The 106,799-nt window shown below is 66.7% G+C and carries 140 protein-coding genes (1 of these 140 cut by a window edge); 44 read left to right on the top strand and 96 right to left on the bottom strand.

Annotated features, from left to right (window positions below; all coding sequences use genetic code 11):
- Window positions 1–131 precede the first annotated feature (131 nt).
- The 6 genes from DPQ65_RS08575 to DPQ65_RS08550 all read right to left on the bottom strand — a co-directional run bounded on the left by DPQ65_RS08575 (window position 132) and on the right by DPQ65_RS08550 (window position 6,075).
- Window positions 132–875: an ABC transporter ATP-binding protein gene (locus DPQ65_RS08575; protein ID WP_114906910.1), complete on the bottom strand. Its 744-nt coding sequence runs from the start codon at window positions 873–875 to the stop codon at window positions 132–134.
- Window positions 872–1,915 (bottom strand): ABC transporter ATP-binding protein, encoded by a 1,044-nt coding sequence (locus DPQ65_RS08570; protein WP_162802121.1) that lies wholly within the window; start codon window positions 1,913–1,915, stop codon window positions 872–874. The genes DPQ65_RS08575 and DPQ65_RS08570 overlap by 4 nt, the downstream gene beginning before the upstream one ends.
- Window positions 1,912–2,778, bottom strand: a complete 867-nt coding sequence (locus tag DPQ65_RS08565) for an ABC transporter permease (RefSeq protein ID WP_162802120.1) — start codon at window positions 2,776–2,778, stop codon at window positions 1,912–1,914. The genes DPQ65_RS08570 and DPQ65_RS08565 overlap by 4 nt, the downstream gene beginning before the upstream one ends.
- Window positions 2,765–3,706 carry an ABC transporter permease gene (locus DPQ65_RS08560; RefSeq protein ID WP_114906907.1) on the bottom strand — a complete coding sequence of 314 codons (942 nt, stop codon included), beginning with the start codon at window positions 3,704–3,706 and terminating at the stop codon, window positions 2,765–2,767. Before DPQ65_RS08560 ends, DPQ65_RS08565 begins: the two co-directional genes overlap by 14 nt.
- Window positions 3,706–5,271: an ABC transporter substrate-binding protein gene (locus DPQ65_RS08555; RefSeq protein WP_114906906.1), complete on the bottom strand. Its 1,566-nt coding sequence runs from the start codon at window positions 5,269–5,271 to the stop codon at window positions 3,706–3,708. The genes DPQ65_RS08560 and DPQ65_RS08555 overlap by 1 nt, the downstream gene beginning before the upstream one ends.
- Before the next feature lie 87 nt (window positions 5,272–5,358).
- The gene (locus DPQ65_RS08550) at window positions 5,359–6,075 is read right to left on the bottom strand and encodes a tyrosine-protein phosphatase (protein ID WP_162802119.1); all 717 of its coding nucleotides are present in this window, start codon (window positions 6,073–6,075) and stop codon (window positions 5,359–5,361) included.
- 156 nt (window positions 6,076–6,231) lie between these two features.
- On the opposite strand from DPQ65_RS08550, the gene DPQ65_RS08545 reads away from it, so the two are divergent.
- The 11 genes from DPQ65_RS08545 to DPQ65_RS08495 all read left to right on the top strand — a co-directional run bounded on the left by DPQ65_RS08545 (window position 6,232) and on the right by DPQ65_RS08495 (window position 17,515).
- Window positions 6,232–6,849: a TetR/AcrR family transcriptional regulator gene (locus DPQ65_RS08545; RefSeq protein ID WP_202863051.1), complete on the top strand. Its 618-nt coding sequence runs from the start codon at window positions 6,232–6,234 to the stop codon at window positions 6,847–6,849.
- Window positions 6,850–7,128: 279 nt separating this feature from the next.
- Complete coding sequence (locus tag DPQ65_RS08540) at window positions 7,129–8,265, top strand: tyrosine-type recombinase/integrase (protein ID WP_114906903.1); 1,137 nt, start codon at window positions 7,129–7,131, stop codon at window positions 8,263–8,265.
- Complete coding sequence (locus DPQ65_RS08535; protein ID WP_114906902.1) at window positions 8,262–9,542, top strand: tyrosine-type recombinase/integrase; 1,281 nt, start codon at window positions 8,262–8,264, stop codon at window positions 9,540–9,542. Before DPQ65_RS08540 ends, DPQ65_RS08535 begins: the two co-directional genes overlap by 4 nt.
- Before the next feature lie 170 nt (window positions 9,543–9,712).
- The gene (locus DPQ65_RS08530) at window positions 9,713–10,543 is read left to right on the top strand and encodes a DUF4037 domain-containing protein (protein ID WP_162802118.1); all 831 of its coding nucleotides are present in this window, start codon (window positions 9,713–9,715) and stop codon (window positions 10,541–10,543) included.
- Window positions 10,544–10,681: 138 nt separating this feature from the next.
- Window positions 10,682–11,539 carry a hypothetical protein gene (locus DPQ65_RS08525; RefSeq protein WP_114906900.1) on the top strand — a complete coding sequence of 286 codons (858 nt, stop codon included), beginning with the start codon at window positions 10,682–10,684 and terminating at the stop codon, window positions 11,537–11,539.
- A 196-nt stretch (window positions 11,540–11,735) separates the two neighbouring features.
- A complete protein-coding gene (locus DPQ65_RS08520) occupies window positions 11,736–12,203 on the top strand; it encodes a hypothetical protein (RefSeq protein ID WP_114906899.1) in 468 nt (155 codons plus the stop codon).
- Between the two features lie 57 nt (window positions 12,204–12,260).
- A complete protein-coding gene (locus tag DPQ65_RS08515) occupies window positions 12,261–12,674 on the top strand; it encodes a hypothetical protein (protein WP_114906898.1) in 414 nt (137 codons plus the stop codon).
- A gap of 613 nt (window positions 12,675–13,287) precedes the next feature.
- Window positions 13,288–14,838 (top strand): IS21 family transposase, encoded by a 1,551-nt coding sequence (istA, locus tag DPQ65_RS08510; RefSeq protein WP_114906897.1) that lies wholly within the window; start codon window positions 13,288–13,290, stop codon window positions 14,836–14,838.
- A complete protein-coding gene (gene istB, locus DPQ65_RS08505; protein WP_114906896.1) occupies window positions 14,835–15,614 on the top strand; it encodes an IS21-like element helper ATPase IstB in 780 nt (259 codons plus the stop codon). Before istA ends, istB begins: the two co-directional genes overlap by 4 nt.
- Before the next feature lie 100 nt (window positions 15,615–15,714).
- A complete protein-coding gene (locus DPQ65_RS08500; RefSeq protein ID WP_114906895.1) occupies window positions 15,715–16,971 on the top strand; it encodes an MFS transporter in 1,257 nt (418 codons plus the stop codon).
- Window positions 16,972–17,167: 196 nt separating this feature from the next.
- Complete coding sequence (locus tag DPQ65_RS08495) at window positions 17,168–17,515, top strand: hypothetical protein (RefSeq protein WP_114906894.1); 348 nt, start codon at window positions 17,168–17,170, stop codon at window positions 17,513–17,515.
- An 8-nt stretch (window positions 17,516–17,523) separates the two neighbouring features.
- On the opposite strand, the gene DPQ65_RS08490 is transcribed toward DPQ65_RS08495, so the two are convergent.
- The 17 genes from DPQ65_RS08490 to DPQ65_RS08420 form a co-directional block, all read right to left on the bottom strand.
- Complete coding sequence (locus DPQ65_RS08490; RefSeq protein WP_114906893.1) at window positions 17,524–18,099, bottom strand: deoxynucleotide monophosphate kinase family protein; 576 nt, start codon at window positions 18,097–18,099, stop codon at window positions 17,524–17,526.
- A 245-nt stretch (window positions 18,100–18,344) separates the two neighbouring features.
- Window positions 18,345–18,686: a hypothetical protein gene (locus DPQ65_RS08485; protein WP_114906892.1), complete on the bottom strand. Its 342-nt coding sequence runs from the start codon at window positions 18,684–18,686 to the stop codon at window positions 18,345–18,347.
- 291 nt (window positions 18,687–18,977) lie between these two features.
- Window positions 18,978–20,201 carry a GNAT family N-acetyltransferase gene (locus DPQ65_RS08480; RefSeq protein WP_162802117.1) on the bottom strand — a complete coding sequence of 408 codons (1,224 nt, stop codon included), beginning with the start codon at window positions 20,199–20,201 and terminating at the stop codon, window positions 18,978–18,980.
- Window positions 20,202–20,595: 394 nt separating this feature from the next.
- Window positions 20,596–21,519: a hypothetical protein gene (locus DPQ65_RS08475; protein ID WP_114906890.1), complete on the bottom strand. Its 924-nt coding sequence runs from the start codon at window positions 21,517–21,519 to the stop codon at window positions 20,596–20,598.
- A gap of 7 nt (window positions 21,520–21,526) precedes the next feature.
- On the bottom strand, window positions 21,527–22,021 hold the full coding sequence (locus DPQ65_RS08470) for a hypothetical protein (protein ID WP_114906889.1): 495 nt from the start codon (window positions 22,019–22,021) through the stop codon (window positions 21,527–21,529).
- Complete coding sequence (locus DPQ65_RS08465) at window positions 22,018–22,524, bottom strand: PH domain-containing protein (protein ID WP_162802116.1); 507 nt, start codon at window positions 22,522–22,524, stop codon at window positions 22,018–22,020. Before DPQ65_RS08465 ends, DPQ65_RS08470 begins: the two co-directional genes overlap by 4 nt.
- Before the next feature lie 7 nt (window positions 22,525–22,531).
- A complete protein-coding gene (locus tag DPQ65_RS15650; protein WP_162802115.1) occupies window positions 22,532–22,843 on the bottom strand; it encodes a hypothetical protein in 312 nt (103 codons plus the stop codon).
- A 19-nt stretch (window positions 22,844–22,862) separates the two neighbouring features.
- Entirely contained in the window at window positions 22,863–23,591 is a 729-nt protein-coding gene (locus DPQ65_RS08460) for an NUDIX hydrolase (protein WP_114906887.1), read from the bottom strand.
- Window positions 23,588–24,580, bottom strand: a complete 993-nt coding sequence (locus tag DPQ65_RS08455; protein WP_202863050.1) for a radical SAM protein — start codon at window positions 24,578–24,580, stop codon at window positions 23,588–23,590. Before DPQ65_RS08455 ends, DPQ65_RS08460 begins: the two co-directional genes overlap by 4 nt.
- Window positions 24,577–25,173, bottom strand: a complete 597-nt coding sequence (locus DPQ65_RS08450) for an isochorismatase family protein (RefSeq protein ID WP_114906886.1) — start codon at window positions 25,171–25,173, stop codon at window positions 24,577–24,579. Before DPQ65_RS08450 ends, DPQ65_RS08455 begins: the two co-directional genes overlap by 4 nt.
- The gene (gene pncB, locus DPQ65_RS08445; protein ID WP_114906885.1) at window positions 25,170–26,468 is read right to left on the bottom strand and encodes a nicotinate phosphoribosyltransferase; all 1,299 of its coding nucleotides are present in this window, start codon (window positions 26,466–26,468) and stop codon (window positions 25,170–25,172) included. Before pncB ends, DPQ65_RS08450 begins: the two co-directional genes overlap by 4 nt.
- Before the next feature lie 118 nt (window positions 26,469–26,586).
- Window positions 26,587–26,769: a hypothetical protein gene (locus DPQ65_RS15645; RefSeq protein WP_162802114.1), complete on the bottom strand. Its 183-nt coding sequence runs from the start codon at window positions 26,767–26,769 to the stop codon at window positions 26,587–26,589.
- Window positions 26,766–26,957 carry a WhiB family transcriptional regulator gene (locus tag DPQ65_RS16500; protein ID WP_420330080.1) on the bottom strand — a complete coding sequence of 64 codons (192 nt, stop codon included), beginning with the start codon at window positions 26,955–26,957 and terminating at the stop codon, window positions 26,766–26,768. The genes DPQ65_RS15645 and DPQ65_RS16500 overlap by 4 nt, the downstream gene beginning before the upstream one ends.
- A gap of 124 nt (window positions 26,958–27,081) precedes the next feature.
- A complete protein-coding gene (locus tag DPQ65_RS08435) occupies window positions 27,082–27,516 on the bottom strand; it encodes a DUF6283 family protein (protein ID WP_114906884.1) in 435 nt (144 codons plus the stop codon).
- A complete protein-coding gene (locus DPQ65_RS08430; protein WP_114906883.1) occupies window positions 27,509–27,835 on the bottom strand; it encodes a hypothetical protein in 327 nt (108 codons plus the stop codon). Before DPQ65_RS08430 ends, DPQ65_RS08435 begins: the two co-directional genes overlap by 8 nt.
- Before the next feature lie 18 nt (window positions 27,836–27,853).
- Window positions 27,854–28,408: a hypothetical protein gene (locus DPQ65_RS08425; protein ID WP_162802113.1), complete on the bottom strand. Its 555-nt coding sequence runs from the start codon at window positions 28,406–28,408 to the stop codon at window positions 27,854–27,856.
- A gap of 11 nt (window positions 28,409–28,419) precedes the next feature.
- The gene (locus DPQ65_RS08420; protein WP_114906881.1) at window positions 28,420–28,935 is read right to left on the bottom strand and encodes a hypothetical protein; all 516 of its coding nucleotides are present in this window, start codon (window positions 28,933–28,935) and stop codon (window positions 28,420–28,422) included.
- A gap of 51 nt (window positions 28,936–28,986) precedes the next feature.
- Between DPQ65_RS08420 and DPQ65_RS08415 the strand changes: the two genes are divergently transcribed.
- A complete protein-coding gene (locus tag DPQ65_RS08415) occupies window positions 28,987–29,406 on the top strand; it encodes a hypothetical protein (RefSeq protein WP_114906880.1) in 420 nt (139 codons plus the stop codon).
- On the opposite strand, the gene DPQ65_RS08410 is transcribed toward DPQ65_RS08415, so the two are convergent.
- Window positions 29,403–29,621, bottom strand: a complete 219-nt coding sequence (locus tag DPQ65_RS08410; protein WP_162802112.1) for a hypothetical protein — start codon at window positions 29,619–29,621, stop codon at window positions 29,403–29,405. The genes DPQ65_RS08415 and DPQ65_RS08410 overlap by 4 nt on opposite strands.
- A gap of 187 nt (window positions 29,622–29,808) precedes the next feature.
- The gene (locus tag DPQ65_RS08405) at window positions 29,809–30,735 is read right to left on the bottom strand and encodes an excalibur calcium-binding domain-containing protein (RefSeq protein WP_114906878.1); all 927 of its coding nucleotides are present in this window, start codon (window positions 30,733–30,735) and stop codon (window positions 29,809–29,811) included.
- A 282-nt stretch (window positions 30,736–31,017) separates the two neighbouring features.
- On the opposite strand from DPQ65_RS08405, the gene DPQ65_RS08400 reads away from it, so the two are divergent.
- On the top strand, window positions 31,018–31,599 hold the full coding sequence (locus DPQ65_RS08400; RefSeq protein WP_114906877.1) for a metallophosphoesterase family protein: 582 nt from the start codon (window positions 31,018–31,020) through the stop codon (window positions 31,597–31,599).
- Here the strand turns inward: DPQ65_RS08400 and DPQ65_RS08395 are convergent.
- The 17 genes from DPQ65_RS08395 to DPQ65_RS16320 all read right to left on the bottom strand — a co-directional run bounded on the left by DPQ65_RS08395 (window position 31,596) and on the right by DPQ65_RS16320 (window position 42,533).
- Window positions 31,596–32,234, bottom strand: coding sequence for a PDDEXK family nuclease (locus tag DPQ65_RS08395; protein ID WP_114906876.1), 639 nt, complete (start codon window positions 32,232–32,234; stop codon window positions 31,596–31,598). The two genes, DPQ65_RS08400 and DPQ65_RS08395, sit on opposite strands and share 4 nt — an antisense overlap.
- Window positions 32,235–32,243: 9 nt before the next feature.
- Window positions 32,244–32,531 carry a hypothetical protein gene (locus DPQ65_RS08390; RefSeq protein ID WP_114906875.1) on the bottom strand — a complete coding sequence of 96 codons (288 nt, stop codon included), beginning with the start codon at window positions 32,529–32,531 and terminating at the stop codon, window positions 32,244–32,246.
- Window positions 32,532–32,555: 24 nt separating this feature from the next.
- Window positions 32,556–32,834, bottom strand: coding sequence for a hypothetical protein (locus tag DPQ65_RS08385; protein ID WP_114906874.1), 279 nt, complete (start codon window positions 32,832–32,834; stop codon window positions 32,556–32,558).
- A gap of 210 nt (window positions 32,835–33,044) precedes the next feature.
- Complete coding sequence (locus tag DPQ65_RS08380; RefSeq protein WP_114906873.1) at window positions 33,045–34,562, bottom strand: CCA tRNA nucleotidyltransferase; 1,518 nt, start codon at window positions 34,560–34,562, stop codon at window positions 33,045–33,047.
- A 70-nt stretch (window positions 34,563–34,632) separates the two neighbouring features.
- On the bottom strand, window positions 34,633–35,109 hold the full coding sequence (locus DPQ65_RS08375) for a hypothetical protein (RefSeq protein WP_114906872.1): 477 nt from the start codon (window positions 35,107–35,109) through the stop codon (window positions 34,633–34,635).
- 65 nt (window positions 35,110–35,174) lie between these two features.
- Complete coding sequence (locus DPQ65_RS08370) at window positions 35,175–35,549, bottom strand: hypothetical protein (protein WP_162802111.1); 375 nt, start codon at window positions 35,547–35,549, stop codon at window positions 35,175–35,177.
- Between the two features lie 202 nt (window positions 35,550–35,751).
- Window positions 35,752–36,462 (bottom strand): metal-dependent hydrolase, encoded by a 711-nt coding sequence (locus DPQ65_RS08365; RefSeq protein ID WP_162802110.1) that lies wholly within the window; start codon window positions 36,460–36,462, stop codon window positions 35,752–35,754.
- Between the two features lie 11 nt (window positions 36,463–36,473).
- A complete protein-coding gene (locus tag DPQ65_RS08360; RefSeq protein ID WP_114906869.1) occupies window positions 36,474–37,049 on the bottom strand; it encodes a hypothetical protein in 576 nt (191 codons plus the stop codon).
- Between the two features lie 3 nt (window positions 37,050–37,052).
- Window positions 37,053–37,538 (bottom strand): GNAT family N-acetyltransferase, encoded by a 486-nt coding sequence (locus DPQ65_RS08355; protein WP_162802109.1) that lies wholly within the window; start codon window positions 37,536–37,538, stop codon window positions 37,053–37,055.
- Window positions 37,535–39,343: a P-loop NTPase family protein gene (locus DPQ65_RS08350; RefSeq protein ID WP_162802108.1), complete on the bottom strand. Its 1,809-nt coding sequence runs from the start codon at window positions 39,341–39,343 to the stop codon at window positions 37,535–37,537. Before DPQ65_RS08350 ends, DPQ65_RS08355 begins: the two co-directional genes overlap by 4 nt.
- A gap of 40 nt (window positions 39,344–39,383) precedes the next feature.
- Entirely contained in the window at window positions 39,384–39,872 is a 489-nt protein-coding gene (locus DPQ65_RS08345; RefSeq protein WP_114906866.1) for a hypothetical protein, read from the bottom strand.
- Window positions 39,869–40,441: a hypothetical protein gene (locus tag DPQ65_RS08340; protein ID WP_162802107.1), complete on the bottom strand. Its 573-nt coding sequence runs from the start codon at window positions 40,439–40,441 to the stop codon at window positions 39,869–39,871. Before DPQ65_RS08340 ends, DPQ65_RS08345 begins: the two co-directional genes overlap by 4 nt.
- Before the next feature lie 7 nt (window positions 40,442–40,448).
- On the bottom strand, window positions 40,449–40,967 hold the full coding sequence (locus tag DPQ65_RS08335) for a GNAT family N-acetyltransferase (RefSeq protein ID WP_202863049.1): 519 nt from the start codon (window positions 40,965–40,967) through the stop codon (window positions 40,449–40,451).
- Window positions 40,964–41,680 (bottom strand): deoxycytidylate deaminase, encoded by a 717-nt coding sequence (locus DPQ65_RS08330; RefSeq protein ID WP_114906864.1) that lies wholly within the window; start codon window positions 41,678–41,680, stop codon window positions 40,964–40,966. Before DPQ65_RS08330 ends, DPQ65_RS08335 begins: the two co-directional genes overlap by 4 nt.
- Window positions 41,677–41,934 (bottom strand): helix-turn-helix domain-containing protein, encoded by a 258-nt coding sequence (locus DPQ65_RS08325; protein WP_114906863.1) that lies wholly within the window; start codon window positions 41,932–41,934, stop codon window positions 41,677–41,679. The genes DPQ65_RS08330 and DPQ65_RS08325 overlap by 4 nt, the downstream gene beginning before the upstream one ends.
- The gene (locus DPQ65_RS08320; RefSeq protein WP_114906862.1) at window positions 41,927–42,157 is read right to left on the bottom strand and encodes a hypothetical protein; all 231 of its coding nucleotides are present in this window, start codon (window positions 42,155–42,157) and stop codon (window positions 41,927–41,929) included. The genes DPQ65_RS08325 and DPQ65_RS08320 overlap by 8 nt, the downstream gene beginning before the upstream one ends.
- A 16-nt stretch (window positions 42,158–42,173) precedes the next feature.
- Window positions 42,174–42,533 carry a WhiB family transcriptional regulator gene (locus DPQ65_RS16320; protein WP_114906861.1) on the bottom strand — a complete coding sequence of 120 codons (360 nt, stop codon included), beginning with the start codon at window positions 42,531–42,533 and terminating at the stop codon, window positions 42,174–42,176.
- A gap of 74 nt (window positions 42,534–42,607) precedes the next feature.
- On the opposite strand from DPQ65_RS16320, the gene DPQ65_RS08310 reads away from it, so the two are divergent.
- Genes DPQ65_RS08310 through DPQ65_RS08300 form a run of 3 tightly spaced genes read left to right on the top strand, consistent with a single transcriptional unit; the run spans window position 42,608 to window position 47,863 of the window.
- Window positions 42,608–44,593, top strand: coding sequence for a site-specific DNA-methyltransferase (locus DPQ65_RS08310; RefSeq protein WP_162802106.1), 1,986 nt, complete (start codon window positions 42,608–42,610; stop codon window positions 44,591–44,593).
- Between the two features lies 1 nt (window position 44,594).
- Window positions 44,595–45,260, top strand: a complete 666-nt coding sequence (locus DPQ65_RS08305) for a hypothetical protein (protein ID WP_114906859.1) — start codon at window positions 44,595–44,597, stop codon at window positions 45,258–45,260.
- A gap of 5 nt (window positions 45,261–45,265) precedes the next feature.
- Window positions 45,266–47,863, top strand: a complete 2,598-nt coding sequence (locus tag DPQ65_RS08300; RefSeq protein ID WP_114906858.1) for a DEAD/DEAH box helicase — start codon at window positions 45,266–45,268, stop codon at window positions 47,861–47,863.
- A gap of 19 nt (window positions 47,864–47,882) precedes the next feature.
- Here DPQ65_RS08300 and DPQ65_RS08295 read toward each other — a convergent pair whose 3' ends face one another.
- From DPQ65_RS08295 to DPQ65_RS08110, 40 genes are all read right to left on the bottom strand, one after another.
- Window positions 47,883–48,095, bottom strand: coding sequence for a type II toxin-antitoxin system HicA family toxin (locus DPQ65_RS08295; protein WP_114906857.1), 213 nt, complete (start codon window positions 48,093–48,095; stop codon window positions 47,883–47,885).
- 255 nt (window positions 48,096–48,350) lie between these two features.
- The gene (locus DPQ65_RS15640) at window positions 48,351–48,491 is read right to left on the bottom strand and encodes a hypothetical protein (protein WP_162802105.1); all 141 of its coding nucleotides are present in this window, start codon (window positions 48,489–48,491) and stop codon (window positions 48,351–48,353) included.
- Between the two features lie 21 nt (window positions 48,492–48,512).
- Window positions 48,513–49,325 (bottom strand): thymidylate synthase, encoded by an 813-nt coding sequence (locus DPQ65_RS08290; RefSeq protein WP_114906856.1) that lies wholly within the window; start codon window positions 49,323–49,325, stop codon window positions 48,513–48,515.
- A gap of 77 nt (window positions 49,326–49,402) precedes the next feature.
- Window positions 49,403–49,864, bottom strand: coding sequence for a hypothetical protein (locus DPQ65_RS08285; protein WP_114906855.1), 462 nt, complete (start codon window positions 49,862–49,864; stop codon window positions 49,403–49,405).
- Window positions 49,864–50,280 (bottom strand): hypothetical protein, encoded by a 417-nt coding sequence (locus DPQ65_RS08280; protein WP_114906854.1) that lies wholly within the window; start codon window positions 50,278–50,280, stop codon window positions 49,864–49,866. Before DPQ65_RS08280 ends, DPQ65_RS08285 begins: the two co-directional genes overlap by 1 nt.
- On the bottom strand, window positions 50,277–50,582 hold the full coding sequence (locus DPQ65_RS08275; RefSeq protein ID WP_114906853.1) for a hypothetical protein: 306 nt from the start codon (window positions 50,580–50,582) through the stop codon (window positions 50,277–50,279). Before DPQ65_RS08275 ends, DPQ65_RS08280 begins: the two co-directional genes overlap by 4 nt.
- A complete protein-coding gene (locus tag DPQ65_RS08270) occupies window positions 50,582–50,863 on the bottom strand; it encodes a hypothetical protein (protein ID WP_114906852.1) in 282 nt (93 codons plus the stop codon). Before DPQ65_RS08270 ends, DPQ65_RS08275 begins: the two co-directional genes overlap by 1 nt.
- Window positions 50,860–51,117 carry a hypothetical protein gene (locus tag DPQ65_RS08265; protein WP_114906851.1) on the bottom strand — a complete coding sequence of 86 codons (258 nt, stop codon included), beginning with the start codon at window positions 51,115–51,117 and terminating at the stop codon, window positions 50,860–50,862. Before DPQ65_RS08265 ends, DPQ65_RS08270 begins: the two co-directional genes overlap by 4 nt.
- A gap of 237 nt (window positions 51,118–51,354) precedes the next feature.
- Window positions 51,355–51,624 (bottom strand): hypothetical protein, encoded by a 270-nt coding sequence (locus DPQ65_RS08260; protein WP_114906850.1) that lies wholly within the window; start codon window positions 51,622–51,624, stop codon window positions 51,355–51,357.
- Window positions 51,621–51,968 (bottom strand): hypothetical protein, encoded by a 348-nt coding sequence (locus tag DPQ65_RS08255; protein WP_114906849.1) that lies wholly within the window; start codon window positions 51,966–51,968, stop codon window positions 51,621–51,623. Before DPQ65_RS08255 ends, DPQ65_RS08260 begins: the two co-directional genes overlap by 4 nt.
- A 26-nt stretch (window positions 51,969–51,994) precedes the next feature.
- A complete protein-coding gene (locus tag DPQ65_RS08250) occupies window positions 51,995–52,588 on the bottom strand; it encodes a vitamin K epoxide reductase family protein (RefSeq protein ID WP_114906848.1) in 594 nt (197 codons plus the stop codon).
- Between the two features lie 36 nt (window positions 52,589–52,624).
- Window positions 52,625–52,900 (bottom strand): hypothetical protein, encoded by a 276-nt coding sequence (locus tag DPQ65_RS08245; RefSeq protein ID WP_114906847.1) that lies wholly within the window; start codon window positions 52,898–52,900, stop codon window positions 52,625–52,627.
- 7 nt (window positions 52,901–52,907) lie between these two features.
- A complete protein-coding gene (locus DPQ65_RS08240) occupies window positions 52,908–53,360 on the bottom strand; it encodes a hypothetical protein (RefSeq protein ID WP_114906846.1) in 453 nt (150 codons plus the stop codon).
- The gene (locus DPQ65_RS08235; protein WP_114906845.1) at window positions 53,360–54,259 is read right to left on the bottom strand and encodes a hypothetical protein; all 900 of its coding nucleotides are present in this window, start codon (window positions 54,257–54,259) and stop codon (window positions 53,360–53,362) included. Before DPQ65_RS08235 ends, DPQ65_RS08240 begins: the two co-directional genes overlap by 1 nt.
- Entirely contained in the window at window positions 54,249–54,791 is a 543-nt protein-coding gene (locus DPQ65_RS08230; protein ID WP_114906844.1) for a hypothetical protein, read from the bottom strand. The genes DPQ65_RS08235 and DPQ65_RS08230 overlap by 11 nt, the downstream gene beginning before the upstream one ends.
- 24 nt (window positions 54,792–54,815) lie before the next feature.
- Window positions 54,816–55,157 (bottom strand): hypothetical protein, encoded by a 342-nt coding sequence (locus tag DPQ65_RS08225; protein ID WP_162802104.1) that lies wholly within the window; start codon window positions 55,155–55,157, stop codon window positions 54,816–54,818.
- Complete coding sequence (locus DPQ65_RS15635) at window positions 55,150–55,299, bottom strand: hypothetical protein (RefSeq protein WP_162802103.1); 150 nt, start codon at window positions 55,297–55,299, stop codon at window positions 55,150–55,152. Before DPQ65_RS15635 ends, DPQ65_RS08225 begins: the two co-directional genes overlap by 8 nt.
- Window positions 55,299–55,655: a hypothetical protein gene (locus DPQ65_RS08220; protein WP_114906842.1), complete on the bottom strand. Its 357-nt coding sequence runs from the start codon at window positions 55,653–55,655 to the stop codon at window positions 55,299–55,301. Before DPQ65_RS08220 ends, DPQ65_RS15635 begins: the two co-directional genes overlap by 1 nt.
- Entirely contained in the window at window positions 55,655–56,431 is a 777-nt protein-coding gene (locus tag DPQ65_RS08215; protein WP_114906841.1) for a hypothetical protein, read from the bottom strand. Before DPQ65_RS08215 ends, DPQ65_RS08220 begins: the two co-directional genes overlap by 1 nt.
- Window positions 56,424–56,804, bottom strand: coding sequence for a hypothetical protein (locus DPQ65_RS08210; protein WP_114906840.1), 381 nt, complete (start codon window positions 56,802–56,804; stop codon window positions 56,424–56,426). Before DPQ65_RS08210 ends, DPQ65_RS08215 begins: the two co-directional genes overlap by 8 nt.
- Window positions 56,805–56,842: 38 nt before the next feature.
- On the bottom strand, window positions 56,843–57,037 hold the full coding sequence (locus DPQ65_RS08205; RefSeq protein ID WP_162802102.1) for a hypothetical protein: 195 nt from the start codon (window positions 57,035–57,037) through the stop codon (window positions 56,843–56,845).
- Complete coding sequence (locus DPQ65_RS15860) at window positions 57,034–57,627, bottom strand: MazG-like family protein (RefSeq protein WP_202863048.1); 594 nt, start codon at window positions 57,625–57,627, stop codon at window positions 57,034–57,036. The genes DPQ65_RS08205 and DPQ65_RS15860 overlap by 4 nt, the downstream gene beginning before the upstream one ends.
- Window positions 57,624–57,923: a hypothetical protein gene (locus tag DPQ65_RS08195; RefSeq protein ID WP_162802101.1), complete on the bottom strand. Its 300-nt coding sequence runs from the start codon at window positions 57,921–57,923 to the stop codon at window positions 57,624–57,626. Before DPQ65_RS08195 ends, DPQ65_RS15860 begins: the two co-directional genes overlap by 4 nt.
- Entirely contained in the window at window positions 57,920–58,192 is a 273-nt protein-coding gene (locus DPQ65_RS08190; RefSeq protein WP_162802100.1) for a hypothetical protein, read from the bottom strand. The genes DPQ65_RS08195 and DPQ65_RS08190 overlap by 4 nt, the downstream gene beginning before the upstream one ends.
- Before the next feature lie 124 nt (window positions 58,193–58,316).
- Window positions 58,317–58,880 (bottom strand): hypothetical protein, encoded by a 564-nt coding sequence (locus tag DPQ65_RS08185; protein ID WP_162802099.1) that lies wholly within the window; start codon window positions 58,878–58,880, stop codon window positions 58,317–58,319.
- 29 nt (window positions 58,881–58,909) lie between these two features.
- Entirely contained in the window at window positions 58,910–59,281 is a 372-nt protein-coding gene (locus DPQ65_RS08180; protein WP_114906835.1) for a hypothetical protein, read from the bottom strand.
- Complete coding sequence (locus DPQ65_RS08175; RefSeq protein WP_114906834.1) at window positions 59,278–59,535, bottom strand: hypothetical protein; 258 nt, start codon at window positions 59,533–59,535, stop codon at window positions 59,278–59,280. Before DPQ65_RS08175 ends, DPQ65_RS08180 begins: the two co-directional genes overlap by 4 nt.
- Window positions 59,535–59,789 carry a hypothetical protein gene (locus tag DPQ65_RS08170; RefSeq protein WP_114906833.1) on the bottom strand — a complete coding sequence of 85 codons (255 nt, stop codon included), beginning with the start codon at window positions 59,787–59,789 and terminating at the stop codon, window positions 59,535–59,537. The genes DPQ65_RS08175 and DPQ65_RS08170 overlap by 1 nt, the downstream gene beginning before the upstream one ends.
- The gene (locus tag DPQ65_RS08165; protein WP_162802098.1) at window positions 59,786–60,490 is read right to left on the bottom strand and encodes a hypothetical protein; all 705 of its coding nucleotides are present in this window, start codon (window positions 60,488–60,490) and stop codon (window positions 59,786–59,788) included. The genes DPQ65_RS08170 and DPQ65_RS08165 overlap by 4 nt, the downstream gene beginning before the upstream one ends.
- Window positions 60,491–60,533: 43 nt before the next feature.
- The gene (locus DPQ65_RS08160; RefSeq protein WP_114906831.1) at window positions 60,534–61,265 is read right to left on the bottom strand and encodes a DUF2786 domain-containing protein; all 732 of its coding nucleotides are present in this window, start codon (window positions 61,263–61,265) and stop codon (window positions 60,534–60,536) included.
- Entirely contained in the window at window positions 61,265–62,149 is an 885-nt protein-coding gene (locus tag DPQ65_RS08155; protein ID WP_114906830.1) for a hypothetical protein, read from the bottom strand. The genes DPQ65_RS08160 and DPQ65_RS08155 overlap by 1 nt, the downstream gene beginning before the upstream one ends.
- A gap of 19 nt (window positions 62,150–62,168) precedes the next feature.
- The gene (locus tag DPQ65_RS08150) at window positions 62,169–62,786 is read right to left on the bottom strand and encodes a hypothetical protein (protein ID WP_114906829.1); all 618 of its coding nucleotides are present in this window, start codon (window positions 62,784–62,786) and stop codon (window positions 62,169–62,171) included.
- A gap of 71 nt (window positions 62,787–62,857) precedes the next feature.
- On the bottom strand, window positions 62,858–63,376 hold the full coding sequence (locus DPQ65_RS08145) for a hypothetical protein (protein ID WP_114906828.1): 519 nt from the start codon (window positions 63,374–63,376) through the stop codon (window positions 62,858–62,860).
- A 17-nt stretch (window positions 63,377–63,393) separates the two neighbouring features.
- Window positions 63,394–63,636: a hypothetical protein gene (locus DPQ65_RS08140; protein ID WP_114906827.1), complete on the bottom strand. Its 243-nt coding sequence runs from the start codon at window positions 63,634–63,636 to the stop codon at window positions 63,394–63,396.
- 64 nt (window positions 63,637–63,700) lie between these two features.
- Entirely contained in the window at window positions 63,701–64,267 is a 567-nt protein-coding gene (locus DPQ65_RS08135; protein ID WP_162802097.1) for a hypothetical protein, read from the bottom strand.
- A gap of 354 nt (window positions 64,268–64,621) precedes the next feature.
- Window positions 64,622–65,911: a 3'-5' exonuclease gene (locus DPQ65_RS08130; RefSeq protein WP_114906825.1), complete on the bottom strand. Its 1,290-nt coding sequence runs from the start codon at window positions 65,909–65,911 to the stop codon at window positions 64,622–64,624.
- Window positions 65,908–66,390 (bottom strand): hypothetical protein, encoded by a 483-nt coding sequence (locus tag DPQ65_RS08125; RefSeq protein WP_162802096.1) that lies wholly within the window; start codon window positions 66,388–66,390, stop codon window positions 65,908–65,910. The genes DPQ65_RS08130 and DPQ65_RS08125 overlap by 4 nt, the downstream gene beginning before the upstream one ends.
- A 148-nt stretch (window positions 66,391–66,538) precedes the next feature.
- Window positions 66,539–66,769: a hypothetical protein gene (locus tag DPQ65_RS08120; protein ID WP_114906823.1), complete on the bottom strand. Its 231-nt coding sequence runs from the start codon at window positions 66,767–66,769 to the stop codon at window positions 66,539–66,541.
- A gap of 51 nt (window positions 66,770–66,820) precedes the next feature.
- Window positions 66,821–67,414 carry a polysaccharide deacetylase family protein gene (locus DPQ65_RS08115; protein ID WP_114906822.1) on the bottom strand — a complete coding sequence of 198 codons (594 nt, stop codon included), beginning with the start codon at window positions 67,412–67,414 and terminating at the stop codon, window positions 66,821–66,823.
- A gap of 26 nt (window positions 67,415–67,440) precedes the next feature.
- Complete coding sequence (locus tag DPQ65_RS08110) at window positions 67,441–67,692, bottom strand: DUF6458 family protein (protein WP_114906821.1); 252 nt, start codon at window positions 67,690–67,692, stop codon at window positions 67,441–67,443.
- Between the two features lie 846 nt (window positions 67,693–68,538).
- Here DPQ65_RS08110 and DPQ65_RS08105 point away from each other — a divergent pair.
- The 9 genes from DPQ65_RS08105 to DPQ65_RS08075 all read left to right on the top strand — a co-directional run bounded on the left by DPQ65_RS08105 (window position 68,539) and on the right by DPQ65_RS08075 (window position 75,345).
- A complete protein-coding gene (locus DPQ65_RS08105; protein ID WP_162802095.1) occupies window positions 68,539–69,291 on the top strand; it encodes a hypothetical protein in 753 nt (250 codons plus the stop codon).
- Between the two features lie 45 nt (window positions 69,292–69,336).
- Complete coding sequence (locus DPQ65_RS08100; protein ID WP_114906819.1) at window positions 69,337–73,125, top strand: Hint domain-containing protein; 3,789 nt, start codon at window positions 69,337–69,339, stop codon at window positions 73,123–73,125.
- Entirely contained in the window at window positions 73,122–73,373 is a 252-nt protein-coding gene (locus DPQ65_RS08095; RefSeq protein ID WP_114906818.1) for a hypothetical protein, read from the top strand. The genes DPQ65_RS08100 and DPQ65_RS08095 overlap by 4 nt, the downstream gene beginning before the upstream one ends.
- A gap of 77 nt (window positions 73,374–73,450) precedes the next feature.
- Window positions 73,451–73,600: a hypothetical protein gene (locus tag DPQ65_RS15630; protein WP_162802094.1), complete on the top strand. Its 150-nt coding sequence runs from the start codon at window positions 73,451–73,453 to the stop codon at window positions 73,598–73,600.
- Complete coding sequence (locus DPQ65_RS08090; RefSeq protein ID WP_114906817.1) at window positions 73,597–73,971, top strand: hypothetical protein; 375 nt, start codon at window positions 73,597–73,599, stop codon at window positions 73,969–73,971. The genes DPQ65_RS15630 and DPQ65_RS08090 overlap by 4 nt, the downstream gene beginning before the upstream one ends.
- On the top strand, window positions 73,968–74,339 hold the full coding sequence (locus DPQ65_RS08085) for a hypothetical protein (protein WP_114906816.1): 372 nt from the start codon (window positions 73,968–73,970) through the stop codon (window positions 74,337–74,339). Before DPQ65_RS08090 ends, DPQ65_RS08085 begins: the two co-directional genes overlap by 4 nt.
- A complete protein-coding gene (locus DPQ65_RS08080; RefSeq protein WP_114906815.1) occupies window positions 74,339–74,620 on the top strand; it encodes a hypothetical protein in 282 nt (93 codons plus the stop codon). Before DPQ65_RS08085 ends, DPQ65_RS08080 begins: the two co-directional genes overlap by 1 nt.
- A gap of 10 nt (window positions 74,621–74,630) precedes the next feature.
- Complete coding sequence (locus DPQ65_RS15625) at window positions 74,631–74,786, top strand: hypothetical protein (RefSeq protein WP_162802093.1); 156 nt, start codon at window positions 74,631–74,633, stop codon at window positions 74,784–74,786.
- Window positions 74,779–75,345 (top strand): hypothetical protein, encoded by a 567-nt coding sequence (locus DPQ65_RS08075; RefSeq protein WP_114906814.1) that lies wholly within the window; start codon window positions 74,779–74,781, stop codon window positions 75,343–75,345. The genes DPQ65_RS15625 and DPQ65_RS08075 overlap by 8 nt, the downstream gene beginning before the upstream one ends.
- A gap of 59 nt (window positions 75,346–75,404) precedes the next feature.
- Here the strand turns inward: DPQ65_RS08075 and DPQ65_RS08070 are convergent, their stop codons facing one another.
- From DPQ65_RS08070 to DPQ65_RS08035, 8 genes are read right to left on the bottom strand one after another with little or no spacing between them, the layout of a single operon-like run.
- The gene (locus DPQ65_RS08070) at window positions 75,405–75,794 is read right to left on the bottom strand and encodes a hypothetical protein (RefSeq protein ID WP_114906813.1); all 390 of its coding nucleotides are present in this window, start codon (window positions 75,792–75,794) and stop codon (window positions 75,405–75,407) included.
- The gene (locus tag DPQ65_RS08065; RefSeq protein WP_114906812.1) at window positions 75,791–76,138 is read right to left on the bottom strand and encodes a hypothetical protein; all 348 of its coding nucleotides are present in this window, start codon (window positions 76,136–76,138) and stop codon (window positions 75,791–75,793) included. Before DPQ65_RS08065 ends, DPQ65_RS08070 begins: the two co-directional genes overlap by 4 nt.
- A gap of 20 nt (window positions 76,139–76,158) precedes the next feature.
- Window positions 76,159–77,103, bottom strand: coding sequence for a prephenate dehydrogenase (locus DPQ65_RS08060; protein WP_114906811.1), 945 nt, complete (start codon window positions 77,101–77,103; stop codon window positions 76,159–76,161).
- A complete protein-coding gene (locus tag DPQ65_RS08055) occupies window positions 77,100–77,690 on the bottom strand; it encodes a hypothetical protein (RefSeq protein ID WP_114906810.1) in 591 nt (196 codons plus the stop codon). The genes DPQ65_RS08060 and DPQ65_RS08055 overlap by 4 nt, the downstream gene beginning before the upstream one ends.
- The gene (locus DPQ65_RS08050) at window positions 77,687–77,986 is read right to left on the bottom strand and encodes a hypothetical protein (RefSeq protein ID WP_114906809.1); all 300 of its coding nucleotides are present in this window, start codon (window positions 77,984–77,986) and stop codon (window positions 77,687–77,689) included. The genes DPQ65_RS08055 and DPQ65_RS08050 overlap by 4 nt, the downstream gene beginning before the upstream one ends.
- Before the next feature lie 43 nt (window positions 77,987–78,029).
- Complete coding sequence (locus tag DPQ65_RS08045) at window positions 78,030–78,764, bottom strand: hypothetical protein (RefSeq protein ID WP_114906808.1); 735 nt, start codon at window positions 78,762–78,764, stop codon at window positions 78,030–78,032.
- Window positions 78,765–78,808: 44 nt separating this feature from the next.
- Entirely contained in the window at window positions 78,809–79,075 is a 267-nt protein-coding gene (locus DPQ65_RS08040) for a hypothetical protein (protein ID WP_114906807.1), read from the bottom strand.
- Window positions 79,076–79,128: 53 nt separating this feature from the next.
- Window positions 79,129–80,457, bottom strand: a complete 1,329-nt coding sequence (locus DPQ65_RS08035) for an ATP-dependent DNA ligase (protein WP_114906806.1) — start codon at window positions 80,455–80,457, stop codon at window positions 79,129–79,131.
- Window positions 80,458–80,680: 223 nt separating this feature from the next.
- Between DPQ65_RS08035 and DPQ65_RS08030 the strand changes: the two genes are divergently transcribed.
- A complete protein-coding gene (locus tag DPQ65_RS08030) occupies window positions 80,681–81,076 on the top strand; it encodes a hypothetical protein (RefSeq protein ID WP_114906805.1) in 396 nt (131 codons plus the stop codon).
- Between the two features lie 40 nt (window positions 81,077–81,116).
- Here DPQ65_RS08030 and DPQ65_RS08025 read toward each other — a convergent pair whose 3' ends face one another.
- The 3 genes from DPQ65_RS08025 to DPQ65_RS08015 are packed head-to-tail and all read right to left on the bottom strand — an operon-like array spanning window position 81,117 to window position 82,431.
- Entirely contained in the window at window positions 81,117–81,494 is a 378-nt protein-coding gene (locus tag DPQ65_RS08025; RefSeq protein WP_114906804.1) for a hypothetical protein, read from the bottom strand.
- Window positions 81,491–82,075, bottom strand: a complete 585-nt coding sequence (locus DPQ65_RS08020) for a hypothetical protein (RefSeq protein WP_114906803.1) — start codon at window positions 82,073–82,075, stop codon at window positions 81,491–81,493. The genes DPQ65_RS08025 and DPQ65_RS08020 overlap by 4 nt, the downstream gene beginning before the upstream one ends.
- Before the next feature lie 50 nt (window positions 82,076–82,125).
- Window positions 82,126–82,431, bottom strand: a complete 306-nt coding sequence (locus tag DPQ65_RS08015; RefSeq protein WP_114906802.1) for a hypothetical protein — start codon at window positions 82,429–82,431, stop codon at window positions 82,126–82,128.
- Window positions 82,432–82,631: 200 nt separating this feature from the next.
- Here DPQ65_RS08015 and DPQ65_RS08010 point away from each other — a divergent pair, with 200 nt between their 5' ends.
- The 6 genes from DPQ65_RS08010 to DPQ65_RS07985 all read left to right on the top strand — a co-directional run bounded on the left by DPQ65_RS08010 (window position 82,632) and on the right by DPQ65_RS07985 (window position 93,730).
- Window positions 82,632–83,327, top strand: coding sequence for a DNA polymerase beta superfamily protein (locus DPQ65_RS08010; RefSeq protein ID WP_114906801.1), 696 nt, complete (start codon window positions 82,632–82,634; stop codon window positions 83,325–83,327).
- Entirely contained in the window at window positions 83,324–83,788 is a 465-nt protein-coding gene (locus DPQ65_RS08005; protein WP_114906800.1) for a hypothetical protein, read from the top strand. Before DPQ65_RS08010 ends, DPQ65_RS08005 begins: the two co-directional genes overlap by 4 nt.
- Window positions 83,789–84,932: 1,144 nt before the next feature.
- On the top strand, window positions 84,933–87,509 hold the full coding sequence (locus tag DPQ65_RS08000) for a type IV secretory system conjugative DNA transfer family protein (protein ID WP_114906799.1): 2,577 nt from the start codon (window positions 84,933–84,935) through the stop codon (window positions 87,507–87,509).
- A 5-nt stretch (window positions 87,510–87,514) separates the two neighbouring features.
- The gene (locus DPQ65_RS07995) at window positions 87,515–88,828 is read left to right on the top strand and encodes a hypothetical protein (RefSeq protein WP_162802092.1); all 1,314 of its coding nucleotides are present in this window, start codon (window positions 87,515–87,517) and stop codon (window positions 88,826–88,828) included.
- A gap of 126 nt (window positions 88,829–88,954) precedes the next feature.
- A complete protein-coding gene (locus tag DPQ65_RS07990; protein ID WP_114906797.1) occupies window positions 88,955–89,725 on the top strand; it encodes a class E sortase in 771 nt (256 codons plus the stop codon).
- Window positions 89,726–89,758: 33 nt separating this feature from the next.
- Entirely contained in the window at window positions 89,759–93,730 is a 3,972-nt protein-coding gene (locus DPQ65_RS07985; RefSeq protein ID WP_114906796.1) for an FtsK/SpoIIIE domain-containing protein, read from the top strand.
- Window positions 93,731–93,753: 23 nt separating this feature from the next.
- Here the strand turns inward: DPQ65_RS07985 and DPQ65_RS07980 are convergent, their stop codons facing one another.
- Complete coding sequence (locus DPQ65_RS07980) at window positions 93,754–94,581, bottom strand: hypothetical protein (protein ID WP_114906795.1); 828 nt, start codon at window positions 94,579–94,581, stop codon at window positions 93,754–93,756.
- 565 nt (window positions 94,582–95,146) lie between these two features.
- Between DPQ65_RS07980 and DPQ65_RS07975 the strand changes: the two genes are divergently transcribed.
- The 12 genes from DPQ65_RS07975 (at window position 95,147) to DPQ65_RS07920 (ending at window position 105,886) form a co-directional block, all read left to right on the top strand.
- A complete protein-coding gene (locus DPQ65_RS07975; RefSeq protein WP_162802091.1) occupies window positions 95,147–95,743 on the top strand; it encodes an SAF domain-containing protein in 597 nt (198 codons plus the stop codon).
- Window positions 95,740–96,522, top strand: a complete 783-nt coding sequence (locus tag DPQ65_RS07970) for a hypothetical protein (protein ID WP_114906793.1) — start codon at window positions 95,740–95,742, stop codon at window positions 96,520–96,522. Before DPQ65_RS07975 ends, DPQ65_RS07970 begins: the two co-directional genes overlap by 4 nt.
- 215 nt (window positions 96,523–96,737) lie before the next feature.
- Entirely contained in the window at window positions 96,738–98,090 is a 1,353-nt protein-coding gene (locus tag DPQ65_RS07965) for a TadA family conjugal transfer-associated ATPase (protein ID WP_114906792.1), read from the top strand.
- Window positions 98,087–98,968 (top strand): type II secretion system F family protein, encoded by an 882-nt coding sequence (locus DPQ65_RS07960; RefSeq protein WP_114906791.1) that lies wholly within the window; start codon window positions 98,087–98,089, stop codon window positions 98,966–98,968. Before DPQ65_RS07965 ends, DPQ65_RS07960 begins: the two co-directional genes overlap by 4 nt.
- Window positions 98,965–99,885, top strand: a complete 921-nt coding sequence (locus DPQ65_RS07955; RefSeq protein WP_162802090.1) for a hypothetical protein — start codon at window positions 98,965–98,967, stop codon at window positions 99,883–99,885. The genes DPQ65_RS07960 and DPQ65_RS07955 overlap by 4 nt, the downstream gene beginning before the upstream one ends.
- Window positions 99,886–99,962: 77 nt before the next feature.
- Window positions 99,963–100,157 (top strand): hypothetical protein, encoded by a 195-nt coding sequence (locus DPQ65_RS07950; protein ID WP_114906789.1) that lies wholly within the window; start codon window positions 99,963–99,965, stop codon window positions 100,155–100,157.
- A complete protein-coding gene (locus tag DPQ65_RS07945; RefSeq protein ID WP_114906788.1) occupies window positions 100,154–100,588 on the top strand; it encodes a TadE family protein in 435 nt (144 codons plus the stop codon). The genes DPQ65_RS07950 and DPQ65_RS07945 overlap by 4 nt, the downstream gene beginning before the upstream one ends.
- On the top strand, window positions 100,585–101,043 hold the full coding sequence (locus DPQ65_RS07940) for a pilus assembly protein (protein ID WP_162802088.1): 459 nt from the start codon (window positions 100,585–100,587) through the stop codon (window positions 101,041–101,043). The genes DPQ65_RS07945 and DPQ65_RS07940 overlap by 4 nt, the downstream gene beginning before the upstream one ends.
- Window positions 101,040–101,471 carry a pilus assembly protein TadG-related protein gene (locus DPQ65_RS07935; protein ID WP_114906786.1) on the top strand — a complete coding sequence of 144 codons (432 nt, stop codon included), beginning with the start codon at window positions 101,040–101,042 and terminating at the stop codon, window positions 101,469–101,471. The genes DPQ65_RS07940 and DPQ65_RS07935 overlap by 4 nt, the downstream gene beginning before the upstream one ends.
- Window positions 101,468–104,380: a LysM peptidoglycan-binding domain-containing protein gene (locus tag DPQ65_RS07930; protein ID WP_114906785.1), complete on the top strand. Its 2,913-nt coding sequence runs from the start codon at window positions 101,468–101,470 to the stop codon at window positions 104,378–104,380. The genes DPQ65_RS07935 and DPQ65_RS07930 overlap by 4 nt, the downstream gene beginning before the upstream one ends.
- A gap of 10 nt (window positions 104,381–104,390) precedes the next feature.
- Window positions 104,391–105,020 (top strand): hypothetical protein, encoded by a 630-nt coding sequence (locus DPQ65_RS07925; protein ID WP_162802087.1) that lies wholly within the window; start codon window positions 104,391–104,393, stop codon window positions 105,018–105,020.
- Window positions 105,021–105,310: 290 nt separating this feature from the next.
- Entirely contained in the window at window positions 105,311–105,886 is a 576-nt protein-coding gene (locus DPQ65_RS07920; protein WP_114906783.1) for a hypothetical protein, read from the top strand.
- 9 nt (window positions 105,887–105,895) lie between these two features.
- On the opposite strand, the gene DPQ65_RS07915 is transcribed toward DPQ65_RS07920, so the two are convergent.
- The gene (locus DPQ65_RS07915; protein WP_114906782.1) at window positions 105,896–106,510 is read right to left on the bottom strand and encodes a hypothetical protein; all 615 of its coding nucleotides are present in this window, start codon (window positions 106,508–106,510) and stop codon (window positions 105,896–105,898) included.
- 26 nt (window positions 106,511–106,536) lie between these two features.
- Window positions 106,537–106,799, bottom strand: partial view of a hypothetical protein gene (locus DPQ65_RS07910; RefSeq protein WP_114906781.1) — the 3' portion only. The gene runs 250 nt beyond the window's last position; 263 of the gene's 513 nt are visible here — the last part of the coding sequence; its start codon lies beyond the right edge, outside the window; the stop codon is at window positions 106,537–106,539.

Here is a 106,799-nt window from a genome sequence, read left to right as displayed (position 1 = left end):
TCGCGCAGCCGCCAGGTCTCGGTCGTCTCCAACGGGACGCCCTCGCGCACCTGGGCCACCTCGTCCTCGTAGTGCGTCCGTGTGTGGAGCGAGTCCATGCGCCTGCCGCCTGGAGACTCAACCAAGGCTGGTCAGATTTCGGGGACGGCCTCGATGAGTTCGCGGGTGTAGGAGTCTTGCGGGTCATCGATGACGGCGTTGGTACGGCCTGCTTCACGGACTTGGCCGTTCTTGAGTACCACGATGTCGTCGCAGAGCGCACGGACGATCGCCAGGTCGTGGGACACGAAGAGCATCGCGGCGCCGGACTTGCTGGTGGTGCGGTGTAGCAGGTTGACAAGCCCGGCCTGGACCGAGACGTCGACTCCGGAGACGGGTTCGTCTGCAACGAGCACTGCAGGCTCGGCCAGCAGGGCTCGCGCGATCGCTACTCGCTGGGCCTGCCCGCCGCTCAGTTGCCCGGGGCGTCGCGTCGCGAAGAGGTTCGGTGGCAGACCGACTTCGGTGAGCATCTCCGCGGCGCGCTCACGTCGGGTCGCCCGTCGGACGCCGTCGATGGTGAGTGACTCGGCGACGATGTCGATAACCTGGCGAGATGGGTTGAGTGAGCCGATCGGGTCCTGGAAGACCATCTGGACCCCGCCAGGCCCGCGCCGTGGCGCCACAGGCTGGCCGTCCAGCAGGATGGAACCGGAAAAGATCGGTGTGAGGCCTACGATCGCGCGGGCGAGGGAGCTCTTTCCCGACCCGGACTCTCCCACCAGGCCCACCGCGGATCCGGGTCGCACCGCTAGTGACACGCCGCCGACCGCATCGAGTACACCGCCTGGAACACGGTAGCGGACGTGTAGATCGGTCACCACGAGCCCGCTCATGGGTGGCTCCGTCCTGCTGGTTCCCGCAACGGGACGGCCAGGGCGGCGGCCTCGACGGTGCGCCAGCACGCCGCGACGTGCCCGAGGGTGGACTCGGGCACTGGCGTTGTTGGTGGCCGTTCGGAGTGGCAGCGGGTGTCGGCGAGGGCACAGCGGGGCGCGAAGGGGCAGCCGGTCCGGGGCTGGTCGAGGCGCGGCAGGTCTCCGCGGATCTGGGGCAGCGGCAGCGGTTGGGGCCGCCGCAGGCGCGGTCGCATCTCCATGAGTGCACGGGTGTAGGGGTGTGCCGGCTGGGTGAGGACCTGGGGTGTGGGGCCGTCTTCCATGACCCGCCCGGCGTAGAGGACGATGATGCGGTCGGAGCGGCCGGAGAGTAGGGCCAGGTCGTGAGTGACGTGGATCATGGCGAGGGAACGCTCGTGGCGCAGTTGGTCGAGCAGGTCGAGGATGGTGCGCTGCACGGAGACATCGAGCGCGGTGGTTGGCTCGTCTGCCATGAGCAGGCGCGGGGCACCAGCCAGGGCGGCGGCGATCCCGACGCGCTGGCGTTGGCCCCCTGACAGTTCTGAGGGGTAGGCGCGGGCGATGCGCTCGACGTCGGTCAGGCCGACCGACTCCAGCAGGCCGGTGAGCAGCGCGCGGCGCTGGTGTGCCGATGACTGCCGCCGGTGGGTCGCTTCGAGAATCTGCGCGCCGACGCGCACGACGGGGTTCAGCGACGATGACGGGTCCTGGAAGATCATCGAGACGTCGGTGCCGAGGGTTTGGCGGTGGGCTCGCGGGGTGAGACCGAGCAGTTCGTTCCCGGCGAAGGAGATGCCGCCTTGGGCGGTGATGTGGGTGGTGCGGGGGTGGAGTCCGAGCACGGTGCGTGCGAGCACGGACTTGCCTGACCCGGATTCCCCGACCAGGCCGACGCTCTCGCTGGCAGCGACGGTGAGGTCAACGTCCTCCAGTACGTGCGCGGAGCGCCCGTCGACGTCGGAGAGCCCTACGGACAGGCCGCGAACCGACAGGAGCGGGTGGTTGTGGTGGGTCATGGCTGCCTCGTAGTGGTCGAGAGTCGTTGGCCGAGGAGGTTGACGGACAGGATGGTGGCGCATAGCACCATGGAGGGGGCCAGTGTGATCCACGGGGCGGTGCCCAGGTGTGTGCGTCCCTCGGAGATCAGTCCTCCCCAGGATGGTTCGGGAGGCTGCAGCCCGAACCCGAGAAAGCTCAAGGAGCCCTCTGCCACGACTGCGGCGGTGACGGCGGTGAACGCGTAGGCACCGACTGCGGGCAGGACACTGGGGATTACCTCGGTGACTATGGCCCGGGCCGGGCCGGCCCCCAGGAGCCGGGAGGCTTGGACGAACGATCGGTCCCTGACGGCCAGCGTGGCCGAGCGCGCGATCCTGGCGAAGGGGGCGATCATGAATATCCCGATGAGTGTGCCGATCGTCCAGTAGCCGGGGCCGAGCAGGGTGATGACGACCATGACGAGGATGAGACCGGGTAGGGAGAGCAGCAACTCTAGGAGCGTGCCCACCACGACGTCGGCGACGCCGCCGAGGTAACCGCCGACCACGCCGAGGCCACCGCCGACGACGATGCCGATGGTCACGGTCAGGAGGGCGACCACGATCGAGGACAGGCCGCCTTTGAGCGTCCGGTCGAAGATGTCGCGCCCGTTGGAGTCGGTCCCGAACCAGTGCTCGGGACTGGGCGGCTGCAGGACCGCGGTGAAGTCCTGGCCGTAGGCATCGATCTGTGGGAGCACCAGGGACAATAGGCACCCGGTGGCCAGGCAGACCAGGTAGGTGAGGCACAGCAGGTCCAGACCACCGACCCGGCGGCGGTTATAGGTCTGGGTCGCGGCGTGCGGGGCTGTTGCTGCTGGAGTCTGCTCAACTGCGGCCACGGCGGGTCCTTGGGTCGATGCGGGTATAGAGGAAGTCGACGATGGCCATCGCGAGGAGGACCGCCACAGCGGAGAAGATGATGATCGCTTCGATCACTGGGAAGTCCCGTGCGCCAATCGCGGAGACGGCTAGGCGGCCCATGCCGGGGACGGCGAACACCGTCTCGATCAGGGCTGACCCTCCGAAGACGGCCCCGAACCCGAGCCCGACGAGGGTGACGGTCGACAGGCTCGAGGGGCGCAGGGCACGGGTGAGCATGAGTCTGGGCAGGCTCATCCCGCGCGATCGGGCAGCCATGACGTACGGCTGACCCAGGGTGGTGATGAGGTCAGCGCGCAGCACCCGGACAAGTACCGCAGCCTCAGACAGGCCGACGGTCAGGACCGGCAGCACCAGGTGCCGCACGTGTCCGACCGGGTCGTCGAGCGGATGGACCCACCCTGTGGCAGGGAGCAGGTTGAGCATCACGGCAAACAGCGCGATCGCGAGCAGCCCCAGGACGAAGACCGGTATCGAGATGAGCACAAACGCGACAGTGGTAGCGAACCGGTCCAGGATGCTGCCGGGGCGCCAGGCAGAGGCCATCGCCACGGGCAGGGTGATCGCTAGTGCGAGGACCTGACCTAGGGCCAGCAGCTCCAACGTGATCGGCAGTCGGGTGATGATCTCCTCGGCGACTTCCCGGCCGGTGGTCAGTGACGAGCCCAGGTCGCCCTGCGCGGCGTTGCCAAGCCAGGCTGCCAGCCGCTGGGGAGCCGGATCGTCAAGGTTGAGGCGGGAGAGGAACTCGGCGATTTGTTCCCGTGATGCCTCCATCCCCAGCGCGGCGATGGCCGGGTTACCGGTCGTCAGGCTCGGCAATGCCATGGTCAGCAAGCCCACCAGGGCGAGGACCACTACCGACCGCAGAATGCGTGTCAGCAGCATCACTGCTCGTCGATCCACAACTCTCCAGGCAGGAGGGAGATGACGTTGCGGTCCGAGAAGTCGGGCAGGCCACCAACCTGAGAGGCTGCGAGGAACCCGGCGGGAGACTCGGTGAAGAACAGGGTCGGCGCTTCCTCGACGATCGTCTGGGCGGCCTGCCCATACAGTTCGGAGCGGGCTTGCTCATCGGTCGTGCCGGAGGCTTGCTGGATTGCCTCGTTAACTTCGTGGTTGCAGTAGCCCCCGAAGTTGGTGCCAGAGTCGCACTCGAAGAGGGACCACACGGTGTCGGAGTCACCGTACCCACTGGTGACGAACTCGATGAGGTCGAAGTCCCGGTCAAATAGTTGCGCACCCCAGGTGGCCGAGTCGGCCGCGTCGATGGTCATCTGGATGCCGACCTCCTCCAGCATCTGCTGGATCGCCGTCGCACGCTGCATCGACTGCGGGCTGGAGTCCGTCGTGTAGGACAGGCTGACCGGTTCTCCGTACTCGGCCAGGAGGTCGCGTGCCCGATCGGGCTCGTAGGCGGGGTAGCTGATCTCCTGGGCGTAGCGAGACCGGGAGCTCAGCGGCCCGTCGGAGAGCCCTCCTTGCCCCTGGTCGACGACCTCGGCCAGCACCTCTCGGTCGATCGCTGCCTGGACGGCTTGGCGCACGCGCACGTCATCAAAGGGCGGCTCGGTGACGTCGAAGATCGCTGTTGCCGTCGTGGCGTTGGCCACCGAGGCCGTGTAACCCTCGGTTTGCGCTGAGCTGATGTGGTTGGGCGTCTGTACCCAGGTGAGGTCCATCGTGCCGGCCAGCAGGCTCTGGTAGCGGGAGTCGGCGTCCGGAAGGAAGTGGAACACGATCTCGTCGGCGTGGGCCGGATCGCCGGCATAGGCGTCGTTCCGTTCGACGGTCAGGGAAACCCCATCGGAGCTGCCCGAGACGACAAACGCACCGGCACCGAGAGGGTTGCCGAACTCATCGGTCGCGGTGGTTGAGGCGATCATGCCCAGGTTGCGGGAGAAGTACCGGTCGAAGGCGGCGTTCGGGGCAACCAGAGTGAAGACCACCGTGGTGGCATCGACGGCCTCCATCTCTGCGACCTCAGCGGCCAGGGTCGCGGTCGGGGATTCGGTCCCCTGGGCGCGGGTGACGTGGTCGATGACAGCCTGGCCGTCCAAGGGGCTGCCGTCCGAAAAGGTCAGGCCCTCAGGAAGGGTCAGGGTCCATTCCACCGCGTCATCACTGTTCAGTGACTCAGCTAGGCCGGGAGCCATCTCACCCTCGGGACCGTCGACGAACAGCGGCTCATAGACCGCGTTCGCCACCACCAGGCTCGACTGCTGGCCGATGTTGCTGCCGAGCGGGTCCAGGTCCGTGATGTCAAGGTCGATACCGACGTCGATCGTGCCGCCGACGACCGGGTCAGCGGCCACCGGTTCACCGCTGGAGGCGGTACTGTTCTCGGCCTCACCCGAAGCCCCGGAGCAGGCTGTCAGGGCGAGCAGGGCACTGGTCGCCACGAGGGCGATGCGTAGGGATGCGCGAGACGCCGCGGGAGTGCTGGTGGTCATGATGCTTCCTCTTTCAGGGGTACGTCGGGGGTCTGGAGCGGGCAGTGACAGGCACAGTCCCCAGTGGTGAGTGCGGGTAGTGAAGGGTCAGGACAGTCGGGCACGGGCTGCCGCGGCGAGTTCAGCAACATCGACCGCAGGCAGGGCACGAGCCAAGTAACTCTGGACGCCCCCGAGGGAGTCCAGGTGGTCGAGAACGTCGTCCATGTCGCGCTCACGGCACGTCAGGTCGATCTGTGACCTCAGCTCCTCAGCGGGGGCTGTCGGCTGCCGACCGAGGTTGTCCGCCAGGTCGGTGTTGGTCGCGATGTAATCACTGACGATCACCCGCCGGGGTGCCTCAGCCAGGGCCAGCAGAAGAGCAGCGGTCACGCCGGTGCGGTCACGGCCGCCCGCACAGCCGACGGCAACAGGCCCGTCAACAGACAGCAGCTCTGTCAGTACGGCGGCGAACCTGTCGGGGGCGGAGTCGAGCATCTCGATGTACCGCTGGCTCCACACCACAGTTCCCTCGGCCAGGGAACGCAACATGACCTCGGTGCTCTGCTCGACCTCCTCCAACCGCGCGTCGACCAACGGGAAGTGCCGATGAACCCAACCGCGAGGCAGGGTCACCTCCGGGTCATCATCCAGTTCAACCGTGGTCCGCAGGTCGATCCAGGTCAGATCGACCGGGCACGTCGCACGCTCCTGGACCGTAGCCACCGTCAAGGCAGCTGAACGAAAGATCGTGGGCTCCTGGGCCCGCCCGAGGGCAGTAGGCACAGCCCGCCAGTTCGGCGGACGCAGACTAATAAGTGGCATGACTGCCACATTAGAAAAGTGGCATGACTGCCACATTTATCGTTGGTGAACACCACGCGGCGGCCCCACCAACGATTCAGAGCACCGAGACCACACAGCACCCCAGGGCAGTGCGACCGCATGCTTGGATGGGCGAACCCGTCAACGAGGAGAGCCATGGCAGGAGAGCAAGGCCGACGAGCCCAGCACAAGAGCCGGACACGCCAGGCGATCCAACTCGCGGCCGTTGAACTCTTCGAGGAACGCGGGTATGACGCCACCACGATCGAGGACATCGTCCAACGCGCCGGTGTCTCCCCACGCACCTTCTTCCGCTACTTCCCCCGCAAGGAACTCACCCTCTTCAGCGGGGACGCCTCGGAGTACTTCATCGAGCTCATCAGCGCCGCGCCCGGACACCTGGAGCCCGTCGACCTCCTCCACTGGTGCATGCGCGAACTGCTCAACGTCGAGGCCAGCGAACTCGACCGCCGCCGCCAGACTCTGCGCCGCCAACTCCGCGCCCAGCCAGCGATCAAGCTCGAGATCTTCTACCTCGAGGAGCACCTGCGTGACCGGCTCCGCGCCGCCTTCACCGACCTGTTCCACTCCGATCGCTGGCCGACGCAGACTGGCTCTGGCCCGCGCACCCCCACCGAACACCCGCCCACCGCGCGCGCAGATGTCCTGCTCGCCCTCTACTCCGGAGCCGGACGCGCCCTGCTGAACGAGAACGGCAACCCTGAGCAGATCCTCGATGAATGGTTCGCAGCCCTCAGGTCAGTCGGGATCTGACAGCACGAGTCAAACCACCGTCACCGGTTCATCCCACTCTGTGCCCCTCATTCCGACACGCTCTCATGGCGGTGACGCTCGTCCGACTCCGCCGCTGACAGGGGTGTTGCCCACTTTGCACGGCCAGGCGGAAGGGTGTCCGATCGTGCAAGGTTTGGTGCTCGCTGGCATGCAATCCTCACCGCATCTCGACAACCCTCATGCTTGATATGTGGGTGATCTTCTCGGTCACCGGCGGAGCATTGTTGCTCTCGTCGATCTACTCGAGGAGGAGCCCCGATGGATGCTCGTATGCCCTGCCTGATCCCGTCTACCCGACCTGCGGCGTTGGGTGATCCGCTGCTGGATGCCTATCTTGAGTTCGTGACGGCGCGCTCGCGCCCGAACACGGTGCTGGCGACGCGGTTCGACCTGAAGGTCTTCTTTGGAGTTGTGGACAAACCGGTCGAGGCGGTGACCAGCCGGGACGTCCTGGGGTTCATCACCGCCCAACGGAGCGGCGTGGACAAACTGCCTACGACCGGGCCGGTGCTGCCGGTGGCGGACCGGGACGGAACGGGCGGGGTGTCGCTACGCACGGTTCGGCGGCGCCTGTCCACGATCAGCGGCCTGTACGCCTTCCTGACCGCCCGCGGTGACGTGCCGGCCAACCCGGTACCGCGCAGCCTGCCGACCCGCCGGGAGCGGTCCCGCCCGGGCCAGGGCGTCCCGTTGGTGCGTGCCCCACGGACCCTGCCCACGATCCTGTCCCCAGCGGAGGTGAACGCGCTGATGGCCGCGCTGCGGACCCACCGGGACCGGGCGATGGTGACCGCGATGCTGCTGGGCGGACTGCGCCGCTGCGAGGTCATCGGCCTGCGCCTGGAGGACCTGCGCCCGGGCGAGCAACGGGTGTTCGTGGCCGAGGGCAAGGGCGGGCACCAACGGTACGTGCCGATCGCTCCGACCTTCTTCACCCACCTGGGCGCCTACCTCGATACCGAGCGCCCGGCCGAGGCCGGTACCGGGAAGGGGAACGGTGGCACCGACCGCGTCTTCGTCGTGCTCAAACGGCCCCGACGCGGTCGCCCGCTGACCGCGGACGGTCTGGACGAGATCCTCGACGGTGCCCGCGACCGGGCTGGGCTCAGGCACGCGACCTGCCATCAGTTGCGGCACACCTGCCTGACCCAGCTGCGGACCGCGGGCATGCCGTTGGAAGCGGTGCAGGCCCAGGCCGGGCACGCCTCGATCGAGTCGACCCGGATCTACCTGCACCTGGGCGAGGACTGGCTCGCCTCCCAGTACCGCAAGGCCGCCGAAGTGATCGACGCCCAGGTCTTCGCCGTCAGCCCAGCCCCGGCGGTACCAGCACCACCACACATCCCGGTCTTCACCGGTCAGGCCGCGGCACCAGCACCCGGGACCCGGCGGTGAGGCGGGGTCAGCCGCGCCGGCGGCCGCCGAACCCCTACGCCGCGATCCCGTTCGCCACCTGGGCGCAGCTGTCCGACGCCGTGCCGGGCATCGCCGACGTCATGGTCCGCTATGTCGAGCAGATCGCCTGCATCCTGCGCCCCGGCAGCGTGGCCGGCACCGAACTGGACTTGCGCTCTTTCGCCACCTACCTCACCCAGTGTCATCCCGAAATGACCACCGTCGCTGCCATCGGCCGACCACAGATCGAGGGCTACAAACCGTGGCTGGCAGCCAGGCCAGGACAGAACAAGCCGAAGCTGACTCCGGCCACGATCGCTCACCGGCTCGGGGTGCTGCGAATGTTCTTCGTCCGTATCGATGAGTGGGGCTGGCCCGAAGCCCCAGCACGGGTACCGATGTTCCACGGCGACGTCCCGATCCAGGACCACGCCCTGCCCAAAGCCTTGGACGACGCCGCCGCCTCCGCGCTGCTGTCCGCTGCCCAGGCCGACCCCCGACAGCTCATCGGACTGACCGTGGAGTTCCTGCTGCGCACCGGTCTGCGTGTCGGGGAGTACACCTCTCTCGCCGCGGACGCGGTCGTGCTCATCGGCGACACCTACTGGCTGCACGTGCCGGTCGGCAAGCTGCACGAGGACCGCTACCTGCCCCTGCACCCCCACCTGGTCGAGCTCGTCGGCGCCTACCGGGCCGCGCACGTCACCCCCGGCCACGCCCTCCTCATTCCCTACGAAATCGGCCGCCAGCTCGATCGGCACGCCGTCACCCGGTTCATCAACAAGGCCGGCGCCGCCGCCGGCCTGGGTCACATCAACCCCCACCGCCTCCGCCACACCCTGGCCACCCAGGCCAACCGCGGCATGTCCCTGGAAGCGATCGCCGCGATGCTCGGGCACAAGTCAATGGACATGACCCTGGTCTACGCCAAGATCGCCAACCGCACCGTCGCCCAGGAATACTTCACCGTCGCCGCCAAGGTCGACGCGCTCTACGCCACCCCCGCCCAACTGCCCGCCGACGACCTCGGCCCCAACATGGCCCGCCTCAACCGCGAGCACCGACGCCTACTCGGCAACGGCTACTGCACCCGCCCCGCCGTCATGGACTGCGAGTACGAGACCATCTGCGAGTCCTGCACCTTCTTCCAGACCACCATCGAGTTCCGCCCCACCCTGCTCGCCCAACGCGACGCCGCCTGCGCCAAGGGCCAGACCCGACGCACAGCCATCTACGACCAACTACTCACCGGCCTCGACAACCACGAGGCCTCTTGACAACGATCACCCACATAATGCCGATGAGCGGACACTGTCATCAGGGATATGTAGGTGATCCGGTCATGACGATGACAGAGCGTTCGCCAAGGCGAGGTCACTCGCCAGTTCAGCGTCGTCAACAAGACTGGTGTCGGCGGGGACGTCAGTCACATGGAAAGGTCACGAGCATGGATCTGTGGAACTTGGGCGAGCGAGTGGCAAGCAGCTACGGGCACAACCCCAAAGTGAGCGCGACCGTCGTCGCCGGCAGTGTGGGGCGCGGCCGGCACGACGAGTTCTCCGACGTCGAGGTCGATGTCTATTGGACCGGCCCACCCACGGACCAGGACCGTCTCGCCGCCATCCGCGAGTCCGGCGGGATCCTGAGCACGTTGTGGGACTACGACCCCGAGGACGCAGAGTGGTCCGAAGACTTCACCGTCGAAGGCATCCCGACTACGGTCAGCAACTTCACCTGCTCCGAGATCGACGCTGTCCTGGGCCGTCGGGACAGGTTCGCCCAGCTGGACCAGATGCGGTTGTCGGCCATCCACGAAGGTCGTGTTGTCGCGGGGCATGACCTGGTGAAGACCTGGCGCGCGCGCAGCATCTACACCGACGAGGTCCGCTTGTCGACCCTGCGCCACTTCTTAGCGCGTGTTCCCGTGGCACGGTGGCGACACGTTCCGGCACTTGCGTCACGCGGCGACATGGTTTCGCTGCGTCTCATCTGCGACGACATGCTCCTCGCACTGCTCGGCCTCTGGTTTGGCCTGAACAAGGCCTACATCGAGCACCCGCGATTCAAGTGGGCACACCGGGTGATGACACAGTTCGACTACCTGCCGGCTGCTTCCGTCGATCGGCTGCGGCAGGCTTGCAGCGAAGAGCCGGTCGCAGCGTGTGAAGTCGTCATTTCGCTGCTCCAGGAGACACTGGACCTTGTCGAGCTGCAGGTACCCGCCGTCTCCACGCGAGACCTGCGGCAGGGACTGGCCACTTCTCGCCTCACTCGCTGACAGGCCGCCAGGAGCGTGGTCCGCACTGTAATGCCGGTCGCGCTGGTGTGTGGCTGTTGTTTCGATGTGCCGCGCGGACCGTCGAAGTCGTGCTGAGTGCCGGGCGCTATTCCGGCGTGATCTGTCTAGGCTGCCCGCATGCTGAATGTCACGAGCACCGTGCCCGCCTACATAGGTCTGGCGAATCTGGATCCGTCAGAGCGCGTGGATGCCTGGGTCAGCCAGTACGAGATGGCTCATGCTGACATCTTCGAGGTTTACTACTCCGCATATGGGAACCGCAGTGGCCGAGAAGCAGCCGCTGGCCTGGTCGCCGACTTCGCCCCCGGTGTCGTCGAGCGGGAAGCCTGGGTGCACACAGCCCTGAAGGCTGCCGCCGAGGACTTGGCGGCCCATGGCCTGATGGACGCCGATCAAAGCCTCGACGTAGTACTCATGGTCGGGACGGGTCACTCCGATGCCTGGGTGAAGATCATTCACGGTATTCCTGTGCTGTTCGTGGCGCTAGAGATGCTGCAGGATCCCGAGCGAGACGCACTCCTTGTCCTCCATGAACTCATCCACGTGGTGCACGTACGCGCGCTGCTTCCCCTCCTCGCAACCCAACCCGCGCTGGAGGACCATGTCGGCATGCGTGTCTGGCTCGAAGGCCTCGCGGTAGCGGGCACTCGATTACTACGTCCTGGGCGTCCGGACACCGATTACTTGTTCGCCGCTGAAGGCCGGTGGGTGCAGGAGTGCCAAGCGGCGCTGCCCGCTCTCGCTGCGACGCTCGTTCCCAACCTCACTGCTCCCGATGCAGCCATCGGATATTCATTGTGCGGTGTGACTGACGAGCATCCGTGGCCGAGCAGGGCAGGGTACTGGGTCGGGGATCAGGTCGTCCGCGAACTACTCGAAGCAGGACACGACCTGCCTAGCCTCATGCCGTGGGGCCCGGACGGAGTCGCGCAGGCCTTCCGCGAGAGCAGAATCCTCTTGCCCTACGCACGCTGATTCGCGCGCAATATCTTCTACGCAACGCATGACCTCAACTGCCGCAGGTCGCGCCCGCCATCCCTTGGTCGGTCCGTGCGACCAAGGCTGCTTGTGCAAGGGGGCTGGTTTCCCCATGCGGTCTCCGGTGGAGCTCGGCAGTCGACAAGCCCCGTAGAGTGAACGAGAGTTTGCCAACGACGGAAGGTCCGCATCGATGCGACAGCCCGCCCTGAACGCCTCGGCCCTCATCGTCTTCGCTTTCCTGGTTCTCACCGGCTGCGGCAGCACTGGGGCCGAGCCGGTGGCCGCCCCCGTGCCCGCCGAGGCGGCCACCGAACCCAACATCCCGGAAACAGTTTCGCAGGAGGAGGACGAGGAGCTCAACCCGGCACCGCCGCAGATCCCCGACGGTTACACCGGCCCGCGCATTGAGGAACCCGATCCGGTCCCAGCCTGCCCCTACCACGAAGAGGTCGGCGCGGTGCAGGGCGTCAAGGCGCAAGTCGACCTCGCGCTCGAACTCGGCTGCCAGGCCGACATCTTCGGGGAAGTCACCTTCACCGAGCCGCTGCCCGGCGGGGCTATTGCCGTCATCAGCGTGGAGCACGCGATGTCGGTACAGGAGATGTGCGACGAGGGGATCATGAACGAGGACGATTGCGCGATCGAGCTTTCCTACTGACCCGTGAACAGAAATTTGGGACCTGGAGCCGGTGACGAGCAAGCATCCGACAGTGCGATGGCCCAGAAGCGTCTTCTCCCTCTTTTGATGCTGGCCGGGCTCGTGATCATGGCGACCGCGAGCGTGTGGGCGCCGGCTCAACCAGAACTGCTGTTGACAGGTGCCTGCAATATCGCGCCGTGTGGCATGTTGGAAGATCCGGCGCGGTGGAGGGCGGCCTGGTGGCTGTGGACGGTCGGCCTCATCGCACTCATCGCTGGGGCAGTGTTCGTCGTTCCACCACTTCCCTCAATCCGTCCCTTGAGCATCGTGCTGTTTTTCCTGTGTTCCCCTGTCTGGGTCGTCTTCACCGGCATCGTCGCCGTACTCGTTTCACTCTTCACCTCGGTGCACGGAGCGGCCACCGTGGCTACCGTCTTCCTTCTGGCGCCTGCACTGGCCCTATTCGCTGGCGCGGTCAAACGCCATTGAGCCAACCCTGGTCGGCGGGCCGCACGCTCCATCACTTGACCACCAGCCGGCGGCGCCGCTGAGCGGCCGGGGGCCTGCCAATGGACATGAAGCCCGACGCCACCGAGAAGCAGGAGACGCCAGGCAGCACCTAAGTCCGCCGGGCTGAGAAAACGCCCGGTACTGCCGCGTACAGCGAGTCGCCTAATCTGCACAACCATCGGATGCGCCCTCGATCATGCAAGGTTCGGTGCTGACCGTTGTGCAGTCTTCGCTGCATCTCGACAGCTGCGGTGCTGCTGCTCGGTGTGTGTCGAGATGCAGCGAACTTCGCACAAATTGCACTCGTATGCGGCAATAGGCTGGTTCAACGGCAAGCATCACCCATAGTTATGCTTTCGTCCCGCCTAACTCACCTCCACTCATGAGCAGTTGTCGGAACTCGTGTCTAGGTGCAGGGATGTCGCCCGAATGTCCATGGCCGTGGCAAAGTCCCCACTGGTGGCCAGGTGAGGTCCCCGCTGGTGGCCAAGTAGAAGTCCCCACCCTCTGCTCGTGTCGTCCATGAGTTGAGCCCCTGAGCGGTGACGGTGTCGGTGTCTAAGCCAGTCACCGCACCGCCCAGGGAGCTCCATTGAAGAACATGAGGGAAGAGTTGGACATCATCACCGCCTATAACGAGCTCGGGACCTACCGGGCTGCCGCCGATGTGTGCGGCACCACCCACAAGACCGTCAAGCGTGTCGTGGAGCGCCACGCCACCGGGGCGCCCCGTCCGGTACGGGAGCCACGGCCGGCGAACTACGAGCCCGTCCGCGAGCTCGTCGCTGCCAACATGAAGACCTCGTTGGGCCGGATCAGCGCCAAGCGGCTGCTGCCCAAGGCCCGCGCGGCCGGGTATGGCGGCTCGGACCGCAACTTCCGCCGCCTCGTCGAGCAAGAGAAGAAGTCCTACCGGGCCGAACACGGGCGCACCCACCGGCCCGCGTCATGGTCCCCGGCTGAGTACCTGGCCATCGACTGGGGCGTCATCGCCGGCGTGCACGTCTTCTGTGCCGTCCTGGCCTGGTCACGGTTCCGGTTCGTGCGCTTCGCCGCCGACGAGAAAGCCGCGACGACGATGGCCATGCTGGCCGAGTGTTTCGAGGTCCTCGGCGGGACCCCGAAAGTCGTCCTCGCCGACCGGATGGGTTGCCTCAAAGGTGGGGTAGTGGCTAACCGGGTCGTGCCCACACCCGAGTACGTCCGCTTCGCGACCGCTTTCCGGTTCCGCCCGGACTTTTGCGAGGCAGCTGACCCGGCGTCCAAAGGCATCGTGGAGAACCTCGTCAAGTACGGCAAGGACGACCTGGCCCGCCCGTTACTGCTCGAGCACGCCCAGGCCGCCGACGGTGACCTGAGCGCTGGAGCAGCACGGGTGCTGGCCGACCTGACTGCCGCGAACGAACGTGCCGAGGCGTGGTGCGCGGAGGTCAACGCCGCTGTCCACTCAGAGATCTGCGCGGTCCCAGCTGACCGGTTGGCCACGGAGGTCGAGCTGCTCACGCCGTTGCCCTCGCTGCGTCCGTCCCTGGCCCCGGCGCCGGTGCTGCGCAAGGTCGACAGACTGTCCACGATCCGCTGGTCCTCCGCACGGTACTCGGTGCCGAACGCGCTGATCGGTGCCCAGGTCGGCGTCCTCGTCGACGGTGCCCAGGTCATCATCATCGACCCGGGCACTGGGGAGGTCCACGCCGAGCACGACCTGGTCGCCCCCGGGGCGGCGTCCGTGCTCGATGAGCACTACGGCGGTGCCCGCCCAGCTGCGCCGGTGCGCGCGATCCGGCCCCGGAGCGCGGCGGAGAAGACCTTCTGCTCCCTGGGCCCGGTCGCTGAGGCGTTCATCGCTGGAGCCGCTGGTGCTGGGCACACCCGCCTGGGTCCCGAGCTGGCCGAGCTGAACACGCTGGCCGCGGCCCACGGCAACGAACTCATGGTCGCTGCGCTGGAACGGGCCGTGGCGTTCAGCAGGTGGAAAGCAGCTGACGTCCGCTCCATCCTGGCCGCTGGCACCGGAGTCCCGACCCCGCGTGCGGCCGGGGAAGCCCTCGTCGTTGACCTGCCCACCGCCGCGGGGCGGTCGCTGGCCGAGTACGCCCCCACCCAAGAACCCACCACCGCCACGGGTGAGGCGGTGTCCTCATGAGCGGCCCAACCCCGCCGGTCCTGGACGCGGACCTGACCGCTGGGCTGCGCAGGCTGAAGCTGGCCGCGATGCGTCAGCTCGCGCCTGAGCTGCTCGGGACAGCCAAAACCCAACGGTGGGCTCCCGAGGAGGTGCTCCGTGCCCTGGTCGAGGCTGAGATCGCCGCCCGCGACGCTTCCAACGAACGGACCCGCCTGAAAGCAGCTGGCTTCCCAGTGCTGAAGACCATCGAGGAGTTCGACCTGGCCGCGTCCTCGATCCCAGCACCGACCTGGGCCTACCTCACGTCCCTGGAATGGGTGCGGGCAACGGAGAACGTGGTGATGATCGGGCCAGCAGGCACCGGGAAGTCCCACACCCTCGTCGCGCTCGGGCACGCCGCCGTCGTCGCCGGCCACAAGGTGAAGTACCTGACCGCCGCGGACCTGGTCGAGACGCTCTACCGGGGCCTGGCCGACAACACCGTCGGCAAGCACATCGAGACACTGCTGCGCAACGAGCTGATTCTGATCGATGAAGTGGGCTTCGCCCCGCTGGACGACACCGGCGCCCAGCTGCTCTTCCGGTTCGTGGCAGCTGCCTACGAACGCCGCGCCCTCGGCCTGGCCTCACACCACAGTTTCGAGGACTGGGGACGATTCATGCCCGAGCACACCACCGCCGTGTCCCTCCTCGACAGGCTGCTGCACCACGCGACCACTGTGATCACCACCGGCCAGTCCTACCGCATGCGCCAAGCCCGTCAACGCCGAGGAGGTGAGCACCTGACCCCCTGAAAACCCCGCAGAGGGTGGGGACTTTCACCTGGCCAAAACCGGGGACCTACAAGTGGCCATTGACACCCGAAGGTGGCATGATCCTCCGGGGAGGTGAACCGTGGGTCCACCGGACAGGGTCGAGGGGGTATTTCGCAACCCTGCCTTCCGGCTCTACTGGCTCGGCAACAGCATTAGCCAGGTGGGTAGCCGGGTAACGACTGTGGCGCTTCCACTGGTGGCGGTGTTGGAGCTCGACGCCTCGGTCGCTCAGGTCGGCCTCCTGCAGGCCGTCGTGTTTCTGCCGTACTTGCTCGTCTCGATGCCGGCCGGGTTGCTGGCTGACCGGGTGAGACGGCGTCCCTTGATGATCGGGGCCGACCTGGGCCGGGCCGCGTTGTTGGCTCTGGTCCCGCTCGGCATGGTCGCTGGCTGGCTCGACATGAGCGTGCTCGTAGCCGTGGCCTTCACGGTCGGCGCGCTAACGGTTCTGTTCGACGTCTGCTATCTCTCGGCCTTGCCCTGGTTGGTCGGCAGGGAGCAACTGATGCCCGCGAACGCCGCTCTTGAGGTCAGCCGATCGGTTGCCCAGGTGGCTGGCCCGGGCCTGGCAGGTGTGCTTGTCGCAGCGGTCAAGGCGAGTGGGGCTGTCGTTGCCACCGTGGTGTCGTACCTTGTCAGCGCAGCTGCCTTGGCGGCGATTCGCAGGCCGGAGCCAGCGGTGCAGGCGGATGAGGAGTCTGGACGACTCAGCGCCCTGATGGCCGGCTGGACCCAGGTGCTGCGCAGTCCTCTGCTGCGGCCACAGGCTGCGCACCTACTGGTAGGCAACGTGGTCTTCGGTGCGTACCAGGCCATCCTGGTTGTCTTCATGGTTCGTGGGCTGGGGCTGTCGGGATTCGCGGTTGGCGTGACCCTGGGTATCGCCAACCTCGGCGTGATTGTGGGCGCCATGGTGAGTTCCCAGATCGGCCGCCGGATCGGTCTGGGACGCCTCGTCATCCTCGCGACGGTGCTCGAAGCCGCCGGACTCGCGGTCGTCGCAGCAGCGCCAGCGTCCGATGCCGTCCCGGTGCTAGTGCCAGGGCAGGCTCTGGCAGGGTTCGCTATCGCGTTGTTCAACCTGCAGAGCCTGACGTTGCGTCAGACTGTGACTCCGCCAGCGCTGTTGGCGCGCGTCAATGCTGTCGTCCGGCTTCTCAGCTTCGGTGTCATCCCGCTTGGAGCGGCGGCAGGCGGATGGTTGGCTGAGGAGGTCGGCATTCGGCAAGTCCTGGTCGCCCTCGTCCTCATGAAGCTTGCCAGCGTGCTCATCCCCCTCACCACCGCGCTCGGCCGGATCGTGGAGACACCAGATACCGAGCCGGTCTGGCGGTAGCAGCGAGTTGCCTGGATTGCACGACCGACGCGAGAACTTCTGATAGTGCAAGGTTCGGTGCTCATGGCTGTGCAATCTTCACTGCATCTCGACAGGCGGCCTACACGACCCTGGCTCCGGTGAGGGACCAGATCATGACGTACTGGGATGCCAAGCTGACCGAGCTCGGCGCCGAACCACCGAAAGGACTGATGACGTGAGCAACACACATCTCGAGGCACTGAGCGCCGGCGAGTCGGTCGACCTGTTCGAGCGGGTCACGCCCGGCGACACGACCAGGGTCCTCGCAGCAGTCACCAAGGTTGTGCCGGGGTTAACAGGGTGCACGGTGCATCTGGTGCCGGCCTTGACGTGCTCTGCGCCGGTGGAAGGTGCGCGGGCGGTCATGCTGCTCGGTGCAGCCCGTGAGGTGACTTGCTCGGACACGGCTGGCAGTCAGCTGCTCACACCTGGCGACGTCCTGGAATTCGGACCGGACACCAGCGTCACGGTGCAGCCCTCGGATGATGACCAGGACGACGCAGTCCTGGCGGTGCTGGCCTAGTCGGACGGTCAGCTCGCCCGACTGGTCACCGCCATGAGGCTGTCTGCCACGTCGATCATCTTGGCGTGCAGCGCCTCGACCGTGCTGTCGTTCTCGATTTCGAGGTCGACAGGCAGGTTGGCGATGCCGGCATCCGAGGAGTGGGCGTTGATAGCACCGACACCCGGGCGGACCACACGCACCACCAGTCCCCCGGCGGCCTTCACAGCGGCCACCTCGTTGGGGAAGCGGACGTCGGTGATGGCCACAGGGGACGGGGCGGACGTTGCGGCCCGCATCACCGGGTCCACCCACACGTCGCCGCCCAGATTGTTCCGTCCGCCTTCGGTGCCCAGCCGCTGCAGGAGCCTACGCACGTCGTCATAGGACTTCGCCCGCTCCATGCCGATCCGGTCCACGAGCTCACCTAGCCGCTCGAAGTGTCCGGGGGTCGTCTCAACGTACGGATCGATGTTGTAGGCGGTCTTCTTGAGCAGGTCCGCGAAGGCCAGCCGTGTGAAGCCCCGCGCCTCAATCAGGCCACGCGCGGCCGTGTCCTTACCTGACTGGGCGAAGCCTGTCAGTCCAACAATCACAGTGTCCATGCACTACCTGTGCCACCTGATCTGGGGCCAGGTCGGGTTAGCGGCTCGCCCAATAGCGGATGCGCACGCGCTGCGCACCATTGGCTCCCAAGAGCGCAGTTTCACCCCGCGGAACCGAGGGAGACCGCGGGACGACACCCGGCGACATTTAGCTGTCTGGGTCACCTGGCCGACCGAGATACCCACCAGCCAGTGCGGCGCACCACGATGTGTCTGCACGAGCAGGGGACAGCGGTGTAGCCCCCTCAGCTCACGGTGCCCTCGCCGGTCTCCGCGAAGCGCAGGTATGCCGCGATCATCAGCGATGCGACCGCCCCGACGCCGCCGGGCTCTGCCACCCGTACCACGTGGCCATCCGGGGTCGCGATCACCCAGGAGGCGAGGTGGTTCTCCCTGGCTCGGACGAACAGGATGCAGCGTTTATTGGTCAACATCATCCTCACCGCCGGAACAGTCAGTTCTTCGACCAGGGCGACGTTGTCGGCAAGGTCGGGTCGGCGGCTTGTGATGGCCTTCGCCACGCCCTCGGCAAGATCCTGACGCGTCGACAAACTCATGGCCAGGACTATGCCGGTGGCCACCGACACTGTCGAAGTGGGCTTGTCCCATGTCAGCCCGAGTCCTCGGTCGTTGTCGCCCGCCGAGCTTCCCGGAGCCAGTCCAGGCCGGCGCGCCGCCACTCCCGGGAAGGTACGAGGAGCCGGTGCGCGGGGCCACAGAGCGCGCCGCGTTAGGCAACGCACTCTGCCCTTCAGATCGCGGCTGGTCCAGCAGGTGTCCCTCAGTGCCGGACCACTGGATCTCGCCGAACACGAGGTCGCGGGTCGGGGCGATGCCGGTCAGGTGGTGCAGCGGCGCGAGGTCAGCAGCATCTTGAGTCAGATCCGCCCTTGACGGTAGAACCAGCAGTCGTCGGCGACCTGGAGGGCCGGGTTGTCCTCGCCGTCCTTATCGACCGGCAGGATCAGCGGCACGCCTGGATTCAATAAGGTGTACCCCAACTGCACGAAGAACGGCGCGATCTCGCGGGGACAGTGTCCGGCCGCGAAGTCGACAGTGTTCGGCAGGAGCTGCTGCGCCATGCTGAGCATGACGGAGCCGAGACCCTGGTGTCGCCAGGTCGGCGCAACGCCGACCCGGTCGATGAACATCACGAGCTGTTCGTGCATCTGCGATGCCGTGACGACACATGCCCCGATCACGCCGTCCTGCGGGTGTGAGGCCACGACGACCCCGCGGGACTCGTCCATGCTCAACTCAACTGGCTCGATCAGCGCGTTGACCTGGTCACGTACAGGAAGGTAGTCGTTGGAAAACTCGACACCTTGCTGCGTGAGCCGCCCTGCGCTGTCGAAGTGTCGTTGGGTCACGGCGACCGCCTCGGCAGCTTGCATGGCGATGTCCGGGTGATTCGCTGCCATGGGTCTGGAGCCTGAGGGACGATGGTTCAGGGCTGCATCGATGTGGTCCAACGGGGTCCACGGCAGACGGGCAACCTGCCGGGCAACCACCTGTCCAGAGTGGATCTGGTCTGGGCTCAGCAGATACTCACCGGTCGTGGAGTACACCGGTGACCTATCGCTCCACGACATATAGGGACCGAGCCACTCGGTGGCGGTATAGGTGTCCACCATGACGTTCGGGTCCTCGACTGCGATTATGCGTGCTCGAGGCGCGCACCAGGAGATCCTGTGGTCCCTGAAGTCCGGGTCGACTTCGACGTCTCCGAGTGGCTCGACTCGGTACAGTGCGCCGCGCTGGAACGCGATCCCGGTAGTTGTGTCGCGGATCGTCAGACGGGAAGCGAACGCCTTGGCGAAGTCCCGGTTCGAACTGAAGTACACCCGGTGCGGGCTGGTCAGGAATGGGTCAGACTCAAGGCGTCCGGCCTTGTAGCGAGACAGGTCGATGCCGTGCTGCGACGCCTCCGCAGCACCAACGAGAACAGTTCCCGGCCCGAGACCCGGCCAGCCGCCGTGCCAGTACGTCTCGTCGGGCTCCGTCGCTGGCCGACGATGGACGTAGGCCGCGCGATCTGTCCGGTGCTGCGTCTGTGCTGCCTGACGCCGGCTGGCCCTGGTCGCGGATGCCTTCTTACCCATTACGCTGCCCTCCCCTGAGCTGCTTCCTGAATGAGCCGCAGTCTTGCAGGCGGTCCTGACAAAGTCCGGCCCGGCACACGGAGCCTCGAGGGCGACACTGTGACCGTCTCGCTCGAGGCAGCACAGTACATCGCACCCTGGGCCGTTCCTGGCTCTGGTCGGTGCGGCCGAGGCGTGGTCCGACACTGGGTAGATGGCTTCGAAACTGATGGACTTCATCGGGGCGGCAAGGCCCGTGCTCTCTCGGCGAGTTCCCGTCCGGGCGCGCTCACGACCTCGGCGCAGAAGAGATCCTCGTCGGTAGCTCCCCGCCACTATCGCTGGCCCAGACCAGGAACGCTGACCGGAAGTCGCCGTGACAATCAGTTTGAACGGACTTGGGACCGACTCACGGCTAGTCCTCGAACTCGACGTGCAGGTCGTTGTTCTTATCGACCCAGGTGTGCATCGGCGGCAGCTCCTCGGCGGCCTTCTGCAGGTCCGGCCCCGCCATACCCAGGGCGCCGTTGTCGAACCCTGCGGCCATCCCGGACCGCGCGTGCGCCAGGTCCCGACCGATCGCCGCGTTGTCGTAGGTCCCTTCCTGGTGTGCCTTGGCCGCTTCGATCATGTGACGGCTGTCGGTCAGGAAGCGGGAGACGTCACGGCGGGCCTGCTCGCGGGAGGCCGAGGTCATCCGCACCGTTCCGGCATCCCCGTCAGTCTCCATGAGCTCCAAGGACTGCTCGTAGGCGGCAGTGGCCTCGTTGGCGTCCTGGGCGTGGTCGTCCAGGTCCCGCCGCAGGTTGGACCAGAGCGCTGATGCGGCGTAGTCCTGACCGGCCGTCTGCCCGTGCAAGTCCTCGTGTGCGGCCAGGGATCGCGTGCTGTTCTCCAGCTCGGCGATCACGTCGTCCGTGGACGCATCGGCAGGCACCCTGGATGTGAACACCAGGTTCTGACCGTCCTCGGTGTTTTCCAGTAGCGCACCGTAGCGGTCGTGCAGGGACGCCTCGATGACGTGCCGACGCTCATCCAGCCACGCCTTCTGCTGATCCGCGTCACCGGGTGAGTCAAGGCCTGCTGTGAGGTCGACATAGACCCTGCCCTTGACTGTGTAGTCGCCAGCGTGCGATGCGGCGATCTCCACCTGTTCGAAGACCTGCGAGCCGGTGTCGTAATCGTCCAGGGTCAGGGTCTGCCCCGGTGTCAGGCCGAGCTCGGACAGCTCCTGCGGCGGGTCTCCCAGGGCGGTGTCAGACTCCGTGGCTGGCTTAGTGGCGAAACGTCCACCGTCACCGCGCGGGTGCTTGGACTCGTCATAGCTCGGTGTGCTCATACCTGGCCTACTGTGCGGGGCGGACATCGACGACCGCCTCGGCGCCGTTCCTGATCTCGCCGTCGCCTGGGTTCATCAGGATGGCCGGGCGGGCGGCGATGTTGCGGGACATCTGACTGACGGCACAGTCGATGCCGTCCTCGCAGTCGTACCAGTCTTCGGAGCCCCGGTCGATGTCCAGTTCGTTACCGTCATCGTTCAGCGCGGCGTCCAGGTGCCAGCGGTATTCGTCCCACTCCAGGCGGGCGTGGGTGGCGTCGGGGTGCAGTGCCTGGAGGAAGCACCCGAGTTGGCGAGCGGAGTCCTGGTCGACCTGGGTGCTCAGTGCCTCGATCTGTTCCTTGGCGGCACCGACCCGGCTCTCGTAGGTTTCGGCCTGGATGTAGGCGAACCGGATGTTCGAAACGGCGTCCAGATCGGTCTCGGACTCGGCAGCAGGCTTGGTAGCGAACTGCCCAGATTCACCGCGCGGGTGCTGGCCCTCGTCGAACACGGTGCTCATCGCAGAACCAGGTTCGACGGGGCCTCGAAGCGCAGATCGTCGATGAGCTGGCGGACCTGGTGGACGTGCGGGACGTCAGCCAGTCGCACCGGCTCGATGCTCCCGGCGTCACGCAGCACGATGGTGCCGCACCCGAAGAGCCGGTCCAGCAGTCCCCGTTCGACGTTGACCTGGGTGATGCGGCTGGTCGCCAACTCGCGGGAGTGCTTGGTGAAGACACCCCAGGACATGCTGACCCGGTTGGTGGTGACGCTGAACACCGAATGCCACCAGCGCAGCGCCGGAATAACCACGTAGGTGAGCTCGAGCAGGACGACCAGTGCGCGCACCACCAGGTGTCCGTAGTCGTCGACTGGTCCGATGCCCGTGTCGTCCGGCCAGAGCGTCGGCAGGACCAAGTGGACTCCTAGCAGGAGGCCCTGGATGAACAGCGCTGGAACCAGGATCTTGGCGTGGGTGCGCGAGGAGAACAGGGTCTGCTCGGCCGTGTGCGGGACGTCCATGCCCTGCCTACTGTGCGGGGCACTGAGTGCTTGCGCCCTCCCAGTCACAGTCGATGCCCGAGCCATAGTCACCCGACCCGAGAACGATACAGGTGACCCAGCGGCCGTCCGGGAGCTTTCGTGCCCAGACATCCATGTCTGTGCCGTTGATGTGGCTCTTGGACAGCTCGACGACAACCTGGTCGTCCGACTCGTCGTCGACCGGCTTCTCGGTCGCAGACGGGCTGGTATCGCTCTTGTACAGCTCCTCCACCCCGTCAGCACAACCGCCGAGGAGCAACACGCAGGCGACGGCCAAGACAGCGATCGAACGTCTCATGCCCTGGTGGTGTGGCGGATCAGGTCCCCGGTCGCAGCATCGCCGGCTGAATGGCCGTCGCAGGACCTCGGGTGAACAGCAGCGGCTTCGGGCCCGGGTTGCCGCCACTGGTGTCGCGCCCGGCGGGGATGACGAACCCATCGGTGGCCAACACCTTGCGCCGGAAGTTGCCCAGGTCGGGCGCCATGCCCCACACCGCGGTGTAGACAGCCCTCAGCTCGGCCAGGGTGAACGGCTCGCGGACGAACTGGGCCGCCAGAGTCGTGTACTCCAGCTTTGACCGGACCCGCTCCAGGGCGTCCTCGAGAATCTGGGCGTGGTCGAACGCCAGTGCCGGACCGTCGTCGCTGGACAGCTCGTCGACACGCCACCACCGGGCCGCTGCGGCATCGGAGCCAGCTCTCGGGTCGGCCAGGTCCGGGGCGAACGCGACGTGGGCCACGGAGACGACACGCATCCTCGGGTCGCGGTCCGGGGAGGTGTAGGTGGCGAGCTGCTCTAAGTGGAAGCCTTCGCCGGTCAACCCGGTCTCCTCGGCCAGTTCACGCCAGGCGGCCTGCTCGGCGTCCTCGTCAGGTTCGACGAAGCCACCCGGCAGTGCCCAGGCCCCCGCGAAGGGGTCCTCGCCGCGCTCGACCAGCAGCACAGACAGGGCACCGCCACGGATGGTGAAGATGGCCAAGTCGACGGTCACCGCGAACGGCGGGTAGGCGGACGGGTCGTAGGTCTCTTCTGTCAAGAGGATCATCCCTCCGGGGCGTGCACGATGGGTAGCCCAGATCCGGCGCTGCGGCGGGCGAACTTGGGGTGGTCATCGAACCACTTCTGGACGTAGTGGAGCTGGCCGCAGCCACCCCCGACGTCATCCTGCCCAGCTGGGTCGAACATCCTGGTGGAGTAGCCGGCGGTCAGCATCTTGGTCATGAAGCCCTCGGTGAGCGACCGCTGGCGGGCGTGGGCGACGGTCATCGTCTCGTCCCGCTCACAGATGACCGACAGGGTAGCTTCCCAGATGGCCGGGTCGAACAGGTCACGCAGCCGGGCCACGTCAGCGTCGGTGTCGTTCCGGTCGTGCACGCAGTAGTTGAAGAACGGGCGGCGTCCGATGAGTTGGGCCCACTGCTCACCCGTCTGAGCCATCTGCGCCAGGGTCAGCTTCGCCTTGAACGGGACCAGGGTGTCGCGGGCCTCGTCGGTCGACTCGTGCACGCTGAACTGCAGCCCGACCGTGTCGATCTGCTCGCTGAGCTGGTGGAACGGCTCGTAGTCGACCCGCGGGCCGGACGTGGACACCAGCAGCCGGGCGCCCGGGTAACGCTCGTTCAGCTCGCGGATGGCCGGGGTGAGCGCCTTGAGGTTCAGCAGCGGCTCCCCCATCGACATGAACATGATCTGCAACGAGCCGATGGAGTCGGAAGCTACCTCGCTGGCCACGATGTCTTCGAGCAGGTGGAACGGCTGGTCGACGATCTCCGCGGTGGTCAGGTTGCGCACGAACGCGTCACCGGCCCCGCAGAACCGGCACCCGACAGGGCAGCCGGACTGGGTCGAGCAGCAGATGACGGTCCGGTCGGCGAACGTCGGGTAGCGGTACAGCACCGACTCGGCCACGGCGTTCCCGGTGGTGAAGACATGCTTGGAGACGTTGCCCTCGGATGAGTCGTAGCGGACCACACCGTCCCAGTGCTCCGTGCTGGTCCGGGAGGTCGGCAGGGCCAGGCTCGTGGTGGCGCTCACACGATCGCCCCCACCGGAGAGCCGAGGACCTCGACGCCGGACTCGGTCAGTTCGGTCACGATCTCGGTCCAGGTGCTTGGGGTCACCGCGGCGCTCAGGTCGGCCAGTACCCGGGTCCGGTAGTTCCGGTCGGCTGCGCCCAGGGCGGTGGCCTTCACGCAGTGGTCTGCGGCCAGGCCCACCACGTCGACGTGGGTGATGCCGCGGGCGTCCAGTGCGGTCTCCAGGTCGGTGGCCTCGTCGTTGACGTTGACCCCCTGGAAGCCGGAGTAGTCAGGCCGGCCCATGCCCTTGATGATGTGCAGGCCTGCCGGGCTGATGTCGAACTCGGGGATGAACCTGGCCCCGTGAGTGTTCTGCACGCAGTGGACCGGCCAGGTGTCGACGAAGTCCGGCTGCTCCGCGAAGTGGCCGCCGTTGTCGCCCTCGGCTGAGTGGAAGTCACGGGTGGTGACCACCAGGTCGTACCAGGACGGGTGCGCCGACACGTGTTCGTTGACGGCCAGGGCGACTGCCTTGCCGCCGGTCACACCGAGGGCACCTCCTTCGGCGAAGTCGTTCTGCAGGTCGACGACGATCAATGCGCGTCTCACGATGCAACCTCAATCTGTTCGGTGATGCGGGTGGTCTTAGGTGTGCACGTCCGGTAAGCGGCCCCGTCTGAGACCTGTAGCGCGGCCGGTGGCAGGCTGACCAACTGCTGTGCGGCGTGTGCTCGGGCGCTGTGCACGTCGGCGTGTTCAAGCACCTGGCCGCTGCGAACTACCGGCACAGCAACAGTGGCAGCACCTGCCGGGACACTCCCGTCGAGGCTGTAACCCTCAGTGCCGTCAGCGAGCCGGTAGGCGGTCTTGGCTCCCCCGGTGCCGCCCTTGCCGGCTGCCTTCTTCGCCACCGGCCGGCCGTTCACCTCGACCAGCTTGTAGACCATCCCGGCGGTTGGGTGACCGGATCCGGTGGCTAGGCGGGTGCCGACGCCGTAGCTGTCGATGGGTCCGCCGGCCAGGTCGGTGATGACGTACTCGTCCAGGTCGGAGGTCACGACGATCTTGGTGTGGGTGGCGCCGAGGGTGTCGAGCAGGATGCGTGCCCGGTGTGCTTCTTCGAGCAGGTCGCCAGAGTCCAGCCGGATAGCACCAGGCCCGTCGGCACCGATCTCGTTGGCGGCCCGGACGGCGTTGCGGATGCCGGTCGAGGTGTCGTAGGTGTCGACCAGCAGCGATGTCGTGACGCCGTGCGTGGACAGCTGGGCCCGGAACGCGGTCAGCTCGTCGGTGTGCGCGAGGGTGAAGGCGTGGGCCGCGGTGCCGACGACGGGGATGTCGTGACGGAAGCCGGCCTCAAGGTTGGAGGTGGCCTCGAATCCGGCGATGTAGGCGGCTCGGGCGGCCGCGACAGCGCCTTCCTCGTGGACGCGCCGGGATCCCATCTCGATCAGGGGGCGGCGTCCGGCGGCGTGAACCATGCGGGCGGCAGCGCTGGCAATCGCACTGTCGTGGTTGAACATCGACAGAGCCAGGGTCTCGAGCACCAGGCCGTCACCGAGCTTGCCGCGCACGGAGAGCACGGGACTGTTCGGCCAGTAGGTGCTGCCTTCGGGGTAGGCGTCGATGTCACCGGTGAAGGTCCAGTCGCGCAGGTACCCGGCGCACAGCGGCGTGACCTTGCCGGTGGAGAGCAGCCAGTTCACCTGAGCGTCCTCGAACCGGAAGCCGTCGAGGGAGTCCAGGAAGCGCCCGAGTCCGGCGACCATGCCGAACCGGCGGCCAGCGGGCAGCCTGCGGGCGAACAGCTCAAAGGCGGCGTCCTGGATGACCAGGCCGGTCTCGACGAAGCTGGACAGCATGGTGAGCTCGTACTGGTCTGTATGCAGTGCCGGGGTGCTCATCGGGGGCCCTCCTCTTTCTTAGTCACTATGACTATAACGCGGATGCGGCCGCTCGACACACAGGCAGCACTGTGTGGTGCATCACTCCCCCGGATTGGCCTGCCACATAGCGGCCAGCTCAGTCCCGGAGTTCCTGGCGTCGCACTGCAGCTCGGGCGCGCGCCCGAGCTGCTCGACGACGGGCGCGTGCCTCCTTGCCGCCGCAGCAGGCCGGGTTGCCGCAGGACCAGTCGGCGCGTGACTTGGTGTCGTGAACGGCTCCGGTGGTGCGGTCGTACCCGCGACGGATGGTTCGGCTCATGCGGTCTTGGTGTGGCGCCGGCGGTCCGGCTTGCAGTTCGGTCCGCGCTCGATGTGCAGGTCGGTGGTGGGCGCTCCGGCCTCGAGGAGGACCCCACCCCAGACGCCGTACTCGCCTCGCTTGATCCCGGTGCGCAGGCAGGTCTCGATCAGTGGGCAGCCGGCACAGACGGACTGGGCGCGGGCCAGGTCGGCGACGGCCTGCGGGAAGAAGGTCTCGGGGTGCTCGCCGGCGCAGACGGAACCTGAACGCCGGGCTCATTGAAGGTGGTCTCGGTGGCCAGGTCGAAGGGAGCGGCGCGGGCCCTGGCGTTCATAACCGGCTGGTGTGGCGTGGTGTCCAACCTGCCGCGGCGACACCCTTGCGGACCAGCTTGCCGATCGTCCTGGCCGCCTTCTCCCCCGGCTCCGTCAGCTCAGCCAGGCCGTGCTCGGCAGCCTGCGCACCTGTGTCGAATAGCGGCACCGGGCTGACGTAGTCGACGACCTGCCGGGCCGTGGTGGCGTCCAAGGTTCCCATCGCCACGGCCAGGCGCAGGGCCAGGCTCTCGTCCATGTCGTGGCAGCCCGCCCAGCCCGAGCACACTGCTCCGCTGCGCTGGTGGCACAGGAAGACCCCTGTCGGCTGGTTCGAGGTGTCGGCGTCGTAGGCGGGCAGCTTGGCGTACTCGCTGGCGTCCCAGACCCCGGAGGGCACGTCGCGACGGTAGGGGCAGGAACCGCAGGGGTTCTTGGCAGGCTCACGCATCGTTGACCACCGCGGCCAGGACCGCCGCCGGACAGAAGCCGGCACCGACCAGGAAGGAACCCCACTCGCCGGTAAACGGCTTGAAGGTCTCGACGTCCACACCGAGCCGGGCGGTGATGATCCCGTCGGCGGCGACGGAGAACGAGCACCCCGCGAGACTGACCTCGGTGACGGCACCCGGGGCCGACTGCGGGCAGGAGCACCCGCCACCGGTGGGCATGAAGTACCCCGCCCCCAGGTGGCGACGTCGCGGCTGACTACACCTCGGGCACCGGGCGGTGAAGACGGTCGGTGCCGGTCCGTCAAAGATGATGTTCATGACGACCTGGTGTGGCGCTCAGTGTGGTCGCGGAGTCCAGCGTGGGACCGGGTCCATCAGTTGGAGCTCGGCCCGGGCCTCATCACCTACCAGGAAGACCTCGACGGCATCCCCACTGGTCATGTTGTGTCGGCTCCCGAACTCGGGGTCCAACCTCGCGGAGCACCCGGCACCCTCCCTGTGGCTGGCGTGCCCCAGTGCCCGGGACATCAGTGAGGCCGCTACCAAGGTGCCGAAGAGACCCAGGTACCAGGGTCCAAGGGCATCCGCCGCGCTGTCGAGCCCGGCCAGCACCACCTCCTGGGCCAGGTCACCGTAGAGGGCACCGAGCACGAGGGCGAGGGTTGCCCCGCCGAACCACAGCAGCCAGACCAGCGCGAAAGTGAACTCGGCCATGCTGACGGCCAGGCTGTTTCGGCGCCAGGGCACCACCGTCGCAGGGTAGTCGTCAGAGAAATGACTGATGGCAACCAGGTCGACGCGCTGCAATCGCCACCGCAGCAGGTACAGCGCACAGGCGACGGCCAGGCTGGTGACCACTGCGGGGGTGGCGACCAGCCTGAGGGTCTCCACGTACAGGTCCATCACATGTTGACCCATACCTGGCTGTCCCAGAAGCGGGAGCCTGCGCCGAACTTCTTGGCCAGGCCGGTCTGGAACTCCTCCTTGGCGAGCATGGTCTTGATGTCACTGAGCGTGGTCTTGGACATCGGCAGGTTGATGGTGCGTGGCTCGGTGACGGCCTCCCCGGCACGCACGAACAGGAGCTTGCCCTTGCGGAGCACCTTGTTCATCTCCTGGGCAGCGAGGGCGTTCAGCATGAGGGCGTTCAGCACGTCCTCCTCGGTCTCGTCCCCGCAGGCGTTGACGAACAGCGCGTGCTCGTCCATCGACTCGGGGCGCAGGTAGGTCTGGCCGCCGAAGTCGTCGCCGTTGACGCTGCCAACCAGGGTGGCGCCCCGGTAGAGCTTGGCGGTGTCACGCAGGCCGGTGTCTGTGAGCATCGACTTGTACGCCTTGATGCTGTACGCACCGATGCCGGCGGGGACCTGGCGGTCGGTCGCGGGAAGCGTGTGCTGGGTGCTCTGTGTGGTGTTCATGGACTGGTGGTGTGGCGTCTGGAATGGATGGGCACGCCACACCGGTGAGATATGACCACGACAAAGACGAAGACCCACTCGCTGCTCCTGAAAGGCTGGGTCGACCGCGGCCTGGGCGACCTGGACCAGGACGTGTCGGCCAAGTTGGCTGACGTCCTGGCCGCCGCGCCGAACACGCGCGAGAAGGCACCGACTCCGGCCAAGCGGGTCGCCTACCCCACCACTCGCGGGATCGCCCTCGGTGTCAGCGTCGGCAAGGTGGAGGCAGGGGTGCACCTCGAGGCCGCCAGTACCCGGATGGAGCTGTTCATAACGGCGCACGACTCCGAGCCGGGCCTGCGTCTGCGAACCGGGTTCGACGCCCAGCTCGCCGCCGACATGCTCGCCGACCCCCGCCCATCCCTGATCACCAAGCACGACTCCTACCAGGTCGGGCGCGAGGTCGGGACAGCAATGGCCGAGGAGGGCTAGTTCGCCAGCCGGGAGACCATGGCCTCAGAGACGGAGGCGGCCTTGGCGATCGCTGCCACCGGTGCCCCCGCGCGGACTGCTGCACGGACCGCGGTGTCGCGTCGCTCCCGTGCCGCCCGGACCCCCTCCTCCGCGGCGCTCAACTGGTACATGGCGGACTCTATGCGCTCGATCAGCTGAGCCTCGTGACGCCCGGAGGCGGTGATGGAATCCATGGTGACAGCCTGCCGGTTCACCCCAGCGGAGTCCACCTGGTGAGCACCCTGGCGAAGTCCGGCATGGAGGCGTCCAGTGCTGCGGTGACCGGGCTGCCTTGCTCATCGGCTGCGGGGGCGCGTACGGGAATCCGTTGTCAGTGCCACAGGCCGGGGCGATCTTGGGACAGGAAAGCAGCCAGCCGGCTCACTCGCAGGCAACCCCGTCGCCGTCGCCGTCCATGTGCCCGCCGTAGCCCGGCTCCCCCTTGTGCAGCGGGGCGGCGCCGGCCTCGCGGGCCTGGGTGCAGTTCTCGAAAGGCTCAGTGCCGGTGGACGGGGCCGGGTTGACGTCTTGCGCCTCAGCCTCGTTGCCGCCGGTCAGGTGGGTGGCCTCGTGGAAGACCGGGGTGTCGGCCAGGTCGTCGAGGGTGATGAGTCCCTGGTCGGAGCAACCGGCGAGGATGTCGGACAGGGCCACGTATTCGGCATCGGTGACACCCAGGTCGTACTTGGCCTTCACGGTGACCTGCTGGGCGGCGAACTCACAGTGCCCGCCCTCGAACGGCGGCAGCCACTGGGCGGCGTTCTTGTCACCCTTGGACATGTTCACGCTGCCCTCGACTGTGATGAGGTTCAGCGGGTCCTGGTAGAAGGCCTCGCGCTCATCCTGGGTGAGGTTCTGCGCCCCGGTCAGCCAGGCGTCATGGGCGGAGACAACATGCTCGGTGTGGGCGTCGCCAACGTTGGTCGCGACGAACGCGGTGCCGGTGTAACGGTCGGCGATGACGACCTGCTCGGACTGACAGTCACCATCCTCGTCGACCCACTCAGTGGCGTCACGCTTCATGACGCCCTGGCGGGTGGTGCAGCCGTTTCCGTCGGAGTCGGTCCAGGACCCGCCGAAGGCAGCCTCACGGTCATACGGGGCGATGTCGTGGGCGATGATGCGCAGGCCATCCAGGGCGTCCATCGCGCTGCCCGTCTCGACCTGCTCGGTGGTGTCGGTGGTCTCCTGCGCGGCGACAGTGACTCCACCCTGGTCCGCGGTCGGTGCCTGGTCGCTGTTCGGCTGGCAGCCAGTGACTGCGACAGTAAGGATGAGGACGGCTCCGACGAAGGTCTTGGTGCGCATAGTTCACTGGTGTGGCGTGCCGACGGTGATACAAACATGCCGCCGCACAGTGACCAGGCCACCAGAGCTGGCCGGCCGGGCCGCTCGCGTGTGCCGAGGGGAGGTGAGCACATTGTTCTTCCTGGCAAACGACATCCTGGACTGGTGGAAGGGCTGCTTCATGTTCCCGAGCACGCCCTGGTGCAAGTGACCAGCTGACCCACTGCACGACACAAGGACAGGGACCAGGTGAAGTCACCTGGTCCCTGTCCTTGCGTCGTTGTCCCGCCACACCACCAGGGCATGAGCGAGACTTGGCTGACCAGCGACACGCACGTCGGGCACGAGAGGATGGCCGAGATGCGCCACTTCACGAGCGTGCGCGCCCACGACGAGGCCATCGTCCGTAACCTGGTCCGCCGGGTCGGGTGCGACGACCACCTGTGGGTGCTCGGTGATGTGGCCCTGGGCAACCGGGTGCAGTCGCTGCGCTGGTTCAACCACGTCCCGGGCCGCAAGCACCTGGTGCTGGGCAATCACGACCGAGCGCACGGCATGAACCGCAACGCCCACGTCTACCTGGACGAGTACCTCGAGTTCTTCGACACCGTGCAGACGATGGCCACCCTCCGACACCAGGGCCAGACCGTCCTGCTGTCCCACTTCCCGTACGACGGAGAAGGAGCTGACCGACCCGACGAGGTTGACCGCGCGACCCAGTGGCGGCTGCGCGATGAGGGTCGTCTACTGATGCACGGCCACGTCCACGACGACGTCCGGTTCCGCGAGTCAACCCTGGGCAGCCCGATGATCCACGTCGGCCTGGACGCCTGGGGACTGAAGCCGGTCACCCTGCACGACGCCCTGGCCGCGCAGGCCGATTAGCGCTTCCTGCGGGGACGGCGGCCGCCGCGGGGCGGTTCGACGCGCGTGAAGTTCAGCGACCCGGACGGGTGGATGCCCTCGGCCCAGGTGCCGTCGGTCACGAACCCGGCTTCGTCCAGGGTGTGACAGCGTCGGCAGATGCGCAGGCCGGAGGCGGCGTCCACGAAGCTCACCTGGTGGCAGGCGAAGCACCGGTTCAGCACGATCTGCGGGTCTTCCCAGCGCGGGTGGGGTGCGCCGTGGAAGGTGAGCTTGCCGCCGTTGCCGGGCCGGCCGACCACTACCAGTCGCCACGGGAAGTGCAGGCCGAACCCACACGCACAGGTGGCCTTGGGGTTGACTTCTGTCCTCTCCCCCGGGTCATTAGATGAGCAGCCGGCTGAGTGCAGGCAGGCGACCGCCAGTCCGTGCGGCTTGTCAATGCGCTGGTCGTGCGGGCCCTTCACCTCCAGCCAGGTGGTGACCCTCGGCAGGTAGAGGTCGGGACGGTAGTTGGTGCCCGACGGCAGCTTCACGCCCTCCGGCTCGTAGTTCCACCGAATACCGCAGGCGTCCAGGTTCTTCGCCCAGTCAGCCTCGAGGGTAGAGATGAAGGTGATGCCGGAATAGTCGGTCGCAATCGCCCGGATAGCCAAGGCGTCTCCTCAGCCGACGTGCTCAGGCAGGAGGTTAGCGCTCAACTCGAGCTCTGCCTTCCCACCCGGCGCCACGGTAAACGACCCGTCGAGGTCCTCGGCGTCGAACATCCCGTTGATTGATGTGGACACGACAGTGACGGTGGTCCGGTCTGCCTCGGCGGGGAAGACCGCTTCGGCGGGCAGCCTGCTGGTGAGAGGCCGGCTGTTGTCGTTGAGGACTGCCAGGGACCACCTGACGGCGCCTGCGTCCCGGGCCAGAAGGGTGCGTTCAAGGGTCAGTTGGTTCTCAGACATGGGTACTCCTGTCGGTCAGGTGACTCAGGCGGCGGCGGTATGGTTGACGGTCACGCAGGTGCCCAACCCGGAGGCGGCCAGGGCTGCAGCGGCCTCCTTGCCGTAGGTCACCACCTTGTCGAGGTCGTTGGCCTGCGGGTAGTGGAAGGTCTCGTCGCTCTCGTAGTCGTGCAGGGCAGGACGGAGCCCGCCGGGCAGGACGGTCAGATCGGACTCCGGCGCGGTGGACGGACCGAACCGGCCCGAGCGATCGCGGTCCTGTTCGCGCTGGTTGACGGCGTTTGCACCCAGTTGCGTGCTCATGACAGTCACACTGTGCGGGGAGTACGACGGAGCAGAGGCCAGCGCAGGTACGCCGCTACAGGGTGAGAAACCGAGGGCACGGGACTTTGTGCCTAGAACACCCCAGTCGTCCTTGGCCTGGACCAAAACGGCACACCCAGATGCTGCCCCACAGGCTTTAACGCTGGCTTCCCTGTTCCGTTGTACTGAGGTGGTGTGGCGGCTGGTCGGTTAACCTCGGGCGGCGAACCAGGCCAGGGCACCGGCCTCGTCGTCGAACTCCCCGTTGTCCTGGGCCAGCTCGGCGTCCGCCAAGACTGACTTGAACCCGGGTCCGGGCTTCATTCCGGTGCCGATGAGGTGCCGCCCGGTGAGGAGACGGGGCGCGGGCCGTTGCGTCACCTGGTGCTCAGCGGCCACCTCCAACCAGACCTGTGACGGGTCGGACTTGGCTCCTGGACCGCGGCCGGCTGCGTCTGCGGCGACCACGATGGACCACTCGGACAGGTTGGTCCCGGAAGCGTCCAGACGTCGCTGCAACCGGCGGACAGCACCGATACTGGGCCGAGCATCCTTGCCGACACCCTGGTGGTTCATGTGCTCACGGACCAGTGCAGTGACGCTGGTAGTCAACGTCTTGGGTGCGCCCAGGCGGGTTAACAATTCATGGGTCGGCTGCTCACCGGCCTCAGCGTGGCCGTGACTGGTGATGCGGCCATCAGGCTGGTGTTGGGTGTGGGTGACCTTACCGACGTCATGCAGCAGAGTGGCGGCAACTACGACGGCGCGGCGGTCCGGTGACAGCCCGTCGGCGTCGGCTCGGGACGCGGCCTCATCAGCGGACAGGCCCAGGTGGGTGTAGACATCGCCCTCGGGGTGCCAGACCGGGTCCTGCGGAGTGCTACGGGTGGCGTCCAGCTCCGGGAAGTGCTTGAGCCAGCCGGTTTGCTCCAGGGCCTCCAGGGCTCGGGAGGGGCGGACCCCGCGGGTGAACACCTTGTCGAGCTCGCCCCAGACCCGTTCGGCGGCCAGCTGGTCGTAGGTCGGTGCCAGGGTGCGGCAACGCTGGATGGTCTCCGCTGCCATCTCCATGTCGAAGCGGGCAGCGAACTGGACGCCACGCAGGACACGCAACGGGTCGTCGTCGAAAGCATCGGAGACGTGCCGCAGTGTGCCGGCCTGGAGGTCGTCGGCACCACCGTGCGGGTCGATCAGCTCACCGGTGTCCGGGTCCCACATGATGGCGTTGATGGTGAAGTCGCGCCGGGCGGACGCTTCCTCGAAGGACAGGTCCGGGTCGGTGGTGACCGCGAACCCGCGGTGGCCCTCGCCGACCTTGGAGTCGGTTCGGGGCAGGGTCAGGTCGATGTCATGGGTGCCGTCGCCATCCGGGACCGTGAGTTTGATGACGCCGAACGAGACACCCACCTCGTCGATGCGGCCATGTGGTCCCAGTAGTCGAGCGACCTCGGCGGGAGAGCGGGCGCCGTACAGCTCGAAGTCCAGGTCTTTGGGCTTCAGGTCCGGGTCAAGCAGGGCGTCACGAACCGACCCGCCAACCAGGACGGGCCGCATTCCGGCAGCCCGGAGGGTGTCCAGGGCGGCGTCTACTGGCTCGGGGATGTCCACCAGGCCAAGGATCACCGGGTGCGTGGACAGGTCGGCGTCCGACTCCCCGGCGCCGGTGGTGACCCAGCGACCATCTGCGCCGCGGGGATGCTGGGTCGTGTCGAAGGTCGAGGTGGTCACGCTCTGCTAACTGTGCGGTCGATGTTTGTCATAACCGGAAGATGTCTTCGGTCTATGACAAACATGCAGGTCAACACTGGTCGCGGTACTGGTGGACGGCGAATGTGACGACCGACTCGATGGCCGGGTTGCAGTCGCCGAGGCGCTCGGCCCGGTCGGTAAAGTCCCCGATGTAGGGGCCGTGCTTGTGCCACCGAAAGCCGGGACTGTCCTTTCGGGTCACAGGGTTGGCGGTCAGGGCGTAAGCCTGCTCGTCGGTCGTCAGCCAGGCCAGGCGTTCGAGGATCTGTTCCAGGGAGTCGGCGACACCGAAAGACATCCGACCCGCCTCCTCGTTGCGGGCCACGACCGAGATGATGGTTGCCATGCTGCGGTCGGGTAGGTGGTCGAACCACAGTTCGGGCTCGAACACGTCACCGAACCCCTGGTCGAAGCCCCAGCCGGCGTAGACGCCAGGGTGGCCCTCGACCTCGAAGGTGTGGTCCAGGTTGAGCCCCTGGATGCCAGTGGCTGTGTCGATGACAGACTGCGGCAGGCTCTGCAGCATGGTGGTGGCCTCTCGGGTGGAAACGCTACTTGCACCCCCTGGTGTGGCGCCCGGTGTCTTATCGCTTAGCCAGTTAACTGAGAAGATGCCGAGCCGATCTGTTCGGCGGCGTCAGTCACTGTGTCGACGGTCACCTCGAGCAGAGTCTCCTTCCGCTTCAGGAACGCCGCACTGTCCGCTGCCCAGACGTCGATGTTGCCGGACCGGTAGAACTCGATGGAGATGCAGAGCTCTTCGCCGAAGTGCTCCAGCAGCACTCCCCCGTCCTCGGTGGGAAAGATCGAGTACTGCTCAGGTCGCAGGTGTCCGTCGGTGGCCATGAACTTAGCTGCCCTGTCCAGGCAGTCCGCGGCGACCGCCAGACCCGAGCCGTCCAGCCAACCGTCTTCTAGGGCAGCCAACTCGGCCAGACGTTCCTGGCTCTGGATGGGCAGAGTCACGAGGCACAGGCTTTCGGGAAGCACGCCTGGCACAGCACCCTGGCAATCGGCCCATCGGGTTGTGTGTCGACCACAAGAGAGACGCCGCACAGGGACCGTGGTGACTCAGGCCGGAACCTGTTGACCAGCCTGGGAAACAGCCGCCCCAGGTCGTCAATGAGGCCCTCTCTCCAGCCAACGGCGTGGAGCAGTCCATCGCTCATCAGAGCAGCCCCGCGCCAGACAGCGCGAACCACGCGCCCCCCATCCAGGCGACGGTGCAGACCCAGGCGAACCCGTGCTCACGAGCGCTGTCGGTCGAGCCCAGGATCGGGAACTTGACGACCAACTTGGGGAACAGCGGGTACAAGACCGGGACGCCCTCGGTGGTCAAGATGTCGCCCAGCACATGGCCGATGATGCCAGCCCCTACGGCGAATGGGAGCCACCACAGCCCGTCTCCACCGACTGGCACGAAGTAGACGATGGCTGCCGTCCCTGCCGCTGCGATGGCCGCGTAGGTCAACTCAGCCGGGCCGCTGCGGGGCTTCGGGCCCAAGCGCAGGATCATCGCGACCAGGAAGAGACTGATGAAGATGAAGATGGCTTCCGGGTGCGCAGCGAAGTCCTGACTGACGACCCAGGTGACCCCGAGCACCGCCAGGATCGCCGCCCAGATGGTGTGCGTGCCCTTGCGGTGCCCGCCGGATACGGTGGCGGTGACGGTGGCGATGGCCTTGGTGACCGGGCCCAGTACCCGCCCCAGGGTGGCCTGCGGGTGGTCCAGGTCAGGCAGCAGGCCGTACCCGGCGGTGACCGCGCCGAACGCGACGACCTCACCGGCGCTCATATTGCGGTCCAGGAAGATGTTGGCCAGCGGCTGGGCGGCCAGTGTCGCCAGTGCCCCGGTCATCAGGACGTGAGTTCGGCCCATGCACATGGTGGTCAGCTCCTTGTCGTGGCGGTATCAGGAAGGTGGTGTGGCGGACGTGGCAGGAGGAGTCCGAGCCCAGCCCCGATGAAGGCGCAGGCGGCGGCGAGGCTGAGCAGCTGTGTGGCCCAGGCGAGGTCCCACCCGACGCTGGTGGCGCGCAGGATGTAGGCGACGGTGCCCCCGACGACCGCCACCAGCAGGACGAACCGGACGACGTGTCGGGGCCTGGCTGCTCGGGCGATGAGGTCGCGGACGAGTGCGACCCCGGTGCACCCGACCAGGACACCTGCGAGGGCGAAAGCCGCTACGACACCCCACGGGTCGTGCTGGACCAGGTAGCCCAAGACAGTCAGGGTGACCACGAGGTCCACCCAGAACAGTGACCGAGCCGCCCACGACGGAGCAGGGGCGAAACTGCGGGACTGTGTGAATCGGACTGTCGCCCACAGCAGTAGACCGAGGATGAGACAGAGAGCCGCCAGGTCTGGGTTGCCAGACTCGAGGCTGAAGACCACGCAGGCGGCCAAGAGGACCAGTACCCCGACGCGCAGGCCCAGGTAGAGGCGCGGGTCAGTCGGTAGTTGCATGGTTCAGCTCCTCGTTGCTGCGATGCCCCGTTGGTGTGGCGCGGTCAGCTCGAATCGCAGACGGCCCGGCTCCTGAACACACGTCGGGTAGATGTCGAGCGAGGCGGCCAGGGCGGTGGCCGCGCGGTCCTGCTGCTCGACGGTCGCGGACACCGGGAAGACGTCACGGCCGAGCAGTTCACGCAGGAGGGCGGTCGCCACCCCGGCGCGGCGGTAGGCAGGGGCGGTGTAGAGAACGGCCAGCTCAGCCACGTCAGGCTCCGGGTAGAGCAGCGCCACCCCGACGTCTCGGTCACCGACGCTTGCCAGTGCCACCACGGACCTCCTGGTGGATGCCAGGTCGAGCAGTACCTGGGCGTGTCTCTGCGTCAGCCTGTTCGGTCGCAGGTCCCCGTGCAGGCCGCTCAGGTAGGCGCGGACCAGCCGGTGGGCTCGCCGGAACCCGGTGGGGTCTTCACGGCGGAGCACCTCGACGACAATCGTGCTCACCAGCGACAGCCACAGTCGCCGCTGGACGGGTCGATGGGCTTGTCGCAAGCCGGGCAGATCGGTCCGGTTCCGGCCGGTGCAGCAGGTGCCTTCAGCGCCTTCGCAGCGGCGGCCGCACCACGCAACGGCTTGCCGTCGATGTCGGTCGGTGTCTGGCCGGGCCCGAAAGGCGAGTCTGCCGGCAGGGGCTTGCCTGAGGGCGGGAGGTCACCGCGGGGCGCCTCGGCGCGGTCTGGGACGCCTGACTCCTCCGACTCGGACAGGTCAGGGGCGTGCTCGGCCACCTGGGCGCCGGTCGGGGACGCCTTCTTGTTCAGTGGTAGCCCGAGCTCGGTCAGCTTCTTGGCGTAGTCCTTCTCGTCGGCGTAGAACGACTTGTAGACCACGGAGGCATGGCCCTCCAGATCGGCCACCCCGACACCGCGGGCATGGGCACCGGATGACTTGACGTGCTCGGGGACGTCGACGACACCTGACTCGTCGTTGAACGCCTGGTTGCGCGCCGGCCTGGACGGGTTCGACCCGGCCAGGACACGGTGCCCGATCTTGTTCTTGAGGCTCGGCGGCAGACCCGTGGAGGCGTTGGTGACCTGGGTGGACAGCACCATGCGGATCCCGACGAACCGCTGCTCGGCGATGATCTTGTTGACGAACCGCGAGATGAGTGCCCGCAGGAAGTTCATCTGGTTGATTTCCATGACGATCGGGTGGTCTTTCGGCACCCCCTTGGGCACGGGGTCCATCACCGTCAGGGCAGACAACTCATCGACCACCACGAAGATCGGCTGGAAGCGGTCCTTGGCTGGCATGTTCAGCCAGTTGGGAATCCCCATCTCCGCCAGGACCTTCGAGCGCTTCTTGCCCTCCTCGTAGATGAGCGCCAGGGCGGTCACCGCGTGGGCCTCAGAGTCACAGCCCCAGCCGTGTTCCCGTAGGAACGGCTTGGCCCATAGGAAGTCGACCGATTTCTCGGAGTCGTCGATGATGGCGACGGAGGCGCCGTCCGCGAGCTGCTGAGCGATCAGCCAACTGAGCAGGACGGTTTTTCCGCTGCCTGGCGTCCCCGCGACGAGGCCCCACGCGGAGGCCGCCCAGTCGATGACCTCCAGCGGCCCGACACCTTCGCCCTCCTCGGGCAGAGTCACCCCCAGTGGGGTCATCTGGACGTCGCCATTGCCGAGGGTCTTGATGGGTGACGGGATGGCCTTGGGGAACAGCGGCGGGTCGCCGGGGATGAACGTTGCGGTCAGGGTCTGCGGGTTCACCTTCACCCGCCAGCCGACCGTGCCGACCACGTCGGTGGCGACCTCGACCAACTTGTCGTAGTGCTTGGATGAGACGTAGGTCTTCGGTAGCCCCAGGTTGAACCCGCCGTCAGAGGTCGGTGATACCTGAACCTCCCAGGGCTTGACCCCGATAGCTGTGGAGACGGCACCGCGGCAGCGCAGGGCGTCCTCGGTCATCTTCGAGAGCGTCGCCTTGCCCAGGAACGGCTCGAACCTGGTCATCACCACGCCGTAGTCGGAGTAGGTGTCCGCCAGGGAGGCCGCGAGCTTGTCACCGTCAGCGGGCTTGGTGCCGCCGGGTAGCTTCACGTCGAAACTGTCGGCCTTCTTGGTGACCGTGGTGACTGCGGAGTGCCGGATGAAGATGCCGTGCTCACCGTCCACCGAGGACAGCCGCCAGCCTTCCTTGCCGGTGCTCTCGGACACCTTCTTACACATCGCCGCCTCATGCCGCGCAGGGTCGAACCCGTCCGGCAACTTGACCCGGGCTCGCTCGATCGACGACGTGGAAGTGCTCACATAGGTGAACATGCCCAAACGGGCCCGTGCAGAGTGCTGATCAGAACGGAGGCGGGTCGTACTCGCCCTGATCAGCGGTGCTCCCGGTCCAGATCGAAGAAGATCCAGACTCGGGCTCGGGCTCGGGCTCGGTCATGACCGGCCACCCGTGTTCGGCTGCCTCATCGGCGCGGGCGAACGCACTGTCGAGAGCTGCGTCCAGGTTCTCGCCTCGGTAGAGCTCGTCGTCGCTGTCGTAGGAGTCCGGACCGGTCCCGCCCCAGCTCTTCGCGTAGACGGTGTAGCCCTCGTCGTCACGGTCGATGTAGATCGCCATGCCGGTGTCGGTGTTCGGCTGAATCGAGACGCCCTGCTCATCGGTGTGGAGGCATGAGCGGTCAATCCCCAGGTCGTTCAGCGCCCCGGTCATGACGGTCTGGTCGTTGCCGGGCGGAGCGAGCCGGGTGGTGGTCTCGGACGCGGGCTTGGTGGCGAATTGCCCTTGGGGCCCCCGCGGGTGCTGGTGCTCCTGGAAAGTCTGGGTGCTCATGCCTGGCTCACTGTGCGGCGCGGTCCGAAGCGGGTCAGCATCTCGTCGATGTCGACCTCCATGCTCTCGACGATCCCGCTGTCGTGGTCAACCTCGATGGCACCCGTCCAGACGAAACCGGTGTCGGATTGGTCGTGGCCCTTGGCGTATGGCGCGAGGTACTGGGAACGGTTCATCTCGACCCCACTGGCGCAGTCCCACAGCTCGTCGCGGAGTTGATCGTCCTCCTCAAGGTCGTCGATCTCGTCGCCGTCAGCGTCCTTGGCGCTCCAGTGGATCCCGCCCTCGTCGTTGTCCTCTAGGACCATCGTCTGGGCGTTCGGGTACTCCTTGCGGATGATGGCCGCTGCACTGATCAGGGACGCCTTGACCAGGCGCTTGGTGGCCTCCTCGTGAATGGTCGAGGCTTCACCGATCTCCTGGCTCTGCTCGGTGATGATGCGGTCCAGGTCGGTGCCGGTGGTCAGGTCGGTGTCGGACTCGGTGGCCGGCTGGTGCCCGAACTTGCCTGAGGGGTCGCGGTGTGCTTCCCGGGCAGTTTCAGCGGAGGCGGTCATGTGTGTGCTCATGCCCTGCCTACTGTGCGGCGGCGCGGATCTTCTCGGTGGTGCGAAGTGGCTTGGACCACGCGGTGTGGCGCTGGGCCATCACCAGCACCGCGCCGGAGGGAACGTTGAACCGTCCGTGGGCGACCCGTCCGGCGGAGCGCAGGAAGAACTGGGCCACCGTCTCGTGTGGACGCAGCGCGGTCAGGATGCGACCCAGGTAGTTCACCTCGCCCAGCAGTGCCCGGCCGATGCCGCGCCGCCGGTAAGCCGGGTGAACGAATAACCTGCCGAGCTCGAAGTTGCCGATCGGATTCTCGCGGTGGTGGATGAGGTAGCGAGTTGGCGGCCCGCTGATCTTGTTGACGGTGATGACACCGACCAGGACACCGTCCACCTCGGCGACCATGCGTGTGACCTCTCGGCGCAGCTCCATCGCCAGCTGTCCCTCCAGGCGGCCACGGTCCTTCTCGGTGCCATCGGCAGGGAGCAGCAGCGTTGCCAGGGTGGGCAGGTCCTGGGTGACGGCGTCGCGGATGTTCAGGTTCACTGCGGTGCCCCTGTCCCGGTCCGGTTCACGTGCTCGGCCACCGGGTCGCATTCACCCTCGGGCCAGACCGCTCGGGCGATACCAGCGCCGGCCATCGTCCGCAGGCAGGGACCGCACGGCTCGTGGTTGATGTACATCGTGGCCCCGCGGGTCGAACGGGCGGCATACAGCACCGCATTGACTTCGGCGTGCAAAGCGACGCAGCGTCCAGCCCCCGAGTCGTAGTCGGACAGGCCGGCGACCTGCTCGTAGGTCAGCTTCCCGCGGGGACAGCCACCGGAGAGGCAGCCCAGCACCCCTGAGGGCGCACCGTTGTAGCCGGCCGAGATGACCCGACGGGCCTCATCGACCAGGACGGCCCCGACCTTGCGACGGTGGCAGTCGGCCCGGGCGCTTGTGGCCTTAGCCATCCCTAGGAAGTAGGTGTCCCAGCCGGGGCGAACGTCTGCGGTCACGGTGGTGGTCTCCTCGGTCAGTTCAGGTAGCTCAGGCAGTTCGGCCAGGCGCTCACGCAACTCGGCGCTGTCATCGGCGAGCTGGGTCTTGAGCGACCCGACCGTGGAGAGGCAGATGCGGGTGGGGCCACGGACCTGGGTGGTCTCGATCTCGCCGCGCTCCACCAGTGCCCACAGGTGCGAGCGGGTGATGCCGGCCAGGCTCGCCGCAGCATCCAGGGAGACTGTCGGGTCGTCGGTCTGTGCTGTGGCGGTCATGACAGTTCCTCGATGCCAGCGGCGCGGGGGCGTCCGGCGATGAAGTCCTCCAAGGTGCCGACACCCTTGGTGAACATGTTGCGAATCGCTGGCAGGTCAGCGGAGTCGATGCGTTTCTCGTCGTGGATGACCACCGATGGGATCTCGCGCTGCTCGACGAGTCGCCACACGTGCAGCCGGGCCACACCCAGCTTGGTAGCGACTTGGTCGATGGACAGCGTCTTGGTCGGGACTGGCTTCGTCTGGCTAGGCACTGACGGGCTCCTCGAGGGTGTCGGACTCGGGCAGGTCGGGATCGGCTGTGGCCCAACGTTCTTGGTCGACTCCCAAGGTTCGGAGAGACAGTTCGGGGACATCACCGGTGTGGCAGGTGCAGGAACAGGTGAGCTCCAACGCCTTGAGCTCACCCGGGCAGCCGTCGGTGCGGGGCCCGTGCAGACAGTGGCCGTCAAGACACCAGCCAAACTTTGTCGCCATGACCTACCTGTGCCAGCTACGAACTGGCCAGGTCCTGGGTTTCGCGACCTGCAAGGATTGCTTCGCGCTCTCTCGGGCTAGCGCCACCCCACACGCCGTGCTCGATCCGGTTATCGAGCGCGAAGTCCAGGCAATCGGCGATGACTGGACAGGCCCCGCAGGTTGCCTTAGCCCTGTTCGGGTTCTGCCCCTTCTCTGGGAAATACAACGCCGGGTCGGTCTGGGCGCAGAGGGCATCCAGGGTCCAGTCTCCGTTGTCGTCGGCAGGCCGCCTCGCCATCAGTTCTGTGATGGCGAGGGCAACGGCCCGGTCGGCTTCACGAAGAACTCTGCGCCACGGCTTGGCCTTGCCTGCACTGGATGGACGGTTGATCATGCACCGGTGGTGTGGCGTGTGGACGAGGTAGTGCCGTCCTCTGGCAGGCTGTGGCCGTGGCCGACCTCCTTTCCATGCTTTCTGAGATCAACGACGCCGACCTGCGGGCCCGACTGGTCGCGGAGGTGACATCGCGTGGTTCCCACCGTCCGTTCGGCCTTGTCTTCGAGGACACCGTGGAAGAACTGGACCTGGTGGATGCACCAGTACGTCGTGGTGACCGGGCGCAGTACCGCGCTGGTGGCCCAGAACGCCTCGAGGTGTTGTCCGTCATGGACGGCGTGGCGACCCTGCGGCCGATGGAGGAAGGCCACCGGGGTCGCTGGCTGCGCGACATCCACGCCGACAGCATCGCGGTGCCTGTCGCGGATGTCATGGTGACGGTCGACCATGACTCGAAGGTCTACCCGGGGCTGGTGCAGACCGGGGCCGCAGGCAAGACCAGTCCGGGCCGGCCGACCCATGTGGCGATCGCCGGGGAGAACCTGCACGCACTCCGAGCCCTGAAGTACACCCACCGGGCCAGCGTCGACCTCATCTACATCGACCCGCCCTACAACACGGGCAACAAGGACTGGGTCTACAACGACCGCTGGGTGGACTCCAACGACAGCTTCCGGCACTCCAAATGGCTGGCTTTCATGCGCCGCCGGCTCCGGCTCGCCTACGACCTGCTGAAAGACACCGGCGTCATCATCGTGGCCATCGGGGACGACGAGCAGCACCGTCTCCGGATACTGATGGACGAGGTGTTCGGCGAGTCCAACTTCATCTCAAACGTCGTCTGGCAGGGCGGACGCAAGAACGACTCACGCTATGTGTCCAACGGCGCGGACTACATGCTGATCTACGCCAAGGACGAGTCCGCAATGGGCGGGATCGACGTCCGCTGGCGGGAGCGTCGCGCGGGGGTAGATGAGATTCTTGAAGCAGCTGCCCGTGCATGGGCCGATGCGACAGGCGCTACTCCCGCCGAAAGGGCACAGGCAGCAGAACTGTCGGTCAAACAGTGGCAGCGAATGCAGGCGGCAGATCACCCGGCGAGGTCGAAGGGGCTATCCGATTACACCAAGATTGACGAGACGGGTGAGGTGTATCGGCTGAAGGACATCTCGTGGCCTGGAGGCGGAGGTCCGCGTTATGACGTGCTTCACCCCTCGACGGGCCAGCCAGTAAAAGTGCCTGGACGGGGTTGGATCTTCTCCAACCCCGAGCGGATGCAACAGGAGATCGACGCGGGCCAGATCGTGTTTGGCGCCGATCATCACTCCTACATCAACCGCAAGTCGCTCCTGACTGAGTCGGATTCAATGGGGCCGGAGTCCGTGTTCTCCCGGAAGCGCACCGGCGCGGGGGCGCATCTTCGTACGGTCCTCGGCGACAAGCGGTTCCCGTTCCCCAAAGACCACGAGGTCCTCATGCGCTGGATCCGCCTCGCCGCCCCCTCCGAGGCCGTGGTCCTGGACTTTTTTGGCGGATCGGGTTCGACTGCCGAGGCTGTGATGCGGCTCAACGCTGAGGATGGCGGCACCCGGCAGGCCATCCTGGTCACCAACAACGAGGTGGCGGCCGCCGAGGAGAAGAAGCTCCGCAAGGACGGCCACCTGCCTGGGTCGGCGGACTGGAAGGCGAAGGGAGTCTTCGAGAGGGTGACACGGCCGCGGCTGACGACGATCCTGACCGGTCAGCGGGAGGACGGATCGACGTACGACTCCCCCGTCGACGGTGAGCACCCGCAGCGCGTGGAGTTCTTCGACCTGGGTTACGTGTCACCACGTCGGGCGCGCCTCAACCTGGAGTGGAAGCGCCTGGCGCCGTTGCTGTGGATGCGCGGCGGCGCCCTAGGCGACATCCCTGCCCGGGCTGACGAGCCCTACGTGGTAACCGACGGGTTCGCGGCCTTGTGGGGCAGTGACCACGCGAAGGCCCTGGCTGCCGAGCTCACCGACCAGAAGGTCGTGTTCATTGTCACCGACTCTGAGGCTGAGTTCGTGGCGGCCGCCAAGCACTTCGACGGCTTCGAGTGCCGTCACCTGTGGAACGACTACCTGGGAAACTGAGATGACTCTCACCGATTGGCTCACCGCCGTTGGCACGGTCGTGATGGCCCTTGCGACCGGTGCGCTGGTGTTGATGGCATGGAGCGCTTGGACCACAGCTCAAGCCACCCTCAGCCAGATGCGCATGGACTCTGCTGCTGCTGCGCGGCCGTATGTGTCCGCTCGGGTTGTCCCAGGGATAGGCGCTCCAGACAGCTACGACATAGTGCTCCAAAACCATGGTCGCTCTACCGCCCGTGGCGTCCGATTGGATATTCGGACGCCCCTCCCCCAGGACTCCGTCGACTCCCTAGCCTCATCACTCCAGACACGGTTCGCCGAGACGTTTGACCTGGTGCCGGGCGAACAGCTGCGGTTCGTGTGGGCCGCCGACCTTGAGGCGCTGCAGAAGCAAGGCATCAGGATCCAGATTGGCCCAAACGACGCCCCCAAGGATCGAGCACATGTGGGGGCGGAGAAGCACACAGACGTGGCTCTCACTTACGCCAATGAGACGGGCACCACCTACGAGTCGACGGCCACCCTTCGGTGGGACCTGCTGGGCGCGACGGCAATCTCCCAGCCAGGGGTCAAGCTGAATGCCGGCGGCCCCACACAGAGCAATTTCTACAAGCTCGGCCAGGAACTCGTGGCCGCGGTCAATCACCTTCGACGAGGCATGGAGTAGAACTGATGCGTTACGACCTCAAGGAGTACCAGAGCGAGGCCGCGCGGGACCTGATCGGTGCCATCCGGGAGGGCGTGGACAGTCACAGGCAGCGTGACCGGCTCTCCTCGGTGACGTTGTCGGCCATCACCGGCGCCGGGAAGACGGTCATCGCCACGAGCGTTATCGAGGCGCTGCTGTACGGGTCGGAGACCTTGGATGTGACAGCGGACCGGCGCCTGGTGTTCCTGTGGGTGACCGACGACCCGGTGCTGAACCGGCAGACCGCCTTCCGCATGAAAGAGTCCGCCAGCACGCTGGTCGCCGACGACCTGGTAGAGATCGAGGCCGGATTCCACGCCGAGAAGCTTGAGCCCAGCAAGGTCTACTTCGTCAACATCCAGCGCCTGTCCAGGACCTCCACCCTGGTGAAGCCTGGCGAGGGCCGCACCTGGTCGCTGTGGCAGACCCTGGCAAACACCGTGAATGATTCTGACGTCGACCTGGTGGTGGTGCAGGACGAGGCCCACCGTGGCAGCGCCCCAGCCAAAGACGCACCGACCATCGTATCGCGCATCATCTCCGGGACCCATGACGGCGCACCGCAGCCGTCGCCGGTCCCGATGGTGTGGGGCATCTCCGCGACGCCCGGCAAGTTCGACAAGGCGATGCTCGCGGCCAGGCGGACCATCCTGCCAAGCCACAACGTCGAGGTGGAGGCTGTCCGCGACTCCGGGCTGCTGAAGAAGAAGATCCGGGTGGCCCGCCCCGACGAAGCCGGCATCTACGACACCACCACGCTGCGCGAGTCCACTGCGGTGCTGGCTGGGATGACCAAGGACTGGGCCGAGCACTGTGCCACAGACGTGAACATCACGCGGACCGTGGTGCCGGTCATGGTTGTCCAGGTGCCGGACAAGCCGAAGACCAGCGACCTGGCCAGCTACATCGAGGTCATCGAAGAGGCCTGGCGGGACGCTCACGGCCAGGACCTCGAACCGGACGCTGTCGTCAACGTCTTCGGCGAGCACGAGACCTTGGAGTTGGGTGACTGCACGGTCCGATACATCTCCCCGGAGCTCATCCAGGACGACGACACCATTCGCGTGGTCCTGGCCAAGACCGCCATCACCACCGGGTGGGACTGCCCGCGGGCCGAGATCCTGTTCTCGATGCGTGGTGCCAAGGACGAGACCCACATCGCACAGCTGCTCGGCCGCATCGTGCGCACCCCGCTGGCCGACCACGTGGTGGGCGGCAACGACACGTTGAATGCCGTCTGGTGCTTCCTGCCGAAGTTCCACGGGGCCACCCTCAACAAGGTGGTCGCGCACATATCCGGGAAGGCCGGGGACCCAGAAGACGACACGGGCGTTGTGGTGGAGCTGGCTAGCGTCGACCTGGTGCGCAACCCGAAGGTCGAGCCTGAAGTGTTCGAGCTGTTCGAGTCGCTACCGTCCTGGGTGAAGCCCTCGGCACCGCGCAAGCCGATGGATCGGTTGCGGTCCTTGGCTGCTCTGGTCGCCGCCGACGAGGTGGTCGAGGACCCGACGACTGCGTCCAACGCTGAGCTGTGTCGGCTGCTGGATGGTGTCGCCGGCTCCCACCGGGACAAGGTGACTGCCCGGGTGGAAGACATCCGGGAGGCGTCACTGAGCGTCACCGACTTCGACAACGCCGGCGAGCAGGGCAGCATCCAAGAGTTGGCGCTGGACACTGACCGAAAGAACCTGGCCGACGCCTGGACCGCCGCGAAGAAGGAACTGCCGCAGGGGCTGGCCCAGATCTACCTGGACTGGACCCTGGAGCAGACCGACGGCGGCAAGGAGGCGGCCTCTGAGGAGGACATCGAGACCGCCGAACTTCATGTGGCTGCGTTGGCCACGCTGAGGGGCCTGGACGCCTCCCTGCCGCACGCAAAGGCGATGGTGGAGGCCAAGGCCGAGGAGATCGTCTCCGGCTGGTTGGCGAAGGCCCGACCCTTTTACGAGGGCCGACGCAACTCTCGGGCGGCCGAGTACGAAGCGGTCCTGCACTCAGGGACCGAGCCCACCCAGGACACGCTGGCGATCCCAGAGACGGGCAGCACCGACGGCCAGAAGATGGACGGCGACAAGGCTGTCGACCTGCCCACCGAGGAACTGCACCTGCTCTCCGACGTCAAGCGCCCCGGGCTGTACCCGTTGAAGCTCAACGCCTGGGAGTCCAAGGTTCTCGAGGTCGAGCTGAACACCGGCCAGCCGGTCGTCGGCTGGTACCGCAACCCGTCTCGGTCAAACACCGCGCTGCGTATCGCTTACCGAGACGGCGAGAGCTGGGGGTCGATGCAGCCCGACCTTGTCTTCGCCACGCGCGACCGCAACGACGGACAGTTGCAGGCCCACATCGTTGACCCGCACGGTGGACACCTCGCGGACGCGCTGCCCAAGCTTCAGGGCCTGGCCGAGTATGCCGAGCGGTTCGGCGACAGGTACTCCCGGATTGACGCGGTCGGCTGGAACAGCGACAAGCAGTTGCGGGCATTGAGCCTGCAAAACGAGAAGACGAGGGCGGCTGTCATGGCGTTCACCGAACCGGACGTCACGGCGCTCTACGACTCCCACGGGCATCTCTACCCGGCCTGACCCACCTCCGAGTGGGTGGTCAGTCCGTGCGGCGCCCGGCGGCCCGCTCGGTCCGGCGCAGGGTCGACCGCAGGTTCTTGAAGGCCCGATACTCCGAGGGGGTGCTCGCGGAGAACACGGGGGTGGCTTTGAACGGCGGGGTCCAGCGCAAGTGGTCGTTGCTAGTCCGCTCGACCGTCCAGCCGCGCGACTCGTACTCGCGCCGGAGCTGTTGCAGGTCCTTCTTACTCATACTCAGCCGGCTGCCTCTTGGCGGCCAGGTCTTGGTGCGGTCGGTATCAACGTGCACATCTTGGGTCTCCGTTCGCTGGACGTCACGAAGGAGGTGGTGTGGCGCCACGCCGAGGCTGCCTCGGAAATCAGTGCGGTGACCAGGGTTACCGTGAAGCCCTGTTTGCCTGGTGAGTGAACGGGATGTTGGTTGCTGCTCATACGGAAGGGCCCGGGAGGATTCCTCCCGGGCCCTTCTTGATCTGTACTGCCAGGACTACATCTCCCGGGAGTCCACCAGCATCAGGCCGACGGCTGTTGCAGCGATCGCCTTCTTCATGTGCTTCCCCTTTCCGTTGCCTCCGGCCGGAACGTCCCCGCGCGCTGGCCGGTCCTGCAGAGCCAACAGGCTGCCCACGAACGCCACGGTGGCAAGGGGTCACACTGCGATGGGCGCCTTGATGCTCGGGGCGGCCACGTAGTCGCGGACCTCGATGTCGGTAAGCTCGAAGGCGTCGATGGCGGTGACCTCCGGGTTTAGCCAGAGCGTCGGCAGCGGGCCGGGCTCACGGGTCAGCTGCTCGTCGGCCTGCTCGAGGTGGTTGGAGTAGATGTGCGCGTCGCCGAGCGTGTGCACGAAGTCGCCCACGTCCAGGTCGGTCACCTGCGCGACCATGTGGGTCAGCAGAGCGTAGGAGGCGATATTGAACGGCACGCCCAGGAAGATGTCGGCGCTGCGCTGGTAGAGCTGGCAGGAGAGCTTGCCACGGCCACCGTCGGTGCCCGGCGTGACGTAGAACTGGAACATCGTGTGACAAGGAGGCAGAGCCATGTCGTCGACATCGGCCACGTTCCAGGCCGAGACGATGTGGCGGCGCGAGTCCGGGTTGGTACGGATCGACTCGATCACGCGGGCGATCTGGTCGATGGTGCGCCCGTCCGGGGTGGGCCAAGAACGCCACTGGTGGCCGTAGACCGGCCCGAGGTCACCGTTCTCGTCGGTCCACTTATCCCAGATGCTGATGCCGCGCTCGTTCAGCCACCTCACGTTGGTGTCACCACGCAGGAACCACAGCAGCTCACCGGTGATGGAGCGCAGATGCAGCCTCTTGGTCGTCAGGACCGGGAAGCCCTCGCTCAGGTCGAAGCGCATCTGGTGACCGAAGACCGACAGGGTGCCGGTGCCGGTCCGGTCTCCCTTGACGGTGCCTTCGGTGCGGACGTGGTGCAGCAGGTCGAGGTACTGGCGCATGAGGGATGCCTTCCGTGTCGGAGAACTGTTCCCTCTACCTGTGCCAGCCGTCCGCGGGCCAGGTCAGTTGTGGCCGGTCACTCCCCCAGGGCGAGCAGGGGACGGATCTTGCCGGTGGCGTACGCAGCCTCGATGGCCGGGGTGGTGTGCTCGGCGACCGTCCGGTTGTCAGGAAGAACCACGTACTGTCCAAACTCTTCTTCAAACGTGACGATCCCCGACTCGACAGCCTCCAGCTTGGCCTTCAGCACGAGCAGTAGAGCACGCCAGCGCTGCCGGGTTGCCTGCTCGAACGCTCGGGTTGCCGCGGCGGGCGACCTGACCAGGTCCGTCGGGGTGCGGGTGAACTCGGTGTCGTTGCGGTCCGGCATCGGCACGACGAACCGCACCTGCCGGTTGTTCATGTGAAATCCGATGACCGCGCGGGTGCCGTCCCAGCCGTAGGCGAACGAGCTCGCGCCGTACCGGGTGATCGTCTTCTCGATCGCGGTCCGGGTGCTTCCGGAGTCGACCTTCGTGTTTGCTGCGTACGTGGCCATCAGAAGACCTCCAGGACGTTCTTGTCGGTTCGGAACGGGGCGATCAGCTCGTGGTCGAGGACCTCTCGTGTGACGACGGCGATGACTGCTCGGCACAGTGACCGGCTGGACCGCAGGCCGTCGGCGAGCCAGGGCGCCTCGGTTGGGTCGTCGAACCAGACCAGGGGGAGAGTGAAGTCGTTCGGTTCCAGGTCCGTCGGGACGATCTGCGGACCACGGAATGGTCCTCGCCCAGGTGGGTCTTTCAGGAAGACGAGCCGATCGTTGTGGTCGGGCTCATCAGGGTGACCCAGCGCGAGAGCCAGCTGAGACAGCGCCTTCCGCACAGGAAGCGGCCCGGCCACCATGAAGAAGACACCGTGGCGCCCCTGTGCCAGGTTGCGGAACAGCGGGGCGGGCAGGTTCACCGTTGTCATTGGTTCTCTTCCTCAGGTGTCACACAGTCGTGCACCAGGTCAGCCCAGCGATGATCCTGCCCGGTGGCGACAAGCCAGCAGGCGGAGCACGACACCGCCGGTGGGACAGGTGCGTGCGGTGGTTTCGGGGCGGCGTGCTCGCCCAACTGCAGTTGAGCCTCAGCCTTGCCTTCGCGCCGTTCGCGCCGGTTCGTCCTGGTCTTGATCCGCCTGGTGACCCCGGCCCGCTGGGTGTAGCAGTACAGCTTGCGCCAGCCAGTGTGCACGTCCTGCTCGTCGCCATTCACGATCCGCCTGGCCATCAGACGCCTCCAAGCCGAGGCAACGCGTCGGCCAGGACGTCACGTAACCACTCGGGCTGGGCCGTGCTTGGATCGACACTGCTGCGGCGGCCGGGACCGGGCGTGCCGTCCCTCATGAGTACCCGGCCAGTGACCCAGACAGATGGCTCTCCGGCGACGTCGAGGCTGACCGTCACATCGTGCACCCTGGCGAGGGGCAGGCTGCCACCGGTGGTGTAGTCCAGGTCGCGCAGGTGGAACGTGTAGGTGAGCAGTGGTGCCGGGACGGTGACGGTGCTCATGAGACCACTCGGAGGTGTCGGCGCCCAGGCACCAGCTCGGGGGCGGCGGGCCCAGGAACGGGCTCAGCCACAGGGAAGACGAAGACCATGCTCGTGCCGGGGTCGCGGGAGTACCGGAGCAGCCCAGCCTTGCGCAGCCGCCACAGGGAGCCACGGGTGAGCTTGTTGTTCGGCATCTTGCACAGTTGACCGGACGACCTGACGATGTCGAGGACGGCCTGATCCTGCTGGTCCTGAGTGAGCACGATGTTCACGGATCCTCCTCGGTGATGACTGTGCCCTCCTGGTTGGCACGGACCGCCTCCGTGGCGCCGGCGCTCACGTCTCGTCCCTCGGAGTCAACCCATCGGCGTGCACGGGGCAGTCCAGCCGGATGACCAGGCGCACACGGTTGTGACCGCGGCCGTTGTCCATAGTCGCGCAGGTGCAACCTTCGGCCCGCGCAGTGTCGCTCCCGGGCTGCATGTGGCACGTCTCGCAGTCGTGGATCATCACGGTGTCCTGTCTTTGAAGGAGTTGATGAGGGCACCCAGCAGGTCGACGGGCTCCGGCTCCTGGATGTTCGTGCTGTGCCGGGGACAGAAGTCCAACCGGCGCCGGCCAGCAGGGTTCTTGACGTTGACCTCCCAGCCTTCTGCCTTGGCATCTGAGCGGGTCTCGGCCAGCGTGCTGACCGAGGACGACTCGTGGAACGCCGGGCAGGGCCAGCGACCGTCGCCGTTGCACTCGACTCGGTAGGGAACGACCAGGTTGCGGCTCACGGCCGGTCCTCGAGACGGCTGGCGCGGTGACGGAAGCCTGTGGCGACCGCGAAGAAGGCAAGTGCTGGACCGCCCGACTCGTCGGCGGTGGTCCGGTACTCCTTGAAGTGCAGTGCCTGGATGGCGGCAACCGTGGCCTCCAGTAGTGGTTCAGCGACGGCAAGCAGGACCGCCTCGGCACGCAGCTCGTACTCGACACGCTCCTCCGACGGCTCCGAGCCGCCCATGTCGTCCCAGGCCATCTGTCGCCAGTGTTCCGGTGAGTCGGCGTTGTCGTGGTGCCACATCGCCTCAGCGGCAGCGAGGACGATGGCCCGGTCAGGCGCCTTGGTGCGGTGGCTCATGGTCTGGTGGTGTGGCGGTGGTGCGGTCAGAGGCGGGCTAGGACGTCGAGACGGAACTGCGCGACCAGGGCCACCGCCAGCAGGTGGGCGAACACCAGCGGGATGATCCACGAACCGAGGTAGTCGCCGGCCGGTCGCAGCCGGTTGCTGAACAGACCGGCCGACGTGTTGCGCAGTGTCACCGCCCAGAACAGCGGGACGATCACCGCCCAGGTCACCATGCACCACGGGCACAACGTCCCCAGCACGAAGATTGACTGATACTGCAACCAGGTGACGAAGACCATGCCTGCGGTGATGCCGGTCTGGAAGGTCAGCCAGAACCACCCCGCGAACTCAGCCCGCGCGAGGAGTGCGGCACCGACCGCGACTGGGGCGACGAAAGTCATCAGGCCGATCAGCGGGTTCGGGAAGCCGAGCACGGCACCGGCCTCGGAGGCGATATTGGCACTGCACTGCACCAGGACCGAGAAGTCACACGTCAAGCTCTCCTGCGGGTTTTCCAGCGAGGAGAGCTTGCCGAGGGTCAGTTGGAAGGAGGCCAGCAACCCTAAGAGCCCGGCGACGATCAGGAACGGAGCCAGGATGGTGCGGTCGGTGCGGTCGGTGCGGACAGCCATGATCTACCTGTGCCAGCTACCCAGCAGCCAGGTCGGTTAGATGCACTCCCCCAGCAGGTGCCGGGCCGGGATGTCCTCGCCGGGCACACTCAGGGCGGTGAGCGGACCCCGGTACGCCAGCTCGTCAGTGGTGAGCACGGTCAGTGCTGGACCGACCCAGCGAAGGGAGCAAACCAACGACCCCTCGGAACCTGTTGCGGCACACCATTGTTCGCGCGACCACCGGCGGCCGGAGCCGTCGAGCACCACTGTGTTCTCCGGGAAGGTGCCCAGGACGTCGACGAGGGCCGGTTCAACCAGCTGCGTGCTCATACCTGGCCTACTGTGCGGCATCGCCCCCGAACTGGTCGGCTACCTCATCGACCAGCGCAGACATGACTGAACGCTCCCTCCCCAGCTCGGCGCGGGCCTCCACCAGCATCCGGCTCAGCGGCAGCGTGTGGTCCAGGACCCGTCCCGAGACGATGGGGCTCAGGCCGTCCATGATGTTGGCGACTACGGCCTCGGACTGCGGGACGTCGGCCAGCTCATCAGCGAGCAGTAGACGCGCCCGGCCCTCCCAGTCACCGGCAGGTTCCACGACCACCCAGCCATCACCCTCGCGTCGCTCCACTCGGTAGTTCCGCTCCGGGTTGCGGCGTGCGCCCGGGTGCCGCCCCAGTGCCAGGTGTGCTGCTTCGGCGTTCGACCAGGTCCCGGCGCTCAGCCGTTGCGGCCTCCCGGACATCTGCGGCACGCCGTCCCAGGCGATCGTGTACTCCCTGCCCGCCATCAGGACTCCACCGGACGTTCGCGGCGCAGCTCCGGAGGGCACTGTGCGGCCGAACTGGCGGCGCGGTAACCAAGCCCGGTCGGGCACCACCACACCTGCCCGTCTGACTCGGCGGCAACGTCCTGGTGGGTCCGACAGTGCCACTCGACCAGCCCGTCAGGCAGGCTCGGTCCGGCGACGACGCACGCGCCGCCGCGGGGGTTGGCCGTCAGGTATCGGGCCCCGGGGCTGCGACGGAACGGACGCTTCGACCTGATGGTGGCCAGCAGCTCGCGGGTGTCGATGGTGTCGCCGGAGCGCTCCGCCAGGTCGCGGACGGAGTCCAGGACATCCTTGGCGTGACGAACGTCCCCGGCTAGCACGCTGGCCTGCGCCTCGGTGTTCTGGTACTTGGCCTGCCAGAGGGCCGCTTCGTGTTCTGCCTGGTCGGCACGGCGCCACTGCTCAAAGGAGGCGTCCAGCACCGAGGAGCAGTTCAGGCAGGTCGTGCCCCAGGTGATGGCGTTCTCGTACTCGGCCACGCGGGCACGCAGCGACTCGAGCTCAGCAACCAGCTCTGGTGCCGGCTCGTCCAGAATGGGCGCCCACGTGCGGCGCAGGGCACCGGCCACCCGGTCAGAGGCCAGCCAGGCGCGGACCGCAGGCTCGTCCTCGTGGGTCACCGGGCACGTCCATGAGGCGAAAAGGCTCTTACGCTGCATGACGACGGTGACCGTGAGGTGCTGCGTGTCGCCGGACTCACCGGACGACCAGTCCCAGCGATAGACAAAGGTGAGATCCTCGTCGTTGTCGTTGACCGCATCGGCCAGCTCGGCGAACGAATCGAACTCGACAGGTTGCCCTTCGGCCGCCTGGTAGGGGTGGCTGATTGCCCACAGGGGCGTCTGTTCACCGGACATCTGTGGTCTCCTTCGTCTCGGTCTGCCCGCTGTCGGATGCCAGAATGTGGTCGCCGGTGTGGATGAGCTCCTTGTGGCAGAAGCCCAGAAAGTTGCCGACGGCGTCCCGGACCTGGACACCGCACGAGGCGCCACTGTCGTCGGCGAATGCTTGGACGTGGCCGATGAAGCCCTTGCCGATGAACGACTCGACGAGGCGCCGCCGACGCGGGTGCCGGGTGTGCCTATCCAGCAGGGAGGACATGTGCGTGGCAGTCCCGGTGGACATATCAAGGGTCGTGCTGACCAGTCCAGGTGCTGTGACTGCACGGAGCTTCCCGCACGAGCAACCGTGCAGCTGCTTGAGACGGTTGGATGTGACGCGGTCCCCGATGGTGAACCGATGCTCCGTCCCGGTAGCCACCAGCTCAAAGGTGTGCCGGTGACGCTGGGCGATCGCAGCGGCAGCGACGAAGTAGACGATGAAGGCCAGCAGGACGGTTGCTGATACCGACACCACAGCGAAAGCACCGCTGATCTGGAAGTTGTCCATGCGTTCCTGGTGTGGCGGGCATTATCAGATCTGGCTGTCCTGCCCTCGTCGAGTGAGCTCCTTGTCTGCGGACCGGCGCATCCTGGCGGTGGTGACCGCAGCAGCTATCGGGCCCTGCGTCACCCAGAGCAGTAGGAGGATCGCAGCGGGCGGGAGGGCCAGGCCGAAGAAGATCCAGGACAGCACCACGAGACCGCCTAACTGGGCGACAAAGCCGAGGAGGGCTACCACGACGGCCAACCCGAGAGCCCAGGCCATGAAGAACGCCGCCATCCCGTCGATCTCGCTGGACGGTCGCTTCGACAGCGATTCGCGGAAGTCTCTCAGGTCCGCGGTGCTCATGTGCGGGTATCGGTTCTCAGACATGGCGCTCCCTCCGGCACTGGTTGCAGAAGACGACGAAGTTGTGGGGGCTGGCGGCGACCTGCTGGGCCTCGCCGGCAGTTAGCTTTCGCACGACGTCGCCGCAGTCCTGGCACTCGAGCACAAGGCGGGCATCGGGATACATCAGGGAACCTCGTCCAGCCACTCGTCTGCGGAGGTCGGTACCCACTGGCCGTCAACGCGGCGCACCAGGTGTCGCGGCCAGCTCTGGTCGTGACCGTGCCGGGTGTCATCGGCAAGGACGGCGCGTGCCGCGGCCAGAGCATCGTCCTGGGTGTCGAAGCTGTGCGTGGTGTCGCCGGCCCGGAAGCCTGCGGTGCCAGCGGTGCGCTGTTTCTGACGGTTCATCCTGCCCGCATCGCCCTCGGTCAGGACCCGGTGGACCGCCACGGTGTCGACCTCGGCGTAGAAGTGCGTCGAGAACCACGCACCGTCGTAGGAGCTGATGTCGATGTGCTCATCGGTGTAGTCGAGCGCCATCAGTTCTCTCCCTTGGTAGGTCCGACACGTTCGATGTGAGCGAAGACCAGAGGCCAGTCGCCGCCGTGCAGGTCAAAGTCGGCCCGGCCAGCGTGGTTGCGGAAGCGGTATGTACCGGGCTCGACGTCCACGACGGTCGCTCCCGACTGCCGTTCCAGTTCCGCGGGACTGTGGCCGGCTGCTTTGGCGAGGTAGTCGGCGTAGTCGGCCACCGAGTAAGCCCAGAGATCGGTGCAGACCGTGGCGAGCACCTCGACGTCACCACCCAGGTGGCCTTCTTCACCAGGCCCAGCGTCAGGGTCGAAGGACGCGATGACGTACCGGCCGGGTGCGATGCGGACCAGCGACGGGCTGCTGTTGCCGACCTGACCGAAAGCGCACCCGATCTTGGCCATGGCCTCGTTGTGCAGGACCTGGCCGGCGGCCGCGTTGTACGACGGGGCGAACGGCAGCCCGACGTCATAGACCGGCCACAGTGAGTCGTTGATGATGATGCGGCCCGAGGGCACGTCCAGGTGGACCACCGACTCGATACCGTCCGGCAGGGCACAAGAGGTCTTGGCCACCAGGGTCTTGCGGTCCGTGCCCTGGGAGAACTCGGGGTAGGCGTCGCAGGTGGCGCATCGGAACACCCCGTGTAGGGGCATCGCCGACAGGAACTCACCGTTGAGCCACGTCACATGGAAGGTGGTGTCGAAGCCGTTGGTGTGCCGGTGGCCCCGTTGGTCGATCGGCGGGCTGTGGACGTCCGAGTAGTCCAGCTTGTGCTCAGACATCGGTGGCCTCCGGCTCGGTGGCGTACAGGGCAGTGAGGGTGAGTGGCTTGCCGTTCCCGCGACCCATGCAGGAGGTGCACGGCCCGAACTGTCCGAGCCGGCGGTCCAGGGCGAACCGGCGACCGTGGCAGTCCTGGCACCGGTCCGGGGTGAGCCTCAGCTGACCCGCGCGGTGAGGGGTGGCGCCGGTCAGGTCGTTCCAGGCTTCCTGCCAGCAGGTGTAGACGACCCGGTCGGCATAGATGTGGTTCGCCAGTGCCCACCGGATGTCCTGACCCAGCTCAGCCACCGGGAACGGGGCACGGACCAACGCCAGAAGCTGCCGGATATCGACGCGACTGTTGACCAGGGCGGCCAGTTGGTGGTTGCTCATGCCCTACTGGTGTGGCGGGTGCCGTCTTCTGCCAGGTGCTAGCGAGAGGCCCTAGTGGCCGGTGCGTCGTTCTCCTGCTGGTGCTTGCGTTCGGCGAGCAGCCAGCCCAGGTGCATCATCAGGAAGGGGCCGAAGAAGAAGGCCAGAACCAACAGTGCGAACCCAGCCACGATCAGCATCAGGACCAGCAGGGAGCCAAAGCTCACGGCGATTGCCGCAGCGGCCTCCATCATGGCCTCCCCTCCGCCTTCCAGAACGCCAGCAGCTCGTGACCGACACGCGTGAGGGCCGGCCCTTCCTTGACGGCAGCGGCCGCGAACGTCGGGTGCACCCTGACCAGCAGTTTGGCCTGGCGGTCAGCCTCTGCCCGCTGCCAGTCGGCCGAGGCGTCATCCAGCGCGGAGATGTTCGCAAGGGCCTCATGGCGGTGCGGGGTCCATTGCCGGCGGAAGGTGTCCAACTGATGGACAGCCATCTCGGTGAGCGGCTGCTCGGCCACCCCGGCCCGTGCGGCGACGCGCAGGATCTTGTCCTCCAGCAGGTCGACCGAGACCGGCGGGCCGTTGCCGTGCACGTGCTCGACGGCCCCCAGGGCAGCCAGGGCCACGTCCAGCAGCTCCTCGATGACGTCCTGCTTGGTGTGCGTGAAGCCCTTGCGTGGGTTGGAGCCCAGCCAGCCGGTCAGTGCAGTCTGCACCTCACCATTCTCCTCGGTGACCTTGCCCAGGCGCTCCCGCAGAAGAGCCTCTGGGTCACGGCGGCTGTTCGCCTCGTCCACCCACTTCGAGAGGGCGACCACGGCGGCTTTGGCTTCCTGTCTCACGACTGCGTCTCCTCGGCGAGCGGGATGATCAGGACATCGCCGACACGGACGTGCGGCGTGCTCTCGTAACAGCCACAGTCGAACTGCCAGTCGGGATAGTGAACTGTCGGCTGGCACTTGTGGTGGTCACCGGCCCTGCATGGGTCGCACGAGTAGTCCGTGACGTGCTTGTTCTCGACCGGGACCTTGATGGCTTGCCGTTCAATACGGCCACCGTGCTGTGCTGCCAGTGCGTCGGCCTGCGCGCGGGTCAGCGACTCACGCTGTTGGGGGCGAGCCGTGGACCCGTGACTCAAGCCCAGCACCACCAGAGGCGGCTGTCGTCGAAGTTCCGTGCGGCAGCCAGGAGCTCGGCCATGTGCTCGACGGCCTTGCGGAAGCCGGGCACCGTCTGGTCGGCGAACACAAACCGCCAGCTGTCAGTGTTGCTCGGGGCGGTCGGGTACAGGTAGGCCTGGTGGCCGGTCAGGTCGAGGAACTCTGCGTCCATCGCCGTGATGGCCTTGACAGCTTTGTCGTTGGTGGTGATGAAGGCGGTGGTGACTTGGCTGGGAACAATCGTCATCGTGTTCATGCAAGGCTGGTGTGGCGGGGACGAACTTCCTGCTCTGGGCCCAGGTCCGGTCGGCAGCACCATCGTCGCGGTGATGATGAATAGTCGGCCGTGCGCCTGGTGGACGGCAGCGTGCTCAGCCATCGGAGTCTCCTAGGGCGATCAGGATGGTCTTGCCGGCGTGGGCCTTGGCGCAGCGTTCGCACGGGCCGTCGTCCTGGTCGCACTCCGGGTCGTGGCCGCGGTCGATGTGCGCCTGGGAGACGTTGCGGGCTCGGTCGATGGCGGCCTGGTCCTGGGTGGGCGTGTGTGTCCGGACCACGAACTCGACCTCGACACCGATGGGGGCGGACTCGTCGACCGGCGGCAGGAAGCCTTCCGACCACGGGTGCAGCTCATTGCACCGGTCGCACGGCTCGACGGATAGCTCGATGTGTGGTGGGTACCCGGGCTCGAAGCGGCGGACATCAGTGAGGAAGCCGCGGCCCCTGGTGCTCGTGTAGCCGGGGCGAGCCTGGATGTTAGTGATGACGACACCGGCCATCTCGACCTGCAGATCCCGCAGCGCCCAGTGGTCCGGGTCGCGGGCGCCGGACAGGTGGTACGTCCGCGCTGTCAGGGTGGGCAGTCGGTCGGCCGAGCTGATGAGGTCGACGGTGACATCTTCGACCTCGATCTTCCCGCTGTGAGTGCGCAGCATATCCACAGTCAGGGTGCAGGTCGGCTCGTTCATGGCTTATTGGTGTGGCGGTATATGACCTCGGCTGTGGAGGGACGCTGGCCGCCGAAGTTCCCGTCGATTTCCGGGAGGGCCTCATCGGTGGCATCAGCCAGGAATGCCTCGAACAGGCTGTCGAAAGAGCTGTGCTTCTCGTGATACCGGTCGCAGGCAGGACACTTCCCAGGCGGGTAAATGTTTCGAGTGATGTGGGTGTGCTCCTCGCCGCGCAGGATGCGACCTAGACGCTCGTGCCCGCGCTCCGTCTGTCCGTTCGCCAGGAGCGCCTGAGCCTGTTCGATGACTGCGTGCAGGCGAGTCGCCCTCATCTCGGCGGCCAGGGCACCGGCCTGCCAGTCGGTGTTCTCCTCCTTGGAGTTCACGACGGCACCTCCTGGGCCATGGCCGCGTCGATGCGCTCGATCAGGGCACGCTCGGACGTGAACGGTGCCGGATCGCAAGACCGGTGGTACTCCGCCCGCACGACCTCTACCTTCGCCAGTGACTCCACCAGCCACGCTAGGTCGTCCAAGGGCACAGCCACGAGAGTTAGATCGTCGTCGCCGTCGTCGAAGCTGCGCACGATGGTTGGGTCGTCGAGGTAGTTCTTGAGGTGCTGCAGACGGCTGCTGCTCATCACGAATCCTTCCGTTCGGTGTCGAGGTGCGCGGCGAGCTGGGCCCCGCTGGTGAATACCGGGCCGCTCGGTGGGCTCGGTGTACGCCGCAGGCCAGCGACCACCCGGAGGACGGCAGCTACTGGGATGAGCACCGGCCAGAGCGCCAGGGTGGCCACGTCAGGCGGGCTGAGTCGTGCGTGCCACGCCAGGATGACCACCGCACCGAGCAGGTAGCCACACACGATGAGCAGGCCGAGTTCCAGGCCGGTCATGACGATGTCTCCGTGAGGTACTTGCGGACGCCCCACAGGATGGCGTGGCAGGCCATCAGGAAGTGGTGGTCGCAGTCGTCCCAGACCTCGGGGTCCACGTCGTTGGTCAGCGTGGGACGCGAGCCGCCGAAGTCGAGGGCCTCGGGGCGGAAGCTGGACAACACGTCGTAGGCACTGTTGGTGTCGTAGGAGTGGGCGTGGTCCAGGACCTCGTCCTGAGTCTCCTGACGCAATTCAGCAGCGTCACCATCATCCAGGGCGTGCCGGGTGATGGCGCTATCCACCATTGCGTTGACGTCTGCGGTGAACTTGTCCTCGGAGAAGCCTTCGTAGTCGCGACGGGACCCGGCAAGTTTCTCCGACCAGTACGACGGGTTGATGTGCCCGGCGGGGACCATGTAGCCGGCGCGGTAGGTGTTGGCGAACCAAGCGAACATGTCCTCCTCGCGCCGGAACGTCCAGCCCGAGCCGAGGTCACCAGATATTGCCAGGTGGCCCGGCCAGGTGACCAGGTCGAAGGAGCCGATGCTGGTGCCGGGGGTGGCGAACCGGATGTGCCGGTAGAGCCCGTCCTCGTGCAGCACGGTCATGTCGTGGCCATCGACGTACCCGAGCAGCTGCCGGTAGGCCTTCGGGTAGTGGTGGTCGGCCAGGCCAGCAGCAGGGTCGGTCGCGGTCTGGGTCGAGGTGTCGGTGCTCATGGACTGCTGGTGTGGCGTCGTGCAGGGTTCCACCACGGGGCCCTCACCCGATGGCTCGGACGGCGCTCTCATCCGTGATGGTCTTGCCACCGGTGTTGGCGATCCGGCCAGCGGCCAGTCCCTCATCCTGGCCATGCCACGACCCCTGCCACGAGCGGCCCTTGGGTAGTTTGCCGAAGAACTCAGCGGTCTGGTCCTCCACCTTTGCCCGGCGGTCCAGCAGAACCAGCGCGGTGTTGTCGGGGTCTGACTGCTCGGCTACCTGCGTGGCCTGCATGGACCGGATGCGCTCACCGGCACCGACGCCGAACGACTCGATGAACTGCCGGCGGGCCATCATGCTCTCGTGGGCGGTCAGCCAGTCCTTCTCGTCGTAGGTCTTCCACCATGCCCGCATGGCGACGATGGCCTGTAGGTGCAGTGACTCGACGAGCAGCTTGGCCTGCGAGACGTCTGACTCGAAACCGACAATCATCAGCTTGCGCTCGTTGCCGCGGCGCCGCTGGAATGTGCGCATCGTGCCGAACGCGTGGACGACGTGCCAGCCCATCGACCACAGCCCGAGGGTGTAGGTCCCGGTGAAGGCGACTGCGGCGGTGACGACCTGTTCCGGCTCGCTGTCCTTGGCCCGGCGGGCGTCAATCTCCGCCTGAGTGATGCTGTGCCTGATCATCAGTTTCTCGGCGGCGGCGGTCAGTGCCTCAGCCTCGTGGGGCGTGGTCGACTCCGCTTTGGCCAGGAGCCGGGCGATCAGGGTCTGCTTGTCGGTAGCCATCAGATGATCTCCTTGGCCGGGCGGGTGAACAGGTCACGGACGGCCGAGGCCGCCAGGTAGTCGTCGACCGCGCGGGTGGACACGGCGAAGGGGTCGTAGACCGTCTCGGTGCCCGAGGATGGCTGGCGGTAGTGCTCTGGTGCCTGACCGGTCTCGATTACCTGGCCGACACGCTCAGCCATGGCCAGGAGCTTGAGCTGCACCACTTCGGCGTCCTCCTTGCGACGCTCCGCAAGTCGGGCCAGGATGACCGCCGGGTCCAGGTGCTGCCGGGCCGCGGCCTCGTCGTGGATCGTGACGGACATGCGGGCCCGGGGGACAGTCGGGTGGGCGCGGGCAGCCTCTGGGATCTGGTCAAACTCGAAGAGGGTGCGCAGGACCCGCTGGTGATCCGGGCCAGGCAGACCCTCCGGGGCGCGGACAGTGCGTGAACGGTGCTCACTGTTCACAGCAGCCCAGGGGAAGTCAGGGGACTCGACCTCCCAGAACCGCAGATGGGCACGCTGGCCGGCAGTACCGAAGAGACTGCGCTCGGTGGTGACCGACAGCAGTGGGATGCCAGAGCGAAACGGCAGGTAGTTGTGCTCTGTGTCGAAGTGCAACTCCGGGCGGTGACAGGACCCGTCATCGGGCGGCACGCCATCGAAGCGGACGAGCCCGCCGTCAGCCTCGACGTCGTCCAGGGCCTGGGCCAGCGGCTGCCGCATCCAGAGTCGACCCTCGAACTCCACCAGGGTCGCGACGATGGGGTCGGACGTGTAGTGGTCCGGAAGTGTCCAGGTCACCAGCTCGGTTGCGCCGGCAACCACCGGGTGCTCGGTCGGTCCGTAGGGGGCTCGGCCGCGCGAACCGGCGTGCGAGACGAGGGTGAGAGTATCGTTCATGTCCGGCTGGTGTGGCGTGCTAGCGAATCAGCTCGGCCTTGGCGGTTGCCTCGGTCAGCATGTCGGCCAGCTCAGCGAGCACCCACTCCGGCGGGGTGTTGTAGGTGACGATCTGGCCGTCGCGGACCGGCCCGTCGAACTGCGCGAACTCACGTCCGTGGCCTGTGTCGGTGCCAGCACCCCACAGGTGGGCTGACCAGCGCCCGGTGCCGTCGAGGTCGAGGCGCACCCATAGGGCTATGTCGGCCGGTGCAAAGTCCGTCCGGGGCGCCAGGGTTGCGGTCACCGACGGCGCGTCAGCCACGTCCAGGCGCCGGTCGACGGACACCGACTCTTGCTCGGCCGCGTACTTGGAGCTCGGAGTTAGGGTCGGGCCGTCCGCGGGGCGCTGGGCTCTGCCAGGCGGCGTGTACTCGGTGTCCAGTTGGCGGGCCCTGCCGGCGTCGGTCAGACGTGCCAGGTAGGTGTCCTGGACGATGCCGGATTTGAACCAGACCAGCCCCTTGCCAGACAGAGATTCCAACGACTTGGTGACGGTGGTGTTGCGGTCGAGGGTCCAGATCGACTCGCCAAGGCGGTGCCGGGCAGCAAGCAGCTCAAGGACCAACTCCTCGGTGGGTGTCGTGTCGATGCTCATGAAATGCTGGTGTGGCGGATCAGGCGAGCGGCTCCGGCTTGGGCTGAGACTCCGAGATGGTGATGACCGTCTCAGTCGGTCGGGAATGGGTCAGCAGTGACTGCCCAGATGGCAAGTCGGTCAGGCAGGCTGCCGATGGGGCTCTCCCACTGGGACGCGAACTGACTGTTGCCGATGGGGACACCGAGACGGACGGCGATCCGGACCAGGAACTGCTCGACCAGCACGGTGGTGAGGACGAAGTCGGGGTCAGCCAGCTCAGGGATGTCGACATTCCACAACTTGCCCGCCTCGATGGCCTTAGCGGCGTCGAAACCGTCCAGGCTCAGGTGAGCGTGCCGGGTGTTGTTGCGTCGCTGCAGGGCAATGATGCCGGACAGCTCGAAGATCTCAGGATCGAGTTCGGCCCACTTCTTCTCGTTGGCCGCACGGCGACGACTGGCCGACTCGTCCTTGCCGAGATAGACGATGTGCTCGCCCGGCTGGGAGACCATGGCATACAGGTCGTTGGCCTCTTCGCTGACCGAGATGGTGACCCCCGCATTGGAGGAGTACTCGATCATCTCGGGAACGGTGATGGTGGCAGGCATGGTGATCCTTTCGTAGGTTAGCTGTTGTTGATGAGGTCGTTCCGTGCCAGGCCCCACTGCTTGGGACCGCGGCCAGACTTGAACCGCTTGCCGAGCCACGCTGCGCTGGCCTCCTCGTCGGCAACGGTGTGGAAAATGGCGTCCCCACGGTCCCGCTCCCAGCCACTAATGAGCCGGGCGCGGACGATGAAGCCGGCCAGTGCGCTGACCAGTGGCAGCCACCCAGCCCCGGACTGGTGCTGCGGTGGCTGCACGAGCACGGCCAGTGGCAGGCACTGGCCGGGGCTCTCACCCCGATCGACTAGGGACCCGACGGCTAGCTGGTCATTCCTTCGTCGGGTGGATCGCCACGCGGGTCCCGGAAGGAACCTCCACGATGATCCCGCCGTTGCGGGTGTCGCGGCGAACCATGACTCGTTCCAACAGCTCGTCACCGGTGAACCGTGCTGTCCTGGGAGCGAGAGGCCCGTCGCCATCAGCTCGAATCAGGTCCACGGCGGCCCGGTCGGCAGCACCCTCAGCTGCTGGGGCTGTCGGCGGGACATCGACCTGGCGGGTCGGGTTGGACTGCCCGCGCACCCAGGGGCCGCCCTGGACAGTGGTGCCGATCAGGTGTGCGCGTGAGTCGTCGGCGTGGCCGTGGAACCTGATCCGTTCGTCTTCGGGGTTCCTCTCCCACGCGGTGACCTGGTAGGCGGAGACGATGGCTCCCTTGTAGACCCCCAAGACCCCCTCGGTGTCGTTGGCTCGGGTGTCGCTCACGTTGGCCCACACTCCGAGGGTGATGTGCTCCAGTGACTCGGTGATGTCGTCGTCAGTCACCTGGTCGGTCAGGTCTTTGGCGAGGGTGGGGTAGGAGTCTTTGAGGTGGACGGCCATGAAGCTAGGCATCGGTTGCCCTTCCGTTATCGGTAGAGGCAACATCATACATCATTACCCGGGTATTGAGGTGTTATTGTCAAGGTGGTGGCTTAGCAAGCCCGGAGTGGTCGGTCACCACGTACTCCGCGGGGCAGACCAGCGCCTCCGCCGGGTCCAGGGTCACCTGCTCGCCAGCCAGGCACGTCAGGTCCCGGGCGTCTAGACGGCGTTCACGTTCACGGCCCGTACCTTCGGACTCTTTGAACCCTCGTACGTCGCCACGATGTCTCGAACCGGTCTGGCCCTCTCGTGTGCACCGGGTGTCCGCCGACGTCCTGGCCAGCGAGGCCCGTGAGCGGATCGATGCGGAGGACCTGCGGATGTTCATGGGTGCCGCGAAGATGGAGCGTGCCCAGGTCCTGCGCCAGTCCTAGGGTCGGGCAGGCCAGCGAAGGCTGGGTCGGCGGTGTAGCGGTCGGTGATGTCTGCCCGAGCTGCGAAAAGCATCTCGGCCGCGACCCGTGCGTCATGCTCGGCCCGGTGACCTGCGGTGTAGTCCACTCCGAAGTACTCGCACATCGCACCCAACTGGTGGGACTCGAGGTTGCCGTAGTTGCGTTGAGCCAGTAGCAGGGTGTCGACCGTCGGGGTGTTCTCGTCGAAGCCGGGCAGGTGGTGGCCCAGCCACTTCTTCTCGAACTTGGCGTTGTGAGCCACCAGGGTCGCCCGGGACAGCGCCGCACTGGTCTGCGGCGCCACCTGTTCCCAGGGTGGTGCGTCCGCCACGTCATCCCAGGTGATCCCATGGATGTTGACCGCCCCGGTTCGGTAGGACTCCTGCGCCGCGGGCATGGGATGGACCAGCTGGGAGTAGGTGGCGGTGACGGAGCCGGTCTCGTCGTAGCGGACCACCCCGACCTCGATGATGCAGCCGTGGACCGGGTCGAAACCCTCCTTGCCGTTCGGTCCCGCGGTCTCGAGGTCGACCGACGCGAACGACCGGGTCCGGGCAGGGAAGGCGTCCGGGTCGGCTTCGGCGCGGTAGAGCGCGTACAGGGTTGCGGGGTCGCCGGGGAGGGACCGTTGCGGCCAGCAGCTGCGCAGCCCGGTCACCCACTCTTGCGGCGGGCACGGGCGCTGGTCATCGGGCAGCTCGGCCAGGGTGTCCTGGTATTGGGCACGGGCCGCGGCCACGTAGTCGTCGAACTCGCGCCGGGAGACACCACGGGTGGCGGACAGGTCGGCGGTGATCGAGTCCATGGACCGGCGGGCACGGTGCTCCCGGTCGTTCATCCGCATCGTCGCCATCGCCTCGTCCGGCTCCGGTGGGTGGGCGGCAAGTTCGGTGTAGTCGTCAGCCAGGTCGCGGTCCTGGGCCTTCCTGGCACGGCCGGTGCAGAAGCTCTTCCACTGACGAGCCAGCTTGGTCGCCTCCGGTGGGTCCTTCTCGGCCGCGCGGCGCACACTGCTGGCGTACATGGCCTGGACCTGGTCAGTGTCCCAGCCTGACTGGGCGGCGAAGTCCAGGACGTGGGCCGGGACGTCGACCGGTTCGGTGCTGGGCTGGGCCAGGACGGTGTCCGACTCTGCTGCCGGCTGGCGCCCGAAGCGACCGGCAGGGTCCCGGTGCCGCTCCCGAGCAGCGGTGGCTGTGGTGGTGATGTCCGTGCTCACTGTGCTGCACCAATGACTGTCGCCGATGAGGTCCTGGCCTCCAGCACGTCGAAGGAGGTGCCGCGCTCAGCCAGCGTGACCCGCCACGGATCCAGGTCGGGCGCCGGCTCCACCTCGAGGACGACCGCGTGTCCAGGATCCAGGCCCTTGGCACGCGCCGCCTCGATAGCCCAGTGCCGCGCGGTGGCCTCATCGGAGGTGATCGAGACAGTGTCGGCATCGGACTGCGCATGGTTGGCGCGTGCAGCACCTGGGCTGAGTCGTTCGCCGGGACCGAGTGCCGCAATGGTCCCGTGGAAGAACCTCCCGCCGCGGACCTGGCCCACCGTGAAGCGACGACCGCGCACGACCACTGGCCGGTCGCGCCAGTCCGGTCCGTCCAACTGCACGTCAGACTCTGCCGCCGACTGGTGCCCGAAGCGACCGGAGGGGTCCCGGTTCTGCTCGCGGGCGGTAGCGGCGCTCGGACTGGTGCTCATGCCCTGCCTACTGTGCGGGACGCCCAAGCTGGACACCCGTGCGATAGCCTTGACCCAGAAGTGGACCTGGCTGGCCACTCACACGGCGCTCAGGGTCGTGTCCTTCGGTCCGGCGCCCTGGTTGGTGGGCGCCGGACCGGAGTTGTCCCTAGGCGATCTGCATCCAGTCGCAGATGACCGACAGCAGCGCACCGGCACCGACCGTCATGGCCTGGGCACGGAAGGTCCGCAGTTGCTCGACCCCCGCACCGGCCTCGGCCAGCGCGAGGGTGGCGACATTGAGCCAGACGCCCGGTGAAGCCTCCGCGGCGGCGGAAAGGTGGGCGACCGCGCCGGGGTAGACATGCGGGGAAACGTTGCTGGCCTCTGCGCTGAACATACTCCTGTGGTGTGGCGGCAAGACGGTAAATGCGCAGGTCAGCGGCACTTTCTAGGCGCAGAGCAATACTGTCTGGAAGCCTGCCCCGTGAAGTCGTTCCAGTAGTTGCGGCAGGGCGTTGGCTGTGTGTTCACGCCCGTGCAGCAGGACCACCGAGCCATCCTCGACATCGGCCATCACCGCGTCGATGACCTGCTGAGATGAGGTGGCCGCCCAGTCACGGGGGTCGACACCCCACAGGGTGACCTCGAGCCCGGCCCCGGTCGCGGCTTGGTTGACTCGTGAGTCAGTGGCCCCGTACGGCGGGCGCACGCAGCTCGGGTCGGGACCGGGCAGGGACCCCGGGATGTCGAGCTCGGCGGCCAGCCTCGAGTCGGACACGCCTGTCAGGTCCGGATGGCTGGCACTGTGCCACTGCAGCGACATGCCGGCGTCCACCAGGTCGGCGACCAGCTGCTCACGTCCGGGCAGCTGGTCGCCGACAACGAAGAAGGTCCCCACGGCACCGGCCGACTCGAGAGCGTCAAGGATCTGCGCGGTGTGCGGACCAGGGCCGTCATCGAAGGTGAGTGCCACCGTCGGCGCCGGAGACATGGTCGCTGCAACGGCCAGGACGAGGTGGACCAGACCACTGAGTAAGGACACGACTCAGTCCCGGCGAAGAGCTAGCTTCACCGACCTTCAATCTCCGTGATCTCCTCGGTGGTGCCAGGACCCTGCTGGGTGTGGCCGGTCGTGGCGGTGGTCCGGTGGACAGACTGCTTGCGTCCGGAGGTGGCCAGGACGACGATGCCCCACAGGAGGCCGGCGCCGAACAGGATCCACCCGATCATCACCAGGTCGACCCCTTCGAAGCTGTCGGCCACGGCCAGTGCCAGGACCAGTCCGATGGCGGCGATGATGACCGGGGCGGCGATGCTCACACGGTTCACGGTTCACGGTTTGGGGCTTCCTCTGTGTCGCGAACGGTCGACGCAGCGTCGACTCACTGAGGAACATGCCAAGACACTGCCTGCAGAGTGCTTGTAATCGTTAGCACTGTGCTAGCTGGAGCGACCTGGGGCTCCGCAGCCGATCGGTCGTCGTGCAAGCCTCTGACCTGCGGGTTTGCCAGAAGTGACTGAATTGACTCGCGTTGACTCGAGCTTGAGTCTGTGCCTGACAAGCCTCTGACCTGTGCTAACACCCCGAAAAGCGGCCGATTGACTCACTGACTCGTGTACGTAACTACCTACAGGGGGAGAAGGTATATATATGTCGAGGGTGAGAAGTATGTATGCCCTGCCCCATACACGTATATATATATTTGAGTCATTCAGTCACTAGTAGTAGTAGTAGGGGTTTTTAGGCCTCTGACCTGCGGTTTCGCACATACGTTCATGTGACTCGACGCTGAGTCAACGCGAGTCAATTCAGTCACTTTTTTCGAGGCCGTTTTGCAAACCCGCAGGTCAGAGGGTTGATGCCCCGATCCGGCCGATCCGAGCTGGGGTGCGCCGAAGGCAAAACGCCTGCGCTGGACCTATGCGTTTGCGTTCAGTTGCGTTCAGTAGCGTCGGAGGTTGAGAGTTCAGCAGTGGCATGACGCTGCCAGCCAGTGGCACTTTGCTGCCAACGAGGCGTGCCGGAGCCGACCCCGCCGCGAGGTCCGGACCTCGCGGACGGCGCACTAGAGGCTAGGACTACGCGCCCGGCCAGTGCTTTCGGGGTAGCCTTGGCGGATGTCGTCCCCCTGAAAAGCGACATCTCCAGCCAGACAAGGACCCTCCTTGAACGATTCATCATCGACGCCCAGGGACGTTGTCATCCGGTGGACACAGACCCTTGTGGAGCCACTCATCCTGCTGTCCCAACGCAGCCAGTTCGAGAAGGCCATGCGCGAGGTATGCGGGGCGCACCCGGCCTGGTCGGCCTACGTCATCGGCGGAACACTGTCCGACGTCATGATGTCCCTGCCGGACAACGACCCGTGGCGACAGTGTTCGGCCCGCCTCGGTCGCAAGACAGTGGGGGCGAGACCACCGATCCGGGATGGCGCGCGGCTACCCGACGGCACCCGACTGGGCACCTCCGCCAGCTTCCGCGACACCCTTGGGACACCCACCGACGAGGACCTGTCCCTGGATCCCGGCTACGGTCCGATCAGTATCGACCTCACCCCCGTCTCGGAGGCACTGCTCGCCTTTGGAGGCGCCGGCTGGCAGATCAGTAGTGAGGCCGTCTCGGCCACCCTGACCCAGGGCGAGGTCACCTCCGCAGTCGACGACCTGGCCAACCTGCCCGGCGTCCGCACCCTCGTGCACGCCCCCATCTATACGTATGGCATCCCGGCGCTGCGCTGGGCTGCCTTCCGCCGGCGCTCCTACGGCGTCTCCCCCGACGACCCGTGGCTGGCCGAGTCCCTCTACAGGTGGTCCTGGCGGGCCGGGCGGATCCTCGGGGCGATGGACTGGGACGAGCACATGGTCGACGTGCGCATCGAGGCAGAACGCCTGGACCCGATGGACGACGCCCGCTTCTGATCTCCGCGCTGCACCTGTGCCCAGATCAGGTGGCACAGGTTTAGTATGCGCGCAGAGAACAACGAGAACCAGGCACCGACCAGCGAAGAGCCGGTCCGCATCGCCCCACCGGAGCCGGAGACCGGACCGCCGGCCGATGCGGACGAGACCGGCTTCGCTGCCGCCGTCGCGTCGATCACCGCGGCGGTAGAGGCCGTCCGGTGGTCCGCCGAGCAGTTCCGGCCGGCCGTCACCAGCGAGCCGGAGGTTCAGAAGCTCAAGCTGTCGGCCGTGGCACCGCTGGTCGCCGCGGCAGCCGGGCTGCGCACCGTCACCAAGGAGAAGGCCAAGGAGCGCGGCGAGGACCTGCTCGGTGGGACCGCCAACTCCAAGGCCCGCCGCCAGTTCACCCGCATGTGCTCCCCCGCCGGGCTGCTCATGCCGTGGTACCGGCCCGACCAGTTGGTCGACGCCCTGAACAGCTCGACGCGGGCAGGTGGGTCGATCCGCATCCCGGCAGCCGCCTGGCAGGTCAAGCCCGACGAGCCGGCGATCAACCCTGAGAACGGTGAGGTTCGCAAGTACGAGAACCTCATCGGGCAGTCGACCATCGTCGGCATCCACCCCTCCACGCCGTCCAGCTGGCTGCAGGGCACACCCGTCCTGGTCACCGAGGGACTGCTCAAGGCCGCCTCTGCACTGACCGGCCTGCTCCTGGACGCCGGCGTTACCGAGCAGGCACTGGCCCTGACCGATGAGGAAGCCGACTCTTCGCCGGACACCCTGGTGGAAAAGGCCCGCGCGCGCCTGCGTGACCTGATGGCCGGTGTCCCCCAGCGCGAACGAGTCCTCATCCTGGTCCTGGTCGGTGTCGGCAACTGGCACCACAACCCGGAGTGGAACGCCATCGACTTGCGCAACGGACGGCCCTTCATGGTGGCCTTCGATGGTGACATCGCGTCCAACCCCAACGTCTACAACCAGGCCGTCCAGCTGTTCGACTTCGCCGAGCACAAGGGTGGTGACCCGTCCTGGCTGGAGATCCCCGACGACGGTGACGCCAAGCGCGGCATCGACGACTACCTGGGCACCGGAGGTTCGTTCAAGCACCTGCTGACGCTGGGCCACTCCGACCTGCCGGACGCCCCGGAGACCGACGCCGAGGACAAGAACACCGACGCCCGGATGAGCGAAGAGAAGCTGGTCTTCGAGAAGAAGGTCTCGACCACGGACGAGTTCGGCGCCACCAACACGGCGTGGGTCCCGGAGGCCGAGATCATCGGGCGGGTGGCTCGAACCGTGCAGCGCCGGCCCGCCACCGACGAGGAACAGGCCACAGGTGTCTACGACGCCCGTGCGCACGACGACGCCGAGGGTGACGTGGAGATCGAGGTCTCCTACCGCGGCCCGGACGGTAACCGTGTCGACTCCACGGTCCGCGGCCCGGCACGCCTGCTGGCTGAGCCGCCGGAGCGCTGGCACCGCAACGACGCCGCGGTGGTCCCGGTGAAGGTCCTCGAGCACCCGGACTGGCCACCGAAGGAGAACTGGCTCTCGGCCGCCAAGCGTCACCGCACCGAGGACCGCACTGTGTCCTTCGAGTGGGCCCAGATGGGCTGGGTGCCGACCAAGGAGTCAACCCCGGTATTCATCGCCGGCAAGGACGTCCTGGGGGCTCGCGGCAACGCGGCGACACACGCCACCCCCGGCGTCACCGACCACCAGGTGCCTGCCTCCTCCCGCTTCGGGCTCAAGGCACTGACCGACGAGAACGGGCGGATGGATAGGGAGGCGGTCGCAGCCGCCATCCGCAAGGTGATGTCCACCATCCACGGCGGCGCCCTCACCTCCGACGGTGTCGTCGCGATCGAGCTGGCGGCCGCACTGCGCCCCACTGTCCCGGTCCCGGCCAACTCGGTCCTGTTCTTCTCCGGTGCCCGTCGCTCCGGCAAGGCGATCCCGAAGTCGACGCCGGTGCCAACTCCGACCGGACTTGTCTGTGCCGGCGACATCCGCATCGGCGACAGTGTCCTGGCCGGTGACGGCAGCCCGACCGTCGTGCGTGGCATCTCCGAAGACCACCAGGCGCGGTGCATGACCGTGACTCTTATCGACGGCCGGTCACTGACGACGTCGGCGAACCACCTGTGGCGGGCACGCACCCACGAGCAGGCCAGCGCTGGGCACGCACCGGTCAGTGACAGTGTTCGCGCCGGACTGTCCACCCTGGACTCCGGTCAGTCGATCATGCTGGAGGACCTCGCCGCCGAGATGTGCCTGAGCGTCGAGGTCCTCGAGACCTGGGTGGAGGCGGCTGGCATCCCCCACGAGGTCGGCCACGACAGTTACGGCCGCGAGGTGGTGGTCCACCCCGTCGGCGAGGTGCTTGAACTGGCCAGCGCGATGCGCGAGGCCACCAGTGCCGACCACCCGACCCCGTTCACGACGGTCACCACCTCAACTCTGGCGGCGCTGCTGACCGGGCCCGGCGGCGTGCAGGTCGAGGATGGCCTCGGTGGCTGGGTCGGTGTCGCTTCTGTTCACATGGCCGGGACCGAGTGGGTGCGCTGCCTGACGGTGGAGCACTACAGCGGGACCTTCCGAGCGGGCGCCGACGCTGTGGTGACCCACAACTCCTGGACGGCCAAGCAGATCATGAGCTTCTGGCAGAACCGGGCAGGCGACTTCGCCCGCAACCTGCCGGGCAGCGCCGCAGACACCGGCTACTTCATGGAGAACGCCGTGTCGCACACCCCTATCTGGGTGGCCGACGACCTGGCGCCGACCATCGACAAGCGCAAGGCTGAGATGGCCGAGGCGAAGATCGGTGACATCATCCGCGCCGTCTTCAACCGCTCGTCCAAGGGCCGCATGACCACCGGTGGAGCATCAAGGGAGATGCTGCACCCCCGCGCCCTGTTCATGGTGACGGCCGAGAACCCGCAGGCCGCCTCCTCGGAGATGGACCGGGTCGTGCACATCGTGACCGGCGAGGAGTTCTTCGGTGACGATGAGGCCAAGCGTGCCTGCGACCGTCTCGCCGAGGAGACGATGCACGCCAACCACGTCACGTCCGCCTGCATTCAGATGATCGCCGAGTCGGTCAGCAGGGAAGGCACTTGGAAGGACATCGTCGACGACTGGGCCAAGAACCGCAGCGATGAGATCGACTGGGCCACGCGGCAGCTGGGCGGGGCCGGCAACTCCGCCCGGCACGCCGAGATCTGCGGTGACCTTCTGCTCGGGCTCGAGGTGCTGGACCGGCTCTGTGAGCACGTCGAGCTGGCCGACGAGTACGCCGAGGTCATCCAGCAGCTACGCAAGGCCCTGGTTTCCTACGTCCGTGCCTCCTTCATCGCGGCGGACGCCACCACCCCCGGTGCCTCCGTGGTCCGGGCACTGCGCTCCGCCCTGGCCTCCGGTGCCGTCCACCTGGGTCACCCCAGCTCCGGCCAGCCGCCGTTCTCCGACGAGGACGACAAGGACAACGAGGTGCGGATCAACCAGATGCTCGGCTGGTCCTACCCCAGTGCGGAGGGCCAGGGCGAGCGTCCCGGAGGCCGCCGCGTCGGTGTCGTGGTCCAGCGCGAAGGCAAGTGGTACGCCCTGCTGAACCCCAGTGCCGCTTTCAGCGAGGCCCAGAAGGCGCACCCGGAGATCATCCTGCACGGTTCGCGCCCGGAACCGACCTGGACCTCGGCATGGACGGAGAAGCTGGCCGGTGGCCCGTGGTCCCGCAAGGTCAACGGTGGCGGAACCCGTCGTGCCGTGGTCCGGGCGCTGCGCAGCGAGTGGGTGCCTTTCCCGCTGCCGGTCCTGCTGGGCACCGAGGGCGAGGAGGAGGACGAGCAGTGAGGACCGTCCACCTGCGCGTCGAAGGACACCACCTGCTGGATGCCGGCGCGCCGTTCACCGCCAAGGGTGCCCGTGCCGCCCGCCCCCGCTACTGGCTGGGGGCGGGCGGGGCCGGCCGGGGCAAGTGCTCCTGCGGGCAACTGTCCGAGGTGCTGGACGGTCCGGACCAGCGCCGCGAGTGGCACCGCACCCACAAGGCCGACGTCACCGGCCAGACCACAGTCCCCCACGAGCAAGGAACATCCTGACGGTTAAGCAGAAGGCCGTCCGCAGCAGGACCGAGAAGCGGGCCTACCGCAGCGCCCGGGAACAGGTGCGCGCCGACATGGCCGCCGCCTCCGCCAGCGAGAAGCGGATGAAGGTGGCCTTCCGGTCCCTGATCGGGCTGGTCGTGCCTGGCGACCTTCATCGGCCTGGACTGAGGGGCCTGACCGACGTGCTGGACAAGGTGAGCCGCCACACCACTACGGCATGAGCGACAACGACACCACGCGGCCCAGCCCGATTGACGACATTCGGGCCCGGCTGGTCGAGGACTCCCCGCTGCCCTGGACCGAGTACGACATCCGCACGCTGCTCGACCAGCTGGACCACGCCCTGGCGATGACCAGCCGGGTGTGCACCGCGATGGCCAACAGTCAGCAGGTCGCCCAGACGATCATGGATAGCCGTAATGCGCTGGCACGCAAGGTGTCCGGTCTGCGCGACCTGGCCAACTCCATCGAGGCCCACTCTGAGCTGGAAGGCGAGCCCGCCCAGTACCGTGACGCACTGACCGGCTCGTGGATTGACGTGGCTGACGCCATCCGTGAGCTCACCGGCGACCCCGACTCGGACGAGCTGTGAGCGAGTCCAGCACCACCCTCCCGCAGGGCTGGCTGGTGACCGACTGCGCCCGCTGTGGCAACCTGCCGGTGCTCACTCCGGTCGACGACCCGAACAACAACGAGTTGCGCGTTTGCCACCGGTGCGATGCGCACCTGGGCACCTGCGAGAACTGCGGGGCCAAGGAAGCGCACCAAGCCAAGACGTACGCCGTCGAATTGCAGGTCACGACGACCGTCCACGTCTTCCCGGAGGCCACCAGCCCCGGCGAGGCCGAGCGTCTGGTCCGCGAGAACTGGGGCGAGCTCACCCGGTTCGACCACCGCGCACTTCCGAGCCGCTTCGACGAGGGCACCATGTCGGTCCGCAGTGTCCGGGAGGTGGACTGATGGCGGAGCACACCTGTCGAGTCAGCGAGTACGACATGGGCGGCACCCTGCGTGGCTGCACCGAGAAGGCCACCGGCTGGCGGCTCACCCACGACGGGAGTCTCGAGGTCGCCTGCGGTCTGCATTCCAACGCCGCCGGTGAGCGACTGGCCCGCGCCGAGGCCGAGGTGGCCAGGTTGCGGACGGAAAAGCTGACCTGGAAGCGCCGCGCCATGCGTGCCGAGACACAGACCCACAGACACGGTTTGACCCAGACACCGTCGCCAGAGACCCAACCATAGAGAGAATCACATGTCGCCTGCTATCACCATCGAGCCCGCCGTGGCTATCACCATCGTGATCTGCCTGACCGTCGCCTACGTCGCCAAGAAGATCGCCGAGGTGCGGGCCGGCAAGGCGAGCCGTCGTCAGGTCAGCGCCCAGGACGTCGAGGGCTCCGGTGGCTGACCGCCGGTGTGGCTCCTGCCAAGCCGAACTGCCGACGCTGAGCGCGGCAGAGAGGTTCGAGGCCGCCCAGGAGCCGGTGGAGCACCCCGACCTGTGCGCCACGTGCGAAGGCACCCCCGGAGTGCCCAAGCACGTGATGGTCGCCGGCCGGTGCGTGTACTGCGGCGGCGACGATCACTCACTCGGCAGCACCCCGGACTGCACGGCCCGCACGGCAGACAGCCCGCCGCTGTTCTTCTCGACCGAGCCGGGTGCCCGCTGGGTGGTCAGCACTGAGACCGGTTCGGTCTACCTGTTCGACCTGGTGGGTATGACCGCGACCCGGTTGCCCGCCAACACTGGCGGCGACCCAATCCCGCTGACGCACTGGCTGGATCGAACCTACCGGGCAGATGGGCGTCTGCGGGCCGACGAGCAGCCTGTTTCGATGGCCGGACTCCCGAAGCCGTGGCCACCGGTCGAAGAGCAGCCCCTACAGATGGTTCTCGAGCTTGTGCCCGGCGTACTGACGGTCCGCACGACCAGCCTCGTCACCGAAGCCATAATGCTCGACGACTGAACGGCGCAGACCCATAACGTGACGTTTGGTTAGATCCATCCTGCCCTATGGAGCCTGGGTCATCCGTCCAGGGCGTCGACCAGGTCGGACGCGTCGATCGGGTCCTGACAGATAGCGCACGGAGTCCTCGGGTAGCACCAGCCCTCAGTCGTCCAGGCCCGGTGGCCGCCGACGGTGCGGTGTGCTTCGAGGGCCGTGAAACCCAGGAAGTTGCCGTTGTCGTCGTACTGGGGTTCGCCAGGGTCGACGATGAGCGCCCGGACCCGGTCCAGTGCTCCGGTGGCCTCTTCCATCAGGTTCAGGATGTGACCGTCCGGGGTGCGCCAGAACAGGTTGTCGTCCTTGGCCAACAGTGCCTGGTAGACGGCCAGCGGTGGGGTGTACGGCCAGGAGTCCGGGTGCAGGTTCGCCCAGTCTGGCTGCTCGGTCTCGGTCGCCTGCTCAGTCATCGTCGCTCCAAGAAGCTACGCAGGGTGCCGACCATGGCAAGGGGGTCCATGTCCCTGGTGATGCCGGCAACGAAGTGGTCGAGGGAGGTCCGTAGCTCGGCCAGCTTCTCCTCGGCGCTGCGGTCACTCCTCTTGGCCGGCGGGGCCACCAGGACACAGATGTAGCCGAACTCTCCGAGACCCACAGACACCTCGGTGGGCTCGTTGTCGAACATGACGGGGGCAGCACCCAGGTAGTAGGTGCCGTGGTCGGTCTCGCAGTCACCGACGCCGTTGAGTGCTTCAGCGACCTTGGCGGCCCAGGTGGCAACAGCCGGGTGGACTTCGATGGGGTGTTCGCTCATGACCTGATGGTGTGGCGTGCTCACGACAGGTTCACCACGCCTGTGCCATCGAGGCGGGCCAGGTAGCCGGTCTCCCCGTAGTCGAGCAGGTGCGCCACGTCGTCGCTGTTGGTCGGAAGCCGGAAGGTCGCCTGCATGGGTCGCGGGTCATCCAGTGAGGTCTGGGCAAACCACTCGTCCAGGGCGTCGCGGTCACCGGCGGCCAGGGCGTTCCGTACTGCCTGCAGGTCGCCAATCGTCTGGTCGATGGCCTTCGCGACCCGGTCCCGGTTGGACCAGACCAGCTCAGCAGGGAACGTCGGGCTACCGCGGACCACACGGGTCGCCCCGTTGAACGAGCCGGCCGCCAAAGTGCCCGCCAGTGCCACATTAGTGTCATCGTCGGCGAGCCGGACCAGCGCCTGGCCCAGGACGTGCGGCAGGTGAGAGGTGATGGCGACAACCTGGTCATGGACCTCAGGGCGGATGATTGACGAGCCGGTCTCGAACGTGCCGGACACGAACTGTAGGGCCTCGGTCAGCCTGGCGGGCCTGGTCGCCGAGTCCGGGGTCAGTACCCAGGTGGCACCGACCAGCAGACCTGCCTCGGAGTGCTCGAATCCGCTCTCGGCTTTCCCAGACATCGGGTGGGCACCGACGAACCGGTCAGCCAGTCCGCCAGCTGCAGCGGCCGCCACCACGTCGGCCTTCGTGGCGCACACGTCGATGACCAGGCCGTTACCGTCAGGGACCTCACCGTCGCGCAGCATCGCGGCCACAACAGGCGTCGGCGCGGCCAGGACGGTGACGGCAAAATCGGACAGGTCACCGGCCGAGTCGACGACAGCAATGCCTTCCTTCCGGGCAACCTCGCGGACAGTAGGGTCAGCGTCGTAGGCCACACAGCGCCCGCCGAGCTCGGTGACCCGGCGGGCAATAGAGCCACCCATCAGGCCGAGCCCGACGACCGCGACTGACAGGTTCACGATGCTTCGCCCAGGGCAGCCAGATACGGGCAGTCCTGCTCATCCAGGTCCGTGCCGCAGCCCTGGCAGTACGTGACCGTGTCCATCCCACCGTGGTCCTGGATGGTCTCGGTGACCGGAGTGTGCTGGGCGCGAACCACGGCCTCGAGGTCGGCCAGCGTCGCCTCGGCCCTCTCGGCGCGCACGAAGTCGGCGTAGTTCTGGTCAAGCAGGGAGGCACAGTTCAGGCAGGTCGTGTCCCAGGTGATGGAGCTCTCGTGCTCGGCGATGGTCTCGCGCAGCCGGCGGATCTCGGCCCTCAACTCGTCCTCATCGGGCCAACCGGATGCGACAGCACACGACTCGACCTTCCGTAGTGCTGCCGCCTCGGCCTCCCGCTCGATGGCAGGACGGGCAGACAGTGCCAGGACCGCTCCGGTGACCCAGGACTCGAACTGGTCACAGTGGGTGTCGCCCTCATCCAGGTAACCCTCGCTGTGCCCAGCGTCGCAGACTTTGTCATCGCCATCACGCACGCATTCGCCGTACTCAGCCAGCACCAGCGCACGCGCCTCGGCCACGGCCTGCACCGGATCCACAGAGCTCATGACTGGCCCTCCTTGGTGAGGTAGGGGTTGCAGTGTTGCTGCCCGTGGTCGCCGGTCGCGCAAGTGTCGTAGTTGCCGTGGTCGCGACAGGCGAGCCGGTAACCCTTGTCCCATGCCGCAGCTTCACGCTCAGCCAACTTTGGGGCCAGGTTGCGGGCCTGCTCGATGCACGGGCTGCAGGCGACGATCTTGGCCGCCGGGAAGATCGGGTGGCCGGCAGCGCGGTGCAGCAGCTCGGCCAGGTCCTCCAGCTCTGGGTCCTGCCCGTGGACGAGACGCTCGGTGTCGGTACTCATGACCTGGTGGTGTGGCGCGGCGGACCAATCAGTCCGGTGGCAGCTAACCCCGCTCGATGATCGCCAAGAGGTCCAGCCATTCCCGGTCGTCGCGCCCGAGCGCCTTGGCGGTGATGGCCCGGCCCTGCGCGAAGGTGCGCACCTTCTCGAGGGTTGCCGTGGCGCTCACCGGTTCGTTCTCGGGGCGAGGTCGTTCGAAGCACTGGAACTCCGCGGAGGCCAAGGCCGCCTCGGCTCGCAGGGCACGGATGGCCACGGAACGCAGGATGGTCCGGACATCCTTCTGGGCGACGGTCAGCAGTTGGTCGAGCTTGGCCTCGCCCTCGCCGTCTCCGTACAGGTGGCTGTACGCCTCGGCGACCTCAGCGATGAGCCGCACGTCTCGCTCAGCAATCCGCGGGTCGGGCTTCGGCACATCGTCCAGGGCACCGGCAATCACGGCATCGATCTGGTCCTGGGGCGGATCGAACGGCTTACTGGGCTCCCAGCCGTCCAGTTGGTGCTCGGCACGCAGGGCGCGGACCATCACGGCACGGGTCGCGGCAGAGATCGGCTTGATGGAGTCGCTGACGATCATGGCGACCACCTCAGCGCCCTCGCCGTAGTCGGTCGCGTCGTCGAAGGCGGCACCCAGCTCGTCCTTGAGCCGGTCGAACAGCAGCCGGTCCCGATGGGAGCCAGGCTCGTCGACGAAGCGCAGGTCTCGACCGGCAAGGATCACTTGTGCGGTGATCTCGGCATCGGACGGTTGATACGGGTTGGTGCTCGCGGCAGTCATGCCCTGGTGGTGTGGCGCCCTGCGAGTTCTGCCAGCGGGTGCAGCTACCGGAGGATCAGCAAGCCGACCAGCGCGGCAGCACAGAACAGGAACATCATTCCGACGTTACGCCGCGGCAGGTAGAAGTCGTGCGCCCACGGATCCCGGACCCTGGGGTTGGCCGGGATCTCGGGTGTCGGGTCCAGAGGGTGCGTGCCGCCGCGCACGTCCCTGCTGATCCGGGCCGTCATGAGCAGCCATGTGACGGCCAGTGCGCACAGGACGACGATCAGGACGGGGATCACCCAGTTGGACAGGTGGATGGACATCATTCATGCCTCCTGGTTCAGGCTGGTGCGCTCGATGCCATGAAACTCAATGTCCATCAAATCAGCCCCTTGTCGGTGCCTGCGTCTGCGAACTGGTCGAGGTTGCACTCGGCCGCAGCCTTGTCGTACCGCTTGCACGCGAGGCGGGGCTGGAACAGGCGCGGGTTAGCCGGGTCGGTGACGTACAGGTAGGTGACGGTCCAGACATCCCCCACCTCGACGCTGCCCTTGCCGATGGTGGACGCATTGCCGACCTTGACCAGGGTGCCGTCAGCACCGTGAACGGACAGGGTGGCCGAGTCCTTCGTGGAGTGCAGCTTGGTGACGATGACGTCGGCGTCCTTGATCAGCTTGTGCTTGACCAGGTAGGTGGAGCGACGGCCTGACTCATACGTGCCCTTGCGGTAGCGCAGCATGATGCCCTCGCGGTTGCCCGCCACGGCCTCAGCCAGCAGGTCGGCCTTGGCGTCAGAGTTGCCGACACTGTCCGCGAGAGGGGCCACGATGACCGCCTCGGCGTCCAGGTCGAGCAGTTCGGCGATGACGGTCAGAGCCTCGTAGCGGTTGATGAACGTGGTGTTCTCGTCGCAGAACGTCTGGTGACCGTCGGTGGCGACGACCAGGTCGAACAGAACCAGGGTGCGGCCGACGACCTCACCGTCGAAGACCCAGCGACCCTGGCCCAGGGCGGTGAACGGGGTGGTGTGTGCGAGGCCGACGTTGCGGGTCTTCGCCTGACCCTGACGATTCAGCGCGGTGACGACACCGTCGCGCACCTCGATGACAACACGGTCACCGTCGTACTTGAGCTGGGCGCACCAGTCAGTGTCGCTCATCATGTGCGACACCTCGACCGGGCTGAGCGTGGAGGCCAGCATCGGGCGGGTCGGCAGCGCCGGGTCGGTGTCGTCGGTCGTGGTCGGGCGCCAGCCGTAGTCGATGAGCGCGTGGCCGATGTCGGGGGTGACATCGGCCAGGACGGTGGCTACCTCAGCGGCAGCGACCGGCTCGCCAGCGTGGGTGATGTCGGAACCGACCTGGGTAGCCAGGACATCCAGTACGGCCTGGGTGTCTTTCAGGCGAGCACCCTCGAAGCTCAGGTCCCCGTCGTAGGTGAGCGTGCCCTGCCGGGTCGGGTTGTAGCCCTTCTTGACCTTCGAGTCGAACTTCTTGTCGGCGGCAGCCTGCGCGGTGGCCTCACCCTTGACGAACTCCGGCTTGGTGAAGGCGCCCGCGGTGCCGTTGCGCCCGTACTGGGAGAACCAGACCGCCGGGCCGTCTCCGCCGTCACCAGCCACGACGAAGGTGCGGTAGAACTTGTCGTTGCCGCTGCGGGGGTCGATGTAGGTGGCCTCGCGGACAGTGATCTCAGTCTGGTTGCTCATGCCCTAGTGGTGTGGCGGATGGCTCAGTTGCGGGCACTTCCTTGGGGCGGGCATTATCGGCTCCATGCCATCGGAAGCACGACAAGCCCTAGACAACGCACTGGCCGACGTGGACGCACAGATCGCCCACGCCAAATCGTTCACGGGAGGGACCCGAGGAGCTCCGGCCACCCACAATGGCCAGCCCCGTCCCGGACGACCGTTCACCAGGGCGGGAATAGTTATGCTGTCCGCCGCGGTCGAGGGCTACATCGAATCCCTGGTGGTCGAGACGTCCACGGCACTGAACCTCACGACCCAGCAGCAGAAAGACATCGCCGACCAGGCCGGCCGATCTCACGGCATGAACGTCCACCACGCACACACACTCTTCGCCTCAGTAGGGATGCCGTTCGTTTTGGATGGCATCAGCTGGCAAGGGCTGCCAAGCGGTGGCGTCAGGGATCTCCTCAAGAGCCTAGCGAAGTCTCGGAACCAAATTGCTCACGGTCGGGCACCCGCTGCGGCACAACTCACTCCGCTGGAACGGTCTCGCCACCTGGTCGCGCGGCTTTCTGACCGACTCGACCAGGCGACATCCGACCACGTCAAGGAGGTGACGGGCACCAAGCCCTGGTAGGTCTCTCCGTCCGCCCGCTCTTTCGTCCAGGGCGAGTCCATCAGACACCTAGCAGGCCGAGGCTGCGGGCGTGCCGGTTGTAATTTGCGCTCCACATCGAGTGACGGGACGGGCGGTCCTTGGGGGTGAAGCCGCACGAGCAGGAGGTCCCCGTCGGGTTGTCGAAGTTCGGCTGGTGGTCTTCCGCGCTCACCGTCGGGACCTGGTCGGCAGGTAGGACGGTCATCGGGGAGTCCGGCTCGGTGCGCAGGTCCATCATCTGCCCGCCGACGTCAACCATCAGAGACCACTTCTTGGAGCGGGCTGCCTTGCTGGCGGAGACGACGGTGCCGACGTAGGAGCCGACCTTGACGACCTGGCCTGGGGCGAGGTCGCGGACGAAGGACAGGGTGGCGGTGGCCTGGGTCGTGGTGTTCATGCACTGGTGGTGTGGCGTGCGCGGTCGTCACGTGCCACCGTGAGCACGTCAACAGCCTGGACCTCTGCGCGCGGGTCATCCGGGACGTCAGACATGTCTTCCGTGTCGGAAAACGCCTCGGCTGTGATGGCCGGCCCGCAACCAGAACTGAGTGTGCCGTCGTTCCCCCGAAACCCGAGGGTGAAAGCGGAGTAGGTAGAGGCGTAGTCCCCGATGAGAAACCCACAGCCGGCAGGCACCGATGCGATGGCGTCAGTGAGGTCCTCGTCATGGCGGCACAGGGGCTTGAGCCCTTCCGGCGCAATCTGCCAAGCGAGGATGTCGCCGTGCCTGCTGTCGAAGGTCACGCCGGAATCGTTCACCAGGTCTTCGACTGAGCTGTGCGACCCAAGCTCTGCCAGGTACGCAGACGGACTGACGACGAACTCTCCGGCCGCGGTCTGGCCAACAGAGTCGTGCGCGCGAAGGAACACTGTGCGGACAGTGCCGTCGTAGCGAACGAGTCCGATCGCTCCGAGAGGCTGCGTGAGGACCGCCTTGGCAGCGCCGTAACTGCCGATCAGGTTGTAGATGTCGTGCATGGGTCGGGCTCCTTCTTGGCTACTAGTTGGGGTGTTGCTCGAGAGCCAGGTCAGGCTCGCAGGTTCTCGAAGATGGCCTCGGCGGGTGTGTCGTCCAGCTCGTCGGCGGTGAACACCCCGGACAGTGACTCCGCGAGCAACGCGATCTCGTACACCAGGTCGCTGCCCGGCTCGGAACTCATCGGCGGGCGCAGCGTGACGGTGCCGTCCGAGTAGGTGTTATTTCGCATCCGGCCGGTGGCGACCAGACGCAGGTGCTCCCGGGTGGCACTCTGGGCAGGGATGTACTCACCGACCAGGCACTCGGTGCAGCCACAGCCGCGCGGGTCGATTGCCAGTGGCGTGGTGTCGTCCATGTCCAGGTGGTGTGGCGCGACCGACTACCAGCCACCGTGTCGGTCGATCGCCTCGTCCCACGCGCGTCCAGACGACGGTGGCCAGGACTGATGGGCGTCACCAGGTCCACCACTCCGACGGCCCGGGCAGTGATCTACGCCGACGGAAGACGAGGGCAGGTGGCTCGCCCAGAGACAGCCCGGCGCCACACCACCAGGTCATGAAGCACCCACTGGACTCTGCGCCTGTTCTAATCCACGCGCTCACCGGTTCCCAGGCCCACGGCACCGCCACCGAGTTCAGCGACGTGGACATCACCCGGGTGACCTCCTTCCGTACCGAACAGCTCGCCGGCCTGTCCCCGGTTCCTGTCGCCGAGCACCAGCGGCAAACCATCAAGGGCATCCTGGACGTCACCGACATCGACGTCGCCACCTTCCTGCGGCACGTCGTCAAGGGCTCCGCCAGACACTTCGAGGTGCTGTACTCACCGTTGGCCGCACCCCGTTGCGAGACGGGCGCCATGATCCTGACCGCCCGCCCCCTGCTGGTTACCCAGTCCGCGGTCCGGCACGCCTATCGCGGCTACATCGCCTCCCTGGCGGCGAAGGTCGTTGACCCCGGCCCAAACGTCACCAAGGAGCTGGCCGTCCTGCACCGCCTGCTCGCCCAGGCCACCGAGCTGTGGACCACCGGCGACCTCGACCTTCGCATCGCTGACCCGGGAGGCGTGGAGGATTTCGTCGCCTCGTTCACCGGCGGAGATACCGAGCCTCTGGCCGACTTGATGAACGAGGCGTCCGACATGTTCGCCGGGCTATCACCGTTATCGTCCGACACTGCCGCTGCCCGGGGTCTGGCCGCCGACCTAGTGATGGCCGCCCGTGCCGGCGCCGACCAGAAGGCGCCGTCATGACGTGGCGCTTCACCCCCGATGACAGGCCGGCCGAACCGGTGGCTGGTGCCTCCGGCCTGCGTGCCGCCCTGGGAACTGCAGGCCGGGTCGAGGCGATGACCGCGTGGCTGAACCTGGCCCACCGAGCCGACCCTGGCGCGGCAGCGACCTACGCCCGGGTGCTGTCCGCCAACCCTGACCTGACCGATGCACAGTCACACCTGGCAACCCGCGCCGGCAAGCGTCCCAGCCCCGCCCGGCTCGAGGACCTTGCCCAGGCAGCCCGTGACGTCAACCGGTCCGGTGCCACCATTCACCGCCGCATCGCCCGCAACCTCGAGGCGTTCGGTGACGTGATCATCGCCGGCTGCCCGACCGACGCCGACCGCCACCGGCACCAACGCACCCCCGGCGGCTGGCTCTGTGGCGACACCGTCAAACGGGGCGATACCCTCATCGACCCACGCCCCGACGACCGGTAGGTCCACCCACCACCACGGCGGGCGAGCGTTGCGAGCCGGTGTCGATGGCCGCTAGGCCGGGATTGCTGGGCGAGCTGGCCGGTCGTCGGGGCGAAACTGCAGGAACTCACCTGACTGCTGCGACCTCACCTGCTCTGTGGCTGGCTTGATGATGGGCTGGTCCTGGTTCGCTCTGTTTCCTTGTTCATTGGGGATCTTGGTCTGTGTTCCCGTCTCGTTCCTCGTCTCGTTCTCTGTGTGTTCTCGGATGGTCCAACTGTCGTTGTCCCTATCTGTCTGCCGGTATGTCAGCTCCTCGTGGTCGTTCCGGAACCCTGCTCCTCCTTCGTCGTATGGTCTGGTCGTTCACGGTCCTACTGTCTGTCTCTGCCTCTGCTTCCCCCTTGGTCCTTCGGTCCCGTTGGTCTTGCCCGTTCACCTGGATCTGTGCCCCGCGATGTTTCCCGTGTCGTTGTCGTGGCGTGCCCGGACCGTTCAACCCACTCGTTCGTCTGTGCTCACCGCAGGTCAGGGGTCATCTGCTCCACTGTGCCTGCACTAGCAACCACCGTCACTGGTCACCTTGACGCCCGAGCTCACTGGTCTGTTGGCCGCCGGCCCTCATCGACACTGTCCCTTGAAGATCAACTCGGCCATGCGCCAGCCCTAAGAGTTCCCCGGGTCGTTGACGAAGCGGACACGTCTCGCCTCCTGGCCAGATGGTCAACCATGTTGGGCGGGTGCCGGGGCTGTGGCGGCTCGCTTCAAAACTCTTAGCTATCACGTTCCACGCAAAAAGGGCAGTTTCACCGGATCCTTGCCCAACCCGCACAGTGAGTGCAGTAACAGCCACCCGTCCCCCAACAGTCAGTACGCCAACACTCACCACCCATAACTCACTGTTACACCAACACTCACCTCACCCCTGGCTGGGCCACCATCACACCCAACTCGATCTCCACCAGCATCCATAAACACACGTAACCGAACGCAAACAGCCACAAAACCACCCAGCCAGCAAGTCCAGCACCACCACCAAAGGCTCGACAGACAACAAACTGGACCTTGCGACTGCTGACGGGGGCTGCTGAGTTATGGGACATCTGTCCCAAGCGCCGTGCCGGGTTTGCCACCTGCGCCCGGCCGTCTTGGCATGTTCACTGGTATGAGGCGACAGATCTGGAAGATGACCCGTGCCCAGTCGGGTGCGATGGACGCTGCGCAGTACGCGTCGCGCGTCAAGCCCTTCGGTTCGGCGATTCGCGACCTGCGCGAATCGACGCTGCTGACAGTGCGCACCGCCACGGGCGTGGAGTCCTACATCCTCACTCCTGGGGGCCGGGCCGACCTGTCTGCCAAGGCCGCCGACGTCCTCGGCAACGCTGTCGGGGCCAAGGCAGTGCGAGTCGATGAGACACCCGACCTGTCCGGCGGTCCGGAGATCGCCCGCATGGTCGCCCGACCGAACCAGTCCGCCTCCCGCGACGCCCAGGCCGGTGCCGACCCCGCCGAGGTGGCCCGCACTATCGCCCGTGTCGCCGAGCCCGGATCGTGGGTGGCCGTGTCCCTGCGCCGCCCCTCCGGCAAGGAGGTTGATCGGACCCGCGAGTGGAACCACAAGCGGTCCGCGTCGGTCACCCACCACTCGCTCGACTCCGAGGTGCTCGTCGCCTCCTTCTTCGCCGGTGCCGCCAGCGCCTCATCCGCGACCTTCCTTCTCGGCCAGGTCGTCTCCGCACTGCCAGGCATGGACGTCGACGCGGTCGCCAAGGCACCCTCCGACCTGGGCGTCACGGTCGGAACCGCGGTCGGTGCGTTGGCCCTGGGTGGTCTCGGTTTCGCTGGCGAGAGCTACCTGCCGGGTCTGCTGGCTGAGCCGCTGCCGGACCTGGCCACCACCGTCGAGTCACTGCCACTGTTCACATACGGACTGCTCGGTGCGGCGCCGTTGGCCGGAGTGTCCGCGCTGGCCGGGTTTCATCTGCTACCGACCGCGCGCCAGCGACTGCGGAAGGCTGCCGACAAGGGGGTACTCCCCCGCCCGGCCACCGGCGGTCGATCCGCCCCGAAGCCCAAGCCGACCCAGGACGGCCAGCCTCCGGCCAAGGTCGACAACCCCTACCCACTGGCCAGCACCAGCTTCCTGGTCGGCCCCTCGGTCGTTGCTGGTGTGGTCGCCCCACAGGGTGGTGCCGAGGCTGGTGCCGCCACGACGGGTTCCCGCGGTGCTCCCCCGGCTCTGCGCGAAGACATCGGACCGATGATCGGTACGGCCGGCGGTGACAGGTTCCATCTCTCGGCCGCCGACTTCATCGCTGGCGTCGGCATTTTTGGCGTGCCCGACTCGGGCAAGTCAGTCGCCATCCGGGGCCTGTACGGCTGGAACGTCCTGGAGCGGGTCTCCCCCTCCGGCAAGCCAGGTCGCCCGGGCCGCAGCAACACCCTGATCGCCTTCGAGAACAAGGGTGAGGGTGCCGGTCAGTACATGGCCTGGGCCGAGCAGCTCGGTGACCACCCGCACCGCATCGACCTGGCCGACCCGTCCACCCCCGCCATCGACCTGTTCGCCGGACCGGCCACCGCCTCGGCGAAGGCCAAACAGGTCGCCGAAGCCATGCAGTACGCCTTCCCCGAAGGAGACATCCGGCGCCAGTCGCTGTCCACCATCACCCTGGTCCTGACCGTCTCCCAGTTCGTCACCGACCAGATCGCGGGCTGGGCCGACCTGCCCGCCGGTGGCTCCGTCGTCGAGCACGCCGCTGTGCTGCTCGGCGCCCAGGGGGATGAGGCCGGGATGAAGCTGGCGACCGCCCTCAAGCGTGCCGAGCTGGAAGGCGACGACCCTCAGCTCGCCTCCGCCATGTCCGAGCTGGCGCCGCTGTACGGCGACAAGGTGACCACCTCTCAGCGCCGCCAACTCCAGGAGGCCCCGCGCACCAAGCTGGAGACGCTGGCCGAGGCCTCCGACTGGTTCGCCCCCGACCGCCCCAAGCTGTCCTGGGCCGACATCCTGACCCGGCACGAGAACGTGGTCGTCAACACCGGGGTCTCGGCCAGTGGCGAGCTGGTCTCGGCCGAGGTCACGACCGTCATCGGGTCCATGCTGCTGTACACGCTGCGCGACGCGATCATGCGCCACTGCTCCGGGTGGAAGGACCAGGGCCGGTTCGTCTCCATCTTCGTTGACGAGCTCGCGCTGCTGGCCGCCGGGTCCCCCGAGGTCGTCACGTGGCTGCGTAACCAGGGACGGTCGTACGGCATCTCCCAGAACCTGGCCACCCAGTACCCCGACCAGTTGCACGAGCAGGTCCGCAAGGCCGTCCTGTCGTTCGGCACCATCTACTGGTTCCGCCAGTCCAACCCGCAGATCGCCGAGATGGCCGCCGAAGCGCTGTCCGTCGACGGGTCCGATTGGTCCAAGGCCGACGTGTTCAACCTGCCGGCCCACACCGCCGTCATCTCGGCCCAGGTGAACAAGGTCGCCCAGCCAGCCGTACCCGTGGCGATCGGCTTCTGGGAGGACGACCGCTCCGCCTTCCCCGCCGCCCAGGGCTACCCCACCGGTGGCCGCCTGCCCGAGCCCGAAGACCTACCGGCCCTGGCCCAGCTCGAGGACGACGAGGCCAGCGATGACAATGTCGCCGTCTCAGTGCCGACCCAGCCCGAGGTTGGCGAGGAGGCAACGGTCCCCGCACCGGAGTATGAGGGGGACCCGTTCGCCCCTGACCGGTTCGCGCAGTGAGCGCCGTGGTCGCCGAACCTATCCGGCACGTCCTGGCCCAGGACCTGGCCCCACCGGTGCGCCTGGACCAGGTGGCCAGCCGGGCTGGGCTGCCCATGTCGCTGCGGGCCCACACCCGCGACGACCCGTACTACTCGTCACTGTTCACCCTGTCCTCCCGTGCCGCGTGGACCGGGCGAGACCTGATCCTGCGCGAGATGGCGGCCGGCGCAGACCTGGCCGTGCCGTGGCAGTTCCGCAAGTCCGTCGAGGTCCTGCGCAGTCCTGACGACGACCCGATCGGTGACATCCTCGCCACCCACCGTCAGGATGCGATCCGGATGCTGTCTGCGGTCAACATGTGGCGCACCATGACGGTCCCGCAGATGGCCGCGATGGTTGGTGCGGCCCGGTGGGCGAAGTCCGGCTGGCCCACCCCGGTGGCACGTGCCCACGGTGGCGGTCTGTTGCAGGCAGGTGTGCTGACCTCCCTGGTCCGCGCCGACCTGCCGACACTACTGCGGGTCGACCCGGACGGTGACCCGGGCCCGCTGCTTGACCGCCTCACTTTCGCCGAGTGGCTGGGGTTGACCTCCGGGCAACTGTGGCGGGGCTCGAACACCCCGGACCGGCACAACATCATGGTCGTCGAGATGGCCCTGCGGATCGCCCAGATGTGTCCCGGTGCCGGTGTCGTCCTCGGAGAGATGTGCGGCAACCACGACCTGCTGCTCGGGGTGGAGAGTAAGAGGCTGTCTCGCCGCCGCGCCGACTCCGTGGTCATTCGCAAGGACGGTCTCAAGATCGCCCTGGAGGCCACGGCCAGCGACCGGTTCGCAGGCAAGATGGAGAACTGGGTGGACTTCCTAGTGGCCGACAAGTCCAAGTCGACCGTGGTGGTTTTCGTCGAGATGGTCCGGCCCGGCTACTCCTCGGAGGCGACCTACCAGGCGATCTTCCGTGGCATGGCCAAGGCTGTGTCCTCCTCCATGTCCGCGGTCGCCGCCGGCGTGCTCGAGCGGATGTTCCTGGTCCGCTGGTCCGACTGGTTCCCTGCCGCGGGGGTGGTCACCCCTGACTTCGCAACACTGCCCGCCACCCGGTACGCCGGCGACGGTATCGGCAGCCACGCCTCCTGGGCCCGTGTGGACCTGCTGGACCCAGCGTCTCTCCCCTTCTCAGCGGGCGCCACACCACGTGACCCGATGACTGCGCTATCAAACGCCCGGCTGCTGACCGGCGCCCCGAAGGTGCTGACCGACAAGATCAGCGCCCCGATGCCCGACGTGGGAGCTGCCCTGCGGGCCACCGCCGGCTTCCCGACGATCCCCGGAGTATGAGCCGTGCAACACAACCCGTTCGCGCAGCCGGTGCCGACCCGAGAGAACAGGCCACCGGGCCAGTGGGTCACTCGTGCCCGCAACCGTGCCCAGCGCCGGGCGATAAGGGCACGAAGGACCAACACCGTGGCGGCCACTTTGCTGCTGGCCGTTACCGCCGGAGCCATCGGTGTCAACGGGTACCAGCTGTGGTGGACCAATGTGGTCGCCTCCCAGGAGCAGGCATCCACCGTCGAGGACCTTCGCGAGGCGTTCACCCAGAAGAAGGAGCAGGACGCCTTCGTCGCTGCTGCCGCCGCCGAGATCGCCGACCAGGCCATGCAGTCCTCATCCATCCTCGGCGGGGCGATCCCGGGCTACGACCGGGAGGCCGCTGCTCGTGACGCGGAACGTCGCCGCGAGGAGTTCCTGGCACAGTCGCTGCTCGCCGAGGGAACACCCTTGGGGGTCGTCCATATCCCTCGGTTCTCCGACGGCTTCGCCGTGCCGATGATCTCCGGGACATCGTTGTGGGTGCTGGAGGACGGCATCGGCTGGAACCCGACCGGCGCCCGGCCTGGCGAGAAGGGCAACCTGGGCCTGGCCGGGCACCGCACCACCTGGGGCAAGCCACTGAACCAGATCGCTGAACTGGTCCCGGGCGACCTCGTCATCGTGGAGACCGGCGCCGGCTGGTACACCTACCGCGTCGTCGGCCACGAGATCGTGAAGCCGACCTCCACCGAGGTGTGGGCCGAGGTGCCGCGCCAGCCGGACGAGATCGCCACCGACGCCTGGCTGACCCTGGTCGCCTGCCACCCGCCGGGCTCCCTGGCGCAGCGGTGGATCACCTACGCGCAGATGGACTCCTTCACCCCGCGTGATGAGGGTCCGCCGTCCAGCCTGGACGGGAGGTGACCTGGCCGGCTCTCTGCTGGCACAGGTATATCTATGGCCCAGAAGTCTCGGCGAACCACCAACAACGCGCCACCGACGTCGGTCGCACCGGTGGTCATCCCGCTGTCCGTGGTGCTGGCCGCGGTAGCGATCTATTTTGGCCAGCCGGGCACCGTTCTGGTCTGGTTGGGGCTCCTTGTCGCGGCGATGACGCACCCACCCGTGGAACTCACCGGCAAGAAGGACGACTACGGACGCCCTGTCCCCGGCAACCTGGCCGAGAAGCAGAAGCTCGCCGACTACCAGGCAGCCAAGTCGATGATCGGCCGGCTCATGATGCCCGGCGGCCACTGGCTGCCCGGGTGGCCGCCGCTGGGCTACTGGCTGTTCTCGGTCGCACTGGCGGTGCTGGCGCTGGCCATCCCGACCTGGCCGCTGGAGGTACTGGCCGACCATGAGAATAAGTCGCTGGTCTCCACCGTCACCGCGCTGGCGGCACTGGGACCGATCATCAACTCCGTCACCGTCTTCGTGTGTGCCACCGCACTGTTCGCCACGGCACGCCAGAAGGCCGGTCCTGACTGTCCCGGCACCAGGATGGGCGAACTGTTTCCGCGCTTCCGAGACCAGTCCCTGCGCAGTGTGCTGCTGACCCTGGGCGCCCCGCTGCTGGGGGCCGCGGTCCTCTACGGCCTACTGGTCTACGAACCGAGCCTGGTCCGACTTGCCGCCGACGTGCCACTGATCGTCTGGTTGGCCCTGGTGCTCACCCTTGCCCTAGCTGTGCACACTCCGTTCCTGCGGGAGGCGTCCCTGGAGCCGTGGCGCAAGCTCGTGGCTGCCCGGGCCGTGTGGGAAGCCCGCTGGCCCGCCGTGAAGATGCACGACCCGATGGCCACCCTGGTGGACCGCACCAAGGTCGGGGAGAACACCGTCGACGTCTTCGACGCGCCCACCTCGGTCGGGGCAGGCGGCTACATGGCCCTGGCCCCCAAGTTGGCGCCTGTCGTCGGATCCGGGCACGCAGTGGTGATCCTGTCCCACCCGCAGCTCGACCCCGACGGCGCACCGATGCCCGGAACTGCCGACCCGGTGCGCTTCCGGGTCATCGACATCGACGAGAGCGCGCCGGTGGACCTGGCCGACCCGTCTGTGGAGACCGGGGTGGTTGAGAACATGGTCGAGGCCGCGATGGCGCGGGCCACTGACGCCCTTGGTATCGGTCGCGCGCCGCTGGTGTCCCTCGAGTCGCTGCACACCGACGACTCGCCGCAGGCCGCCTACCGGGTGGAGTTTGCGGGTCTCTCCTGGGGTGGGTTGCGTCCCCAGGTCGCCTCCCTGCCGGGGTTCTTCGGCTGTGAGGTGCTCGTGGACCACAAGGCCGGGCAACTGTTCGTCGGGGCGCTCCTGGGTGAGCCGGCAAGCTTTGAGGACCCCTCAATGTCACAGGCCCTGGAGCAGCTGGCCGTCCAGGACCGGTGGAACGTCTTCTGGGGTGCTGCCTCCCTGGCCCGCCACAAGGTCTCCCAGCCGACCGTGTCCCACCCACAGTGCGCCACCGGCAAGCTCGCCGACGGCACCGTAGTGGAACGGACCGTCTTCCTGACCCGGGTCGGCATCCCGCCCAGTGACTACTTCGGCCGCGAGGAGGCTGCGGCCTCATCGCTGAACGGGGCGCCGTTCGTGGCAATCACCGGCTACCCAGGCACCGGGTCACGTCCGGGTGAGAGGCACGCCCAGGCCCTGTGCCTCTACCACTCCAACCGCCCGGTCCCCTCCACCCTGGAACGACTCACCCCCGTCGAAGGCGCAGGGGTGGCTACCGTTGACGCCCGGGACAGTGACAGTGGACGGCCCGGCCGGGGCGAGCGGCGCCGCCCGATGGGCAGGCGCGGCAGGCCCGCACCCTCGCTTGAGCTGCCGACCCACTGGGTGATCGCCGGCATGATGAACAAGGCGTTCGAGTCGGCCAAGCTCAAGCGCCCCGAAGTAGTAGAGGCCCGCGCACTGACCCTGCCGGAGCCTTCCCGCGGTCCGCACCTATGGCGCATCCATCTGCGGCTGCACGACGTCACCCTGGCCGATGTCCGCTCCGCCAGTGGCAGGCTGCGTCAGGCTCTCGGCGTGCCATGGCTGCGCGTCGCTGAAGCCGCTGACGGCGTGACGATATTCGCCGGCGGTGACCCAGCCAAGGTGCGGCTCATCAACCCGACCACGGACCGGGCCACCCTGGTGTCGCTGGACTGGGAGGAGACCTTCCACGCAGTGAAGCTGGTCTCCCCGCACGGTGAGACGCCGAAGCTACTTGACGTCGGGCACCTCGAGCACAACGAGAAGGTGGCTGTCCTCGACTTCACGATGCCGAACACTAAGTCGACCGAGCACGTCAAGGGCACCCTCAAGAAGTTGCGCGGCGATACCGGCAACGAGTTCATCGAGCTGCGGCCATCCCCGCACGGTCCGTCGGCGTTCCGGCTGTACGCCTCGAAGATCAATCCGGTGCCGTTCCCCGCGCCGTTCCAGTTCGACCTGGCCACCAGGACCGCGCAGACCGCCGACGAGCTGATGTTCGCCACCAACGTCGAGGGCGAGCCGGTCGCTGTGGACCTGATGGACGGAAGTCACGTCCTGGTAGCTGGCACTTCAGGCAGCGGCAAGACGGCGCTGGCCCAAGGACTGCTGTTCTCGGCGGCGTCCGGCGGTATGCAGATCGTGGTGTGTGACGCCCAGAAGGAGGCCGCGGACTTCGAGTTCTTGCGGTCCCACGCCTCCGCCTACGCCATCACCCTGGAGGAGGTGGCTGCCGCACTGCAGGCCGCTTACGCCGAGGGCAACCGTCGCATCAAACTGAACCGGCAGTACAAGGTCGGCCACAGTGTCGAGCTGCCCGAAGATGTCCAGCCGCCACGGCTCGTGGTGTTCGTCGATGAGTTCACCTCTCTGCTGGACAAGGAGACCGTCCCTGCCAAGGGTGACGACATCGAGTCGATGGAGGCCCATCAGGAAGCCGTCCGCATCAACATGCTCAAGAACATCATCGGGCGCTACACCGGCAAGATCGCTCGTGAGCTCCGGTCAGCCCGGGTGTCCCTGATGCTCGGCACTCAGAAGCTGTCCAGCAAGACCCTCGAGTCCATCCCCGGCGGTAGCGACCTGAAAGACCAACTGGCCCGGATCCTGCTGGGCAACCCCTCGGTGGGCGCCACCATGTCCACGCTGCGGAACTACGAGTCGATGCCGGACCTGGGCGAGACCATCCCCAAGGGCCGCGGTGTCTTCGAGCCCCTGTCCTCCCCCGCACCATTCACCATCCAGGCGTGGTTCGCACCGCAGGGGGCCGAGACCGACACCCCGCCGGAAGGCACCTACGCCCACGCCATCTCCTCCGTCCCGGTGGCCGGGCACCTGCCGCTGGACATGGACCGCTTCATGCCCAAGAGCACCGACGACGAAGGCGAGTACGGACCGCCGCCTGGCTTCGGTCAGGACGAGGACGTGGTTGAGGAGCCAGCAGACGTCGAGGCCGCCGAGGTGACTGACCTGGGCGAGCTGGACCTGGAACTGGATCTGGAAGACCTGGAGATTGAGGAGATCAACGATGAGCTCGACGACGAGCACCACGAGGCCGAGGACGGCACCGAGGCAGGTGGTGATGGTGCGCCGGACATCTTCGAGCCCGTCCGTGACGAAAGTGAGGGTTCCGGTCTACCGCCGCAGGGTGGACCCGAACTGGTGGGTGCCACCGACAGCGGAGGTACCGAGCTTCCCGTGGGTGGGAGTGTTGCTGATGCCGGTGGTAGTGACCCTGCTGGCGATGTTGATGGCGACCCTGGTCCTGGTGGCGACGCTGACAGCGGCAGCCATGCTGGTGACCGCGACGGGCCCGATCTGGCTGCCGATGGCCCCGGACATGAGCGCCCTGTTCGAGTGAGCAACCCGTGGGACGACGATGACGACTTCGAGGTACCGGCCGGCGGTGTCGCCCCAGACCGTTCAAAGATGACCGCCGAGGACCTATTCGGCTGAGTGGCCTCGAGTATGGGGGCAGGTCAACTGTCAGCGCTCAGACCCCACTCGTCGACAACCTGGACGGCAACTGCCCTGAGATGTTGCATCGCTCTGGACACCTGGGTGGGTGAGATGCCGTCCAGCTCTGCGGCACTCGTGGCCTCCAGGGATCCATCAGGCAGGCCGTCGAGCCCCTCGCCCAACACCGCCTGCGCGAGCTTACCCACCAACTCGCCCTCTAGCCGGCACCTGCGAACGATCTCAACGACCAGCCCGCGTACCTCGACCTCAGCCATCCAGTCGGTACTGGCGGCCACCTCGACAGCTACGTCAAGCGTCGTGATAGCCGGTGGGCGCAGGTCGTCACGGCTGGCCAAAGCAGACTGCCGCCTGGCCGCCCCCTCACCCCTGGAGGTGGTCACCTTCGCGTTGTAGGAGGCAATCAGGGTCTCGTCATCCGGCTCCCAGCCCAGGGTGCGGATCAAGTCCATGCGGTGCTTGGCAATGGCAGACTCCCGCCGACGGGAACTGACCGCCCCGGAGATGCCGGTGTAGGCCGATGACTGCCGCATCCGCTGTACCTCCGCGCGGGCTGCCCGACGGATGCACGGGATGGTGGCAGGCACGTCGAAGCCAGGCTTGAGTGGCCTGGACAGATAGCGCCAGGCTTCCGTGCGCACAATCTGGCGCACATCATCAACCCAGTCCTCGTTGACGTTGAACCGGAGCATCAGCTCGCGCGCCAGCCGGGTGAAGACCGTGTGGTGCTCGGTCAAGACCGTCTCGATGAGTCGTTCCCGTGCACCGTTGTCGGTCTCCTCGAAAATCTCACCGAAGATCGCCTTCAGGGTGTCTGCTTGCTGGCTCATACCTGCCCCAACTCCACGAGCGACGGGACGCGGGGACCGGGTGCCGATACGGCTCTGATCATGTGGGTCAGTGCAACTGTGCGAACCATGAGGCGAGCTCCTTCATGCTGGGACCGTGATGGCAGACCACGTTCCGCACGGCCCCTTGCCTCCGACCTTGGTGATGTGCATACCTGACCGTTGCCGACCCCTTACCGGAGGCGGCAAGATGAGCGTTTGCCCAGGTCAGCGGGCACTGAAAGCAACAAGGGGGTGCTCCTGGCGCGACGTGCCTCCTGACCCCTTGATAACGAACCGGAAAAGATTCGATTGCCCCCTGGCAGTCCCGCAAAACCTCGACTAGCGTGCGTCACCTGGAGAGCGTTGTGACGGAGCAGTCTCGACGGATCGAGCCGGAGCACACGATGGGGGTCTCGTGCCGACAAGAACAGCCACACCCGCAATCCGGGCTGCCCGTAGAACCACAACTGCCGGCCGGCTATCCAACGCACCAGACCCGGCACCCCCAAGGCAGCAGCGTCGTAAGTCGATCCTGGGACTGGGTATCGCCCTGATTGTTCTCGGCGTGCTGGCCGGCGCCTGGTACGGGGCCCGGAACGAAGAGGCGACCCCGGTGCTGGTGCTCTCCCAGTCGGTCCTGGCCGGCGACACCCTGTCCAAAGACCAGTTGCGGGCCGCACCACTGAGTAGCAGCGACAGCCTGGACGCCATCCCGGTCGACCAGGTCGATGGTTACGTCGGCAAGCTGCTCACCGGAAGCCTGCCCGAAGGTGCCCTCCTGACCCCTTCCATGCTGACTGATGCCGTGGACATCCCCGACGGCACGGCACTGGTCGGCGTACCGCTGTCCTCATCGCAGATGCCCTCTCTGGCTCTACACCCCGGTGACCGGGTCACCGTTGTCATGGGTGCCTCCCCAGGAAACGGTGGGGCGGGGACAGAACTGGGCCTCACCACTCCTGGCAGAACCTGGCCGGCGCAGATCGTGGCGATCGGCCCACTGCGCGAAAGCGGACTGGTCACCGTCGACCTGGCAGTGCCCGACGAAAGTGCAACCGACCTGGCCGCCGCTGCTGCGACCGGCAACGTCTCTGTCGTCCTGCACCCCCAAGAAGCAGAACCGGCACAGGAGACCCCCGCGGGAGGTGAGACCAGCAGATGATCTACGGCCTCACTTCCCTGTCCGGCAGCCCCGGGGTCACCACCACCGCCGTCGCCTGGGCCACAACAGCCACCACACCGACCCTGCTACTTGAGGCGGACATGACCGGTGGGTCAGCGATCCTCGCCGGTCGCTACCGTTCCGAAGTCCCGCACGAGCACACCATCCTGGCGATGGCCACACGTGACGCCGACATGACCGTCCTGGAAGTTCTGCAAGCACAGTCAGTGCCGTTGCCAGGTGCCGCCGCCGACAGTGCACTGATACCCACCATCGCCGAGCACCAACAGGCCACCGTCCTCCAAACAACCTGGCTGGACACCGCGGAGGCACTGGCCGAACTGAGCCGTGACGGTGGTGTGGATGTCGTCATCGACCTGGGACGCGTCACGACCGACGGCCTGCCCTGGGGTCTCGTCAGCCAACTGGACGCCCTCATCGTCATGGCCTGGACCACCCTCCCCGCCCTGATCACCCTCGCCAACGGAATCCCCCGGCTACAAGACCAAGTGCACGGCCCGCACCTTGGTGTCCTATTCGTCGATGCTGACATCGGCAGCTACCCAGAAGATGTCGCGTCACAGGTCAGCCCCGCACCGTCCCTCGGTGCCCTGCCGTACAGCACGAAAGCTGCGGCCGTCTACAGCCAGGGATACAAAATGGCCCGCGCCAACACCCTGCGCACCTACCACCGTGCAATCGACCGGGCGCGGGCCACGATCGCCCAGCAGGCGACCCGTCACCGCAACGAACTGCTCGGTGAAGGGAGCACAATGTGAGCAGCCACAACGACCTGACCTCCCCGACATCCCCAACGTCCCTGCCGTTGTTCCGCCAGACTCAAGACCCCTCCGTGCGGCCCACCCGCAAACTCGCCGGGCCAAGCACCCCAAGAGTTAGGCGGGCGCCGCCACAAAAACGCAACGGCTCGAACACCACCCCAAAGGCGGGGCCACCCCTGGCAGCCGAAGACGGCGACGTCGACTGGTCGCTCGTGCAACGCATCCGCACCGACGTAGCCGAGCAGCTGCGCGAACGGCTCGAGGACGGCCGGCACATCAGCCGGGACCAGCACGAGGCCTCGGCACGACTACTCGTCGCCGACCACCTCGCCAACCTGAACGCTGCCGGTGTCCAAATCGGCCAGACACCCCTGTCCAGCGGGCTCCAAACGCGGATCACCATCGCAGTCATCAACTCGACCTTCGGGATGGGCCGGTTCGAAGACCTACTGGCCATCAAAAACGCTGAAGACATCTACGTTCGCGGCTGCGACAACGTCATCGTCGTCCTGGCCGACGGCACCAGTTTCCGGGCGCCACCAGTAGCTGACAGCAACGAAGAGCTGATCCGGGAACTCCAACACATCGCGGCGAACAACCCGGCCGGCGAGGCGAAGTTCTCCCCCGCCGACCCACAAATGGACATCACGTTGCCTGACGGGTCCCGCCTGTCAGCATCCGCATGGTTCACGCCCTACCCGACCGTGACAATCCGCAAACACGGGTACGTCGACATCGACCTGGACGAGCTTGTTGAGCTCGGGGCCATCGACCAGGCCCTGGCACAGTTCCTCACCGCAGCAATGCAAGCCGGCAAGTCGATCGTCGTCGCCGGTGTTCCAGGTTCAGGCAAGACGACGTTGGTCCGTGCCCTACTGAACGAGCTCGACCCGTCGGTGCCGCTAGCGACCATTGAGTCCAACTACGAGCTGCACGTCCACGAACTGCGGGAGCGGCACCACAACGTGTGGCCCGCGCAAACCCGTGCCGGTGGCGAAGGCGGTGCTGGCGCGATCAGCTCCCAGGACCTAGTGAAGTTCTCACTGCGCCAATCGACCGCGTTCGTCGTTGTTGGTGAAGTCCGCGGAGACGAAACACTCGACATGCTTGATGCCATGCAGATCGGCAACGGGTCGCTGTCCACCGTGCACGGCGCCGACCCTGAAGATGCGGTCACCCGACTGTCCACCATGGCAATGCGTGCCGGGGAACACATCACCCCCGAACTGGCGTACAGCATCGTCGCCAACAGTGTCGACCTCATCGTGTCCATCCGGATGCTGGACCAAACTGTGATTGGCGGCAAGAAGCACCGGTTCACCCAAGCGGTGTACACGTTGGCGCCCCGCACCGAGATGGACGGGCCGCTGTACGGCACCGGGAAGATCTTCGTGCCCGGTCCTGACGGTCGTGCCATCCCCAACCCGGACGGGACACTGCCCGCGTGGATAGATGACCTCGTCAACGTCGGCTTCGACACCAGTTGGCTCACACCGGGCCAAGGTCGCTGGACCAAACCGTTGAACCTGATCGCAACCCGTGGGCGTCAGCGTGATGCGTCATGAGTGTTCCGATGGCGCTTTGGGCGTTGGTGGGGTTGCTTGTCAGCAGCGGACTCGTACTGATCTATGTCGGCACCCAGCCGCCACCACCACCCAGTGGTCCGCGACCACCCTCACCGACGTGGACGCGGATCAAAGCCAGGCTGCCCAGGCTGAGCCGCACCGAACGGGCCGTCCTTGTCATCACCAGCGCCGCCGGCCTGGCCGTAGCGGTCCTCACCCCGTGGACGACAGCACTCTTTGCGTTGCCACTCGCGGCCATCATGATCCCGCGGATGTTCGTGGGCGGCGGTGAAGACAAGGTGCGCACCGAACGGCTCGTCGCCCTCGAAGAGTGGGCGCGCGGGTTAGCTGGCCTGCTAGGCACCCGGGCCCGCCTCAACGACGCCCTCGTCGGCACGCTGCGCTCAACACCAGAAGCCATCCGGGAACCCGTCTCCAAACTGGTGGCGCGCCTCCAAGCGAACCGGCCCGCCGACGAAGCACTGCAGGCGTTCGCAGACGACCTGGACGACCCGACCGGAGACCTCGTCGCATCAGCGCTGATCCTTGGCTCTCGCCAGTCTGGTGCTGGGCTGCGCCGGATCCTTGAGCAGCTGACCAACGAAGTCGCCAACGAGGTCCGTATCCGACGAGAGATCGAAACTTCCCGTGCTGGTGGGCGAACAGAAGCCAAGTGGATGATGATTCTGGCGCCTCTGGGCATGTTCGTCTTCCTGGCGTTCACCACGTACGGCCACTTCTACGCCTCACCGTTCGGTCAGGCCATCCTGTCCCTCATCCTGGTGGCCTTCTTCGGGTGTCTGGTCTGGATGCACGCCGTCACCGTCACCAAGCCAGAGCCGCGTTTCCTGGTAAGGGCTACGGAGTCCAGGTCATGACGGTGTACGCCCCTTACATGCTGGCCGGTGCCGCCATCGCCACCGGCCTACTGATGTTGCTCCGCGAGCTGTTGCCCACCCAGCCGGACGTGAAGGACGCCGTCGCCAGGCTGGCACCGCACAACCTGCAGCTACTCACCCGAGCCCAAGGCGACAGTCCGGTCGCCTTGAGTCGGCTCGCCAGCCTCGCAGCCAGGATTGACCGGGTCATGGACCGGATCCCAGGGTTCGCGGTCTCCCCCCAGGACCGTGCAATCTTGCGGGCACGACGACCTAACTCACCGGCCAACGACCCGTGGGCGCTGAAGTTCGCGTGCGGGTTGACCGGGCTGCTCCTACCGACCGGCCTCGGGTTGGTGCTGCAAGCCACCGGGTCGGGCATCCCCTTCATCGTGCCTGCCGGTCTCGGGGTGGTCCTTGGGGCGTTGGCCTGGGCCTTGCCGAACGTCCAACTGCAGTCTGAGGCGGCAGTGGCCCGGGCTGAGTTCCTGCGGGTAGCGATCGCCTTCTTGCGGCTGGTCGCCATCCAACGACTGGCCGGGGCCTTCCCCAACACGGCACTGGTTGGTGCCTCGGAAATCTCTGAACACTGGGCTTTCAGGCGGCTACGGCAAGAACTGATCCGCGCCGAGTGGGCACGTGTCCCGACCTGGGATGCCATCACCTCACTGGCCGAGCAGGTCGGTGTTCCTCAACTCGCCGACGTGGGCGACATCATGCGCCTTGCCGGGGAAGGGTCAGACGCGGTCGCCGATAGCCTCCTGGCCCGCGCCAAGAGCCTGCGTGAACAGATCCTCGCTGACGCACACGCCGCAGCCAACAGGTCAACCACCACCATGGCTGTGCCGCGCACTTCACTGCTCCTCATCTTGATGTTTGCGGTTTTCATCCCCATCTCCTCCGTACTGCTGGGGTGATCGCTGCAAATCGACTGACTGACTCAGGTAGCACCACGAACTCGGGACACCAGTGCCCGCAGATGAAAGGAAGACCGATGCTCACTCACTACAAGCGGTGGAAGCGATTCCAGGACCATCTCATTCATGTGCTGCGGACAGAGGACCCGGAGAGAGGCGACGCGCACCCAATCGTCGTCGGCCTCATCGTCGTCGCGGGCATTGTGCTCGGCGTTGCCCTCGTGGCACTCCTCAACGGCGCGTTCGAAAACAGGACCGCCGGCCTGGTATGACCAACGTTGCGCAGACCGGGCCCCACCCAAACGGAATATCCGTGCTGGGTGGGTCCTGGCCTTCCAAGGACCGGGGGTCGGCCGAAGTGTTAACTGCGGCCATTGTGATCCCCGTACTGATGTTCACCCTGATCTTCGCCATCATCCAGACCGGACTGTGGTTCCACGCCCGAAACGTCGCCACCTCAGCCACACAGGTGTCCGTGGAAGCAGCCCGCACCTACGACGGAAGCGCCGGGGCAGGCCAAGCCGCCGGCAGCTCCTACCTGTCGAACAACCCTGGACTCGACCATGCCGCCGTCCAGGTGGACCGGACCGGCGCCGTGGCGACAGCCGTAGTGACTGGCGAGATGACACGCATCGTCCCTCTGATCCCATTGCCTGAAATCCGGGTCAGGGCCAGCGCCCCCGTAGAGAGGCTCACCGGATGATGGCGGCCGCACTGCGCTGGTGGAAGGGCCAGGATCGTGGCTCTGGCCTCGCTATCGAAGGGGCCCTACTCGGCACGGCGCTACTGGCCCTGCTGGTGTTGGTCGCAGCAGCCGGGCGAGTCAGCGGTGCCCACGTCCCCATCGACAGTGCCGCCAACAACGCCGCCCGTGCTGCCAGCATCTCCCGAAGCCACGACCAGGCCCACGCGGCAGCCATGGACGCGGCCACCACCACCCTGTCCGGGCAAGGAAGCTCTTGCCCCGACCCAGCTATCACTGTCGACACCTCCGGGCTGAACTCACCCCCGGGCCAAGTCGGGCTGGTGCACGTCACCATCAGGTGCACCGTGCAACTTTCAGACCTGAGCGGACTGGACTTGCCCGGCACCCGCACCATCACCGCCGAAGCAACCAGTGTTGTCGACGCCTACCGGGCAAAAGGTGGCACGCCATGACCACACGGCTCAAGACGTGGGCTGCACGAAACGGGGAACGAGGGACCGTGTCGATCATGGTCGCCATCATCTCCGTTGCCCTATTGCTGATGGTTACCCTCGTGTACGACGGTGCGACCAAACTGCGCGCCTCACGGGACGCCACCTCCATAGCCACCGAAGCCGCCCGGGCCGCCGCCCAAGAACTGACCGGCGAAGCGATCCTGGGACACCAGGCCCCACTGCACACCTCCCGTAGTGCTGCCGCCGCCCACTCCTACCTCGCGATGGTGGGCGCTAACGGGACCGTCAGTGTCTCCGGGACGAACGTGACCGTGACAGTGACAACAGGGTGGGAGCCAACGTTCGCCGGCCTATTCACCAACGGGACGGTCACAGGTTCAGCGACCGTCTCATCAGTACGCGCCATCGGAGGGGTCGAGCAGTGAGATTCATACGTGGGCTGCTCGCCCTTCTCGTCCTGGGAACCCTCGTCGTCGGGCTCCCCGCGGGTCTTCTGGCGTTCGGGACTCTCGATGGGATCCCAGCCCTCAGCGACGTTTGGGACACACTCACCGGGCCAGACGACGGGTCCCTGTTGCTGTCCATCCTCACCGTCATCGGTTGGGCAGGTTGGGCATCTTTCGCTCTCGGGGTGCTCATCGAGGTGCCGGCACAGGTTCGGGCAGTCCCGGCACCGAAACTGCCTGGCCTGAGTGTCCCCCAAGCAGGTGCACGCGTCCTGATCGCAGCGGTCATCGCAATGTTCGCTGTGGCAGGCACACCCGGCGGTGCCGATGCCCAGACGGACATTGCCGAACCTGGGGACACCATGTCGTCCCTGGCCCAGGAGCACCTTGGTGACGGCAGGCTGTGGCCGCAGATCGCGCAGGCGAACCCGGACATCACCGACCCGGACATCATTCATCCCGGTGACGAACTGGACATCCCAGGCGGTGACGCCGACCAGGTGGACACCAACTACGACACGGTGACGGTGCAGGAGGGTGACACTCTCTCCGGACTGGCCCGGGAGCATCTCGGCGACGGCAGACTGTGGCCCCAGATCGCGCAGGCGAACCCGGACATCACCGACCCGGACGTCATCCATCCCGGTGACGAGCTCGCGATACCCGGCGGCGATGTCGTCGAACAGAGCGGCACCGACGATGAGGTACCTACGGTCCGGCTCACACCAATCATCCCGACCCACGAGGAAGTTGTGGAGACCCCCGGCCCGACTCAGCCATCCGCGGCCAGCGTCGAGGCCACACCCGTGGAAGTCGAGACCGTCCTGGAACTGGCCGCCGAGGAAGGAGCCTCGTCCGCGCCTCCCGACGCCGCAACGGACAGCGCCGACAGGGTCGACACAGCTGTTGGTGTCGGGGCCTGCGCTGCTGCCGGAGTGCTGCTCCTGCTGGCAACCCGCCGCGCCGCACAGTCTCGTCGTCGTCGACCTGGTCGTCGGATCGCCATGCCGAGCGGCCGAGCTGCTGCTATCGAGCCGCGGCTACGGGAAGACAGCGACTCGTTGGCAGTCAGTGACCTTGACCGGGCTCTGCGCACCATTGCCGACTGGTCACGCAGAAACGACACACCCATGCCCGCTGTCCGTGGCGCACTCATCGCACCCGATGCGATTGAGCTCTACCTGATTGACGAGGACGCCGAGCTGCCCACACCTTTCGAGGCTGTCGACGACCAAGGCACCTGGGCACTGCGACGTCGCTCCGCCCGGTACCTCCTGACACCCGAGGAGACCCATACTGTGCCAGCACCGTGCCCGACATTGGTCACCGTGGGCCACGACCAGGAGGATGGCTGGGTACTGCTCAACCTCGAAGAAGTGGGGGCACTCAACGTGACCGGGAGCCCCACCGCCTGCGAGGCCGTACTGAGCGCGATGGCACTCGAACTGGCTGGGACCGGGTGGGCAGACGACCTGAGGGTCACGCTTGTGGGTGTTCTGCCGGAACTTGCCTCCGCACTCGGTTCTGACCGTGTCGAGCACGTCACGTCCCTGCGCGATGTGCTGCCAGGACTCGACTACGCCAGCCGTGTCCACGGTCGCACCCTGAGCGATGCCCGGCAGCCGTCAGTCACCACGGCCAGGTCCTCCCGGGTGGCCCCCGAGACATGGACTCCGCACCTGCTTGTCCTAGCCACCGACCCAAGCGAGGACGAACGGACACTCCTGCGAGACGTCCTGGCCCACACTCCCCGACTGGCCGTTGCGGCGATCACCACGGTCACCGACCCGCTGTCTCCCTGGGTGCTGGACCTCTCACCTGGGGGTGCCGTCCTGAAGCCTGCGGACATTGACTTGGCGCCACAAGGAGTCAGTCCAGGCGACTACGCAGACATTGTGGAGGTCTTCGAGGTCACGGAGGCCGCCGACGTTCCGGGTCCTGCCTGGACGATGACCCTTGCCGGCGAGAGCGACATCACCGAACTCCCGCAAGCCGACATCGTCACACCCGTATCCGCCACGCCAGCAACCACAACGGACCTTGCGGACACGGAGGTTCCGGAGAGCGAGGTGGACATGGGCGAGGTCAGGGTTCAGGCCGCTGACACGGTGGCAAGGGACGACGGAGATGTCCAGCCCATCAGGCACCCCGGCCCGATCGTGCGTCTGTTGGGGCCTGTGCAGATCCAGCAGGCACCAGGGAAACGGCCGCAATCTCCAGGGCGGGCCACCGAGCTCATCGCTTTCCTGGCCCTGCATCCCTCGCAGAATCACAAGCCGTTGGACTCGGCGCTATGGCCGGGCCAGACGGTCGACGCCAAGCGACGCAACCCGCTGGTCACCCAGTCCCGGAAGTGGCTGGGGACCGCCAAGAATGGGAGCCCACACCTGACCTACGCCGACGATGGCGGTTACCGACTACAGTGGGATGTCTTGGTCGACTGGCACCAACTCACTCAAGTCCTTGGGGACGACATCTCCGAGGTCGCCACCGGTCAACTCGTGGCGACCCTTCGGATGGTGGACGGTCAACCTCTCAGTGGAGTGACGGCTCCTTATTATGCGTGGGCCGAGGCGGATCGCCAGGAGATGATCCAGACCGTCGCCGACCTGGCTCATGAGGTCGCCGCTCGCTCCCTGTCCGCCGGTGACCCACGCACTGCAGCATGGGCTGCGGCGAAAGGATCTCTGGTCGCGCCCGAGTCCGAACTGTTGTGGCGCGACCAGCTTCGTGCCGCGTGGCTTTCCGCGGTGCCCGGCAAGGTCCAGGAGGTGGCCGAGCAGATGGCCGCCGTCCTCGAACCAATCGGCGGCGACATGGAACCTGAGACCACTGAGTTGCTCCAGCAGCTCCTGACCGACCAAGGCCCGCGCAGGGCCCACGCCTGAGGAGGCTCAGATGAGCAGGAACCGCTCCCCCAGACATTCCGCTGCCACCCTGTCGGTGCTCGTCGCCGGCCTGCTGCTAGCTGGGTGCAGCGGTCAGGCCGAAGACCCGGATCCGTCCAGCGAAGACACATCCACAGCCTCGAGCGAGCCAGGACCTTCCGAGCAGGAACGTCAGGAGGTCGCACAGGCGCAGGTCGTCGACTTCTTCGAGCAGATCAACGGCCCGACCTTCAAGGACGAAGACGGCTACCTCACTGAGGCTGCCTCGGCCGTGGCACATCACGAGCTGATCGACCAGTACAACGAGGCGGTCAGGGACCTGCGCGCCGGTGACCGAACCTACCGCGAGGTGGACTCAACAGTGGTTGGTTCGCAGACAGACAGCTTCACCGAGGCTGACGGGTCAGAGGCCGAATGGACTATCGAGGTCACTATGTGCGTGGAGTCGCACGTGGAGTACATCGACTCGGACGGCACCGTCCTCAGTGACCCGGATGAGCTGGTCCAGAGCGCCTCCCTGGTGACGGCGAACTACGACGGGGTCAACGACGCGTGGATGCTCAGGAGCTTCGAGAAGGGGGATGAGGGGTCGTGCGCGGAATACTTCGACAGCAGCGACAGCAGTACGTCTACGGGCTGATCACGCTTCTCGCAGCACTGGTTGCCTTGGCGGTAGTCGTCCCGCAGGGTGCTGGGGCCATTGAGGTGCGAGCACTGGCTCCCGTGATGTCAGACCAGGAAAAGCCTGCGGATTGTGACCCGGAGACGAACTCAGACTGTGTCTGCAACGTCCTCGGCCGATGCTGGATCCAGAAGCCAGTCCCGGTGGACCCTGACCCTGACCCTGACCCTGGCCCTGGGAAACCACCGCCTGTCGATCCGGGCCCTGCCCCGGAACCACCCCCCGGAGAATGGCAGCCGAGATTTGCCATGTGCATCGGCCTCGGGCTTGAGCCAGGCACCCCGGAGTTCGAGGAATGTCTCAACCCGCCAGAGCCTGACCCCGAGGAACCCGAGCCCGTCCCGCCACCGACCGAGGGCGAGATTATCTACCTCATCGCGCAACTGCAGCTGCCCACACCCGAGATCGGTTCGGCCCCCTGCTCGGGTGCGGGGTGCATGGGTGCCGTGGGGCTACCTGTGTGGCTGTGGACGCAACCCTGGCAGAGCTACACCGACTCGGTAACGATCCGCGGCTACACACTGACTCTGACCTCCACCCCGATCAGGGCCAACTGGTCGATGGGGAACGGAGACCAGGTCACGTGCACCACGTCGGGTAGCCCCTACGACCCTGCCTTCGGCATCTCGGAGTCACCGGACTGCGGGTACGTCTACCAGGTCACCTCCGCCGACCGCCCCGGTCAGAGTTTCGCGCTGACCGCAGACCTGACCTACCTGGTCGAATGGTCAGGTGTCGTGTCCGGCGCCACGGAGCACACAATGTCCTCCACTGTGCCGATCCGGGTGGGTGAGTACCAGTCGGTGGTCACCGACAACGACTAAGGAACGGTTTCAAGATGTCGATGCTCGTCTGTGCTTCCGAGCACCGTCGATCCGCTGAATCCTGTTGATGAGTTCGGCGTCACGCTCCCGATGACGCATCCGGGCGGGCTCCAGCGCGTCGTAGGCGATGCGGAGAATCGTCTTGTCGGTCTCCCGCGAGGTGTTCAGCGTACTGGCGGCCTCCCACATCACCTGGTGGATACGTGCGTGCTCGTCCTGTGTGATCAGGCCCTGACCGGCCAGGTCCTTGATCTCGCGTGCCAGATGGCCGGCGCTGTAATAGGCAGTCCCGTCTTCGGATGTGAAGCTTCCTCCGGTGAGCGTCTCGACCTTCGGCAGCCTCAGTGCCAACGGCCAGAGGAGGAAGGATGCGAGAGCGACGGCCACCGCGATCAGAGATATGTCCATACCGAGTGACGCCCCAGTCGTGGTCACGAAGGTAACCGTGCCAGCCACAAGGACTGCGGTGATCAGGGCAGCGATCTCGGTGAAGGACCTGGTGCTCTCCTTGTGCAGTGTCAGCGCCAGTCGGGCTCGGGGCTTCTTGTCGGTCGACGGGTCGACCACCGCGAGCGACACTGAGCCTGCGGACTCGATGCCGTAGAACTTTGTCGGATTCCTCATGACGTCCTGGTGTGGCGCGGCGCTCTTCACGAAGCCGTTTCGTCGCAGGGTTCGCAGAGGTCGCCGTTCTGGAAGCGGCACCACACGTCGTGGTCTCCGTGCTGGACGCAGTCCGGCCAGGTCGCCTGGGTGTCAGTGTCCCGGCCGCATCGTGGGCAGCGTTTGCTGGCCAGCCTGCGGAACCCCGCGACTCTCGACCAGTCGCTGGTCGAGACCGGCGAGACCACCGAACCACTGGGCAGCAGTACCTGGCCCGCAACCAGACGGCCCTCGTCGATGACCTCAGCCA

Origin of the sequence: Ornithinimicrobium murale (genome assembly GCF_003352835.1) — a bacterium.
Taxonomy (GTDB): Bacteria; Actinomycetota; Actinomycetes; order Actinomycetales; family Dermatophilaceae; genus Ornithinicoccus; species Ornithinicoccus muralis.
The sequence above is the reverse complement of the archived record's forward strand: the minus strand, read 5'-3'. Positions and strand labels throughout refer to the sequence as shown.

Excerpts from the sequence above, each read along its gene's own strand:
- DPQ65_RS08575 (WP_114906910.1), bottom strand. The coding sequence starts at position 875 with ATGAGCGGGCTCGTGGTGACCGATCTACACGTCCGCTACCGTGTTCCA.
- DPQ65_RS08570 (WP_162802121.1), bottom strand. The coding sequence starts at position 1,915 with ATGACCCACCACAACCACCCGCTCCTGTCGGTTCGCGGCCTGTCCGTA.
- DPQ65_RS08560 (WP_114906907.1), bottom strand. The coding sequence starts at position 3,706 with ATGCTGCTGACACGCATTCTGCGGTCGGTAGTGGTCCTCGCCCTGGTG.
- DPQ65_RS08555 (WP_114906906.1), bottom strand. The coding sequence starts at position 5,271 with ATGACCACCAGCACTCCCGCGGCGTCTCGCGCATCCCTACGCATCGCC.
- DPQ65_RS08550 (WP_162802119.1), bottom strand. The coding sequence starts at position 6,075 with ATGCCACTTATTAGTCTGCGTCCGCCGAACTGGCGGGCTGTGCCTACT.
- DPQ65_RS08545 (WP_202863051.1), top strand. The coding sequence starts at position 6,232 with ATGGCAGGAGAGCAAGGCCGACGAGCCCAGCACAAGAGCCGGACACGC.
- DPQ65_RS08540 (WP_114906903.1), top strand. The coding sequence starts at position 7,129 with ATGGATGCTCGTATGCCCTGCCTGATCCCGTCTACCCGACCTGCGGCG.
- DPQ65_RS08530 (WP_162802118.1), top strand. The coding sequence starts at position 9,713 with ATGGATCTGTGGAACTTGGGCGAGCGAGTGGCAAGCAGCTACGGGCAC.
- DPQ65_RS08525 (WP_114906900.1), top strand. The coding sequence starts at position 10,682 with ATGCTGAATGTCACGAGCACCGTGCCCGCCTACATAGGTCTGGCGAAT.
- DPQ65_RS08520 (WP_114906899.1), top strand. The coding sequence starts at position 11,736 with ATGCGACAGCCCGCCCTGAACGCCTCGGCCCTCATCGTCTTCGCTTTC.
- DPQ65_RS08515 (WP_114906898.1), top strand. The coding sequence starts at position 12,261 with ATGGCCCAGAAGCGTCTTCTCCCTCTTTTGATGCTGGCCGGGCTCGTG.
- istB (WP_114906896.1), top strand. The coding sequence starts at position 14,835 with ATGAGCGGCCCAACCCCGCCGGTCCTGGACGCGGACCTGACCGCTGGG.
- DPQ65_RS08490 (WP_114906893.1), bottom strand. The coding sequence starts at position 18,099 with ATGGACACTGTGATTGTTGGACTGACAGGCTTCGCCCAGTCAGGTAAG.
- DPQ65_RS08480 (WP_162802117.1), bottom strand. The coding sequence starts at position 20,201 with ATGGGTAAGAAGGCATCCGCGACCAGGGCCAGCCGGCGTCAGGCAGCA.
- DPQ65_RS08475 (WP_114906890.1), bottom strand. The coding sequence starts at position 21,519 with ATGAGCACACCGAGCTATGACGAGTCCAAGCACCCGCGCGGTGACGGT.
- DPQ65_RS08470 (WP_114906889.1), bottom strand. The coding sequence starts at position 22,021 with ATGAGCACCGTGTTCGACGAGGGCCAGCACCCGCGCGGTGAATCTGGG.
- DPQ65_RS08465 (WP_162802116.1), bottom strand. The coding sequence starts at position 22,524 with ATGGACGTCCCGCACACGGCCGAGCAGACCCTGTTCTCCTCGCGCACC.
- DPQ65_RS15650 (WP_162802115.1), bottom strand. The coding sequence starts at position 22,843 with ATGAGACGTTCGATCGCTGTCTTGGCCGTCGCCTGCGTGTTGCTCCTC.
- DPQ65_RS08460 (WP_114906887.1), bottom strand. The coding sequence starts at position 23,591 with ATGATCCTCTTGACAGAAGAGACCTACGACCCGTCCGCCTACCCGCCG.
- pncB (WP_114906885.1), bottom strand. The coding sequence starts at position 26,468 with ATGAGCACCCCGGCACTGCATACAGACCAGTACGAGCTCACCATGCTG.
- DPQ65_RS15645 (WP_162802114.1), bottom strand. The coding sequence starts at position 26,769 with ATGAGCCGAACCATCCGTCGCGGGTACGACCGCACCACCGGAGCCGTT.
- DPQ65_RS08435 (WP_114906884.1), bottom strand. The coding sequence starts at position 27,516 with ATGCGTGAGCCTGCCAAGAACCCCTGCGGTTCCTGCCCCTACCGTCGC.
- DPQ65_RS08430 (WP_114906883.1), bottom strand. The coding sequence starts at position 27,835 with ATGAACATCATCTTTGACGGACCGGCACCGACCGTCTTCACCGCCCGG.
- DPQ65_RS08420 (WP_114906881.1), bottom strand. The coding sequence starts at position 28,935 with ATGAACACCACACAGAGCACCCAGCACACGCTTCCCGCGACCGACCGC.
- DPQ65_RS08415 (WP_114906880.1), top strand. The coding sequence starts at position 28,987 with ATGACCACGACAAAGACGAAGACCCACTCGCTGCTCCTGAAAGGCTGG.
- DPQ65_RS08410 (WP_162802112.1), bottom strand. The coding sequence starts at position 29,621 with ATGGATTCCATCACCGCCTCCGGGCGTCACGAGGCTCAGCTGATCGAG.
- DPQ65_RS08405 (WP_114906878.1), bottom strand. The coding sequence starts at position 30,735 with ATGCGCACCAAGACCTTCGTCGGAGCCGTCCTCATCCTTACTGTCGCA.
- DPQ65_RS08400 (WP_114906877.1), top strand. The coding sequence starts at position 31,018 with ATGAGCGAGACTTGGCTGACCAGCGACACGCACGTCGGGCACGAGAGG.
- DPQ65_RS08390 (WP_114906875.1), bottom strand. The coding sequence starts at position 32,531 with ATGTCTGAGAACCAACTGACCCTTGAACGCACCCTTCTGGCCCGGGAC.
- DPQ65_RS08385 (WP_114906874.1), bottom strand. The coding sequence starts at position 32,834 with ATGAGCACGCAACTGGGTGCAAACGCCGTCAACCAGCGCGAACAGGAC.
- DPQ65_RS08375 (WP_114906872.1), bottom strand. The coding sequence starts at position 35,109 with ATGCTGCAGAGCCTGCCGCAGTCTGTCATCGACACAGCCACTGGCATC.
- DPQ65_RS08365 (WP_162802110.1), bottom strand. The coding sequence starts at position 36,462 with ATGGGCCGAACTCACGTCCTGATGACCGGGGCACTGGCGACACTGGCC.
- DPQ65_RS08360 (WP_114906869.1), bottom strand. The coding sequence starts at position 37,049 with ATGCAACTACCGACTGACCCGCGCCTCTACCTGGGCCTGCGCGTCGGG.
- DPQ65_RS08345 (WP_114906866.1), bottom strand. The coding sequence starts at position 39,872 with ATGAGCACCCAGACTTTCCAGGAGCACCAGCACCCGCGGGGGCCCCAA.
- DPQ65_RS08340 (WP_162802107.1), bottom strand. The coding sequence starts at position 40,441 with ATGAGCACACACATGACCGCCTCCGCTGAAACTGCCCGGGAAGCACAC.
- DPQ65_RS08330 (WP_114906864.1), bottom strand. The coding sequence starts at position 41,680 with ATGACCGCCACAGCACAGACCGACGACCCGACAGTCTCCCTGGATGCT.
- DPQ65_RS08320 (WP_114906862.1), bottom strand. The coding sequence starts at position 42,157 with ATGGCGACAAAGTTTGGCTGGTGTCTTGACGGCCACTGTCTGCACGGG.
- DPQ65_RS16320 (WP_114906861.1), bottom strand. The coding sequence starts at position 42,533 with ATGATCAACCGTCCATCCAGTGCAGGCAAGGCCAAGCCGTGGCGCAGA.
- DPQ65_RS08310 (WP_162802106.1), top strand. The coding sequence starts at position 42,608 with ATGCTTTCTGAGATCAACGACGCCGACCTGCGGGCCCGACTGGTCGCG.
- DPQ65_RS08305 (WP_114906859.1), top strand. The coding sequence starts at position 44,595 with ATGACTCTCACCGATTGGCTCACCGCCGTTGGCACGGTCGTGATGGCC.
- DPQ65_RS08300 (WP_114906858.1), top strand. The coding sequence starts at position 45,266 with ATGCGTTACGACCTCAAGGAGTACCAGAGCGAGGCCGCGCGGGACCTG.
- DPQ65_RS08295 (WP_114906857.1), bottom strand. The coding sequence starts at position 48,095 with ATGAGTAAGAAGGACCTGCAACAGCTCCGGCGCGAGTACGAGTCGCGC.
- DPQ65_RS08290 (WP_114906856.1), bottom strand. The coding sequence starts at position 49,325 with ATGCGCCAGTACCTCGACCTGCTGCACCACGTCCGCACCGAAGGCACC.
- DPQ65_RS08285 (WP_114906855.1), bottom strand. The coding sequence starts at position 49,864 with ATGGCCACGTACGCAGCAAACACGAAGGTCGACTCCGGAAGCACCCGG.
- DPQ65_RS08280 (WP_114906854.1), bottom strand. The coding sequence starts at position 50,280 with ATGACAACGGTGAACCTGCCCGCCCCGCTGTTCCGCAACCTGGCACAG.
- DPQ65_RS08275 (WP_114906853.1), bottom strand. The coding sequence starts at position 50,582 with ATGGCCAGGCGGATCGTGAATGGCGACGAGCAGGACGTGCACACTGGC.
- DPQ65_RS08270 (WP_114906852.1), bottom strand. The coding sequence starts at position 50,863 with ATGAGCACCGTCACCGTCCCGGCACCACTGCTCACCTACACGTTCCAC.
- DPQ65_RS08255 (WP_114906849.1), bottom strand. The coding sequence starts at position 51,968 with ATGAGCCACCGCACCAAGGCGCCTGACCGGGCCATCGTCCTCGCTGCC.
- DPQ65_RS08250 (WP_114906848.1), bottom strand. The coding sequence starts at position 52,588 with ATGGCTGTCCGCACCGACCGCACCGACCGCACCATCCTGGCTCCGTTC.
- DPQ65_RS08245 (WP_114906847.1), bottom strand. The coding sequence starts at position 52,900 with ATGAGCACGCAGCTGGTTGAACCGGCCCTCGTCGACGTCCTGGGCACC.
- DPQ65_RS08240 (WP_114906846.1), bottom strand. The coding sequence starts at position 53,360 with ATGGCGGGCAGGGAGTACACGATCGCCTGGGACGGCGTGCCGCAGATG.
- DPQ65_RS08235 (WP_114906845.1), bottom strand. The coding sequence starts at position 54,259 with ATGTCCGGTGAACAGACGCCCCTGTGGGCAATCAGCCACCCCTACCAG.
- DPQ65_RS08230 (WP_114906844.1), bottom strand. The coding sequence starts at position 54,791 with ATGGACAACTTCCAGATCAGCGGTGCTTTCGCTGTGGTGTCGGTATCA.
- DPQ65_RS08225 (WP_162802104.1), bottom strand. The coding sequence starts at position 55,157 with ATGTCTGAGAACCGATACCCGCACATGAGCACCGCGGACCTGAGAGAC.
- DPQ65_RS15635 (WP_162802103.1), bottom strand. The coding sequence starts at position 55,299 with ATGTATCCCGATGCCCGCCTTGTGCTCGAGTGCCAGGACTGCGGCGAC.
- DPQ65_RS08220 (WP_114906842.1), bottom strand. The coding sequence starts at position 55,655 with ATGGCGCTCGACTACACCGATGAGCACATCGACATCAGCTCCTACGAC.
- DPQ65_RS08215 (WP_114906841.1), bottom strand. The coding sequence starts at position 56,431 with ATGTCTGAGCACAAGCTGGACTACTCGGACGTCCACAGCCCGCCGATC.
- DPQ65_RS08210 (WP_114906840.1), bottom strand. The coding sequence starts at position 56,804 with ATGAGCAACCACCAACTGGCCGCCCTGGTCAACAGTCGCGTCGATATC.
- DPQ65_RS08205 (WP_162802102.1), bottom strand. The coding sequence starts at position 57,037 with ATGATGGAGGCCGCTGCGGCAATCGCCGTGAGCTTTGGCTCCCTGCTG.
- DPQ65_RS08190 (WP_162802100.1), bottom strand. The coding sequence starts at position 58,192 with ATGACGATTGTTCCCAGCCAAGTCACCACCGCCTTCATCACCACCAAC.
- DPQ65_RS08185 (WP_162802099.1), bottom strand. The coding sequence starts at position 58,880 with ATGCTGCGCACTCACAGCGGGAAGATCGAGGTCGAAGATGTCACCGTC.
- DPQ65_RS08175 (WP_114906834.1), bottom strand. The coding sequence starts at position 59,535 with ATGAGCAGCAGCCGTCTGCAGCACCTCAAGAACTACCTCGACGACCCA.
- DPQ65_RS08170 (WP_114906833.1), bottom strand. The coding sequence starts at position 59,789 with ATGACCGGCCTGGAACTCGGCCTGCTCATCGTGTGTGGCTACCTGCTC.
- DPQ65_RS08165 (WP_162802098.1), bottom strand. The coding sequence starts at position 60,490 with ATGAGCACCGACACCTCGACCCAGACCGCGACCGACCCTGCTGCTGGC.
- DPQ65_RS08160 (WP_114906831.1), bottom strand. The coding sequence starts at position 61,265 with ATGGCTACCGACAAGCAGACCCTGATCGCCCGGCTCCTGGCCAAAGCG.
- DPQ65_RS08155 (WP_114906830.1), bottom strand. The coding sequence starts at position 62,149 with ATGAACGATACTCTCACCCTCGTCTCGCACGCCGGTTCGCGCGGCCGA.
- DPQ65_RS08150 (WP_114906829.1), bottom strand. The coding sequence starts at position 62,786 with ATGAGCATCGACACGACACCCACCGAGGAGTTGGTCCTTGAGCTGCTT.
- DPQ65_RS08145 (WP_114906828.1), bottom strand. The coding sequence starts at position 63,376 with ATGCCTGCCACCATCACCGTTCCCGAGATGATCGAGTACTCCTCCAAT.
- DPQ65_RS08135 (WP_162802097.1), bottom strand. The coding sequence starts at position 64,267 with ATGCCTAGCTTCATGGCCGTCCACCTCAAAGACTCCTACCCCACCCTC.
- DPQ65_RS08125 (WP_162802096.1), bottom strand. The coding sequence starts at position 66,390 with ATGAGCACCAGTCCGAGCGCCGCTACCGCCCGCGAGCAGAACCGGGAC.
- DPQ65_RS08120 (WP_114906823.1), bottom strand. The coding sequence starts at position 66,769 with ATGTTCAGCGCAGAGGCCAGCAACGTTTCCCCGCATGTCTACCCCGGC.
- DPQ65_RS08100 (WP_114906819.1), top strand. The coding sequence starts at position 69,337 with ATGCGCGCAGAGAACAACGAGAACCAGGCACCGACCAGCGAAGAGCCG.
- DPQ65_RS15630 (WP_162802094.1), top strand. The coding sequence starts at position 73,451 with ATGGCCGCCGCCTCCGCCAGCGAGAAGCGGATGAAGGTGGCCTTCCGG.
- DPQ65_RS08090 (WP_114906817.1), top strand. The coding sequence starts at position 73,597 with ATGAGCGACAACGACACCACGCGGCCCAGCCCGATTGACGACATTCGG.
- DPQ65_RS08080 (WP_114906815.1), top strand. The coding sequence starts at position 74,339 with ATGGCGGAGCACACCTGTCGAGTCAGCGAGTACGACATGGGCGGCACC.
- DPQ65_RS15625 (WP_162802093.1), top strand. The coding sequence starts at position 74,631 with ATGTCGCCTGCTATCACCATCGAGCCCGCCGTGGCTATCACCATCGTG.
- DPQ65_RS08070 (WP_114906813.1), bottom strand. The coding sequence starts at position 75,794 with ATGACTGAGCAGGCGACCGAGACCGAGCAGCCAGACTGGGCGAACCTG.
- DPQ65_RS08065 (WP_114906812.1), bottom strand. The coding sequence starts at position 76,138 with ATGAGCGAACACCCCATCGAAGTCCACCCGGCTGTTGCCACCTGGGCC.
- DPQ65_RS08055 (WP_114906810.1), bottom strand. The coding sequence starts at position 77,690 with ATGAGCTCTGTGGATCCGGTGCAGGCCGTGGCCGAGGCGCGTGCGCTG.
- DPQ65_RS08050 (WP_114906809.1), bottom strand. The coding sequence starts at position 77,986 with ATGAGTACCGACACCGAGCGTCTCGTCCACGGGCAGGACCCAGAGCTG.
- DPQ65_RS08045 (WP_114906808.1), bottom strand. The coding sequence starts at position 78,764 with ATGACTGCCGCGAGCACCAACCCGTATCAACCGTCCGATGCCGAGATC.
- DPQ65_RS08040 (WP_114906807.1), bottom strand. The coding sequence starts at position 79,075 with ATGATGTCCATCCACCTGTCCAACTGGGTGATCCCCGTCCTGATCGTC.
- DPQ65_RS08035 (WP_114906806.1), bottom strand. The coding sequence starts at position 80,457 with ATGAGCAACCAGACTGAGATCACTGTCCGCGAGGCCACCTACATCGAC.
- DPQ65_RS08030 (WP_114906805.1), top strand. The coding sequence starts at position 80,681 with ATGCTGTCCGCCGCGGTCGAGGGCTACATCGAATCCCTGGTGGTCGAG.
- DPQ65_RS08025 (WP_114906804.1), bottom strand. The coding sequence starts at position 81,494 with ATGAACACCACGACCCAGGCCACCGCCACCCTGTCCTTCGTCCGCGAC.
- DPQ65_RS08020 (WP_114906803.1), bottom strand. The coding sequence starts at position 82,075 with ATGCACGACATCTACAACCTGATCGGCAGTTACGGCGCTGCCAAGGCG.
- DPQ65_RS08015 (WP_114906802.1), bottom strand. The coding sequence starts at position 82,431 with ATGGACGACACCACGCCACTGGCAATCGACCCGCGCGGCTGTGGCTGC.
- DPQ65_RS08010 (WP_114906801.1), top strand. The coding sequence starts at position 82,632 with ATGAAGCACCCACTGGACTCTGCGCCTGTTCTAATCCACGCGCTCACC.
- DPQ65_RS08005 (WP_114906800.1), top strand. The coding sequence starts at position 83,324 with ATGACGTGGCGCTTCACCCCCGATGACAGGCCGGCCGAACCGGTGGCT.
- DPQ65_RS08000 (WP_114906799.1), top strand. The coding sequence starts at position 84,933 with ATGAGGCGACAGATCTGGAAGATGACCCGTGCCCAGTCGGGTGCGATG.
- DPQ65_RS07985 (WP_114906796.1), top strand. The coding sequence starts at position 89,759 with ATGGCCCAGAAGTCTCGGCGAACCACCAACAACGCGCCACCGACGTCG.
- DPQ65_RS07980 (WP_114906795.1), bottom strand. The coding sequence starts at position 94,581 with ATGAGCCAGCAAGCAGACACCCTGAAGGCGATCTTCGGTGAGATTTTC.
- DPQ65_RS07970 (WP_114906793.1), top strand. The coding sequence starts at position 95,740 with ATGATCTACGGCCTCACTTCCCTGTCCGGCAGCCCCGGGGTCACCACC.
- DPQ65_RS07960 (WP_114906791.1), top strand. The coding sequence starts at position 98,087 with ATGAGTGTTCCGATGGCGCTTTGGGCGTTGGTGGGGTTGCTTGTCAGC.
- DPQ65_RS07955 (WP_162802090.1), top strand. The coding sequence starts at position 98,965 with ATGACGGTGTACGCCCCTTACATGCTGGCCGGTGCCGCCATCGCCACC.
- DPQ65_RS07950 (WP_114906789.1), top strand. The coding sequence starts at position 99,963 with ATGCTCACTCACTACAAGCGGTGGAAGCGATTCCAGGACCATCTCATT.
- DPQ65_RS07945 (WP_114906788.1), top strand. The coding sequence starts at position 100,154 with ATGACCAACGTTGCGCAGACCGGGCCCCACCCAAACGGAATATCCGTG.
- DPQ65_RS07940 (WP_162802088.1), top strand. The coding sequence starts at position 100,585 with ATGATGGCGGCCGCACTGCGCTGGTGGAAGGGCCAGGATCGTGGCTCT.
- DPQ65_RS07935 (WP_114906786.1), top strand. The coding sequence starts at position 101,040 with ATGACCACACGGCTCAAGACGTGGGCTGCACGAAACGGGGAACGAGGG.
- DPQ65_RS07925 (WP_162802087.1), top strand. The coding sequence starts at position 104,391 with ATGAGCAGGAACCGCTCCCCCAGACATTCCGCTGCCACCCTGTCGGTG.
- DPQ65_RS07920 (WP_114906783.1), top strand. The coding sequence starts at position 105,311 with ATGTGCATCGGCCTCGGGCTTGAGCCAGGCACCCCGGAGTTCGAGGAA.
- DPQ65_RS07915 (WP_114906782.1), bottom strand. The coding sequence starts at position 106,510 with ATGAGGAATCCGACAAAGTTCTACGGCATCGAGTCCGCAGGCTCAGTG.